This is a genomic window from Nonomuraea sp. LPB2021202275-12-8 (genome assembly GCF_037044575.1).
GTDB lineage: Bacteria > Actinomycetota > Actinomycetes > Streptosporangiales > Streptosporangiaceae > Nonomuraea.
In genome coordinates this window covers 678,272-791,541 of the sequence record NZ_JBAHWD010000001.1, presented here as the reverse complement: position 1 = coordinate 791,541, position 113,270 = coordinate 678,272, and the positions used below count along the sequence as shown (strand labels likewise).

The 113,270-nt window shown below is 71.1% G+C and carries 101 protein-coding genes and 1 pseudogene (2 of these 102 running past the window's edge); 50 read left to right on the top strand and 52 right to left on the bottom strand.

Translation table 11 applies throughout. From position 1 onward, the window contains the following. The 3 genes in view from V5E28_RS03715 to V5E28_RS03705 are tightly spaced (each overlapping or abutting the next) and all read right to left on the bottom strand, a layout consistent with a single transcriptional unit that may run on beyond the window. On the bottom strand, positions 1–724 hold the 5' portion of the coding sequence (locus V5E28_RS03715; RefSeq protein WP_336204885.1) for a carbohydrate ABC transporter permease. Its footprint begins 137 nt before the window's first position; the window shows 724 of its 861 coding nt (coding positions 1–724); it begins with the start codon at positions 722–724; the stop codon falls past the left edge of the window. Next, positions 721–1,653 (bottom strand): carbohydrate ABC transporter permease, encoded by a 933-nt coding sequence (locus V5E28_RS03710; RefSeq protein ID WP_336204884.1) that lies wholly within the window; start codon positions 1,651–1,653, stop codon positions 721–723. The genes V5E28_RS03715 and V5E28_RS03710 overlap by 4 nt, the downstream gene beginning before the upstream one ends. Then, positions 1,650–2,963 (bottom strand): sugar ABC transporter substrate-binding protein, encoded by a 1,314-nt coding sequence (locus tag V5E28_RS03705; RefSeq protein ID WP_336204883.1) that lies wholly within the window; start codon positions 2,961–2,963, stop codon positions 1,650–1,652. Before V5E28_RS03705 ends, V5E28_RS03710 begins: the two co-directional genes overlap by 4 nt. 135 nt (positions 2,964–3,098) lie before the next feature. On the opposite strand from V5E28_RS03705, the gene V5E28_RS03700 reads away from it, so the two are divergent. The 6 genes from V5E28_RS03700 (at position 3,099) to V5E28_RS03675 (ending at position 9,839) form a co-directional block, all read left to right on the top strand. Beyond that, positions 3,099–3,893 carry an NAD-dependent epimerase/dehydratase family protein gene (locus V5E28_RS03700; RefSeq protein WP_336204882.1) on the top strand — a complete coding sequence of 265 codons (795 nt, stop codon included), beginning with the start codon at positions 3,099–3,101 and terminating at the stop codon, positions 3,891–3,893. 285 nt (positions 3,894–4,178) lie between these two features. Next, positions 4,179–5,165, top strand: a complete 987-nt coding sequence (locus V5E28_RS03695; RefSeq protein WP_442945757.1) for a carbohydrate ABC transporter permease — start codon at positions 4,179–4,181, stop codon at positions 5,163–5,165. Next, positions 5,149–6,018, top strand: a complete 870-nt coding sequence (locus V5E28_RS03690) for a carbohydrate ABC transporter permease (RefSeq protein WP_336204880.1) — start codon at positions 5,149–5,151, stop codon at positions 6,016–6,018. Before V5E28_RS03695 ends, V5E28_RS03690 begins: the two co-directional genes overlap by 17 nt. 42 nt (positions 6,019–6,060) lie before the next feature. Continuing rightward, complete coding sequence (locus tag V5E28_RS03685) at positions 6,061–7,350, top strand: ABC transporter substrate-binding protein (RefSeq protein ID WP_336204879.1); 1,290 nt, start codon at positions 6,061–6,063, stop codon at positions 7,348–7,350. A gap of 75 nt (positions 7,351–7,425) precedes the next feature. Further along, positions 7,426–8,706 carry a Gfo/Idh/MocA family protein gene (locus V5E28_RS03680; protein WP_336204878.1) on the top strand — a complete coding sequence of 427 codons (1,281 nt, stop codon included), beginning with the start codon at positions 7,426–7,428 and terminating at the stop codon, positions 8,704–8,706. Positions 8,707–8,750: 44 nt separating this feature from the next. Further along, positions 8,751–9,839, top strand: coding sequence for an alpha/beta hydrolase family protein (locus V5E28_RS03675; protein WP_336204877.1), 1,089 nt, complete (start codon positions 8,751–8,753; stop codon positions 9,837–9,839). A gap of 15 nt (positions 9,840–9,854) precedes the next feature. Here V5E28_RS03675 and V5E28_RS03670 read toward each other — a convergent pair whose 3' ends face one another. The 4 genes from V5E28_RS03670 to V5E28_RS03655 are packed head-to-tail and all read right to left on the bottom strand — an operon-like array spanning position 9,855 to position 14,551. Further along, positions 9,855–11,741 (bottom strand): DUF6807 family protein, encoded by a 1,887-nt coding sequence (locus tag V5E28_RS03670; RefSeq protein WP_336204876.1) that lies wholly within the window; start codon positions 11,739–11,741, stop codon positions 9,855–9,857. Between the two features lies 1 nt (position 11,742). After that, positions 11,743–12,789 carry a mandelate racemase/muconate lactonizing enzyme family protein gene (locus tag V5E28_RS03665; RefSeq protein ID WP_442945764.1) on the bottom strand — a complete coding sequence of 349 codons (1,047 nt, stop codon included), beginning with the start codon at positions 12,787–12,789 and terminating at the stop codon, positions 11,743–11,745. After that, positions 12,789–13,667 carry a 5-dehydro-4-deoxyglucarate dehydratase gene (locus V5E28_RS03660; RefSeq protein ID WP_336204874.1) on the bottom strand — a complete coding sequence of 293 codons (879 nt, stop codon included), beginning with the start codon at positions 13,665–13,667 and terminating at the stop codon, positions 12,789–12,791. The genes V5E28_RS03665 and V5E28_RS03660 overlap by 1 nt, the downstream gene beginning before the upstream one ends. Then, entirely contained in the window at positions 13,664–14,551 is an 888-nt protein-coding gene (locus V5E28_RS03655; RefSeq protein ID WP_336204873.1) for an NAD-dependent epimerase/dehydratase family protein, read from the bottom strand. Before V5E28_RS03655 ends, V5E28_RS03660 begins: the two co-directional genes overlap by 4 nt. A gap of 226 nt (positions 14,552–14,777) precedes the next feature. Here V5E28_RS03655 and V5E28_RS03650 point away from each other — a divergent pair, with 226 nt between their 5' ends. Together V5E28_RS03650 and V5E28_RS03645 are read left to right on the top strand one after the other, a co-directional pair. Then, entirely contained in the window at positions 14,778–15,749 is a 972-nt protein-coding gene (locus V5E28_RS03650; protein WP_336204872.1) for a LacI family DNA-binding transcriptional regulator, read from the top strand. Next, positions 15,746–16,687 (top strand): aldose epimerase family protein, encoded by a 942-nt coding sequence (locus V5E28_RS03645; protein ID WP_336204871.1) that lies wholly within the window; start codon positions 15,746–15,748, stop codon positions 16,685–16,687. Before V5E28_RS03650 ends, V5E28_RS03645 begins: the two co-directional genes overlap by 4 nt. Here the strand turns inward: V5E28_RS03645 and V5E28_RS03640 are convergent. Beyond that, positions 16,677–19,118 carry a SpoIIE family protein phosphatase gene (locus V5E28_RS03640; protein WP_336204870.1) on the bottom strand — a complete coding sequence of 814 codons (2,442 nt, stop codon included), beginning with the start codon at positions 19,116–19,118 and terminating at the stop codon, positions 16,677–16,679. The genes V5E28_RS03645 and V5E28_RS03640 overlap by 11 nt on opposite strands. Positions 19,119–19,463: 345 nt before the next feature. Beyond that, a pseudogene (locus tag V5E28_RS03635) lies at positions 19,464–19,802 on the bottom strand (response regulator); the annotation flags it as partial. Positions 19,803–19,886: 84 nt separating this feature from the next. Here V5E28_RS03635 and V5E28_RS03630 point away from each other — a divergent pair. The 7 genes from V5E28_RS03630 to V5E28_RS03600 all read left to right on the top strand — a co-directional run bounded on the left by V5E28_RS03630 (position 19,887) and on the right by V5E28_RS03600 (position 26,713). Then, positions 19,887–20,075: a hypothetical protein gene (locus tag V5E28_RS03630; RefSeq protein ID WP_336204920.1), complete on the top strand. Its 189-nt coding sequence runs from the start codon at positions 19,887–19,889 to the stop codon at positions 20,073–20,075. A gap of 102 nt (positions 20,076–20,177) precedes the next feature. Continuing rightward, positions 20,178–22,688 carry a DNA translocase FtsK gene (locus V5E28_RS03625; protein WP_336204869.1) on the top strand — a complete coding sequence of 837 codons (2,511 nt, stop codon included), beginning with the start codon at positions 20,178–20,180 and terminating at the stop codon, positions 22,686–22,688. 60 nt (positions 22,689–22,748) lie between these two features. After that, positions 22,749–23,537: a helix-turn-helix domain-containing protein gene (locus V5E28_RS03620; RefSeq protein ID WP_336204868.1), complete on the top strand. Its 789-nt coding sequence runs from the start codon at positions 22,749–22,751 to the stop codon at positions 23,535–23,537. A 46-nt stretch (positions 23,538–23,583) separates the two neighbouring features. Then, complete coding sequence (gene rimO, locus V5E28_RS03615) at positions 23,584–24,993, top strand: 30S ribosomal protein S12 methylthiotransferase RimO (protein WP_336204867.1); 1,410 nt, start codon at positions 23,584–23,586, stop codon at positions 24,991–24,993. Next, positions 24,990–25,562 (top strand): CDP-diacylglycerol--glycerol-3-phosphate 3-phosphatidyltransferase, encoded by a 573-nt coding sequence (pgsA, locus tag V5E28_RS03610; RefSeq protein WP_336204866.1) that lies wholly within the window; start codon positions 24,990–24,992, stop codon positions 25,560–25,562. Before rimO ends, pgsA begins: the two co-directional genes overlap by 4 nt. Positions 25,563–25,566: 4 nt before the next feature. Then, the gene (locus tag V5E28_RS03605) at positions 25,567–26,058 is read left to right on the top strand and encodes a CinA family protein (RefSeq protein WP_336204865.1); all 492 of its coding nucleotides are present in this window, start codon (positions 25,567–25,569) and stop codon (positions 26,056–26,058) included. Positions 26,059–26,356: 298 nt separating this feature from the next. Continuing rightward, positions 26,357–26,713, top strand: a complete 357-nt coding sequence (locus V5E28_RS03600; RefSeq protein WP_336204919.1) for a helix-turn-helix domain-containing protein — start codon at positions 26,357–26,359, stop codon at positions 26,711–26,713. On the opposite strand, the gene V5E28_RS03595 is transcribed toward V5E28_RS03600, so the two are convergent. From V5E28_RS03595 to V5E28_RS03585, 3 genes are all read right to left on the bottom strand, one after another. Next, a complete protein-coding gene (locus V5E28_RS03595; RefSeq protein ID WP_336204864.1) occupies positions 26,710–27,492 on the bottom strand; it encodes a DNA-formamidopyrimidine glycosylase family protein in 783 nt (260 codons plus the stop codon). The two genes, V5E28_RS03600 and V5E28_RS03595, sit on opposite strands and share 4 nt — an antisense overlap. Positions 27,493–27,560: 68 nt before the next feature. Continuing rightward, positions 27,561–28,010 (bottom strand): RrF2 family transcriptional regulator, encoded by a 450-nt coding sequence (locus V5E28_RS03590; RefSeq protein WP_336204862.1) that lies wholly within the window; start codon positions 28,008–28,010, stop codon positions 27,561–27,563. 8 nt (positions 28,011–28,018) lie between these two features. After that, a complete protein-coding gene (locus tag V5E28_RS03585; protein ID WP_336204861.1) occupies positions 28,019–29,905 on the bottom strand; it encodes an endonuclease/exonuclease/phosphatase family protein in 1,887 nt (628 codons plus the stop codon). A gap of 90 nt (positions 29,906–29,995) precedes the next feature. Between V5E28_RS03585 and V5E28_RS03580 the strand changes: the two genes are divergently transcribed. After that, a complete protein-coding gene (locus V5E28_RS03580; RefSeq protein ID WP_336204859.1) occupies positions 29,996–31,177 on the top strand; it encodes an ROK family transcriptional regulator in 1,182 nt (393 codons plus the stop codon). On the opposite strand, the gene V5E28_RS03575 is transcribed toward V5E28_RS03580, so the two are convergent. From V5E28_RS03575 to V5E28_RS03560, 4 genes are all read right to left on the bottom strand, one after another. Next, complete coding sequence (locus tag V5E28_RS03575) at positions 31,167–32,609, bottom strand: glycoside hydrolase family 3 protein (RefSeq protein ID WP_336204858.1); 1,443 nt, start codon at positions 32,607–32,609, stop codon at positions 31,167–31,169. The two genes, V5E28_RS03580 and V5E28_RS03575, sit on opposite strands and share 11 nt — an antisense overlap. Before the next feature lie 69 nt (positions 32,610–32,678). Then, positions 32,679–33,530, bottom strand: a complete 852-nt coding sequence (locus V5E28_RS03570) for a carbohydrate ABC transporter permease (protein ID WP_336204857.1) — start codon at positions 33,528–33,530, stop codon at positions 32,679–32,681. Further along, complete coding sequence (locus V5E28_RS03565; RefSeq protein ID WP_336204856.1) at positions 33,530–34,537, bottom strand: carbohydrate ABC transporter permease; 1,008 nt, start codon at positions 34,535–34,537, stop codon at positions 33,530–33,532. Before V5E28_RS03565 ends, V5E28_RS03570 begins: the two co-directional genes overlap by 1 nt. A gap of 6 nt (positions 34,538–34,543) precedes the next feature. Beyond that, positions 34,544–35,869 (bottom strand): extracellular solute-binding protein, encoded by a 1,326-nt coding sequence (locus V5E28_RS03560; RefSeq protein ID WP_336204855.1) that lies wholly within the window; start codon positions 35,867–35,869, stop codon positions 34,544–34,546. A gap of 138 nt (positions 35,870–36,007) precedes the next feature. Between V5E28_RS03560 and V5E28_RS03555 the strand changes: the two genes are divergently transcribed. The 3 genes from V5E28_RS03555 (at position 36,008) to V5E28_RS03545 (ending at position 38,993) form a co-directional block, all read left to right on the top strand. Next, positions 36,008–37,156, top strand: a complete 1,149-nt coding sequence (locus V5E28_RS03555; protein ID WP_336204854.1) for an ROK family transcriptional regulator — start codon at positions 36,008–36,010, stop codon at positions 37,154–37,156. Positions 37,157–37,168: 12 nt separating this feature from the next. Further along, positions 37,169–37,831, top strand: a complete 663-nt coding sequence (locus tag V5E28_RS03550) for a M15 family metallopeptidase (RefSeq protein WP_336204853.1) — start codon at positions 37,169–37,171, stop codon at positions 37,829–37,831. A gap of 76 nt (positions 37,832–37,907) precedes the next feature. Continuing rightward, complete coding sequence (locus tag V5E28_RS03545) at positions 37,908–38,993, top strand: carboxylate-amine ligase (protein WP_336204852.1); 1,086 nt, start codon at positions 37,908–37,910, stop codon at positions 38,991–38,993. On the opposite strand, the gene V5E28_RS03540 is transcribed toward V5E28_RS03545, so the two are convergent. The 9 genes from V5E28_RS03540 to V5E28_RS03500 all read right to left on the bottom strand — a co-directional run bounded on the left by V5E28_RS03540 (position 38,990) and on the right by V5E28_RS03500 (position 52,861). Then, positions 38,990–39,739, bottom strand: coding sequence for a sulfite exporter TauE/SafE family protein (locus tag V5E28_RS03540; RefSeq protein WP_336204851.1), 750 nt, complete (start codon positions 39,737–39,739; stop codon positions 38,990–38,992). The two genes, V5E28_RS03545 and V5E28_RS03540, sit on opposite strands and share 4 nt — an antisense overlap. Before the next feature lie 61 nt (positions 39,740–39,800). Next, complete coding sequence (locus tag V5E28_RS03535) at positions 39,801–41,633, bottom strand: gamma-glutamyltransferase family protein (protein WP_336204850.1); 1,833 nt, start codon at positions 41,631–41,633, stop codon at positions 39,801–39,803. After that, positions 41,630–42,607, bottom strand: a complete 978-nt coding sequence (locus V5E28_RS03530; protein WP_336204848.1) for an ABC transporter ATP-binding protein — start codon at positions 42,605–42,607, stop codon at positions 41,630–41,632. The genes V5E28_RS03535 and V5E28_RS03530 overlap by 4 nt, the downstream gene beginning before the upstream one ends. After that, positions 42,604–43,569, bottom strand: coding sequence for an ABC transporter ATP-binding protein (locus tag V5E28_RS03525; protein ID WP_336204847.1), 966 nt, complete (start codon positions 43,567–43,569; stop codon positions 42,604–42,606). The genes V5E28_RS03530 and V5E28_RS03525 overlap by 4 nt, the downstream gene beginning before the upstream one ends. Next, positions 43,566–44,444, bottom strand: coding sequence for an ABC transporter permease (locus V5E28_RS03520; protein ID WP_336204846.1), 879 nt, complete (start codon positions 44,442–44,444; stop codon positions 43,566–43,568). Before V5E28_RS03520 ends, V5E28_RS03525 begins: the two co-directional genes overlap by 4 nt. Further along, positions 44,437–45,396: an ABC transporter permease gene (locus tag V5E28_RS03515; RefSeq protein ID WP_336204845.1), complete on the bottom strand. Its 960-nt coding sequence runs from the start codon at positions 45,394–45,396 to the stop codon at positions 44,437–44,439. The genes V5E28_RS03520 and V5E28_RS03515 overlap by 8 nt, the downstream gene beginning before the upstream one ends. Beyond that, entirely contained in the window at positions 45,396–47,003 is a 1,608-nt protein-coding gene (locus tag V5E28_RS03510; protein WP_336204844.1) for an ABC transporter substrate-binding protein, read from the bottom strand. The genes V5E28_RS03515 and V5E28_RS03510 overlap by 1 nt, the downstream gene beginning before the upstream one ends. A gap of 98 nt (positions 47,004–47,101) precedes the next feature. Next, positions 47,102–47,791 carry a GntR family transcriptional regulator gene (locus V5E28_RS03505; RefSeq protein WP_336204843.1) on the bottom strand — a complete coding sequence of 230 codons (690 nt, stop codon included), beginning with the start codon at positions 47,789–47,791 and terminating at the stop codon, positions 47,102–47,104. A 345-nt stretch (positions 47,792–48,136) separates the two neighbouring features. Then, complete coding sequence (locus V5E28_RS03500; RefSeq protein WP_442945763.1) at positions 48,137–52,861, bottom strand: ATP-dependent helicase; 4,725 nt, start codon at positions 52,859–52,861, stop codon at positions 48,137–48,139. A 116-nt stretch (positions 52,862–52,977) separates the two neighbouring features. Between V5E28_RS03500 and V5E28_RS03495 the strand changes: the two genes are divergently transcribed. Next, positions 52,978–53,466 carry a VOC family protein gene (locus V5E28_RS03495; protein WP_336204841.1) on the top strand — a complete coding sequence of 163 codons (489 nt, stop codon included), beginning with the start codon at positions 52,978–52,980 and terminating at the stop codon, positions 53,464–53,466. Position 53,467: 1 nt separating this feature from the next. Here the strand turns inward: V5E28_RS03495 and V5E28_RS03490 are convergent, their stop codons facing one another. Further along, positions 53,468–53,662 (bottom strand): hypothetical protein, encoded by a 195-nt coding sequence (locus tag V5E28_RS03490; RefSeq protein WP_336204840.1) that lies wholly within the window; start codon positions 53,660–53,662, stop codon positions 53,468–53,470. A 43-nt stretch (positions 53,663–53,705) separates the two neighbouring features. Here V5E28_RS03490 and V5E28_RS03485 point away from each other — a divergent pair, with 43 nt between their 5' ends. Then, entirely contained in the window at positions 53,706–53,900 is a 195-nt protein-coding gene (locus V5E28_RS03485) for a DUF3046 domain-containing protein (RefSeq protein ID WP_336204839.1), read from the top strand. Here the strand turns inward: V5E28_RS03485 and V5E28_RS03480 are convergent. Further along, positions 53,883–54,158 carry a hypothetical protein gene (locus V5E28_RS03480; RefSeq protein ID WP_336204838.1) on the bottom strand — a complete coding sequence of 92 codons (276 nt, stop codon included), beginning with the start codon at positions 54,156–54,158 and terminating at the stop codon, positions 53,883–53,885. The two genes, V5E28_RS03485 and V5E28_RS03480, sit on opposite strands and share 18 nt — an antisense overlap. A 470-nt stretch (positions 54,159–54,628) precedes the next feature. Between V5E28_RS03480 and recA the strand changes: the two genes are divergently transcribed. The 3 genes from recA (at position 54,629) to rny (ending at position 59,187) form a co-directional block, all read left to right on the top strand. Next, the gene (gene recA / locus V5E28_RS03475; RefSeq protein WP_336204837.1) at positions 54,629–55,723 is read left to right on the top strand and encodes a recombinase RecA; all 1,095 of its coding nucleotides are present in this window, start codon (positions 54,629–54,631) and stop codon (positions 55,721–55,723) included. A gap of 682 nt (positions 55,724–56,405) precedes the next feature. Next, entirely contained in the window at positions 56,406–56,882 is a 477-nt protein-coding gene (locus V5E28_RS03470) for a regulatory protein RecX (protein WP_336204836.1), read from the top strand. Between the two features lie 688 nt (positions 56,883–57,570). Then, the gene (rny, locus tag V5E28_RS03465; RefSeq protein WP_336204835.1) at positions 57,571–59,187 is read left to right on the top strand and encodes a ribonuclease Y; all 1,617 of its coding nucleotides are present in this window, start codon (positions 57,571–57,573) and stop codon (positions 59,185–59,187) included. 4 nt (positions 59,188–59,191) lie between these two features. Here rny and V5E28_RS03460 read toward each other — a convergent pair whose 3' ends face one another. Genes V5E28_RS03460 through V5E28_RS03440 form a run of 5 tightly spaced genes read right to left on the bottom strand, consistent with a single transcriptional unit; the run spans position 59,192 to position 64,304 of the window. After that, complete coding sequence (locus tag V5E28_RS03460; protein ID WP_336204834.1) at positions 59,192–61,036, bottom strand: S9 family peptidase; 1,845 nt, start codon at positions 61,034–61,036, stop codon at positions 59,192–59,194. Positions 61,037–61,092: 56 nt separating this feature from the next. Further along, positions 61,093–61,983, bottom strand: a complete 891-nt coding sequence (locus V5E28_RS03455) for an amino acid ABC transporter permease (protein ID WP_336204833.1) — start codon at positions 61,981–61,983, stop codon at positions 61,093–61,095. Then, on the bottom strand, positions 61,980–62,648 hold the full coding sequence (locus tag V5E28_RS03450) for an amino acid ABC transporter permease (protein WP_336204832.1): 669 nt from the start codon (positions 62,646–62,648) through the stop codon (positions 61,980–61,982). The genes V5E28_RS03455 and V5E28_RS03450 overlap by 4 nt, the downstream gene beginning before the upstream one ends. Before the next feature lie 58 nt (positions 62,649–62,706). Beyond that, positions 62,707–63,567 carry a glutamate ABC transporter substrate-binding protein gene (locus tag V5E28_RS03445; protein ID WP_336204831.1) on the bottom strand — a complete coding sequence of 287 codons (861 nt, stop codon included), beginning with the start codon at positions 63,565–63,567 and terminating at the stop codon, positions 62,707–62,709. Positions 63,568–63,584: 17 nt separating this feature from the next. Next, positions 63,585–64,304: an amino acid ABC transporter ATP-binding protein gene (locus V5E28_RS03440; protein WP_442945762.1), complete on the bottom strand. Its 720-nt coding sequence runs from the start codon at positions 64,302–64,304 to the stop codon at positions 63,585–63,587. Between the two features lie 173 nt (positions 64,305–64,477). Between V5E28_RS03440 and miaB the strand changes: the two genes are divergently transcribed. Then, positions 64,478–65,968, top strand: coding sequence for a tRNA (N6-isopentenyl adenosine(37)-C2)-methylthiotransferase MiaB (gene miaB, locus V5E28_RS03435; protein WP_336204829.1), 1,491 nt, complete (start codon positions 64,478–64,480; stop codon positions 65,966–65,968). A gap of 135 nt (positions 65,969–66,103) precedes the next feature. Here miaB and V5E28_RS03430 read toward each other — a convergent pair whose 3' ends face one another. Beyond that, a complete protein-coding gene (locus tag V5E28_RS03430; RefSeq protein ID WP_336204828.1) occupies positions 66,104–66,376 on the bottom strand; it encodes a hypothetical protein in 273 nt (90 codons plus the stop codon). A gap of 462 nt (positions 66,377–66,838) precedes the next feature. Between V5E28_RS03430 and V5E28_RS03425 the strand changes: the two genes are divergently transcribed. From V5E28_RS03425 to V5E28_RS03415, 3 genes are read left to right on the top strand one after another with little or no spacing between them, the layout of a single operon-like run. Further along, positions 66,839–67,381 (top strand): hypothetical protein, encoded by a 543-nt coding sequence (locus tag V5E28_RS03425; RefSeq protein WP_336204827.1) that lies wholly within the window; start codon positions 66,839–66,841, stop codon positions 67,379–67,381. Beyond that, positions 67,360–68,001, top strand: coding sequence for an isocitrate lyase/phosphoenolpyruvate mutase family protein (locus tag V5E28_RS03420; protein WP_336204826.1), 642 nt, complete (start codon positions 67,360–67,362; stop codon positions 67,999–68,001). The genes V5E28_RS03425 and V5E28_RS03420 overlap by 22 nt, the downstream gene beginning before the upstream one ends. Before the next feature lie 19 nt (positions 68,002–68,020). Next, the gene (locus tag V5E28_RS03415; protein ID WP_336204825.1) at positions 68,021–68,713 is read left to right on the top strand and encodes a hypothetical protein; all 693 of its coding nucleotides are present in this window, start codon (positions 68,021–68,023) and stop codon (positions 68,711–68,713) included. 60 nt (positions 68,714–68,773) lie between these two features. Here V5E28_RS03415 and V5E28_RS03410 read toward each other — a convergent pair whose 3' ends face one another. Then, positions 68,774–69,076 carry a four-helix bundle copper-binding protein gene (locus V5E28_RS03410; protein ID WP_336204824.1) on the bottom strand — a complete coding sequence of 101 codons (303 nt, stop codon included), beginning with the start codon at positions 69,074–69,076 and terminating at the stop codon, positions 68,774–68,776. Positions 69,077–69,532: 456 nt separating this feature from the next. Further along, a complete protein-coding gene (locus tag V5E28_RS03405) occupies positions 69,533–70,429 on the bottom strand; it encodes a ribonuclease Z (protein ID WP_336204823.1) in 897 nt (298 codons plus the stop codon). A gap of 134 nt (positions 70,430–70,563) precedes the next feature. Here V5E28_RS03405 and V5E28_RS03400 point away from each other — a divergent pair, with 134 nt between their 5' ends. From V5E28_RS03400 to V5E28_RS03370, 7 genes are all read left to right on the top strand, one after another. Then, on the top strand, positions 70,564–71,076 hold the full coding sequence (locus tag V5E28_RS03400; RefSeq protein ID WP_336204822.1) for a methylated-DNA--[protein]-cysteine S-methyltransferase: 513 nt from the start codon (positions 70,564–70,566) through the stop codon (positions 71,074–71,076). A 40-nt stretch (positions 71,077–71,116) separates the two neighbouring features. Beyond that, entirely contained in the window at positions 71,117–72,022 is a 906-nt protein-coding gene (gene miaA / locus V5E28_RS03395; RefSeq protein WP_336204821.1) for a tRNA (adenosine(37)-N6)-dimethylallyltransferase MiaA, read from the top strand. A gap of 9 nt (positions 72,023–72,031) precedes the next feature. After that, positions 72,032–72,844, top strand: a complete 813-nt coding sequence (dapF, locus tag V5E28_RS03390) for a diaminopimelate epimerase (RefSeq protein ID WP_336204819.1) — start codon at positions 72,032–72,034, stop codon at positions 72,842–72,844. A 50-nt stretch (positions 72,845–72,894) separates the two neighbouring features. Then, a complete protein-coding gene (locus tag V5E28_RS03385) occupies positions 72,895–73,650 on the top strand; it encodes an SCO6745 family protein (protein ID WP_336204818.1) in 756 nt (251 codons plus the stop codon). 19 nt (positions 73,651–73,669) lie between these two features. Next, positions 73,670–75,946, top strand: a complete 2,277-nt coding sequence (locus V5E28_RS03380; protein WP_336204817.1) for a tetratricopeptide repeat protein — start codon at positions 73,670–73,672, stop codon at positions 75,944–75,946. 1 nt (position 75,947) lies between these two features. Beyond that, a complete protein-coding gene (locus tag V5E28_RS03375; protein WP_336204816.1) occupies positions 75,948–76,706 on the top strand; it encodes an SDR family NAD(P)-dependent oxidoreductase in 759 nt (252 codons plus the stop codon). Positions 76,707–76,770: 64 nt separating this feature from the next. Then, complete coding sequence (locus tag V5E28_RS03370) at positions 76,771–77,106, top strand: phosphomannose isomerase type II C-terminal cupin domain (protein ID WP_336204815.1); 336 nt, start codon at positions 76,771–76,773, stop codon at positions 77,104–77,106. A 26-nt stretch (positions 77,107–77,132) separates the two neighbouring features. Here the strand turns inward: V5E28_RS03370 and V5E28_RS03365 are convergent, their stop codons facing one another. Both V5E28_RS03365 and V5E28_RS03360 read right to left on the bottom strand, forming a co-directional pair. Further along, entirely contained in the window at positions 77,133–78,131 is a 999-nt protein-coding gene (locus tag V5E28_RS03365) for a helix-turn-helix domain-containing protein (protein ID WP_336204814.1), read from the bottom strand. A 96-nt stretch (positions 78,132–78,227) separates the two neighbouring features. Next, complete coding sequence (locus tag V5E28_RS03360) at positions 78,228–78,818, bottom strand: TetR/AcrR family transcriptional regulator (RefSeq protein ID WP_336204813.1); 591 nt, start codon at positions 78,816–78,818, stop codon at positions 78,228–78,230. A gap of 333 nt (positions 78,819–79,151) precedes the next feature. Here V5E28_RS03360 and V5E28_RS03355 point away from each other — a divergent pair, with 333 nt between their 5' ends. Genes V5E28_RS03355 through V5E28_RS03335 form a run of 5 tightly spaced genes read left to right on the top strand, consistent with a single transcriptional unit; the run spans position 79,152 to position 86,927 of the window. Next, positions 79,152–81,572, top strand: a complete 2,421-nt coding sequence (locus tag V5E28_RS03355; protein ID WP_336204812.1) for a GcvT family protein — start codon at positions 79,152–79,154, stop codon at positions 81,570–81,572. After that, positions 81,569–82,771 (top strand): sarcosine oxidase subunit beta family protein, encoded by a 1,203-nt coding sequence (locus V5E28_RS03350; RefSeq protein ID WP_336204811.1) that lies wholly within the window; start codon positions 81,569–81,571, stop codon positions 82,769–82,771. Before V5E28_RS03355 ends, V5E28_RS03350 begins: the two co-directional genes overlap by 4 nt. Then, positions 82,771–83,031 carry a sarcosine oxidase subunit delta gene (locus V5E28_RS03345; protein WP_336204810.1) on the top strand — a complete coding sequence of 87 codons (261 nt, stop codon included), beginning with the start codon at positions 82,771–82,773 and terminating at the stop codon, positions 83,029–83,031. The genes V5E28_RS03350 and V5E28_RS03345 overlap by 1 nt, the downstream gene beginning before the upstream one ends. Further along, the gene (locus V5E28_RS03340) at positions 83,028–86,192 is read left to right on the top strand and encodes a 2Fe-2S iron-sulfur cluster-binding protein (protein ID WP_336204809.1); all 3,165 of its coding nucleotides are present in this window, start codon (positions 83,028–83,030) and stop codon (positions 86,190–86,192) included. The genes V5E28_RS03345 and V5E28_RS03340 overlap by 4 nt, the downstream gene beginning before the upstream one ends. 60 nt (positions 86,193–86,252) lie before the next feature. Next, entirely contained in the window at positions 86,253–86,927 is a 675-nt protein-coding gene (locus V5E28_RS03335) for an HNH endonuclease family protein (RefSeq protein WP_336204808.1), read from the top strand. A 2-nt stretch (positions 86,928–86,929) separates the two neighbouring features. Here V5E28_RS03335 and V5E28_RS03330 read toward each other — a convergent pair whose 3' ends face one another. The 3 genes from V5E28_RS03330 to V5E28_RS03320 are packed head-to-tail and all read right to left on the bottom strand — an operon-like array spanning position 86,930 to position 89,279. Then, positions 86,930–87,337 (bottom strand): PepSY domain-containing protein, encoded by a 408-nt coding sequence (locus V5E28_RS03330; RefSeq protein ID WP_336204807.1) that lies wholly within the window; start codon positions 87,335–87,337, stop codon positions 86,930–86,932. Positions 87,338–87,372: 35 nt separating this feature from the next. Then, positions 87,373–88,605, bottom strand: coding sequence for a sensor histidine kinase (locus V5E28_RS03325; protein WP_336204806.1), 1,233 nt, complete (start codon positions 88,603–88,605; stop codon positions 87,373–87,375). Next, a complete protein-coding gene (locus V5E28_RS03320; protein WP_336204805.1) occupies positions 88,602–89,279 on the bottom strand; it encodes a response regulator transcription factor in 678 nt (225 codons plus the stop codon). The genes V5E28_RS03325 and V5E28_RS03320 overlap by 4 nt, the downstream gene beginning before the upstream one ends. A gap of 93 nt (positions 89,280–89,372) precedes the next feature. Between V5E28_RS03320 and V5E28_RS03315 the strand changes: the two genes are divergently transcribed. After that, positions 89,373–89,888 (top strand): hypothetical protein, encoded by a 516-nt coding sequence (locus V5E28_RS03315; protein WP_336204804.1) that lies wholly within the window; start codon positions 89,373–89,375, stop codon positions 89,886–89,888. On the opposite strand, the gene V5E28_RS03310 is transcribed toward V5E28_RS03315, so the two are convergent. From V5E28_RS03310 to V5E28_RS03300, 3 genes are read right to left on the bottom strand one after another with little or no spacing between them, the layout of a single operon-like run. Further along, positions 89,872–91,785, bottom strand: coding sequence for a hypothetical protein (locus V5E28_RS03310; protein ID WP_336204803.1), 1,914 nt, complete (start codon positions 91,783–91,785; stop codon positions 89,872–89,874). The two genes, V5E28_RS03315 and V5E28_RS03310, sit on opposite strands and share 17 nt — an antisense overlap. Before the next feature lie 60 nt (positions 91,786–91,845). Continuing rightward, complete coding sequence (locus V5E28_RS03305; RefSeq protein WP_336204802.1) at positions 91,846–92,058, bottom strand: DUF2277 domain-containing protein; 213 nt, start codon at positions 92,056–92,058, stop codon at positions 91,846–91,848. Positions 92,059–92,061: 3 nt separating this feature from the next. After that, positions 92,062–92,799, bottom strand: coding sequence for an IclR family transcriptional regulator (locus V5E28_RS03300; RefSeq protein WP_336204801.1), 738 nt, complete (start codon positions 92,797–92,799; stop codon positions 92,062–92,064). Between the two features lie 44 nt (positions 92,800–92,843). On the opposite strand from V5E28_RS03300, the gene V5E28_RS03295 reads away from it, so the two are divergent. Then, the gene (locus V5E28_RS03295) at positions 92,844–93,578 is read left to right on the top strand and encodes a VOC family protein (RefSeq protein WP_336204800.1); all 735 of its coding nucleotides are present in this window, start codon (positions 92,844–92,846) and stop codon (positions 93,576–93,578) included. Here the strand turns inward: V5E28_RS03295 and V5E28_RS03290 are convergent. From V5E28_RS03290 to aceB, 5 genes are read right to left on the bottom strand one after another with little or no spacing between them, the layout of a single operon-like run. Beyond that, on the bottom strand, positions 93,553–94,299 hold the full coding sequence (locus tag V5E28_RS03290; protein WP_442945761.1) for an IclR family transcriptional regulator: 747 nt from the start codon (positions 94,297–94,299) through the stop codon (positions 93,553–93,555). The genes V5E28_RS03295 and V5E28_RS03290 overlap by 26 nt on opposite strands. A gap of 2 nt (positions 94,300–94,301) precedes the next feature. Beyond that, the gene (locus V5E28_RS03285; protein WP_336204798.1) at positions 94,302–95,504 is read right to left on the bottom strand and encodes a (Fe-S)-binding protein; all 1,203 of its coding nucleotides are present in this window, start codon (positions 95,502–95,504) and stop codon (positions 94,302–94,304) included. Between the two features lies 1 nt (position 95,505). Further along, on the bottom strand, positions 95,506–96,747 hold the full coding sequence (locus V5E28_RS03280; RefSeq protein WP_336204797.1) for an FAD-binding oxidoreductase: 1,242 nt from the start codon (positions 96,745–96,747) through the stop codon (positions 95,506–95,508). Beyond that, the gene (locus V5E28_RS03275; RefSeq protein WP_336204795.1) at positions 96,747–98,186 is read right to left on the bottom strand and encodes an FAD-linked oxidase C-terminal domain-containing protein; all 1,440 of its coding nucleotides are present in this window, start codon (positions 98,184–98,186) and stop codon (positions 96,747–96,749) included. Before V5E28_RS03275 ends, V5E28_RS03280 begins: the two co-directional genes overlap by 1 nt. A gap of 47 nt (positions 98,187–98,233) precedes the next feature. Then, positions 98,234–99,811, bottom strand: a complete 1,578-nt coding sequence (gene aceB / locus V5E28_RS03270) for a malate synthase A (RefSeq protein ID WP_336204794.1) — start codon at positions 99,809–99,811, stop codon at positions 98,234–98,236. A 157-nt stretch (positions 99,812–99,968) separates the two neighbouring features. On the opposite strand from aceB, the gene V5E28_RS03265 reads away from it, so the two are divergent. The 7 genes from V5E28_RS03265 to holA all read left to right on the top strand — a co-directional run bounded on the left by V5E28_RS03265 (position 99,969) and on the right by holA (position 109,394). Then, positions 99,969–100,658 carry a DUF4097 family beta strand repeat-containing protein gene (locus V5E28_RS03265; RefSeq protein ID WP_336204793.1) on the top strand — a complete coding sequence of 230 codons (690 nt, stop codon included), beginning with the start codon at positions 99,969–99,971 and terminating at the stop codon, positions 100,656–100,658. 74 nt (positions 100,659–100,732) lie between these two features. Further along, positions 100,733–102,154, top strand: a complete 1,422-nt coding sequence (gene hflX / locus V5E28_RS03260; RefSeq protein ID WP_442945755.1) for a GTPase HflX — start codon at positions 100,733–100,735, stop codon at positions 102,152–102,154. 413 nt (positions 102,155–102,567) lie between these two features. Beyond that, a complete protein-coding gene (hutI, locus tag V5E28_RS03255; RefSeq protein ID WP_336204792.1) occupies positions 102,568–103,776 on the top strand; it encodes an imidazolonepropionase in 1,209 nt (402 codons plus the stop codon). 13 nt (positions 103,777–103,789) lie between these two features. Next, a complete protein-coding gene (locus tag V5E28_RS03250; RefSeq protein WP_336204791.1) occupies positions 103,790–104,599 on the top strand; it encodes a DegV family protein in 810 nt (269 codons plus the stop codon). Between the two features lie 96 nt (positions 104,600–104,695). Then, positions 104,696–105,436 carry a ComEA family DNA-binding protein gene (locus tag V5E28_RS03245; protein ID WP_336204790.1) on the top strand — a complete coding sequence of 247 codons (741 nt, stop codon included), beginning with the start codon at positions 104,696–104,698 and terminating at the stop codon, positions 105,434–105,436. A 1-nt stretch (position 105,437) separates the two neighbouring features. Beyond that, positions 105,438–108,152, top strand: coding sequence for a ComEC/Rec2 family competence protein (locus V5E28_RS03240; protein WP_336204789.1), 2,715 nt, complete (start codon positions 105,438–105,440; stop codon positions 108,150–108,152). A 258-nt stretch (positions 108,153–108,410) separates the two neighbouring features. Beyond that, positions 108,411–109,394: a DNA polymerase III subunit delta gene (holA, locus tag V5E28_RS03235; protein ID WP_336204917.1), complete on the top strand. Its 984-nt coding sequence runs from the start codon at positions 108,411–108,413 to the stop codon at positions 109,392–109,394. A gap of 240 nt (positions 109,395–109,634) precedes the next feature. On the opposite strand, the gene V5E28_RS03230 is transcribed toward holA, so the two are convergent. Further along, positions 109,635–110,117, bottom strand: coding sequence for a MarR family winged helix-turn-helix transcriptional regulator (locus V5E28_RS03230; protein WP_336204788.1), 483 nt, complete (start codon positions 110,115–110,117; stop codon positions 109,635–109,637). A gap of 68 nt (positions 110,118–110,185) precedes the next feature. On the opposite strand from V5E28_RS03230, the gene V5E28_RS03225 reads away from it, so the two are divergent. Continuing rightward, positions 110,186–111,376 (top strand): MFS transporter, encoded by a 1,191-nt coding sequence (locus tag V5E28_RS03225; protein ID WP_336204787.1) that lies wholly within the window; start codon positions 110,186–110,188, stop codon positions 111,374–111,376. On the opposite strand, the gene V5E28_RS03220 is transcribed toward V5E28_RS03225, so the two are convergent. The 3 genes in view from V5E28_RS03220 to V5E28_RS03210 are tightly spaced (each overlapping or abutting the next) and all read right to left on the bottom strand, a layout consistent with a single transcriptional unit that may run on beyond the window. Beyond that, a complete protein-coding gene (locus tag V5E28_RS03220; RefSeq protein WP_336204786.1) occupies positions 111,333–112,031 on the bottom strand; it encodes an ABC transporter ATP-binding protein in 699 nt (232 codons plus the stop codon). The genes V5E28_RS03225 and V5E28_RS03220 overlap by 44 nt on opposite strands. Then, complete coding sequence (locus tag V5E28_RS03215) at positions 112,021–112,944, bottom strand: ABC transporter ATP-binding protein (protein WP_336204785.1); 924 nt, start codon at positions 112,942–112,944, stop codon at positions 112,021–112,023. The genes V5E28_RS03220 and V5E28_RS03215 overlap by 11 nt, the downstream gene beginning before the upstream one ends. Further along, positions 112,941–113,270 carry the 3' end of an FtsX-like permease family protein gene (locus tag V5E28_RS03210; protein ID WP_336204784.1) on the bottom strand. The gene runs 2,286 nt beyond the window's last position, so only the last 330 of its 2,616 coding nucleotides appear in the window; its start codon lies off the right edge, out of view; its stop codon occupies positions 112,941–112,943. Before V5E28_RS03210 ends, V5E28_RS03215 begins: the two co-directional genes overlap by 4 nt.

Below are 113,270 nucleotides of genomic sequence, written 5' to 3'. Positions count from 1 at the left end.
GCGAGCGCAGCGCGATGGGCAGGGTCCACATGCTCGACTCCGGAGCCACGATCAGGGGCAGCAGATACTGGTCCCAGATCATGGTGAAGCCGAAGACGCCGATCACGCCGAGGGCGGGGCGGCAGAGCGGCAGGATGATCGTGAAGAACGTCCGCAGCTCGCCCGCGCCGTCGATGCGCGCGGCTTCCTCCAGCTCGACCGGCACCTCCTTCATGAACTCCGTCATGACCAGGATGGAGAAGCCCCAGGCGCCGACCGGCAGGATCATGCCCGCGTAGGTGCCGATGAGGTTGACGTTCAGCACCGGCATGTCGGCGAGCACCAGGGACAGGGGGATCGCGATGATCTCTTCGGGCAGCATCATCGTAGCGAGCATGATCAGCATGACCACCGTCATGCCCCTGAACTTCTTGCGCGCCAGGGCATAGGCGGCGAACACGCTGACGAGCACCTGCAGCAGCAGCCCGAAGCCCACCACCACGAACGAGTTGAACAGGTAGTGGTAGACGTTCCGCTCGCCGGCCTGGACGAAGTTCTCCAAGGTGAACTCGTCGGGCCAGAACGAGAAGGAGGTGGGGTCCAGCGTCTTGTTGAAGGCGCTGATCAGCAGCCCGACCAGCGGGCCGGTGAAGATCAGCACGATGCCCGAGTAGGCGAGGATCTTGAGCGCGGTGGCGAGGGGCCCGCGCCGCGTCTCCAGCCCGAGTGCGCTGTCGAATCTCATGCCGCCGCCTGCCTCCTGCGCATCAGCTGGACCCCGACGGTGAGCAGCAGGGTGGCCGCGAACAGCACGATCCCGCCTGCCGACGCGATGCCCAGCTCGCCCGTCTGGAACCCGAGCTTGTAGATCAGTGTCATCAGCACCTCGGAGGAGCCGTTCGGCCCTCCGTTCGTGAGCACGTACACCTCGACGAAGACCCGCAGGCCGCGGATGGCGGCGAGGGTGAACAGGATCCAGAACACCGGACGCAGCGCCGGCAGCGTGATGTGCCGCAGGCGTCGCCAGGTGGAGGCGCCGTCCACCGCGGCCGCCTCGTAGAGCGTGCGGTCCACGCCGACCAGCCCGGCCAGGAAGATCATCATGTCGTACGGGGTTCCGCGCCAGATGCTCATGCCCATGATCGACAGCAGCGAGGAGTCCTCGCTGGCCAGGAAGGGCTGCGGGTCCAGCGACACCCAGCCCAGGATGGTGTTGAGCAGGCCGGTGTCACCCGGGTGGTACATGATCCGCCAGACCTCGGCCACCGCCGCCATCGTGGTCACGACCGGCAGGAACGCCGCGGTCCTGATGAACCAGAGATATCTGGCCGGTCCCTCGATGAGCAGGGCGAACAGCAGGCCGAGCAGCAGTGACCCCGCGGTGGTGCCGAGCGCCAGGACCACGCTGTGCCAGATGGCCGAGGCGAAGGCGTCGTCCGCCAGGATCGTGCGGTAGTTCTCCAGGCCCACCCAGCGGGTGTCCACGTACCGGATCTCTTGGAAGCTCATCACCAGGCCGGTGAACATGGGGATGAACTTGAAATACAGGAACAGCAGCAGGGCGGGCGCAAGGAACGCCCAGGCGATCAGCGGCCCCCGCCAGCGTGCCCGCAGGGGGCGACGCTGCTGGGGGACCGCCGGCCGGGACCGCGCCTGTGTGAGCGTCGGGGTCATGATGCCTTTTGGTTCTGCAGTTCCTGGGTCAGCTTGGTGTTGGCGGCTTCCATCTCGGCCTTGACGTCCTTGGCGCAGTCGGCCCAGACGGTGTTGATGGAGTCGGCCGAACCCTGGCGGATCGGCGCCCAGTTCGGCACCGGCGGCGCGTAGACCGCGTCCGCGTAGGCGTCCTGGAACACCTTCCAGCGCGGGTCCTGGCGTTCGGCGGCCATGTCGACCTCGCTGTTGACCGGCAGGCGGACGATGGCGCCGTTGGCGTCCTTGTTCATGCCGATCCGCTGGCCCTCGGCGGAGACGGCGAACTCGGCGAACTTCTTCTGGCCGGCCTCGTTCCCGGAGCCGGCCATCAGGTAGACGTTCTCGCCCTCGCCGAGGGTGCCGGGCCCGCCCGACGGGCCCTTCGGCATGGCCACGACCTCGATCTTGTCGGTGCCGACGCTCTCGACGAACCGGGCGAGAACGTACGGGCCGACGAGGTAGATGCCGCCCTGGCCCTTCTCGAACACCTCGTGCGTGACCGTGGTGTCGTTGCTGACCGCGCCCGGGTTGACCGTCTTGGCCTTGCAGAACTGGTCCTGCAGGAACTGCACGGCCTCGACGGTCTTGGGGTCGTTCATGGTGGCGGTGAAGGCGCCCGGGCTGCCGGCCGTGAGGAAGTCCCCGCCGTTGGAGTAGATGAAGGAGGACGCGTACCAGGAGGCGTAGCCGCGCTTGGTGCCGGCGGGGATCACGAAGCCGGCGGTGTCCTTCTGGCCGTTGCCGTCAGGGTCCTTCTCCGTGAACGCCTGGGCCAGCTTGGCCAGGTCCTCCCAGGTCTTCGGCGGCTCCATGCCGACCTTCTCGCGCCAGTCCTTGCGCATGATCAGCGCGAAGGCCTGTGCGGAGAACGGCGCGGCCCAGGTCTTGCCGTCGCTGGCCGTGGCCGCCTTCCAGGCGAGCTCGGACAGCTTGTCACCGCCCGCGAGCGAGGCCTTGTCGACCTCTCGCAGCCAGCCCTGGGTCTGCATGTTGCCGATCTGGGCGGTGTCGTTGATGACGATGTCCGGCAGATTTCGCTGCGCGGCCTGCTGCTGCAGCTTGGTTTCGAAGTCGTCGAAGAGGGCGACCACCTTGGTCTTGATGCCGCTGGCCTTGGTGAAGGCGTCGGCCAGTTTCTGTGCTGTCTTGGCGGAGTCCGAATCGGGCGTCTGCCTGATCCAGATCTCCAGCGCTTCGTCAGTGGCCGACTCTGAGCCCCCGGAGCCGCAGCCTGTCAGCGTTACGGTCAGGGCCGTCGCGATCGCGACCCCGAGCAGATGACGTGACATCAGACCGCCTCCTGTTCACATATGTGGACATCTGTCGCGGACATGTAAATTGTCCTTGCGAACGTAACGAGTGACACACATCACGGTCAATATTCAAGAATGTGAATCTGATACAGGGTTGTGTACAACGGGTCCATGCGCATTCTCATGACCGGCGCTGCCGGGAAGGTCGGCACCCTGCTGCGTCCCCGTCTCGCCCGCGATGGCCGGACTCTGCGCCTTTCCGACCTGCAGCCGTTGGAGCCAGGGCCCGGTGAGGAGCTGGTGCTCGCGGATCTCGTAGACGAGGCCGCCATGGCCACGGCGATGAAGGACGTCGACGCCGTGATCCACCTGGGCGGGCAGAGCCGCGAGCATCCGTGGGCCGACATCGTCAGGGCCAACATCGACGGCACCCAGGTGCTGATGGAGGCCGCCAGGAGGGAAGGGGTCCGGCACCTGGTGCTGATGGGCAGCCACCACGCGGCCGGCTTCCACACCCGGCCGCCGTCCGGCGAGGAACTGCCGGACTACGCCTTCCCCCGTCCCGACACCTTCTACGGCGTGAGCAAGGTCGTCATGGAGGGGCTGGGCAGCCTCTACCACGACAGGTTCGGCATGAACGTGACCGTGATCAGGCTCGGCACCTGCAACGAGGGCTCGGCCGACACGCGCGGCCTGGCCACCTGGATCTCTCCGGACGACCTCGCACGCCTGGTGGAGGCCGCGCTGACGGCTCCCGGCTTCCACGTCGTGTGGGGGGTCTCCGACAACGCCCGCCGCTGGTGGTCGCTGCGGGAGGCCGAGGCCATCGGCTACGCCTCCCAGGACGACTCCGAGCCCCAGGCCGAGGCGCTCATCGCCGAGCACGGGGAGCCGGATCTGACCGAGCCGTTGCACGACCGCGCGGGCGGGGTCTTCACGCTGAAGGAGCTCGGCGGCTCCTGGTGAGCGTTCCTGCTCGATAGCCGCCTCGACCGCACAGGTCGGGGCGGCTTCGTGCATCCAGGAGAGCTCTGCTCATCTGTGCAACCGGTTGTAGAGCTTCCGAGGCAAAGCCAAAATGTTACGAACGCGTGACGGCGTCCACATGGCATCTGAGCTGGGGATATGAGGTTGTCGATATATCGGTAACGGGTTTGTAACACCTGCAAAGGGTTGACGGAACTTTTCATCTGCCTATAGGAAGGCGCTATCCGATCCCGCCGTGCCGGGCTGGGCCTGGAAGAGGGATGTATGTCCGAATCAATCTCTGTGACCCCGGAGCGTGCGGTCGCGACCACGCGAGCGCATTCTCAACCGCCAGGACGCCGACGCCGCGCTCCCCATGTGAACGTTCACAGGCGGCGAGAGGCGCGCGCGGCCTATGTGTTCCTCGCGCCGTGGTTCATCGGCCTCTTCGTGATCACAGTGGGGCCGATCCTGGCGTCGCTGTACCTGTCGTTCACCGACTACAGCCTCCTGGAGGAGGCCAAGTGGGTCGGGCTCGGCAACTACCAGGAGATGTTCTTCGAGGACACCCGGTTCCTCACCTCGCTCAAGGTGACGACGATCTACGTGGTCGTCTCGGTCCCGCTGCAGCTGATCTTCGCCCTGGCCCTCGCCCTGGCACTCGACCGGGGACTGCGCGGGCTGACGTTCTACCGGTCCGTCTACTACCTGCCCTCGCTGCTGGGCGGCAGCGTGGCCATCGCGATCCTGTGGCGCAAGATCTTCGGCACGGACGGCCTGGTCAACGGAGTGCTCTCGATCTTCGGCATCCAGGGTCCCGGGTGGGTGTCCGACCCGGACACCGCCCTGGGCACGCTGATCCTCCTGCACGTGTGGACGTTCGGCGCGCCGATGGTGATCTTCCTGGCGGGGCTGCGGCAGATCCCGAGCAGTTACTACGAGGCGGCGGCGGTCGACGGAGCCACCAAGCTCCGCCAGTTCCGCTCGATCACCCTGCCGCTGCTGACACCGATCATCTTCTTCAACCTGGTGCTGGAAGTGATCAAGTCGTTCCAGTCCTTCACGCAGTCGTTCATCGTCAGCGGCGGCAGCGGAGGACCGGTCGACTCCACGCTCTTCTACACGCTGTACCTCTATCTGAAGGGCTTCAAGAGTTACGAGATGGGCTACGCGGCCGCCATGGCGTGGGTCCTTCTGCTCATCATCGCCGGCCTGACCGGCGTGAACTTCCTCGCGTCGAAGTATTGGGTCTTCTATGGCGACACGAAGTAAGCCGGTTCCGCTCCTGTTCCGCCCGATGCCGCGGGGGAGCCGCCTGCTCAAGCACCTGCTGCTGATCGGCTTCGGCCTGATCATGCTCTATCCGCTCTTCTGGATGATCTCCAGCTCGCTGAAGCCGGAGGAGCTCATCTTCCGGGAGCCGGGCCTGTGGCCCAGCGAGGTGACGCTGGACAACTACAGCGAGGGCTGGACAGCGCTCAAGCACACCTTCGGCTACTACCTGTGGAACTCCGCGGTCATCACAGGCCTGTCGGTGGTGGCGAACCTGGTGGCCTGCTCGCTGGCCGCCTACGCCTTCGCCCGGCTGGACTTCCCGCTGAAGAAGATCTGGTTCGCCGTCATGCTGGGCTCGATCATGCTCCCGCACCACGTGACGGTCGTGCCGCAGTACATCGTGTTCGCCGAGCTCGACTGGATCAACACGATCTGGCCGCTGATCGTGCCCAAGTTCCTGGCGACGGACGCGTTCTTCATCTTCCTCATGGTGCAGTTCATCCGGACGCTGCCGAGGGAGCTGGACGAGGCCGCGGCCATCGACGGCGCCGGCTACTGGAGGGTGTTCGGGCAGGTCATCCTGCCGCTGTGCATGCCCGCCCTGGCGACGACCGGCATCTTCACCTTCATCTGGACCTGGAACGACTTCTTCAGCCAGAACCTGTACCTCACCAACTCCGACAATCTCACGGTGGCCGTCGCGCTGCGCCAGTTCCTGGACTCCAGCGGTGAGTCCTCCTGGGGACCGATGTTCGCGATGTCGATCGTGTCGCTGGGCCCGATCTTCGGGTTCTTCCTGGCGGGGCAGAAGTACCTGATCAGGGGCATGGCGACCACGGGATTGAAGTAGTTCCTCTTCACCCCCTGCAACTCTCCAAGAGGAGGTAGAGCTGTGAATCTCAGCTCTCGCAAGACGATGTGGACGGTCGCCCTGCTTTCGGTGGCCGTGATGACGACGGCCAGCGCCTGTGGCGGTGGCGGCGGTGGCGGCGAAGGGGCCGAGGGCGAGAAGGTGTCCATCACCTTCGCCTACTGGGGCAGCGACGCCCGGCAGAAGCTGACCGAGGAGGTCATCAAGAAGTTCGAGGCCAAGAACCCGACCATCGACGTCGAGGGCGACTTCTCCAACTGGGACAGCTACTACGAGAAGATCGCCACCAAGGTCGCCGCCAACGACGCGCCCGACGTGATGAGCATCGAGATCCGCGGCCTCAGCGAGTACGCGGGCCGCGGCGCCCTGGCCGACCTCTCGGGCAAGGTGCCCTCCGCCGACCTCGACCAGCAGGTGCTCGCCAGCGGCCAGATCGAGGGCAAGCAGTTCGCCATCCCGACCGGCGTCAACGCCTTCTCCATGATCGCCAACCCGGCGGCGCTGGAGAAGGCCAAGAAGGAGCTGCCCGACGACAGCTCCTGGACCTGGGACCAGTGGGCCGACCTGGCCAAGGACATCTCGGCCGCGGGCGATGGCGTCACCGGCGCCGAGTACAACTACAACCCCGGCTGGCTGCAGATCTACGCGGCCCAGCGCGGTGAGAAGTTCTACGACGGCACCAAGATCGGCATCTCGGTGGAAACCCTGAAGTCCTGGTGGGCCATCCACCAGAAGCTCATCGAGAGCAAGGGCTCGCCGGACGCCGCCAAGAGCGCGGAGATCGGCGCCACCGGTCCCGAGCAGTCGCTCCTCGGCACCAACGCGGGCGCCATGGGCATGTGGTGGAGCAACCAGCTCAACGCCCTGGCCAAGTCGTCGGGCCAGGAGATGACCCTGCTGCGGATGCCCAAGACGGAGGGCGCCACCACCGGCGGGATGTTCCTGCAGCCCGCCATGTTCTACACGGCCTCGGCCAAGACCGAACACCCCGCCGAGGCGGCCAAGCTGATCGACTTCCTCGTCAACGACCCCGACGCCGCCGCCATCCTGCTGAGTGACCGCGGCCTGCCCACCAACTCCAAGGTACTGGCCACGGTCAAGGACAAGCTCCCGCCCGTGGACCAGAAGACCCTCGCCTTCATCGACGAGGTCAGGAGCGAGCTCAGCCCGATCGAGGCCCCGCCGAAGGGCGCGCTGGAGATGGAGGACATCCTCAAGCGCAACTCCGAGGAGGTCCTGTTCGGCCGGGCGACTCCGGACGAGGGTGCGCAGAAGTTCCTGACGGAGGCGAACGCCGCCATCGCGGGCTGACACCTCGCAAGTGATCCACCATGGCCGGGGGTCCTCATCTGGGCCCCCGGCCGCCGTCTCGATCGGGGAGAGCAGTTGAGCACCAGGTACGCCATCGTCGGCCTCGGCCATCGCGCGCAGATGTACGTCGACGCGCTGCTGGGTGACTGGCAGGACACCGGGACGATCGTCGCCCTGTGCGACACCAACCAGACCCGCATGGACTACTACGCCGAGCGCATCGGCAGCCCGGTGCCCTGCTTCGAGCCGCGGGACTACGGCAAGGTGCTGGAGATGGCCGACGCCGTCGTGGTCTGCACGGTCGACGCCACCCACGCCCGCTACGTGATCGCCGCCCTGGACGCGGGGCTCGACGTCGTCGTGGAGAAGCCGCTGACCGTGGACGCCGAGAGCTGCGCGGCCATCGCCGAGGCGGCCGAGCGCAGCACGGGCAAACTGGTGGTGACGTTCAACTACCGCTACTCTCCGCGCAACTCCGCCGTCAAACGGCTGATCAGCACCGGCGCGATCGGCGACATCACCTCCGTGCACTTCGAGTGGACGCTCGACACCATCCACGGCGCCGACTACTTCCGCCGCTGGCACCGCGACCGCGCCAGCTCCGGCGGGCTGCTCGTGCACAAGTCGACCCACCACTTCGACCTGGTCAACTGGTGGCTCGGCGCGGCGCCCGAGCTCGTCTTCGCCCAGACCGACCTGCGCTTCTACGGCCAGGCCCTGCCCCGCGGGCCGCGCCCGGACCGCGGCCAGGGCGCACCAGGACTGGGCACGGACCCGTTCATCCTGGACATCTCCGCCGACGAGCGGCTCAAGCGCCTCTACCTGGACGCCGAGCACGAGGACGGCTACATCCGCGACCAGGACGTCTTCGGTCCCGGCGTGGACATCGACGACAACATGTCAGTCCTGGTCCGCTACGCCAACCGGGCCACGCTCACCTACTCGCTCACCGCGCACGCCCCGTCCGAGGGCTACCGGGTGGCCTTCAACGGCACGCAGGGCCGGATCGAGCTGGAGGTCTGCGAGCGGGCCTGGACCCCGCCGCACGCGGCCATCGACCCGAGCGCCGCCGGCAAGGAGCACGCGTCCGGGGCCTGGGAGCGCCTGACCGTGCACCGGCACTGGCAGGAGCGCGAGGAGGTGCCGATCGAGCAGGGCGCGGGCGGTCACGGCGGCGGTGACCGGCTGCTGCTGGACGACGTCTTCCGCGGCCCCGGCGACGACCCGCTCGGCCGTCCGGCCGGCTACCGCGACGGCATCCGCAGCGTGCTCGTCGGCGTCGCCGCCACCCGCTCGGCCACCACCGGCCGCCCCGTCCACCTCAGCGGTGAGGGCACCCGCCTGGCCGATGCGTGATCCGTACCGGACGGTGCGCATGACGGGCGCGGCCGGGCGGCGGCGTGGCTGAGCTCAGGCACCTCGGCGCCTACTCCGGGCTCGCCGAGGTGGCGGCGCACCAGAGCGGCGCGTTCCCCGACGCCGCACCGGGACCCGAGCTCAGGCAGGCGGCCCGCGCCGCCATCGGGACGCTCGACCTGACCGCCGAGGACGTCCGGACCGAGCGTACGTGGACCGCGGGCGACCTGGCCGGCGAGGAGCTGTCCTGGTCGGTCGGGTACGGCCCGCGCACCCACGCCTACCTGCTCAGACCACGGGAGGCCGCCGGTCCGCTGCCCGGCGTGCTCGCGCTGCACTGCCACGCGGGCATGAAGTGGGCGGGCAAGGAGAAGATCGCCGACGGCCCCGAGCCGCCCACGCCCGAGGTGGCGCGGCTGCGCGAGCAGATCTACGGCGGCCGCGCCTACGCCTGCGAGCTGGCCAGGCGCGGCTTCGCGGTGCTGGCGCACGACGTCGTCGGCTGGGGCAGCCGCCGGTTCGCGCTGGAGGACATGCCCGAGCGGGTGACCGCACTGGCCGCCGACCCCGCGCTGTCGCCGGCCGACCGCTACGACGTCGCGGCCGGGCACCATGAGCACGTGCTGGAGAAGTACTGCACGCTGCTCGGCACCTCCCTGGCGGGCGTCGTGGCGGGCGAGGACCTGGCCGCGGCGGCCTACCTGCGCGGCAGGCCCGACGTCGGCCCCGTCGGCTGTGTGGGCCTGTCAGGGGGCGGGCTGAGGGCCGGCCTGCTCGGCGCGTTCGACCCCGACGTCAGCGCGGTGGCGATCGCCGCGATGATCTCCTCCTACCGCGACCTGCTCGACGGCTACGTCGCCTCGCACACCTGGATGCTCTACCCTCCCGGCCTGTCGCGGCTGTGCGACTGGCCCGCCCTGGTGGCCGCCCGCGTGCCGCGACCGCTTCTCGCGCTGTACGGCGAGCGGGACGAGCTGTTCCCGCCCGAGGGCATGCGCAGGGCGCACGAGGCGATCTCCCGCCGCTACCCGGCCGGAGGCTACGAGGGCGTGTTCTTCGACGCCCCGCACGCCTTCGACCAGGCCATGCAGGAGCACGCCTTCGCCTGGCTGGCCGACCGCCTCAGGCCGTGACCGCGAAGACCGGCCTCATCGCCTCCCGGCCGCGAGGCCGGCGGCCTCCTCGGGGGACAGCCGGCCGTCGGCGACGACCACGGTGACCCTGCGGGCGAGCTCTTCGGCGAACTCCAGCGGCGTGTCCCAGGCCAGCGCGGTCCCCACGCCCGGATACTCGGCCACCCTGACGAACCACGGGTCGCTGTCCTGCACGAACAGCAGCGTCCACTCCTCGGACGACAGCGCCAGCCAGGGCGCGCGAGAGCCGTGCACCCGCTCCTCGCCCTCGGCCGACGCGGTGAACACCCGCAGCCCCTTCGAGTCCGCGGGAGCGCGCCAGAAGAACCCTCCGTAACCCGCGCCTGCCCGCCCCTTGGTGGCCGAGCTGCGCACCGTCAGCGGCTCGCCGGTCAGGTTGCGCAGCGTGAACGCGAAGTCCAGCGCCCACCCCCCGGCCAGCGGGACGGCCCCGACGGTCCGCTCCTCGCGCACCAGCGGCTCCTCGCCGGGTCGCTCCCACAGCAGCGTCTCGGTGAAGCCCGAGGCGTCCCGCGCCGTGAACGCCACGTGCCGCTGGACCCCGTGGTCGTCGAGCCAGGCCGGCCCCTGGTCACGGACGTAGGTGCGGCCGCCCCAGAAGTTGCGCCCGCCCAGATCCGTGACCGCCACTCCCGCGCCCAGGTGGTGCGGGTGGTCCTGCGGCCGCACCTCGGTGACCACGACGCCGCCGAGGGTCCGTACCGGATGGAGGTAGGGCCGCGGCGCGGCGGTGAGCGGCAGGTCGGGTGCGGTGGTGTAGTCCGCCACCACGGCGCCCCGCACGATGAGGGGGACTGCCCAGCTCACGCCCAGCTCGGAGAAGAGCGTCAGCCGCTCCGCGCAGGTGTCCACCACCCGCGCGATGTCCGGCAGCACCCGCCCCTCGCCGGAGAGGTCCTGGTGGTCGTCGGCGATCGGCAGCGGCTCGGGGGCGACCCTGATGGCCTCCATGACCTGCATGAACGCGCCGGTCCTGTGGATCGGCACGAGCAGCTCGCGGCCGGAGGAGAGGTGCTCGACGAGATTCTCCAGCAGGTCGGTGCGGCCGAACCGCCGCACCGGCCCGTCGTTCACCTGGACCTCGTCCATGGTGTAGGTGAGCCTGATGCGTCCCCGCTCGCCGTGGACGACCACGTAGGGCTCGTCCCGCTCGGCCGCGCACAGGGTCACGGCCGCCACGATCGGCGTGCCGCCGGCCAGGGTGACGCGGATGGCGGAGGTGTCGTCGGACTCGATCGCGTTGGCGTGGAAGAGCTCCGTCTCCACCGAGGCGACGGCGCCGCGCTCCTCGGCTCCGGCGACGGCCAGCGCGGTGGCCAGCGCGTGCGCGAACGGGTTGGTGAGCGCCCCGTCGACCACGTCCACGCCGTCGAGCACCCTCCTGCCCGCCCAGGCGCTGCGCGTGAAGTAGGCGGCGGGCCGCGGCCACGAGCCGGCGACGCCGATGCCGGTGACCCGGCCGATCGCGCCGTCCGCGATCAGCTCGCGTACCGCGGGCACCGCCGCCGAGCCGAGGCTCTGGAAGCCCACCTGACAGGCCAGCCCGGCCGCGCTCGCGGCCCGCTCCATCCGGTCGAAGTCGGCCAGCGTGGCCGCGGTCGGCTTCTCGACCAGCACGTGCGCGCCCGCTTCCAGCGCGGCGAGCGTCAGGTCCGCGTGGGTGGGGATGGGCGTGGCGAGGATCGCGATCTGCGCCCCGGTCCGCTTGATCAGCTCGGGCAGGTCACCGGAGATCTCCGGGGAGCCGAGCCCTTCGAGGCTTTCCGGCTCGACCGGCAGCACGTCGCAGATGCCCACCAGCCGCACCAGGTGGGTCAGCCGCCGCAGCCGGTCCAGGTAGTTGGCGCCGAAGCCGCGGGCTCCGGCCAGCACGACACGCATGTCACCTCCAGCGGAGGCCGAGGCCCCGGTGCTCGCCGGCGCGCAGCGTCGCGCCGTCAACCTGGACAGGGTACGGCTCGGCGAGCAGCCCGAGCGCGGCGAACGAGGCGTCCTCGACGTCCTCGGCCAGGCACGGCAGCGGCAGCGCGAGCGCGAGCTGCCCCGACAGGTCGGGCAGCAGGTGCGGGTAGACCGGCACGTCGTAGGCCCGGGCCAGCTCGGTGATGCGCAGGAACGGTGTGATCCCGCCCACCCTGACCACGTTGGGCTGCACGATGTCGCAGGCGCCCGCCGCCAGCAGGTCGCGGAAGCCGTAGACGGTGTAGACGTTCTCGCCGACCGCGATCGGCACGTCCGCCGACCGCCGCAGTTCGACGTGGGCGGGCACGTCGTCGGCGGGCAGCGGCTCCTCCAGCCAGTGCAGGTCGTACGGCGCGAGCGCGTCGACGGCGCGGCGGGCCCGGTGCAGGTCCCACCGCTGGTTGGCGTCGATCATGAGCAGCGTGTCGGGGCCGATCACCTCGCGGACCGCGGCCACCCGTTCCACGTCCTCGCGCAGGTCCGGCCTGCCCACCTTCATCTTCACGCCCGGATAGCCCGCGGCCTTCCAGCGGCCGGCCTGGGCGACGAGCTCGTCCAGCGTGTAGTGCAGGTTCACGCCGCTGCCGTACACCGGGACACTGTCCCTGCGCCGGCCCAGCACCTCCACCAGGCCGCGGTCGCCGCAGCGCAGGTCCCACAGCGCGAGATCGACCCCGGCCAGCGCGACCGTGGTCATCCCGCCCGGTCCGGCCTCGCGCAGGTGCCGCCAGAGCCGGTCCCACACCACCTCCGGGTGCGGGTCCAGGCCGATCACCGCCTCGCGGATGTCATGCTCGAGCAGCGCCCGCACGGCCCGCGCGCCGATCTGGGGGGTCCAGGAGAACCCGGTGCCCGTGCGGCCGTCGTCCAGGGTGACCTCGACGACCATCACGTGGTTGGCGGGCACGTCCGGCCCCCACGGCCGTGGCAGCGCGGCCGTGTGGGAGGTGACGGTGAGGTCGCTGATCACGACCCACCGGCCAGCGATCGCCCGTGCTTGATCAGCGTCTCCAGCTCGGCCACGTCCTCGGGCGAGGCGTCGACCAGCGGAGGCCGCACCGGCCCGGCGTCCAGCCCGCCGAGCCGTACCCCCGCCTTGACCAGGGCGACGGCATAGCCGGGCACCTTGGCGCGCAGCCGTACGAGCGGCTCGTAGAACTCGGTGAGCAGGTGCTCGGCGCCGTTGAGATAGGCGGTGGCGATGTCGGGCGCGAAGGCGAACGCGGCGGAGGAGTAGAGCTCGATCCCCAGCCCGCGGTAGGCGCCCATGGTGAGCTCGGCCGTCGGCAGCCCGTTGAAGAAGGTGAAGTCGTCGCCGATCTCCCTGCGGATGGCGAGCACGATGCGCTGCATGAGGTCGATGTCGCCGAGGCCGTCCTTCAGCCCGATCACGCCGGGCACCCTGGCCAGCTCCACCGCCTGCTCGGGGGTGAGCACCACCGAGCCGCGCTGGTAGACGACGACCGGCAGGATCGCGGCGATCGCTCGCACATAGGCCAGGAAGCCCGCCGGCGTGCTCATGGACAGGTAGGGAGGCATGAGAAGCAGGCCGTCGCAGCCCGCCTCGCGCGCCGCTGCCGCCTGGTTGAGCGCGGCGCCGAGCGGCCCGCCGGCGCCCGCGAACACGGGCATCCTGCCCCGTGTGGTCCCGGCGGCCACCCGGACGACGGCCGCGTGCTCGGCCCCCGACAGGGCGGCGAACTCGCCGGTGCCGCACGCCGCGAACACCGCGCCGGGGCCGTGTTCGAGGCCGCGGGCGATGTGCTCGGCCAGCACGTCCTCGGCCAGCTCGCCAGTCGGGGCGAACGGGGTGACGGGGAAGAAGAGGACTCCGCTGAGGTTCATCCGATCTCCAGTTCGGTGCGCCAACTGCGCTTGGCGGTCCAGCCGAGCATGCGCTCGGCCTTGGCCGAGGTGAAGGCTGGGCAGGTGCCGGTCAGGGGGGAGGCGCTGGGCTTGGTGGCGGGCAGGACGGCGGGCAGGAGCTCGGCGAGTGGCCGCCGGGCCAGCGCGTCGGAGGCGCCCGCGAAGAACACCTCGCCGTTGGGCAGGCTGGGGAGCCGCTCGATGAGCACGGAGATCATGTCCGAGGCGTCCCTGGCGTCGATGTAGTTGAACAGCGAGACCCCGGCGATCTCCGGCCGGTCCAGGCGATCGGCGATGGTGTGACCCGACTGCGTGGGCGCTCCCGCCCACTCCTCGGGCGCCACCACGAAACACGGCCGCACGGCCGCGAACCTGGTCTCCGAGTCTCGGGCGAAGGCGGCCATCGTCTGCTCCGCCACGAGCTTGGACAGGCTGTAGGAGTTCCACGGCTTGGCGGGATGCTCTTCGTCTATCGGCAGGTAGCTCGGGGTCCAGCCCGAGGGCGCGCCGTAGCCGATGACCGTGGGGCTGCTGGCCACGACCACCCGGCCGACACCGAGGTTGCTCGCCGCCTCGCACACGTTGAAGGCGAGCTGGGTGTTGGTGCGGAAGGTCAGGCCGTCGGTCCGGCTGAACGGGGTCGCGATCGCGGCCAGGTGGACCACCACGTCGGGGCGGAAGCGCGCCATGACGTCATAGGCCTCGCCCAAATCCGTCAGGTCGGCCGGGAGGGTGGCCGCCGCTTCGTCCGGTGTGCCGGCGGTGACGTCGACGCCGATCACCTCGTGACCTGCTTGCGCCAGTGTGGTGACCAGGCTGCGCCCCAGCCTTCCGGCGCTGCCTGTCACCAGTGTTCGTGTCATCGCTAGCTCACCCTCCTGCAAGGGGGTCGGATACCGCAACCGGTTGCAAAAAGTATCGAGGTGGGGTCGGGAGAACGTCAAGCCGCGCCGGTCCCGGCCGCCGGGTAACCGGTGCTCATACAAACGGATATGGTGGCTTTTGACGGTATGCGTGGCGTGATCGCTCGTCCATTGACAGAGATACAAGCGCTTGCATTAATGTACAGGGCATGCTCGGAGGCCAAGCGTGGCGGTGACGATTCGTGACGTGGCGGAGGCGTCAGGCGTGCACGTCTCCACGGTGTCACGCGCATTCTCCGCACCCCATCTGGTCAACCCCGTGACGCGCACCAGGGTGCTCGCCATCGCCGAGGACCTCGGCTACCGGCCCAACCGGGCCGCGCGGGCGCTGACGACCGGGCGCACCCACAACATCGGCCTCATCGTGGCCGACATCGCCAACCCCTTCTTCCCGCCCCTCATCAAGGCCGCCCAGGCGCAGGCCAGGATGCGTGACTACCACGTGTTCGTGGCCGACACCGACGAGGACCCGCAGGTGGAGGAGGAGCTGATCCAGACCCTCACCAAGCAGGTCGACGGCGTGCTGCTGTGCAGCCCCCGGCTGACCAACAGGACCATCGAGCGCCTGCGCGAAGAGATCCCCTTCGTCGTGGTGAACCGCAGGGTCAAGGGCATGCCCACGGTGCTGATGGACGTGGGACGCGGCGTCAGGCTCGCCGTCGAGCACCTCACCGGCCTCGGCCACCGCAGGCTCGCGCTCGTCACCGGCCCCAGCGGCTCGTGGACCAGCAAGGAGATGCAGGCCGCGGCCGCCGCGATGAACGAGGCCGACGTCACCTTCCTCGGTCCCAACCCGCCCACGGAGCAGGGTGGGCTGGCCGCCGTCACCGACGTGATCGCCTCCGGCGCGACGGCGGTGCTCGCCTACAACGACCTGGTCGCCATCGGGCTCATCGAAGGGCTCGCCGAGCGCGGCATCGACGTGCCGGGCGACATCAGCGTGATCGGCGTCGACGACATCGTGCCCGGCCGGCTGAGCCGCCCCAAACTCACCACCATCGCGATGCCTACGGCCGCAGCCGGGCGAATCGCCGTGGACCTGCTGCTCCAGTCGGTCGACTCCGAGTCGACCAGCGGCGTTACGGTGCTGGAGACGAGCCTGATCGTCCGCGAGTCAACGGGGGAGACCCATTCATGATCTTCGGAACGCTCCCATCGGGGGAGCCCGTCGAGCGCCACGTCCTGTCATCCGGGCGGCTGCGCGCCTCGGTGCTCAGCTACGGCGCGATTCTGCAAACGCTTGAGGTGTCGGGCGTCAACGTCGTGCTCAGCCTGCCGACGCTGGAGGACTACCTCACCCGCAGCCGCTACTTCGGCGCGGTCGTCGGCAGATACGGCAACCGCATCGCGGGTGGCCGCTTCACCCTCGACGGCGTCGAATACCGGTTGCCGGCCAACAACGGACCCAGCAGCCTCCACGGCGGCATCGAGGGCTTCGACAAGAGGGTCTGGACGGTCTCCGGCGTCACCGACTCGTCCGTGACGCTCACGCTGACCAGCCCCGACGGCGACCAGGGCTATCCCGGCACGCTGACCGCCTCGGTCACCTACACGCTGGCCGACAACGCCATCCGCCTGGACTACACCGCCGAGACCGACGCGCCGACGGTCCTCAACCTCACCAACCACTCCTACTTCAACCTGGCCGGCGGGGGCGACGTGCTCGGCCACGTGGTGCGGATCGACGCGGAGCACTACCTCCCGGTGGACGACCACAAGATCCCCACCGGCGAGCCGGCCCCCGTCAAGGGCACCCCGTTCGACTTCATCACCCCCCACGCCGTGGGCGCCAGGATCGACGGCGCCTACGACCACTGCTTCGTGCTGGACGGCGACATCAGCGTGGTCGAGCCGGTCAGCGGCCGCACCATGCGGGTGACGACCATCGAGCCCGGGGTGCAGTTCTACGCGGGCGGCATGCTCGACGGCGAGACCACCTCCTACGGGCCGCACGCCGGGCTCTGCCTGGAGACCCAGCACTTCCCGGACTCGCCCAACCAGCCGCAGTTCCCCTCGACCGTGCTCAGGCCGGGGGAGCGCTTCACCTCCACCACCACCTACGCGTTCACGGGCTGATCATCCGGGCGGGCATCGCCCTGAGCACCAGCAGCGCCACGTCGTCTCTGGACGGGTGCGCGGCGAAGGAGTCGACCGCCTGCCGCACCCGCTCGGCGACGGCGTTGGCGCTCAGCCCGATACAGCCCGACAGCAGGTGCGCCAGGCCGTCGTCGTCATCCAGCAGCCGCTTGCCGTCCCGGCGCTCGGTGACGCCGTCGGTGACGCAGAGCAGCACCTCCTCGGGAGCCAGCTCGAACGTCTCCACGTAGAAACGGGCGTCGGCCTCGATGCCCAGCAGCAGCTGAGGCTTGGCCATCACCTCCACCTTGCCGTCGGGGCGCAGCCGCAGCGGCGGCACGTGACCGGCGGAGGCGATCGTGCACAGCGCCCCGCCCTGCGGCAGCGGGGTCAGCTCGCCGCAGAGCAGGCTGAGGAAGCGGCTGTCGTCGCCATCCTCCAGCAGCGTCTGGTTGAGCCGGTCCAGGATGTCGGCCACCGTGTAGTTCTCCTTGGCCAGCAGCCGGACGGCATGGCGGGCCAGCCCGGTGACCGCGGCCGCCTCCGGGCCGCTGCCGCACACGTCGCCCAGCGCGAAGCACCAGTGGTCGGCCACGGTGAACAGGTCGTAGAAGTCACCACCGACGTCGGCCCCCTCCTCGGCGGGCCGGTAGATGACCGCGGACTCCAGGCCGGGCATCGGCGCCACCCGCATGGGCAGCAGGCTGCGCTGGAGGACCCGCGACGTGGTCGCCTGCCGGGCGTAGAGCATGGCGGTGTGCAGGTTGAGGGCGACCAGGCGGCACAGGTCGGCCAGCAGGTCGGCCAGCTCCAGCGGCAACGTCGGCTCGGCCCGCCCGATCACCAGCGCGCCGTGCGACTTGCCCTGCGTCAGCAGCGGGAACGCCAGCACCGTCTCCTGGCCGACGGGCCAGGTGACCTCGCTCAGCGGTGAGCGCGGGATGGCGGGCAGCGACTTGCGCAGCTCGGCGTTGTGCCGCTCCTCGCTGTGCCACACGTGGGCGAGCCTGGTCATGCCCGCCAGGTCGGTCAGGTAGACCGCCGCCCAGGTGGCGATCTTCGGCACCACGAGCTGCGCGGCCAGGGCGGCGAGGAGTTCCTCGTCGTGCACGCCCGCCAGCAGCTCGCCCGCCTCGGCGAGGAAGGAGAGCCTGCCCCGGTGGGCTCGCTCCTGCTCGGCCAGCCGCTCGCGCTGCACCGTGACCGCCACCTGGTCGGCGATGTGCCGCAGGCTGACCGTCAGGTCCTGCTCGAAGCGGGTGGGCTGGGCGGCGGTCACCGCCAGATGGCCCACGACCTCGCCCGCCACCAGGAGCGGGGCGCACGCCAGCGACCTCGCCTCCAGCCGCTGGGCGAGCTCGACGTCCACGGCGAGCAGGTCGTCCACCAGGGCCGGGGTCTTGCGGTCGGGGTCGAACACGCCCGCCGCCAGCACGCCCACCAGCCCGGCCGTGGCGCCCGCGCCGGCCGCCACGCCGAACCGGTTGCAGCCGTCGGCCCGCAGCAGCACGTAGGCGGCGTCGCCCCCGCTGGACAGCTGGACGATCTGCGCGATGGTGTCGAGCAGCTCGGTGAGCGGCCTGTCCTCGTCGAGCAGGTCCTTGATCCGCCTGCCCGCCTCCCGCCTGTACGGCGCGGGCGGCGAGGCCAGGACGAACCCGTGCTCGCTGCCGGCCACCATCCAGATCGACCGCCGGTGCTCGGCCCGACCATCGGTGCGCAGGTGGGAGACGTAGACGGGCATCAACCTGCCGTCGCGATGGCGCATCCGCGCCTCCCCGCGCCAGCGGCTCAGGCCGAGCGTGTCGGTCAGCGACAGCGCGTACGGCCCGTGCCCGCGCCAGGCGACCAGCTCCTCCAGCGGCCGGCCGACGGCCTGCGCCGCCGTCCAGCCGAGCAGGGACTCGGCGTCGGAGTTCCACGAGACGACGCGCTGGTCGGCGTCGGCCACCACGACCGCGACGTGCAGCCCGTCGACGGGCGGGCGGGGCGCCGGGAGCGACGGCGGCGAGGGCACCTCGTGCGCGTCGGCGAACTCCATGCGCACCCAGACCCGCTTGGCCGTCCTGGTGTAGGTGACCCCCCAGGCGTCGGCCAGCATGCCGGCCAGCGCCAGTCCGCGGCCGGAGGTGGACATGGGGTCCGCGGGCGGCGGCTCGCCGTCGAGGATCTGACGGGTCGGGTGGTGGTCGTCGACCTCGATCTCGAGTTTGGGCGGAGCGGCGTCGGCGTCCAGGCGGCACGTCAGCTCGATGTCGGTGCCCGCGTGGACCACCGCGTTGGTGACGAGCTCGCTGGTCAGCAGCACGGCGTCCTCGGCCAGATGGCTCAGGCGCCACTCGCCGAGCACCTGGCGGACGAATCGGCGCGCTGCCGCCGGAGCATGCGGCGTGCCGTCGAAGGCGGTGCTCGACTCCCGGGTCGTGTCCACTCAACGTCCTAGAACATCACTCGATGTGGCAGTTCGGTCACTCTCAGAGTGGCAGACTGAGAGCCTCTCATACCTCCAGTTATGAAGAAGGCCCCTCATGGTCGCCAGGTTGAGCTCCCCGTCTGCGACTGGAACGCTCCGCGAATCGGACCTGCGCCCCTGCTGATGGGCCTGCAGCAACTGCGTGACGGCAACTTCCGCCAGTGCCTGGAGGCGCCGGCGGATCCGTTCCTGGAAGCAGCGAGATCGCCAGACTGCTCGGCGGCGAGCTGCACGCCAGCAGCCGGCCCGGCCTGGGCAGCACGTTCACGCTGTACGTGCCCGCCAGGTGCCTCACCTCCACCGTCACGGCCGAGCCGGACGAGCAGCGGGCCGAGACACATAGTCCGAGGCGCCGCAGGAGATCGTCTTCTCCCGGTCACCGGGCATGGCCTTGGCCGTCAGCGCGATGATCGGCAGTTCGGCGAACCTGGGCATCTCCCGCACGGCGCGGAGGGTCTCGTAGCCGTCCATCTCCGGCATCATCACGTCCATCAGCACCAGCGCGATCTTCTCCGCGCGCTCCAGCATCTCGATCCCCTCCCTGCCGTTCTCCGCGTAGACCACCTCCGCGCCGAGCCGGCCGAGCACGTGCGTGAGCGCGTAGACATTGCGGATGTCGTCGTCCACGATGAGCACCGCCTGCCGGAGAAGGCCGCGCCGACCGGCCCGTCCCGCAGCTCGGAGAGCCTGGCCGCCGAGTGCCAGAGGTCGTCGCCCGGTTCCGCGGTGGGCCATGCGGCGTGGTGCTGCACGGGTGTGCTCGCCGAGTTCTCCGAACGGCTCGGCGCCGTGCATGCCCGCCTCGACGGCCTGACCGGCTCCTGCAACGGCGATGCCGAGCTCCGGAAGGCCATCGAGGAGCTGGCCGAGAGGGTGGCGGAGATACGGCGGTCCTTCGACACGATCCGCCTCTGACGGGAGACGTACGGGAGACGTACGGGCGATATTGGGGCGACATTGCCGGTGACCGGCGCGTCCCGGTGCTTTCGCGGGGGTCTCCGACGTACCTTTGGCATCATGGCCACCCGTACGCCGAAAAGCGCATCGAAGGGGCCGGCGAAGCGGTCGCCCTCGTCCCGCTCGACCCCCGCGAAGCGGGGAGCCACGTCGGCGGGGCGGCCCAGGGCGAAGGGGGCTGCGCCGGCACGTAAGCCGTCGATGACCCACCAGGACCCGATCAGCTGGGTCTTCACCATGATCGGCAAGCTCATCGTCGGGCTGTGGATGCTGCTCGCCAACGGCATCGGCAGCACCGCCAGGGCGCTCGGCAAGAACGCCCGCGAGCTCGACCCGGCGCACCGGCGCGACGGCGTCGGCCTGGCCGTGCTGGCCGGCGCGATCGTGCTGGCGGCGATGACCTGGCGCGACACCGGGAGCGGGGTCTCCGACGCCGTCAACACCGTCCTGCACGCCGTGTTCGGCTCGCTGGCGTGGGCGCTCCCGCTGCTGCTCGGCCTGCTGGCCTGGCGCTACCTGCGCCACCCCGACCAGAACGCCGACACCGGCCGGATGGTGATCGGGTGGAGCGCGCTGCTCGTCGGCGTCCTCGGCGTCATCCACGTCGCCAACGGCACCCCCTATCCGGCCGGCGACGCCAGCAACACGATGGACAGGGTGTCGCAGGCGGGTGGTCTCGTCGGGTTCATCGTGTCGGCGCCGCCGATGAGCATCCTGCCGCAGTGGATCACGATTCCGCTGCTGCTGCTCCTGTCGGGATTCGGCATTCTGGTGATCACCGCCACGCCCGTGCACCGCATCCCCGAGCGGCTGGGCGAGCTCAAGCACATGCTGCTCGAGCGGAACACGCCCGACGGCACGTCCCCCCAGCAGCCCAGGAAGCGCGCCAAGCCGAAGAAGACCGGCCCGGAGCCCGGCGACCTGGTCAAGCCGTACGACACGCCGGTGCTGGCCGACGACGACCCCAAGAACGCCAAGCGCGAGGGCCACTCGCCGGAGATCGTGCCGGGGCTGGTGGACGAGGAGGAGCCCGCTCCGGTCAAGAAGGAGCCGCCGCACCCCACCCCCGCGCCCCGCAAGGTCGAGCAGCTCGTGCTCTCGCCGCAGACGGGCCCGTACCTCCTGCCCGACCTGCAGTTCCTCAAGCCGGGCAGCCTGCCCAAGCCGCAGACCAAGGCCAACACCACCGTGGTGAACGCGCTGACCAGCGTGCTGGAGCAGTTCACCATCGACGCGCAGGTGATCGGCTTCACCCGCGGGCCGACCGTGACGCGCTACGAGATCGAGCTGGGCCCGGCCGTGAAGGTGGAGAAGGTCACCGCCCTCACCAAGAACATCGCCTATGCCGTTAAATCCGCGGATGTCAGAATCCTGTCGCCGATCCCCGGCAAGTCGGCGATCGGGGTGGAGATCCCGAACGCGGACAAGGACCTGGTGGCGCTCGGCGACGTCCTCAGAGCCCAGGTGGCGCAGGCCGACCACCACCCGATGATCGTCGGGCTGGGCAAGGACGTCGAGGGCCGCACCATCGTCGCGAACCTCGCCAAGATGCCCCACCTGCTGATCGCGGGAGCCACCGGCGCGGGCAAGTCCGTCTGCGTCAACGGGCTCATCACCTCGATCCTCATGCGCGCCACGCCCGACGAGGTGCGCATGGTGCTGGTCGACCCCAAGCGCGTGGAGCTCTCGGTCTACGAGGGCATCCCCCACCTGATCACGCCGATCATCACCAACCCGAAGAAGGCCGCCGAGGCCCTCGAATGGGTCGTGGGCGAGATGGACAGGCGCTACGACGACCTGGCCGCCAGCGGCTTCAGGCACGTCGACGAGTTCAACGCCGCCGTGCGGGCCGGCAAGCTGCAGCCGCCGCCGGGCAGCGAGCGCGTCTACCAGCCCTACCCCTACCTGCTGGTGATCGTCGACGAGCTGGCCGACCTCATGATGGTCGCCCCCCGCGACGTCGAGGACTCCATCGTCCGCATCACCCAGCTCGCCCGCGCGGCCGGCATCCACCTCGTCATCGCCACCCAGCGGCCCTCCGTCGACGTGGTCACCGGCCTGATCAAGGCGAACGTGCCGTCCCGGCTGGCGTTCGCGGTCTCCTCGCTGACCGACTCCCGCGTCATCCTCGACCAGCCCGGCGCCGACAAGCTGGTCGGCCAGGGCGACGCGCTGTTCCTGCCGATGGGGGCCAGCAAGCCGATCCGCATCCAGAACGCGTTCGTCTCGGAGAAGGAGATCGCCGGGATCGTCGCGCACTGCAAGACGCAGATGCAGGCCGAATACCGCGACGACGTGGCCGCGGCACCGGTCAAGCGGGAGATCGACGATGACATCGGCGACGACCTCGACCTGGTGATCCAGGCCGCGGAGCTGATCGTGACCACCCAGTTCGGCTCGACCTCGATGCTGCAGCGCAAGCTGCGCGTCGGCTTCGCCAAGGCGGGGCGGCTGATGGACCTGCTCGAGAGCCGCAACGTGGTCGGTCCCAGCGAGGGTTCGAAGGCTCGCGAGGTGCTGGTGAAGCCCGACGACCTCCCGGGTTTGCTGGCCGACCTGCGTGGCGAATGACCCCAATGCACTCCTCCCCGGAGCTTACTGGTTGAATATGAACCACTACGCTACGTCGTGGTGGGGGAGGCGTTTGCTGTGGAGGAGCAGAGCACTGGGGCCATGCTGGCGGCAGCCAGGCAGTCGGCGGGGCTGACGGTCGCGCAGTTGAGCGCGACCACGCGCATCCGGGAGGCGATCATCAACGCCATCGAGCGTGACGACCTCTCGCAGTTCGAGGGCGACTTCTACACCAGGGGGCATGTCAGGGCCATCGCCAAGGCCGTGAGGCTCGATCCGGACGAGGTCATCCATCTCTACGACCAGGAGCACGGGGGCGCTCCCGTGCCGGTCCGGGCCGCGGCGGTGTTCCAGGCCGACCGCGCGCTCCGGCTGGGCGAGCGGCGCGGCCCGAGCTGGACGATGGCGCTGGGCGTCGCGGTGGCCGTGGTGGTGGTCTTCGGCGTCGTGAGGGTCATGGGCGGCGCCTCCGACCAGGTGCGGACGGCGGGCGTGCGGCACGCCACGGGAGCGCCCAGCGTGCCGCCCAACTCGCCGTTCACCGAGGAGCCGCGCCGCTCGCCGCCCAAGGCCCAGGCCATCGCCAAGGAGGACCTGGTCGTGGTGAAGGTCAAGGCCAAGCGCGCCTCCTACCTCAACGTCCGCGACGCCAAGGGGCGCAAGATGTTCGCCGGCACGTTGCAGGCGGGCAGGAGCTCGACCTGGCGTACGGCGTTGAAGATGAATCTGCTCATCGGCGACGGCGGTGCGGTGTCGTTGCAGGTCAACGGCAAGAACCTGGGTCCGGCGGGCCGCAGCGGCGAGATGGTGAAGCGCTCTTTCGGCCCCGCCAAGTCACGAGCCCGGTAGCCCGTGCAGCGGGTGGTGGCCAACTCCCGATACCGTAGTGTTCACCATGTCATCCCGCCGAACCGCATCGCTGATCACTCTGGGCTGCGCGCGCAACGAGGTCGACTCCGAGGAGCTGGCCGCGCGACTCGAGGCTGCCGGCTGGCAGCTGGGCGACGACGACCCAGACGTCGTCGTCGTCAACACGTGTGGCTTCATCGACTCGGCGAAGAAGGATTCCATCGACACGCTGCTGGCCGCCGCCGACTCCGGAGCCAAGGTGGTCGCCGCGGGTTGCATGGCCGAGCGCTACGGCAACGAGCTCGCCGACGCGCTGCCAGAGGCCAGTGCGGTCATCTCCTTCGACGACTACGCCGACATCGGTGGCCGCCTGGACGACGTTGTCGCCGGGCGGCCGCTCACACCCCACACGCCGCGTGATCGCCGCACCCTGCTGCCCATCTCACCTGTGGAGCGCGCCGCCGCACCCAGGTCCAACATCCCCGGCCACGGCGACCTGCCCGACGGGCTGGCGCCCGCCAGCGGCCCTCGCGTGCTGCGCAAGCGGCTCGACGAGAGCCCGGTGGCCTCGCTCAAGCTGGCCTCCGGCTGCGACCGGCGCTGCACCTTCTGCGCCATCCCGGCCTTCCGCGGGGCGTACGTCTCCCGAGACCCCGACGATCTGGTGGCCGAGGCCGACTGGCTGGCCCATCGCGGCGTCCGCGAGCTCGTCCTGGTCAGCGAGAACTCGACCTCCTACGGCAAGGACCTCGGTGACCTGAGGGCGCTGGAGAAGCTGCTGCCGAGGCTGGCCGCCGTCGAGGGCGTCAACCGGGTGCGAGCCAGCTACCTGCAGCCCGCCGAGCTGAGGCCGGGCCTTATCGACGTGCTGGCCGGCACCGAGGGCATCGCCCCCTACTTCGACCTGTCCTTCCAGCATGCCAGCGGCCCCGTGCTGCGCAGGATGCGGCGCTTCGGCGACCCCGACCGCTTCCTCGGGCTGCTGGAGTCGATCCGCGAGCGGGCCCCTGAGGCGGGCGTGCGCTCCAACTTCATCGTGGGTTTCCCCGGGGAGACCGAGTCTGAGTTCGGCGAGCTGGTCGGCTTCCTGGAGCAGGCCAGGCTGGACGTGATCGGTGTGTTCGGCTATTCGGACGAGGACGGCACCGAGGCGGCCGGCTTCGACGGCAAGCTCGACCAGGAGGTCGTCGACGAGCGCGTGCGCGTGCTCACCGAGCTGGCCGAGGAGCTCAGCGCACAGCGCGCGGAGGAGCGGATCGGCACGGAGGTCGACGTGCTCATCGACGACGACCTGGGTGACGGCGGCTACGAGGGCCGGGCCGCCCACCAGGGGCCGGAGGTCGACGGTTCCGTCACCGTGCAGGGCATAGGCCTGGTCAGAGGCCAGATCGTGCGGGCCGTCGTGGTCGACGCCGAGGGGGTTGACCTGATCGCACGAATCAAGGCCGTTCCATGACCAGGGACGAGCGCCGCGTGGTGAGCCCGTGGAACATCGCCAACGTCCTCACGGTTCTCAGGTTGGCGCTCGTCCCCTTCTTCGTCGTCTGCCTCTTCCTGCCGGGCACCGGCTGGAGGCTGGCCGCGCTGGCGGTGTTCGCCGTGGCGTCTTTCACCGACCACCTCGACGGCGAGCTGGCCAGACGCTACGGGCTCATCACCGATTTCGGCAAGATCGCCGATCCGATCGCCGACAAGGCCCTCACCGGCGCCGCGCTGGTGTGCCTCTCCCTGCTGGAGGAGCTGCCGTGGTGGGTGACGGTCGCGATCCTCGGCCGCGAGCTGGGCATCACGCTGCTCAGGCTGGTGCTCATCAGGCGCGCGGTCATCCCGGCCAGCTATGGCGGCAAGGTCAAGACCGTCCTGCAGATCGCCGCGATCGTCCTCTACATCCTGCCCGGCGTGCCCGACCCGCTGCGCTGGGTGGCGATGGGCGCCGCCCTGGTCGTCACCGTGGCGACGGGCGTCGACTATGTCGTGCGGGCGTTCCAGCTGCGCAAGGTGGCCAGGCGAGCACGCGGGGAGTGAGCGGATGACGCAGGTCGCGGAGGTTCTGACGATGCTGGTCCGGCAGCGGGCCACGCTCGCCGTGGCCGAATCGCTGACAGGCGGGCTCATCGGCGCGACGATCACCTCCGTTTCCGGGGCGTCCAAGGCGTTCAGGGGCGGCGTCGTCTCCTACGCCACCGATCTGAAGCAGGCGCTGCTCGCCGTGCCCGAGGACCTGCTCCTGCGCGAGGGGGCGGTGCATCCCGACGTGGCGGCGGCGATGGCGGCCGGGGTCGCGCGGCTCTGCGACGCGACGTACGGGCTGGCCGTGACGGGAGTCGCGGGGCCGGAGCCGCAGGACGGCCGGCCGGTCGGGACCGTCTTCGTGGCCGTGAGCGGTCCAGGTGGTGAGATACACCAGCGACGGCTGAGCCTTCAGGGGTCGCGCGAACGTATCAGGGTAGAGACGGTGGACGAGGCACTCGATCTACTAGCAAGTGTGGTGAAGGCCAACAAAGGGGAACATTCCGGATGATTACCGTGTTACGTCCCGAGCGAACATGCGAAGCACGGTCTGACGCGGTGTCGGTGGATACGGGTACGGTGGAGCTGTGAGTGAGGTCCGTGAGCCAACTGCAAGCAGCAAGCGCCCGGCAGGCGGGCCTGATGAGTCACGCGATGTGCCACGAGATGAGCCACGTGCGGCGGGCCAGGGGCGGAGACGCCCGATGATGACGGCGAGGAGCATGTACGAAGCGAAGAAGAACAACGGGCGGCACGATCCGATCGCGCGGGGCGTGGTGAAGACATCCACGCCGGGGAGGGAGCGACAGATGATTCTGCTGCGTCAGCTGCTCGGCGACGTGCTGAGACGGCTGCGGGTGCGGCAGGGACGCACACTGCGAGAGGTGTCCACACTGGCGCGCGTCTCGCTGGGCTACCTGTCGGAAGTCGAGCGTGGCCAGAAGGAAGCGTCTTCCGAGCTGCTCGCATCCATCTGTGGTGCGCTTGGTGTGCCGCTGTCGCAGGTGTTGCGTGAGGTTTCCGACCAGTTCGCGCTGGCGGAGCTCCAGGCTGCCCCTGTGCTTGCCGAAGCGCCGGAGCACGAGCGTCTTCCCCTTGCCGAGTCGGTGCCCGGAGGCATCTCCGACACCGTTTTCCCCGAAGTCAAGGACATGGTGGCCGCCTAGCCAGGTTGGCAGCCACCGCACCACAGGATCAGCCGCTCCTGTGGCTGCGCCCCCATCTCCCCTCGGCTGATGCGGGTGCCGCATCGACGACAGGGTCTGCCCGCCCTGCCGTAGACCCAGGTCTGGTTGGCCGGTCTGCGGTCACCTGTGGTCACCGTGCCCGCATGATGCTTGTTGGCGTCCAGCAGCCGCCGCGCGAGCGTGACCACTCCCTCCAGGTCCTCGATGTCCCCGACTCTGCGCCACGGCCAGATCCCGCGCAGAAACAGCGTCTCCGCGCGGTAGATGGTGCCGATCCCGGCCAGGTTGCGCTGGTCCAGCAGTGCCGCCCCGATCGGCGTGTCCGGATCCCGGAGCAGCCGCCGTACGGCTTCGGCCGGATCCCAGTCGGGCCCCAGCAGATCCGGCCCGAGGTGGCCGACGACGCCGCCCTCGTCGGCCGTCTTCAGCAGGTCCACCATTCCCAGGCGCACGCCGACGGCCTGCCACTGCTCGTTGGCCAGGATCAGCCGCACCTGATCGCCTCCCCGCGCGGTGCGCCGTCCGGCGGGCATGACCAGCCAGCTTCCGTCCATGCGCAGATGGGTGTGCACGGTCAGGCCGCCCTCGACCCGCGTCAGCAGGTGCTTGCCGCGTGACACCGTCTCCAGCACGGTCCGGCCCGTGAGGTCGGCGGTGGCGTGCCTGGGCACCCGGAAGTCCGATCGGGCCAGCGCCTGGCCGTCCAGCGCCCCTCGCAGGCGTGCGGCGGTGCGGTAGACGGCATCTCCTTCGGGCATGCCACCAGTCTAGGAAGGACCGGGGCGAAGGAGACGATCGTGCCGGTCGCCCCTGATGCCGTACGGGGTCAGTCCCAGGCGGCGGGGTCGGCGGCGAGCTGGCGGACGCGGTCGGGAAGGTTGCCGTTGGCCACCTGCTCCAGGGTGACCTCCTCCAGGATGCCGCGCTCGGTGGCGCGCAGGGCGATCCACACCTGCTGCAGTGACTCCGCCGGACCCCGGTAGCCGACGTGTTCGGGACGCTCGCCGCGGACGTTGGCCAGGGGGCCGTCCACGGCTCTGATGACGTCGGCGAGCGAGATGTCGGCGGCGGGCCTGGCCAGGACGTAGCCGCCCTCAGGGCCGCGCTGACCTCGTACGAGACCGGCCCGGCGCATCTGCAAAAGAATGTTTTCCAGGTATTTGGGCGGCATGTCCTGCTCTTTGGCGAGCTCGCCCACGGTAGTCGGGCCGGCACCGGCTGCGGCGAGTTCGGCGGCGGCGCGGAGGGCGTAGTCGACACGAGCGGATAGGCGCATGTTCTCGATTATCCCTCCTGGTCAACACTGGTTAGGCGCAAGGTCGTCAGAACGGGCAGATGATCGGAGTACGGGACCCTCGGGGCCTGCGCGGATAGCGCGGTAAGGCCCTTGGTGATCAGTACGTGGTCGATCCGTTCGGTCGGAGCGTCGGCGGGCGAGGTGGGCGGGTCGCCGAGCGCGATCAGCGGGTCGGAGAGTCCCGCCGACAACAGCACGTCCATGGCGGGGTCGCCGGGACGGATGTTCAGGTCACCGGCGAGGATCACCGGTCTGACGACCCCTGACGAGCTGGAGGACAGGTCCGCCTCGGCCGCGTCCTTGCCCGCCGCGAGGTCGCGGACGATGGACGCCACCTCGGGGGCCTGCCCGCCGGGGGCCTGCAGGTGCGTGTTGACGATCCCCAGCTCCTTGCCGCCCACGTCCAGGACGATGGCCTGGGCCTGCGCGCCCGTGGGGTAGTCGTGCTCGCCGAGCCGGTGGGAGTGCACCTGGCGGACCGGCAGGTTGGTGAGCAGCGCGTCGCCCCAGACGCTGTCGGCCGCCGGCGCGAAGTAGTGGCGCATGCCCAGCCCGCGGGCGATCCGGGCCAGGTCGTCGTGGCCGCCGTTGAGCAGCCAGCCGCGGTCCACCTCGCTGAGCAGGACCACGTCGGGCCGCTGGGCGCCGGCCCAGGCCGCGATGTCGTCGAGCGAGAGCCGCCCGTCCAGGCCGAATCCCATCCGGATGTTGTAGGTGATCAACGTGACCGTGTCGCCCTGCTTCGCCTGTACGGCGGGCACCGGTCGCCAGGTCGACACCAGCACCAGGGGCGCGAGCACGACGGTCGCTCCCAGGATCACCCATCCGGCCCGCGACGTCCGCTCCAGCTCCTGCGGGTGGCGGAAGGGCACGACTGCCACGGCCGCGACCAGCACCGATACCGCGATGGGCACGAACCGCTGGGGGAAGCCGAGGTCCAGGTCGTAGGCGGCGTAGTAGGCGAAGGTGGCGACGAGGAAGACGAGCCCGCCGGCGAGCACGCCGAGCCCCGGCCGCCCGATGCGCCTGTCCGGCTGGGCGGCCGCGGCGAGCAGGGGGCCGAGCAAGAGGATCCCCAGGGCACTGGGGGCCGCCGACGCGGTGAATCCCGACGAAGGCGTCATCAGGATCGCCGTAGAGCACACGAGCATGATGCCCGAGGCGACTTGGCGGAGCCATGAGGGCTGCGGCTGGAGCGCGTGCCCGGCCGCCGCGAGGACGCAGAGCACCATCAACGCGGCGCTCGCTGCGGTCCACACCAGCGACTCGGGTCCTTCGGCCGCCTTCGTCCAGGAGGTGGCGGCCATCCCCACCAGCAGCAGGCTCGGTCCGAACAGGAACCAGACGCGGGCCGGAGCCAGGCCGGCCGGGTCGTCAGGCGCGGGGGGCAGCCGGACCAGGGCCAGGAACGCGGTGCAGAGGGTGAGCGCGGCGAGCCACGGGAACACCCCGGGACGCCAGACCAGATCCACCCCGTCGAGCAGCAGGTGGACGAGCACCGAGAACGCCAGGCCGCTCATGATCCCCCCGGGCACGGCCTGGCGGGGCAGCGTCCGCGCGCACCCGTACAGGAAGATCAGGCCCGCCGTCACCCCCGCCGACGCGACGTACAGTTGCCCGATTCCCGCCTGCAGGAGCACCCGTGCCAGCACCAGCCCCACCGCCCCGCCGAGCAGCGCCCAGCGCGGCTTGAGCGCCACGGCCAGGAACGGCAGCGCGAACCAGGCGGCGGCGTACAGTCCCATCAGCTCCGGCGGCGTGGACCCGGCGCGCCCGAACAGGGTGATCAGCGACGGCAGGAACACGCGCAGCACGTCGAAGAGGAGCAGGACGCCGAGCGCGAGCATGACGACCGGGCCGCGGGGGATGGTCATGAGTCATCCTCGCGTTCGCTCGCACTGGTCAGCAAGGGTGAGAGCGCTAAACTTCCAGGAAGCCTTTTCGATAAGACGGTGGGATTCAGCGTGGAGCGACGCCCTGGTGTGCCCAGACTGCTAAGGGAGATCAACGACCGGGCCGCGCTGGACCTGTTGCTGGCCACCGGGCCCATGACGCGCGGCCAGATCGGCGACCTGACCGGGCTGTCCAAGGTGACCGCGTCCCAGACGCTGGCCAGGCTGGAAGGGCGCGGGCTGGTCGAGGTCGTCGGCGCGCAGGCGGGCGGGCGCGGGCCCAACGCGGCGCTCTACTCCGTCATCGCCTCCAGCGCGTACGTGGCCGGGCTCGAGGTCGGGCCGGACCTGATCTCCACGGCGATCGCCGACATCCACGGCCACACGGTCGCCGAGATCACCGTCGACCCCAACGGGCATGACGACCCGGTGCCCGCGGTGCACGACGCGATCATGAAGGCCTGCCGCACCGCGAAGGTGAGCGCGGCCAAGCTGCGGGGCGTGGTCATCGGGACGCCGGGCGTGGTCGATCCGCGCAGCGGCGACGTGCGCTTCTCCTTCGACCTGCCCGGCTGGCACGAGGGCATCCACGAGGCGCTGGCGGGCGACCTCAAGCGCGAGGTGACGATCGAGAACGACGTCAACCTCGCCGCCATCGCCGAGCGGGCCGGCGGGGCCGCCAAGGGATGCGACGACTTCGTGCTGCTGTGGTCCAGCCGCGGCCTGGGCATGGCGGTCATGCTGGGCGGCAGGCTGCACCGGGGCCGCTCGGGCAGCGCGGGCGAGATCGGCTACCTGCCCGTGCCCGGCGTGCCGCTGCCGGAGGACATCCGCACCTCGCCCGGCCGGCTGCCCTCGCTGGCGGGCGGGCTGCAGTCGCTGGTCAGCGCCGAGGCGGTGGCCGAGCTCGCGCAGGGTTACGGGTTCGCGGCCGACAGCGCCGGGCAGGCCGTCCAGGTCGCGGTGGCGGCCGGGGCCGGTGGCGAGCCGCTGCTCGACGAGATCGCCTCCCGGCTCGCCCTGGGCGTGGCCGCGGTCTGCGTGATCCTCGACCCGGGCCTGGTGGTGCTCGCCGGCGAGGTGGGGCACGCCGGGGGCGACGCCCTCACCTCCCGCGTCGAGGAGGCCGTGGCCAGGATCTGCCCGGTGCGCCCGCAGGTGGTCACCACCGCGGTGACCGACCCCAACCCGGTGCTGCGTGGCGCCGTGCTGGCCGCGCTCGACAGGGCCCGCGAGGAACTGCTCACCTCCTGAAGAGCTCGACCGCCGCCTGGGCGTTCGGCCGGGCCGCGCCGTAGGTGGCGATGTGGGCGGCGCAGGCCGGCCGCCAGATCGGCAGCCCCATCTCGATCACCGTGGCGTCCGGGCGGGCGGCCACCAGCGCCGAGACCAGCTCGCGGCTGCCGGCGTGGCGGTGCGCGTCCTTGACGACCACGACCAGTGAGCGGTCCCTGGCCTTGGCCAGGATCCCGGGCACGTCGGCGGCGGCGGGCGTCACGCGCAGGATCTCGGCCTCCGGCAGCCAGGGCCCGACGCCCCACGGCACGTCGCCCACCGCGATCGTCGGGGGCGTGTCCACCTCGATGACCAGCGGTTCAACCAGAGGGGCGGGCTCGCCGGTGAGCCGCACCGCGCGGCGGGCGGCATGCAGGCCGACCCCGTTCTGCTCGGCGAGCACGCGGGCCGGTGAGCCGAACCAGCCGCGCAGCGCGTCCACCCTGTCGGCGGCCTCCTCCAGCCTGGACAGCGGCAGCCTGCCGTCGCCCACGGCGGCCACGATGCCGTCGATGATCTGCCGTACGTCGTCCTGGGTGGGCAGCGGCCCGAGGCAGAGCAGGTCGGTCCCGGCGGCCAGCGACAGGACCGCGCCGCCCGCCAGGCCGACGCTCTCGGTGATCGCCTGCATGTCCAGCGCGTCGGACACCACCACACCGTCGTAACCGAGCTCGCCCCTGAGGAGCTCGGTGAGCGCGGCCCTGGACAGGGTCGCGGGCGTGTCTCCGGTCAGGACCGGCACCGCCACATGCGCGGTCATGATCGACTTGGTCCCGGCCTCGATCGCGGCCCTGAACGGTGCCAGCTCCCGCGTACGCAGCAGCTCCGGCGTGACGTCCACGACCGGCACGGCCACGTGCGAGTCGACGTGGGTGGCGCCGTGGCCGGGGAAGTGCTTGACGCAGGCGGCCACGTTCACCGACTGCAGGCCCTGTACGGCGGCGACGGTGTGCCGTGAGACCAGCGCCGCCTCGCTGCCGAACGCCCTGGTGCCGATCACCGGGTTGTCCGCCTCGGAGTTGACGTCGGCGTCCGGCGCCATGTCCAGGTTCACGCCGCAGGCGGCCAGCTCCGAGCCGATGGCCCGGTAGACCTGGCGGGTGAGCTCCACGTCGTCCACGGCGCCGAGCGCCGCGTTGCCGGGATACGGGCTGCCGACGTGATAGGCCAGGCGAGTGACGTCGCCGCCCTCCTCGTCGAGCGAGACGACGGGCTCGCCCGCGGCCCCGCGCAACTCCGCGGTGAGCGACTTCAGCTGCTCGGCATCGGCGACGTTGAAGCCGAAGAGCGTGACGCCGCCCAGGCCGTGCTCGAGCTCGCGCAGCACCCAGCCGGGCGCCGTGGTGCCCTGGAAGGCGGCGAGCAACGTGCCGGCCGCGAGGCGGCGCAGCCCCCGATCACTTCGACTCATGGCTCCTCATCGGAAAAAGGCAGGGTCAGATACGGCACGCGGGTGCGGGCCGTACGAGAGCCGTGTCGATCAGCCCTTCACGGCGCCGGCCATCAGGCCGGTCACCATGCGGCGCTGGACTATCAGGAAGAAGATGACGACCGGGATGGTCATCATCGTGGAGCTGGCCATGATGGCCCCCCAGTCGGTGCCCTTCTGCCCGAAGAAGTACTGCAGGGCCACGGGCATGGTGTAGCCGGACGACTCGCTCATCAGCACCAGGGCGAAGATCAGCTCGTTCCACGCGGTGATGAACGAGAAGATGCTCGTCGCCACCAGGCCGGGAGCGACCAGCGGGAAGAGCACCCGCCAGAACGTGGTGAGCCGCGAGGCGCCGTCGATCCAGGCCGCCTCCTCCAGAGACTTGGGCACCGCGGCGACGAACGTGCGCAGCATCCAGATGCCGAACGGCAGCGTCAGGCCGACGTTGACCAGGATCAGGCCGGCGAGCTGATCGGCGAGGCCGAGGTCGATGACCCTGAGGAACAGCGGGATGAGCAGCGCCTCGGCCGGGATCATCTGCGCGACCAGCAGCAGCATCAGGAACGCGGTGCGCCCCTTGAACCGGAAACGGGCCACCGCCGTCGCCGCCAGCAGCGAGAACACCGCCCCGACGAGCACCGTGCCCAGCGCCACGATCGCGCTGTTGCGCATGTAGACCCAGATGGAGTTGCCCGCCACGCCTTCGGTCAGCACCCGCTCGACGTGCTCGAAGGTGAAGTGCGTGGGGAACGGGATGAACTCGGTGGTGAAGATCTGGTCGTTGGCCTTGAACGCGGTCGAGACCATCCAGTAGACGGGGAAGATCGCGAACACGAACACCAGGATGCCGATCGCGTTCAGCACGGCCTTGCGCAGCCGTTTGCGCGCCAGCGGGGTCATCACATGTCCTCCTGCTTGACCAGCTGCCGGACGTACACGGCCGTGACCACGAGCAGGATCACGGTCAGCACCAGGGCGATCGCGGCTCCGGAGCCCATCTTGGGCGGCGGCCTGAACGCCTCGGCGTAGGAGTACATCGACAGGTTGAACGCCTCACGGTTGGCCGGGCCGCCCATGAGCACGTACAGCTGGCTGAAGACCTTGAAGTCCCAGATGATCGACAGCACCGTGAGCACCGCGAAGACCGGCCTGAGCAGCGGCAGGGTGATCTTCCTGAACGTCCGCCAGGCGGACGCGCCGTCCACCCGGGCGGCCTCGTACAGCTCGGACGGGATTCCCTTGAGGCCGGCCAGCACCGACACCGCGATGAACGGGAAGCTCGCCCACACCACCGTGATGATCAGCACCAGGTAGATGGACCAGGCGTCGTTGAGCCATGGTTCGCCGGTCCAGTCCGAGCGGCCGAACAGCAGGGTGGACAGCCAGTTGGGCAGCAGGTTCAGCGCCCAGTTGATGATCCCGGCCTCGGCGTCGAACAGCCACTTCCAGATGACGCCCTGCGCGACCGGTGGCACGGCCCAGGCGAACATGATGCCGACGATCACCAGCGTGGACATCTTCTTGCCCAGCTTGTTGAGCAGCACGCCCACTGCGGTGCCGACGACCAGCGTCAGCGTGACCGTGAGGACGGCGAAGACGACGGTGTTGCGCAGCGCGGTCCAGAAGATCTCGTTGTCGAAGATCCGGGTGAAGTTCTCGGTGCCGATCCACTCGGCGGGCTTGCGGCCGCTGATCTGCGGCAGTCCCACCTTCTGGAAGGCGATGATCGCGACCTGGACCATCGGGTAGAGCAGCAGCGCCCCGATGACCAGCAGGCCGGGGATCAGCAGCACGTACGGGATGGACCAGACCGGCAGGCCTCCGGCCTTGGCCGGACGCCCGGAGCGGCGGCGGCCCGGGGAGGAGGGGCCGCCTCCGCCCCGGGTGAGCGTTGACGTGTCGGTCATGAGTCGTCAGGACTGGTTGAGGATGTCTTCGAGCTCGGTGTTGGCCTTGCCCAGCGCCTCGTCGACTGTGGCCTTGCCCTCGATGACCTGGCGTGCCGCGTTCTGCAGCACGGCCTTGGTCTCGTTGGCCTCGGTCCAGTTCGGGTCCGCCGGGAAGGCCTTGGCCTTGGCGAAGGCGGCCGCGAACGGCGCCTGCGCCGGGTCCTCTGCCAGCTTGGCCAGCGCGTCCGAGTAGACCGGGAGCAGGCCGCCGTCGGTGGCGTACTTGACGCCCCACTCCTTGCCGGAGGCGAGCTTCACGAACTCCTTGGCCGCGTCCATCTCCTTGGCGGTGCCCCACACGGCGATGTCGTTGCCGCCGAGGAAGGCCTGCGCCTCTCCGCCGTCCTTGGCCGGGAGCGGGAAGAAGGCGAGCTTGTCACCCTTGAGCTTGCCCTTGCTGTCCTCTTCGATGCCCGCCAGGTCCCAGGAGGCGGTGAGGTACATGCCGACCTTGTTGTTGGCGAAGCGGGTGCGGATCTCCGTGGTGTTCTGGTTGAGCCGCGACTTGCTGGACAGGCCGTCGGTGACCAGGGCGGTGTACTGCTCGAAACCGGCCTTGAAGCCGGGGTCGGTCAGCTTGCCGGTCCACTTGTCGCCCTCCTTGACGGCGTACTCGCCGCCGGCGGTCCAGGCCAGGGAGCCCAGCAGGTGGTTGGCGTCGGAGCCGCCGTTGAAGGCGAAGCCGTCGACGTCCTTGCCCTTCTCCGCCTGGATCTTCTTGGCCGCGGCCATGAGCTCGTCCCAGGTCTTCGGGACCTCGAGCTTGAGCTCCTTGAACCAGTCGGCGCGGTAGAGGACGGCGCGGCTGCCGCCGCCCCAAGGCACGGCGTAGGTCTCGCCGTCGATCGTCTCCAGGCCCATCAGGTTCTTGGGGATCTGGGCCTGGTCGCCGGCGCCCACGATGTCGGTGATCGGCGCGAGGGCCTCCTGGCTCTGCCAGAGCGGAACCTGGTCGTTGCCGATCTCGGTCACGTCGGGGCCGGTGCCGCCGGCCGCCGCGGCGGTGAACTTGTCGTTCACCTGGGGCCAGGGGATCCACTCGACCTTCACCTTGGCGCCGGTCTGCTGCTCGTAAGCGGCAACCAGCTCGTCGGTGTACTTCTGGGCGGCGGGGTTGCTGTCGCCCAGGCGCCAGAAGGTGAGCTCCTTGCCCGCGTACTTGGGGCCGCTCGCCGCGGCGGTGGCCGCCTGGCTGGGCTCCGCAGGGGTCTCGCCGCCGCCACAGGCGGCCAGGCCCAGGGCCAGGGCGGCCGTGGTGACCGTAGTGGCTGTGATCTTCGCGATCCTCACAGGGTTCTCCCTTCCCGGGTGCTGGCCTAGGGTCCGCACCAGGCTGATCGTCATTTGCCTAACGAGTGGTGTTAAACTAACAAGAAACTTTCTTAAAAGAAACGCTCGTTAGCCGATCGTGACGAGAGGGGCGCGTCGATGAGCCGGAGCCCGGGGACCCCGCGGCTGCTGAGGCGGTTGAACGACCGCACCGCACTGGAGCTCCTGCTCCACGACGGCCCGCTGACCCGTGCCGAGCTGGGGGAGCGGACCGGGCTGTCGAAGGTCACCGCAGGTCAGCTGCTGGCCAGGCTCGAAGACCGTGGGCTGGTGGAGGTCGCGGGGGAGCGCGCCGGCGGCAGGGGGCCGCACGCCGCCCTCTACGGCGTGGTCCCGTCCAGCGCCTACGTCGCCGGGGTGGAGGTGCTGCCCGACAGCCTCACCGTCGGTGTGGCCGACATCACAGGCAAGACGGTGGTCGAGGTCACGGTCAATCCGGCCGACGCCCGCGACCCGGTCAAGACGGTGCAGGACGCGGTGCAGCGGGCGTGCTCCTCGGCCAGCGTGAGCCTGTCCCAGCTGCGCGCGTTCGTGATCGGCACCAGGGGCGTGGTCGACCCCCGCACCGGCGACGTGCGCTTCTCGCTCGACCTGCCGTCCTGGCATGTCGGCGTGCTGGCCAGCCTCCGCCAGACCCTCGGCGCCTCCGTCACCATCGAGAACGACGTCAACCTGGTCGCGCTCGCCGAGCACCGCTACGGCGCGGCGGTCGGGGTCGACGACTTCGTGGTCATGTGGGCCGGTGTCGGCCAGGGGCTCGGCGTCATGCTCGGCGGCAGGCTCTATCGCGGCATGAGCGGAGGTGCCGGCGAGATCGGCTGGCTGCCGGTGCCGGGCGAGCCGCTGCCCGACGACGTCAGCCGCCCCAACTCCGGCTCCTTCCAGCGGCTGGTCAACCACGACGCGCTCCGCGGCCTGGCCGACCGGCACGGCGTGACCGGCGCCGGCGTGCCCGACCTGGTGCGCAACGGCAGCGACGGATACCTGGACGCGGTGGCGGCGCGGCTGGCGGTGGGGGTGGCGGCGGTGGCCGTCGTGCTCGACCCAGGACTGATCGTGCTCAGCGGCGACATCGGCAGGGCGGGCGGCGAGCGGCTGGCCGCCAAGGTGCAGGAAGCCGTGGCGCACGTCTGCCCGACCCGGCCGAGCGTGGTCACCACCGGGGTGGCGGGCAACCCGGTGCTGCGAGGCGCCCTGGTGGCGGCTCTGGAGCAGGCCCGCGAGCAGGTCTTCTCCGACACTGTGTGAGAATCACTGCCCATGTGGCAGCCATCGAGCGACATCGTGCTCATCTCCGACACCCGCGTGGTGGGGATCCCGGTGCGGGAGAACGACGAGCCCCTGGCCGACGTGCGCGGGCGCCTGCGCGTGGACGAGCGCCTGGCCGACGCGGCCGGCGCGTACGCGCACCTGCGGTCGGGCCTGCTCGCGCGGCTGGAGCGGGCCGAGCGGCTGCTCCCCGACGGCTTCCACCTGCTGATCGTGGAGGGCTACCGGCCGATCAGCACGCAGCGCCGCTACTTCGAGGAGTACCGGGACCAGCTCCAGGCCACCTTCCCCGAGATGTCGCCCAGCGAGGCATATGTCGCGGCAAGTAGGTATGTGTCCCCCGTGGAGGTGGCCCCGCACACCGCCGGAGCCGCCGTGGACCTGACCCTGTGCGCCTCCGACGGCACCGAGTACGACATGGGCACCCAGGTCAACGACAACCCCGAGGACAGCGACGGCGCCTGCTACACCCAGGCCCCGCACATCACCGCGGACGCCCGTGCCCACCGCAAGATCCTCGCCGCCGCACTGGAGCCGGCCGGCCTGGTCAACTACCCCACCGAGTGGTGGCACTGGTCCTACGGCGACCGCTACTGGGCGCTCGCCACCGGGCAGCCGGCCGCCTGCTACGGCCCGGTCGAACTGCCGGCCTGAACGCGGCGGTTCCGCAGGGCGGCATACGGGCACAAACCTGTACGGAGGCTCCTGGACTTCCCTGCGAGGTGTGGGCATGGTTCCGTTGATCGGGATCGAAGAGGAGTACCTCGTCGTCGATCCCCGCACCCGCCACGTCACTCCCCGGGCCGCCGAGGTGCTGGCCGCCGCGACGGACGTGCTGGACGTGGCGCACGAGATAACCCGTTTCCAGGTGGAGGCCAGGACGGCGCCGTCCGCGGACCTCACCGAGCTCGGGACGCAGTTACGCGCCGCGCGCAAGGAGGTCGCGGTCGCGGCCCGCTCGTGCGGCCTGGCCGTGGTCGCCAGCGGCATCCCCGTGCTGGGCAACGTGATGCCGCCGCCGCTCAGTGACGACGCCCGCTACGAGCAGGGCCGGGTGCTCTACCGGGCACTGCAGGACGAGATCAGCATCTGCGCCCTGCACGTGCACGTGGACGTGCCCGACGAGGAGACCGCCGTCTACGTGGGCAACCATCTGCGCCCGTGGCTGCCCACGCTGATCGCGCTGGCCGCGAACTCGCCCTTCTTCGTCGGCCGCGACACCGGCTACGCCTCCTGGCGGGTGATCAGCTGGGGCCGCTGGCCGGTCTCCGGCGCCCCGCCGTACTTCCCGACGTTCGGCGACTACGAGGTGGCGGTGCGCGCGCTGGCGGAGTCGGGCGCGCTGATGGACCCGAAGACCGTCTTCTGGGACACCCGCCCGTCGTCCAAGCTGCCCACGGTCGAGGTGCGCGTGGCGGACGTGCCGCTCGACGTGAGCGACAGCCTCACCATCGTCGGCCTGGTCCGCGGGCTCGTCGTCACTGCCCTGGCCGAGGTGGAGCGCGGCGACCGGGGGCTGCCCATCCCGTCGGAGGTGCTGCGCGCCGCCTACTGGCGGGCGGCCCGCGACGGGCTCACGGGCGACAGCCTGGACGTGCGGCACGGCGCCCTGACGCCCGCCCCGGTGATGGCCCGCCGCCTGTTCGAGCACGTACGGCAGGCCATGGACCAGGCCGGTGACCTGCCGTTCGTCGAGGAGGGGCTGGACCGGCTGCTCCGGCAGGGCTCCGGCGCGGCCCGGCAGCGAAGGGTCCTCGACCGCGCGGGCCACCTCGCCGCCGTGGTCGACGACCTCATCGAGGCGACCGTCGCCTAGTGCAGCGCGAGGGCCATGGCCACGCCCAGCCCGAAGATCACCACCACGCCGCGCAGCACCTTCGGTGACATCAGGCGCGCCAGCCGGGAGCCGAGGAGACCGCCCACCAGGCTGGCGGGCGCGATGATCGCCACCGCCTCCCAGCGCACCGCGCCGAACAGGGAGAAGGCCACCACCGACACCGTGCTGATCGCCAGCGCCAGCGCGGCCCGCACGGCGTTGACCCGCTGCAGGTTGTCGTGCAGGAACATGCCCAGCACCGCCAGCAGCAGCACGCCCATGCCGCCGTTGAAGTAGGCGCCGTAGCAGCCGCCGAGGAACACCCCGACGAAGACCAGCCTGTCGGGCCGCCGCCCGGTCTCACCGCCGAAGCGCGCTCGCAGCCACGGCTGTGCCAGCAGCGCCAGGCTGGCGAACGCCACCAGCCACGGCACCAGCGAGTCGAACAGGTTGTGCGGCGTGAACAGCAGCAGAGCGCTGCCCGCCACCGCTCCCAGCATCGCGACGGCCGACAGCCCGGCTGCCCTGCGCCGCTGGCCGCTCAGCTCGCCGCGGTAGCCGAGCACGCCGCCGAGATAGCCCGGCCACAGCGCCACCGCGTTCGTCACCGAGGCGGTGAGGCTCGGATAGCCCAGCGCCAGCAGCGCGGGAAAGGACACCAGGGTGCCACCGCCGGCCAGGGCGTTGACCACCCCCGCCAGCAGCCCGGCGCAGGCCAGGAAGGCGACGTCGCCCAGCGGGATCATCGAATCTCCTTACGTGGGAATCCCGCTGTCATCGGGAGAAGATGGGAACCGGTGCGCGAGGTCAACGGCCTACGGCGTAGCCTTGCGCGCCGCGCGGGTTCGCACCGGCCCGGAGGAAGCCGCCGTCACGGGCGACGGCGCTGAGCCTGCCGAGCGACCACGGCCCCTGAGCCTCGACCTCGTGCCCGCGCCGCCGCAGCTCGGCCAGCACGCCGGCGTCCAGCCGGTCCTCCACATGCATGACTCCCGGCCGGGAACCGCGCGGGAAGAACGAGCTGGGGAAGTGCTCGGAGTGGAACATGGGGGCGTCGATGGCCTCCTGGAGGTTCAGCCCGCCATGGACCAGCGCGAGGAAGAAGTTGACGCTCCACTGGTCCTGCTGGTCGCCGCCCGGCGTGCCGAACGCCAGCCAGGGGCGGCCGTCACGTAGCGCGAACGACGGCGACAGCGTGGTGCGCGGCCGCGTTCGCGGGCGCAAAGAGGCGGGCAACCCCTCCTGAAGCCAGAACATCTGCGCTCTGGAGCCCAGGCAGAAGCCCAGCTCCGGGATGGTGGGGGAGCTCTGCAGCCAGCCGCCGCTGGGGGTGGCGGAGACCATGTTGCCATGCCGGTCGACGACGTCCACGTGGCAGGTGTCGCCGCGTACGGTGCCGTCGGCCGACACGACCTGCTCGCCGGCGGGCACCCTGCTCACCGTCGGCTCGCCCACGCCGCCCCGCCCGCCGGACAGGCCCGGCGCGGAGGCCGTCGTCCCGGGCGCCGGGAACACCGGCAGCCGCGGCTCGCGCCCGCCTGGGGATCCGGGCCGCAGCTCCAGGCTCGCCCGGTCGCCGATCAGGGCGCGCCGCCCGGCGTTGTAGGGCTCGCTCAGCAGGTCGGCCATCGGCACGTCGGTGTCGCCGTACCAGGCCTCACGGTCGGCGAAGGCCAGCTTCGCCGCCTCTGTCACCGTGTGCACGTAGTCGGCGCTGAGCAGGCCCATCCCGGCCAGGTCGTAGCCGGACAGCAGGGCGAGCTGCTGCAGGAAGACCGGCCCCTGACCCCACGGCCCCGTCTTGCACACGGTGTGCCCGTGGTAGTCGAACGTCACCGGCTCCTCGACCGAGGCGGACCAGCTCGACAGGTCGTCGCCGGTGAGCAGCCCCCCGTGCTTGTGGCCCGAACTGTCGAGCCAGGCGGTCCTGGCACTGAACTCCGCGACGGCCTCGGCCACGAACCCCTCGTACCAGGCGCGGCGGGCGGCCTCCAGCTGTCCTTCGCGGGTGCTCGACGCGGCCTCCGCCTCTGCCACCAGCCGCCGGTAGGTGGCGGCGAGCACCGGATTGGCCAGCTTGGAGCCGGGCTCCGGCACCGAGCCACCCGGCAGCCAGGTGGCCGCGGACGTGGTCCACTCCTCGGTGAAGAGCTGCTCGACCGAGGCGATCGTGGCGGCGATCCGCTCCAGCACCGGCACGCCGTGCTCGGCGTAGTGGATGGCGGGAGCGAGCACGTCGGCCAGCGACCAGGTGCCCCAGCGCTCCAGCATGAGCATCCAGCCGCCGAACGCGCCGGGCACCGTGGCCGCGAGCAACCCGGTGCCGGGCACCGCGTCGAGCCCGAGCTCGGTGAAGCGCTCGATCGTCGCCGCGGCCGGGGCGACGCCCTGCCCGCAGACCACCGACACCTTCTGCTCGGCCTCGCTCCACAGCAGGATCGGCACCTCGCCACCCGGACCGTTCAGGTGCGGCTCGGCCACCTGCAGCACGAAGCCGGCGGCCACCGCCGCGTCGAAGGCGTTGCCGCCGCGCTCCAGCACCCCCATGCCGGTGGCGGAGGCGAGCCAGTGCGTGCTGGCCACCATGCCGAAGTCGCCGGTCAGCTCGGGCCTGGTCGTGAACAAGGTCGTTCCTTTCATGAGGCGGCGGCCGCGTCGGGCAGCCGGTCCGCCGTGACGAGATGGCACGCGGCCGGGTGGCCGCTCGTGCGCGGGTCGGTCAGTCGCGGTTCCTCTGTACGGCAGCGGTCGAAGGCCAGCGGGCACCGGGTGTGGAACCGGCAGCCGGACGGCGGGTCGACCGGGCTCGGCACGTCACCGCCGAGCACGATCCTGCGCCGCTCCCGCTGCCTGACCGGGTCCGCCACGGGAGCCGCCGACAGCAGCGCCTGCGTGTACGGGTGCCGCGGCTCGGCGAAGATCTGCGCGGTGGGGCCCGACTCGACGATCCTGCCCAGATACATCACCGCGATCCGGTCGGCCAGGAACTCCACCACCGACAGGTCGTGCGTGATGAACAGGCAGGAGAAACCCAGCTCCCGCTGCAGATCGGTGATCAGGTTGAGCACCGAGGCCTGCACGGAAACGTCCAGCGCGGAGACGGGCTCGTCGGCCACCACCAGCTTCGGGTTCAGGATCAGCGCCCTGGCCAGGCCCACCCGCTGCCTCTGGCCGCCGGACAGCTCGTGCGGGAAACGGCTCGCCATCTCCGGCCGCAGCCCCACCCGGTCCAGCATGGCCGCGACCCGCCCGGCCACCTCGCGCTTGGCGGCGGCCTTGTGGTGCACCAGCGGCTCGCCGACGATCTGCTCGATGGTGAAGCGCGGGTTGAGCGAGGAGTAGGGGTCCTGGAAGACCATGTGGACGTCCCTGCGCAGCGGGCGCATGGCCCGGCGTGACAGGCGGGTGATGTCGCGATCGCCGAGACTGATGCTGCCCGAGGTGGGGTCGGTCAGCCGCAGCACGCACTTGCCGACGGTGGACTTGCCGCTGCCGGACTCGCCGACCAGGCCGAGCACCTCGCCCTGGCCGATCTCCAGCGACAGCCCGTCCACCGCGCGTACCTGGTCGTAGTGCTTGACCAGGTCGTCGATCTTCAGTACGGGGTCGGTCATCGCTGGTCTCCTGGGTGGAAGCAGGCCGCCAGATGCCCGTCCGCCTGCCGCGCCAGCGGAGGTCTGGCCAGGCGGCAGTCGTCCTGGGCGCGCGGGCAGCGCGCCTGGAAGGCGCACTCGTCGGGGTCCGACAGCGGCGAGGGCACCATGCCGGGGATCTCGGCCAGCCGCCCGTTGACGGCGGCCGACGGCAGCGCCTTCATCAGGCCGACCGTGTAAGGGTGACGCGGGCGGGCGAACAGCTCCTCGACGGGAGCCTGCTCGACCGCGCGGCCCGCGTACATGACCACGGCCCGGTCGGCGATGTCGGCGACCACGCCCAGGTCGTGCGTGATGAGGATGATCGCGGTGCCGAGCCTGTCACGCAGGTCCCTGAACACGTCCAGCACGCCCGCCTGGATCGTCACGTCCAGCGCGGTCGTCGGCTCGTCGGCGATCAGCACCCGGGGCGAGCACGCCACCGCGATGGCGATCATCACCCGCTGGCGCATGCCGCCGGACAGCTGGTGCGGGTACTCCTTGACGCGGCGGCGCGGCGCCGGGATGCCGACCAGTTCGAGCAGCTCCTCCGCGCGTGCGTCGGCGGCCCGGCGCGAGAGGCCCTCGTGCCTGCGCAGCACCTCGGCGATCTGGTATCCGACGGTGAACGACGGGTTGAGCGAGGTCATCGGCTCCTGGAAGACCACGGACACGTCCTTGCCGCGCACCTTGCGCAGCTCCGCCTCCGGGAGCGTGGTCAGCTCGCGCCCGTCCAGCGTGATCGACCCGGTCAGCTTGGTCGAGTCGGGCGGCAGAAGCCTCGGCACCGACATCGCGGTGACCGACTTGCCGCACCCGGACTCGCCGCACAGCGCCAGGATCTCGCCCTCGTCGAGGGTGAGGGAGATGTCCCTGACCGCCTGGACGATGCCGTCCTCGGTGTCGAAGTGAACGGCCAGGTCGGTGATCTCCAACAGGCTCATCGGGCGCTCCTCGGGTCGAGAACGTCACGCAGCCCGTCGCCCAGCAGGTTGAAACCGAGCGTGGCGAGCGCGATCATCAGGCCGGGCCAGATGGCCAGCCAGGGCGCGACGTCCAGATACTGCTGCGCGGTCGTCAGCATGACGCCCCACGACGGCGTCGGCGGCTGCACGCCGAGCCCCAGGAACGACAGCGTGGCCTCGCCGATGATGGCCGCCGGGATCGCCACCGTGGCCTGCACGATGAGCGGGTTCGCGCAGTTCGGCAGCACGTACCGGAGCAGGATGTGCCGGTCTCCCGCGCCGTCGGCGATGGCCGCGGCCACGTAGTCCATCTCCCTGATCGCCAGCACCTCGCCGCGCGTGATGCGGATGACGGCGGGAAGCTGGGAGAAGCCCAGCGCGAGCACCACGCCCTTCAGCGACGGCCCGATGATCGCCGCCAGCCCCACCGCGAACACCAGGAACGGGAACGCCAGCGTCACGTCCACCAGCCGCATCACGATCGGGTCCAGCCAGCGCCGGTAGAAGCCGGACACCAGGCCGATCGGGATGCCGACGGCCATCGCCAGCACCGTCGAGAGCACCCCGGCCTGCAGCGAGACCTGCGCGCCGTGGGCGATCCTGGCCAGCGCGTCCCTGCCCAGGTCGTCGGTGCCCAGCGGGTGCGCGCCCGACGGCGGGGCCAGCGTCGCCGCGTAGTCCTGCGCCGACGGGTCGCCGGTCACCAGCGGCCCGAACAGCGCCAGCAGCAGGAACGCCGCCACCAGCACCAGGCCCGCCATCGGCATCGGGCGCCGCCTGAAGCGCCGCCACAGCCTGCGCCGCCGCTCGGCCTTGCCCGCTCTGACCGGCGCTACGGCCAGTGCTTCAGCCATGACCGCCTCCTGAGAGCCTGATGCGCGGGTTGAGATAGGCGTACGCGATGTCGACCAGCAGGTTGACCACCACGTAGCCGATCACCGTGACCAGCACCACCGCCTGGATGACCGGATAGTTCCGGGTGAGCACCGCGTCCACGGTCAGCTTGCCGAAGCCGGGGATGACGAAGATCTGCTCGGTCACCACGGCGCCGCTGATCAGCGCGCCGAGTTGCAGTCCGAGCACGGTCACCACGGTCGTCAGGCTGTTGCGCAGCGCGTGCGCGCCCACCACCTTGGCCTCGGGTAGGCCCTTCGACCGGGCTGTGCGCACGTAGTCGGCCGACAGCGCGCCCAGCATGGCCGAGCGGGTCTGCCGCATGAGGATCGCCGCGAACCCGGCGCCGAGCACCAGCGCGGGCAGCAGCATGCGCTGCAGGTTGGCCGCCGGATCCTCGCTGAAGGGAACGTAGCCGGAGGCAGGCAGCCAGCGCAGCGTCACCGCGAACAGCAGGATGCCCAGCAGCCCCAGCCAGAAGTGCGGCACCGACAGGCCGGCCAGGCCGAACCCGGTCGCCACGTAGTCGGCGAGCTTGCCGCGCCGCACCGAGGCGACGATGCCGGAGCCCACGCCGACGACGATCGCCACCAGCATGGCCAGCGCCGACAGCTCCAGCGTCACCGGCAGCCGCTCGACGAGGATGTCGGCGACCGGGATCTGGTCCTGGGTGGACCTGCCGAGGTTGCCGGAGACGGTCTGGCTGACGTAGTCGACGTACTGGGCCGGCAGCGGCTTGTCCAGGCCGAACTCGTGCCGGATGGCCTCCACCACGGCCGGCGAGGCCTCCTCGCCGGCCATGACCACCGCGGGGTCCCCGGGCAGCGCCCGGACCCCGAGGAAGATCATGACGCTGGCGAGGAACAGCACGATCACCGCCGATCCGCAGCGCCGCAGGATGAACCAGACCATCAGGCGACGAACCCGGCGGTCGTGTAGCGCGGCAGACCGTCCTTGAAGTACTGGACGCCGGCGACGTTCTTGTTCATGCCCAGGTAGTACTTGTTGTGGTACAGGTACACGACGCCGCGCAGCTCGGCCGCGCGCTGCATGGCCTTGCTGTAGAGCTCGGCGCGCTCGGCGGTGTCCTGCGTGGCGGCGGCGTGCTTGATCGGGTCGTCGACGCCCGGGTCGCTCATGCCCGCGTAGTTGTTACTGCCCTGGCTGGTGACCAGGTTCGTCAGGTTGCCGTCCGGGTCCACGCGGCCCGACCAGCCGCTCAGCATGACCTGGAACTTGCCCGACTTGCCCTGCTCAAGGGTGCTGACGAACTCGGCCGTCTCCACCGTCACGTCGAACCCGGCCTCCTTGGTCATCTGCTGGACGACCTGGGCGAGCCGCTGGTTGGTTGCGTCGTTGGGCGAGGTCAGCTTGACCGGGATCGGCGTCGGCACGCCGGACGCCTGCACGAGCTGCTTGGCCTTGGCCAGGTCGCGCTTGGGGCACTGCAGGGCGGGGGTGCGGTAGGCGCTGTCGACCGGCACCGGGTAGCAGTCGACCTCGTGCAGGCCGTTGTAGACGGTCTTGTTGATCTGCTCGCGGTCCAGGGCCAGCTCGAACGCCTCACGCAGTTCCGGGCTCTTGGCCAGCGGGCTGTCGACCGGGCCCGGCTTGTCGGTGGAGCCGGTGGCGTTGCCGACGTTGATCTGCATGCCGTAGTAGCCGAGGCCGCCGCCGGAGACGACCTTCAGGTTCGGGTCGGCCTGGACGCCCGCGACCGTGTTCGTGGCGAGCTGGTCGGCCACCTGGACGTCGCCGGACTTGAGGTTCGCGGCCCGCACGTTCGGGTCGACGATGATTTTGAACACGAGCTTGTCGAGCTTCACCTTGGCGGCGTCGTAGTAGTCCGGCGCTTTGTCCAGCACGATCTGGCTGCCCGAGGTGCGGCTGGCGAACTTGAACGGCCCCACGCAGACCGGGCCGGCGCCGAAGTTGTCTCCGGCGCTGTCGAGCGCCTTCGGCGACATGATCATCCCGGCCCGGTCCGCGAGCTGCGCCGTCAGCGGCGTGAACGCCCGCTTCAGCGTGAGCTTCACCGTGGTCGCGTCGACGACCTCGACCTTGGAGACGGCCTCCAGGTCGGCCTGCCGGGAGGACTTCTCCCAGGTGCGGTGCCGGTCCAGGGACTTCTTGACCGCCTCGCCGTCGAACGCGGTGCCGTCGTTGAACTTCACGCCGTCACGCAGCTTGATCGTCACCTCCTTGCCGTCCTCGGAGATCTCGGGCAGGGCGGAGGCGAGCTGTGGGACCAGCTCGGACGCGGGATTGATGTCGTAGAGCTTCTCGCACATGTTCGCGAAGACCTCGCGGCCCACCAGCGTGGTGGAGATGCTCGGGTCGAGCGCGTCAGGGTCGGCGTTGAGCGCGACATTGAGGGTGCCGCCGCTCTTCACGGCCCGGTTGTCGGCACTGGCGTCGACGACCGTCGGCGCGGCCGGGGACCCGCTCGAGCCGCCTCCACCGCAGGCCGCCAGCACGATGGGCAATGCGGCCAGTGTCGCGACGAGTTTGGGTCTCATGGTGCCTCCGAGGGGGTACGGCCAGCTTCAGGAGACTGTATACAACATTTCACGTTACATGGGTGTTTCGTGCCCACTTGATGTTATGTGAGTGTGTTCTAATCGTTCGCGTAGTTTGTTGTACGCAGGTCGCTGCGGCCGACCGCCGTCAGGAACGACCTCCGGGCGGCGGCGACGTGCGCCACCGCCCTGGCCTCCGCCTCGTCCTCGTCGCCCGCGGCGATGGCCTCGCACATGCCCAGGTGCTCCGACCAGGAGTGCGGCCCGCGTACGGAGGCCGTCTGGCTGAACACCCACTGTGCCCGCTGCAGCATCGGCGTCATCATCAGGTTGAGGTAGGAGTTGCCCGCGGCCTCGCCCACGGCGAGGTGGAAGGCCGTGTTCAGGTCCGCCACCGCCCCCAGGCGCCCGCCGTCCACGGCCTGCCTGGCCGCCTCCAGCACCCGCCGGAGCCGCTCGACCGACGCCGGGGTGCGCTTGCGCGCGGCCAGCCGCGCGGCCAGCCCCTCGATCGCGATCCGCACGTCGAAGAGCTCCGCGCCCTCCTCCGCCGACAGGGTCGCCACGGTGGCGCCGATCCGCGGGACGACCTGCACGAACCCCTCGGCGGCCAGCACCCGGATGGACTCGCGCACCGGGTTGCGCGAGACGCCGAGCACGGCCGCCAGCCGGTCTTCCACCAGCCGCTCACCCTGGGCCAGCTCGCCGGACAGGATGCGGCGCCGCAACTCCGCGGTGACCTCGTCGCGCAAGGTCCGGTGCGTGGCACCCAAGGTGAGATCAGTCATAGGGCTACTTATCGTATACAGACTCATTCCTATGCCTGTACGGGATACAGAGTCCGAGACCGTACATCACCGGCCGAAGCACGATCACGCAGGTGGCCACCGGCCGACGAGCCGGGAACGGGCGGATGGCCCCAGCGGCCAGCAGCACAGGGATCGTGCGCACGGCCCCCGGCATCCTGAACGCCATGCCGGGCGGCGGCCGGGTGCGCATCATGTCGAGCAGCTCCGACCGTGCGCCTGGTGAGCGGGCCCGGCCCAATGTGTCACCGCGCCTCGACCGCTTCGGCCGAAGCGCGCCCGCCACGGTTGCGGGCCGCGGTACGGCCGACCCCGTGTAGGAACGGCTCAGGCGCGGAGCCGGAGTCCGCGAGGTGTCGGGTGGAAGCCGGCCGCCTCCAGCGCCGCCGCCAGAGGAGAGTCCACGATCGACTCACCGTCGGCCCGCTCCACGGTCAGCTTGCCCAGGGCGCCGTCGCGGACGGCCAGCGCCAGGGCCTCGACGGCGGGCTGCAACCGGTCGCCGTCGGCGAACGACAGCAGCGTCTTGCCGCCCCGCTCCACGTAGAGCACCAGGTAGCCGTCGACCAGCACCACCAGCGCCCCCGCCTTCCGGCCGGGCTTGTGCCCGACCTCGCCAGGATGCTGCGGCCACGACAGGGCGGCCCCGTACGGGTTGGCAGGGTCGGCGGCGGCCAGCACCACCGCCCGGCGTGCCGGCTCGCGGCGCCCGACCCGGCCCTGAGGCGCCCCCGGCCCGCGAGCACCGCCGAACGACCTGTCGTCGGGCGGCGGCCCTCCGCCAGGAGCTGTCAGGGACGAATCCCCCCAAGGCGTTGCGCTGGAGAGATCCTCACCGGAGGACGTCGTACCGAAGGACGCTTCACCGGAGCGCGTCGCGGCGAAGGGGGCTCCCTCCGAGGGCGACCGGTCGAAGTCCGCTCCGCCCGAGGGCGCGATGCTCGGCGCCATGGCGCGCATCCGGTCGACCGCCCCCGGCAGCGCGAACTGGGCGCCGCCGAGACCCTCGACGAAGTAGCCCCGGCGGCACCGCCCGCTCTCCTCGTAAGCCCGCAACACCTGATAGATCGGTGTGAACCCGCCAGGCAGCCGCTCGGACGTCACCGCTCCGCGCGTCACCACCCCGTGCCGCTCCAGCAGCACCTCCGCCTGGGCGTTGGCCCGCTGGGTGGCGTCGGCCGCGGGCTCGGGAAGCAGCCACCACCGCCCGCCCACGGTCGGCGGCCCGCTCCTGGTCGGCAGCACCGCCCGCCGCCGCTTGGTGGCCGGCCGGTGGGCGGGACGGCCGGAGCCGAGAGTGGCACGCAGCGGCGCCAGCGTGTCGCCCGAGACGCGGCCCGCCCACACCAGATCCCACAGGGCGGCGGCCAGCGCCGCGTCGTCCAGCAGCCCCAGCCGGTCGGACAGCCCGCGGAAGAACAGCGCCCCACCACCACCGAGCGCCTCCAGCACCTGCTCGTGCACCGGCGTCATGGTGATCTCGCCCGGCTCGGGCAGCAGCAGCGGCGCGGTGTCGGCGAAGTAGAGCGACACCCATCCGTCGCCACCGGGCAGCGACCCCTGCCCCGCCCACATCACCTCGCCCGACGAGGTCAGCTCGTCGAGCAGCGCCGGATGGTAGCCGGGAACCCGCGTCGGCAGCACGAGCGTCTCCAGCGCGGAGGCCGGCACCGCCGCCCCCTGCAGCAGCTCGACCGCCCGCACCAGCGCGTCCATCGCCCTGGCGGTCCCGGCCATGCCCTGCCTGCCACCTGATGCCGTACCGGTGCCCGTTATGCCGTGCCAGGCGGGAGCGAACAGGGCCAGCGTCTCCGGTGCGACGGGCTCGACCTCCTTGCGCAGCCTGGCCAGCGACCTGCGGCGCAGCATCCGCAGCACGCCCGCGTCGCACCACTCCTCGCCCCGCCCACCGGGCCGGAACTCGCCGTTCACCACCCGACCGGAGGCCGCCAGCCTGCGCAGCGCGTCATCCACCACGGCCACGCCCAGGCCGAACCTGTCAGCCGCCGTGCTCGCCTGGAAGGGACCGCGCGTGCGGGCATGGCGCGCCACCAGGTCGGCCAGCGGATCGGCCACCGGCTCGAGGAACACGTGCGGGATCCCCACCGGCAGCGGCGCTCCCAGCGCGTCGCGCAGCCTGGCGGCGTCCTCGATGGCGGCCCACTGGGTCTCGCCCGCGATCCGTACCCTGATCGCCCGGCGCGCCCGCTCCAGCTCCTCCAGCCAGGCCGTGTCCCCGCCCCGCACGCCGACATCGGGCGCCAGCAGCGGCCCGTGCGAGCGCAGCAGGTCGGACAGGTCCTCCAGGTCGCGCAGCGGCCGGTCCAGCCTGGCCAGCTCCCGCTCGCTGTCGGCGATCACGTCGGGGTCGAGCAGCTCGCGCAGGTCGGCCTGGCCGAGCAACTCGGCCAGCAGGTTCGTGTCCAGGGCGAGCGCCTGCGCCCGCCGCTCGGCCAGCGGAGCGTCGCCCTCGTACATGAAAGCGCCCACGTAGTGGAACAGCAGCGACGCCGCGAACGGTGACGCCTGCGACGTCTCCACCTCCACCAGCCGCACCCGTCGCGCCGCCAGGTCGCGCATGAGCCGCACCAGCCCCGGCACGTCGAAGACGTCCTGCAGGCACTCGCGCATCGTCTCCAGCACGATCGGGAACGACGCGTACCGGGAGGCCACCCCGAGCAGGTGCGCCGCCCGCTGGCGCTGCTGCCAGAGCGGGCTGCGCCTGCCGGGCGTGCGGCGTGGCAGCAGCAGCGCCCGCCCGGCGCACTCCCTGAACCGGGAGGCGAACAGCGCGGAACCGCCCAGCTCCTCGGTGACGATCTGCTCGATCTCCTCGGCGTCGAACGCCGCCACGTCGGTCGGCGGCTCTGCCAGCGTGTCGGGGATGCGCAGCACGATGCCGTCGTCGGAGTGGACGGCCTGCACGTCGAGGCCGTAGCGCTCGCGCAGTCGACGGTTGATCGCCAGCGCCCAGGGAGCGTGCACCCGCGCCCCGTAGGGGGAGTGGATGACCACCCGCCAGTCGCCCAGCTCGTCGTGGAAGCGCTCCACCAGCAGCGTCCGGTCGTCAGGCACGTAGCCGGTGGCCTCGCGCTGCTCACGCAGGTAGGCCAGCAGATTGTCGGCGGCGTAGGCGTCGAGGCCGGCCGCGCGCAGCCGCTCGGTGGACTCCTGCCCGGCCTGGTCGCGCAGGAAGGCGCCGATGGCCCTGCCCAGCTCGGCGGGGCGGCCCGCGGTGTCGCCGTGCCAGAACGGCAGTTTGCCCGGCTGGCCGGGCGCGGGGGAGACCAGCACCCGGTCCGCGGTGATGTCCTCGATCCGCCATGAGGTCGCGCCCAGCACGAAGACGTCGCCGACGCGGGACTCGTACACCATCTCCTCGTCGAGCTCGCCGACGCGGGAGGCCTTGTCGCCGACCAGGAACACGCCGAACAGCCCTCGGTCGGGGATCGTGCCGCCGTTGGTCACCGCCAGCCGTTGCGCGCCGGGCCGCCCCTGGAGTGTGCCCGTCACCCGGTCCCACACGACGCGCGGCCGCAGCTCGGCGAACTCCTCGCTCGGATAGCGGCCGGCCAGCATGTCGAGCGTCGCCTCCAGCGCGCTCCTGGGCAGCGTGGCGTAGGGGGCCGCCCGCTTGACCACGGCCTCCAGCTCGTCGACCGTCCACTCCTCCAGCGCGGTCATCGCCACGATCTGCTGGGCCAGCACGTCGAGCGGATTGCGCGGATAGCGCAGCTCCTCGATCAGGCCGCCCTGCATGCGCTCGGCCACCACCGCGGTCTGCACCAGGTCGCCGCGGTATTTGGGGAAGATCACGCCCTTGGACACCGCGCCCACCTGGTGGCCCGCCCGGCCGATGCGCTGCAGGCCGCTCGCCACGCTCGGCGGCGCCTCCACGCACGCGACCAAATCCACCGCGCCCATGTCGATGCCCAGCTCCAGGCTGGAGGTGGCCACCACGGCAGGCAGCCGCCCCGACTTGAGCGCCTCCTCGATCTGCGCCCGCTCCTGCTTGGACACCGAGCCGTGGTGGGCGCGCACGATCTCCGTGACCACGCCCCTGCTCGCCCCCGCCTGCGCCATCACCTGCGCGGGCATGCTCGACGGGCCGCCGCCGGGCGACTCCCAGATCGACAGGTCCACGGCCTCGGTGCCCTGGTGGCGGTCGTACGCCAGCTCGTTGAGCCTCGTGCAGAGCCGCTCCGCCAGCCTCCGCGAGTTGGCGAAGACGATCGTCGAGCTGTGGGCCTCGATCAGGTCGAACAGCCGGTCCTCGACATGCGGCCAGATCGAGCGCTTGGCCGGGTCGGGCGCGAAGTCGTCGGCGCCCGCCTCCCTCGGCGCCGCCTCCACCTCGGTCATGTCCTCGACCGGGACGACCACCTCGACCTCGATCCGCTTGTCCGAGGGCGGCTGCACCACGGCCGCCGGGCGGGCACCGCCGAGGAAGGTCGCCACCTCGCTCACCGGACGGACGGTCGCCGACAGCCCGATGCGCTGCGCGGGCCGCTCCAGCAGGGCGTCGAGCCGCTCGAGAGTGAGGGCCAGGTGGGCGCCGCGCTTGGTGGCCGCCACCGCGTGCACCTCGTCCACGATCACCGTCTCCACCCCGCGCAGCGCCTCACGCGCCTTGCTGGTGAGCAGCAGGAACAGCGACTCCGGCGTCGTGATGAGGATGTCGGACGGCTTGGCGGCGAACCGCCTGCGGTCCTCCGCCGGGGTGTCGCCGGAACGGATCGCCACCGAGATCTCCGGCACGGGCAGCCCCAGCCGCCGCGCCGTCTGCTTGAGCCCGGCGAGCGGCGCGCGCAGGTTGCGCTCCACGTCCACGGCAAGCGCCTTCAGCGGCGAGACGTAGACCACCTTGGTGCCGGGCTTCTCGGAGGGCTCGGCGGCCAGCCTGTCGAGCGACCACAGGAAGGCGGCCAGCGTCTTGCCCGAGCCCGTCGGGGCCACGACCAGCGTGTTGTCGCCGCGCGCGATCGACTCCCACGCGCCCTCCTGAGCGGAGGTGGGCGCGGCGAAGGCGCCGGCGAACCATTGCCTGGTCATCTGGCTGAAGTGGTCGAGCGAGCTCACCTGCACATACTGCCTCGCCGCACCGACAGAAAACGCATTGTCCCGGCGCCAGGCGATTGAGCGGGGGCGTCGGCGGACATACACCGACCGTGACCATCGACCACGCAGCCATCGAGGCTCACCGCGAGGAGATCAGGGACAGGTACGTTTTACCGCACCGTCCTTCGAGCAGTGCGCGCGGCCTGCACCACATGGCCCTGGTGTCATCAGACGTGGAGCGCACCATCAAGTTCTACCAGGAGCTGCTGGAGTTCCCGCTGACGGAGATCTTCGAGAACCGCGACTACAAGGGCTCCAGCCACTTCTTCTTCGACATCGGCAACGGCAACCTGCTGGCCTTCTTCGACTTCCCCGGCCTCGACCTCGGCCCTTATCAGGAGGTGCTCGGCGGGCTGCACCACATCGCGATCTCCGTCGACCCCGCCACCTGGGAGCGGCTGTGCGGCAAGCTGGAGATGGCCGGCGTGCCGCACCAGATCGAGAGCGGCGCCTCCATCTACTTCAAGGACCCCGACGGCGCCCGGCTGGAGCTGCTCGCCGACCATCTCGGTGAGATGTACGGCTCGCGGGTGCTGTGATCTAGCGCCGCGACGCCCTGCGTGTTCGCGGCGCGCCGACACGCGGCCGGCGCCTGAGGCCGGCGTGCTTCTCGGATCGCTCGGCCTTCTCCTTCCGGATCGCCAGTCGCTGACCTAACAGCAGCAGGCGGCGCCTGGCCTTGCGCGCCTTGGCCAGGGCCGATTTCGGGGGTGAGGACTTGGGGGTCTTTGCCATGGGCTTGTCCTACCCATCCCCCCGGCCATTCCATACTTGGGACATGCGCCTGACCGAATTCTGGAGACGTATGTGCGAGCACTTCGGCGACACCTACGCCGAGTCCTGGGCGCGCGACTACGTTCTCGCCCCGCTCGGCGGCCGCACCGTCACGCAGGCACTGGCCGAGGGCGAGAGCGCCAAGTCCGTCTGGCGCGCGGTCTGCCAGGTTGAGGACGTCTCACCCCGGCTCCGCTGAGTCCAGGGCCTCCTTCAGAGCCCGGGCCGCCCGCTCGGGATCGTCGACGCTGCTCTGCCCGCCGGGCGACCACAGATACAGCCAGCCCCGGTGCACCGGTGTCGCGAAGACCATCGTCTGCCGGCCGGTGTGCGGCTGCCACACCCACAGCACCGGATCGTCGTCACCCACCATGCGGCTCACCAGCCCGTAACCGGGCAACAGCTCGGCGAGCGCTTGGAGGTGGGTGCGCCGCTCCCCGGTGTACGCGCTGGCCACGTGGCTGCCTCCCGCTGTCTTTCTGTGAGTCTCCCCAGCTCACGACTGACAACACGCCCGGCGCAATGCGGCCGAATGTACGGGTCCGACAGCGTCGGCGGCCCGGGGCGCCCCGGTTGATGGGTGGGAGGCAGCCGTGGACGCCCGGCTTTCACGGCCTCGGGTGTCAGGGTCTGATGGCGTGGCCGGCGGGCCGCACACGTCCATGGCCCTCGGTGGTGCTCCGCCCGTTGGAGCAGGTCGCGACGGCTTGCACTCTCGTGGGCTACAGCCGATCCGCCGCTCTCTGGCGTGCGCACGATCTCCGCTTCAAGCACTCGTGGACGGCTCACCGTGGTGACGCGTGTTCCAGATGTGATCGAACAGTCGTTCGGCTACGATGGGGTCCGTGGCTTCGCCAGAAAATGTCGGTGGCAGGCCGTAGCTTTCACTCGACTGTTCGGACCACGACTCTCCAGGGGGAGTTTCCCATGGCAATCAACGACCGCGAGAAGGCCCTCGAGACCGCACTCGCTCAGATCGAGCGGCAGTTCGGCAAGGGCTCCGTGATGCGCCTGGGCGACGACGCCCGAGCCCCCATCGAGGTGATCCCGACCGGGTCGATCTCCCTGGACGTGGCACTCGGCATCGGCGGCCTGCCGCGAGGCAGGATCGTCGAGGTCTACGGCCCCGAGTCCTCGGGTAAGACCACGGTCGCCCTGCACGCGGTGGCCAATGCCCAGCGTGCGGGTGGCATCGCGGCCTTCATCGACGCCGAGCACGCCCTCGACCCCGAGTATGCCAAGAAGCTCGGCGTCGACACCGACGCGCTGCTCGTCTCCCAGCCCGACACGGGTGAGCAGGCGCTGGAGATCGCCGACATGCTGATCAGGTCCGGCGCCGTCGACATCATCGTCATCGACTCGGTGGCCGCCCTGGTGCCCAAGGCCGAGATCGAGGGCGAGATGGGTGACAGCCACGTCGGCCTCCAGGCGCGCCTGATGTCCCAGGCCCTGCGCAAGGTCGCCGGCGCGCTCAGCAACACCGGCACCACCGCCATCTTCATCAACCAGCTCCGCGAGAAGATCGGCGTCATGTTCGGCTCGCCCGAGACCACGACGGGCGGCAAGGCGCTCAAGTTCTACGCCTCCGTCCGCCTGGACATCCGCCGCATCGAGACCCTCAAGGACGGCACCGAGGCGGTCGGCAACCGCACCAGGGTCAAGGTCGTCAAGAACAAGATGGCCCCGCCCTTCCGCGTCGCGGACTTCGACATCCTCTACGGCGTCGGCATCTCCCGCGAGGGCGGCCTCATCGACATGGGCGTCGAGCACGGCTTCGTCCGCAAGTCCGGAGCCTGGTACACCTACGAGGGCGAGCAGCTCGGCCAGGGCAAGGAGAACGCCCGCAACTTCCTGAAGAGCCACCCCGACATGGCCAACGAGATCGAGAAGAAGATCAAGGACAAGCTCGGCGTCGGCCCGCGCCTCGACGCTCCGGTCGAGGTCCCCGCGGCCCCGGCTCCCGCCGCTCCGGCCTCCACCGGCCGCGGCTCGAAGTCCACCCCGAAGCCCGGTGACGTCTGATCGGTCGCGCATGAGTGACATGGACCCGGATCAGGCGCCCCACTCCAAAGACTGGGGCGCCTGGCCAGACGTCCCCGCTTCGCCGCGCCGTCGCGGCGGCTCACGCCCCGGCGAGGTCGCCGACCCCGGGACGCAGGCGGGCGGCACCGCTTCCCGATCAGCTGCGGCATCGGGGCCCGAGGGCGGCAACGGCTGGCCATCGCCCAGCGAATGGCGCGCGCTCCGCAGCGCGCCACCGGACAGCACCCCGCCATCCGGTACGTCCTCCGACGCGCCCCCTTCCTGGGCTGTCGGCCCACTCGCCGGCCCACCGGATGCCGGGCCATCGTCGTCGTCGCCGGTCACCGACTCCGACCGGCCAGGCGGCGACGCGCCCAGGGGCGGCCGGGCGGGTTCCGGATGGCCCGGCGGCAGGCGGGTCGCGGACGGTTCGGGCGGTGACGGCTCGTTCGAGGATGAGGGCTCCTTCCAGAGCGGGGGGTCTTTCGAGGGTGGGGCAAAGGATCGGCGTTCCGGTAGAGGGCGAAGACCTGCTGGTGGCAGGGGCCGTGGCGGCCAGGGCGCAGGCGGCCGGTCCGGCAAGGGGAGGCGCTCCGCGGGTGGCACGGGAGACGGTTGGCTGCCTGACGGCCCCGACCCCGACACGCCCGCCGGCACCACCCCGCACGCAGACCCCGAGTCGGTGGCGCGCGCCATCGTCCTGCGCCTCCTCACCATGGCCCCCAAGACCCGAGCGCAGCTCGCCGAAGCCCTACGCAAACGGGACGTGCCGGACGAGGCGGCGGAGAAGGTGCTCGACCGGTTCTCCGAGCTCGGCCTCATCAACGACGAGGCGTTCGCTGAAGCCTGGGTCGACTCCCGCCACCACGGCCGCGGCCTGGCCAAGCGCGCCCTCGCCGCTGAACTGCGCCACCGAGGCGTCGACTCCGAGACGGTCAACGAGGCCGTCGAGCGCCTCGACCCCGACCAGGAGGTCGAAACAGCCCGGCGGCTCGTAGAGCGCAAACTCCGCTCCACCCGCTCCCTCGACCCCAAAGCCCGCACCCGCCGCCTGGCGGGCATGCTCGCCAGAAAGGGCTACGCCCCCGGCCTGGCGTTCCGCGTCGTCCGGGAGGCACTTGAGCAGGAAGGCATCGAGGTCGAGGACGACTACCCCTGACCCCGAACCCTCATGCCCCGCGTCCCACGACGCCTTACCTGGTGACCGTCCCGCCCACGTCCTCGTAACGTCGCGTGCTCGTGGCAGCGCGTGCTCAATGGTGCGTGCTTGTAAGGGCACGTGCTCGTGGCGGCTCGTGACGGGCGTGCTTTTACGGCGCGTGCGTTCGTGGCGCCGTGCGTTCCTTCGGCGCGGGCTCCAACGGCACATGCTCGTGGCACACGTCCTCGTGGCACCAGGTCCATTGGCTCTATGGGGTTCTCGGTTCTTACTGGCCGCCTGGAGCGCGCCCTGTTTCTGCGGCGGCGACGCGGTGCCACGACGCCGGACAACCACCTGACCCTGGGGTGTGTCACCTGGGAGCCTGCAGCGGAAGCCCGTAGGCAGGCTCGTTGGACACGCTTGATAACCCGTTTGCTTGCTCGTGACCTGTTCGACGCATAACCTCGACGGCAGTGAGGAGTTACTCCGCGCAGTGCGGATTGCCATACCGGTGAACGACGGACGAGCGAGCTTGGTTGATCGAGGCGGGCGAGGTGTCGGCTGTGACAGTCGGCGCCCGGTCAGTCTTGGCTTGATATCGGTCCTGGGAATGACGCCGATCCGGCTTTCCGTGCCGCGCCCGTGACCCTCCCGTTGCGAGGGCCGCGTTTGTGGGTGTTGACGACGCGAGGAGGGCGGGGCGTACATGGGGCCGCTTGTCGTAGTGCTGTCGGTGGCGGTGCTCGTTCTGACCTGCGGGATGATGGCGGCCCTCTACATCGTCGTCCGGCGCACCTCGGGCAGCGTTCCGAAAGCCGCCAAGCCCACCCCCGAGCAGGTCGAGGCTGTTCACGAGGAGCTTGAGCACGCTCGCGAGGAGGCCGGGAAGATCCGCGACAAGGCCGAGTCCGACGCGGAGGAGATCCTGCGCAGGTCCGAGTCTGCCGCGGAGACCGCCGCGCAGATGCGCCGCGAGGTCGAGCAGGAGAGCCGGATGCTCAAGTCCGAGCTCAAGGAGCTGCGTACCGACCTGGAGCGCAGGGAGGGCCGGCTGGCCGAGCGCGAGCAGCGGCTGGACGAGGAGGCCAGGCGACAGGCCGAGCGCGACCGCAAGCTGGCCGAGACCGAGATCGAGCTGGCCGACCGGCGGGCTGAGCTGCTGCGGGCGGAGGAGGATCGGCGGGTCATCCTCGAGAGGGTGTCCGGGTTCACCTCGGATCAGGCCAAGGCCGAGCTGGTCAAGGAGATCGAGAACCAGGCCAAGCGCGAGGCCGCGCTGATCGTCAGGGAGATCGAGGGAGATGCCCGCAAGGAGGGCGAGAAGCGCGCCACCAAGATCGTGACGCTGGCGGTCCAGCGGGTCGCGGCGGAGCAGACCGCGGAGTCGGTGGTCAGCGTGCTGCACCTGCCGGGCGACGAGATGAAGGGCCGGATCATCGGCCGCGAGGGGCGCAACATCCGGGCGTTCGAGTCGACGACGGGCGTCAACCTGATCATCGATGACACGCCCGAAGCCGTGCTGCTGTCCTGCTTCGACCCGGTGCGCCGAGAGACCGCCCGGCTCACCTTGGAGAAGCTCGTGCTCGACGGGCGCATCCATCCGCAGCGCATCGAGGAGGCCCACGAACGCAGCCGCGCGGAGGTGCAGGACCTGTGCGCCCGCGCGGGCGAGGACGCCCTGGTCGAGCTGGGCATCACCGACATGCATCCGGAGCTGACCCTGCTCCTCGGCCAGCTCCGATACCGCACCTCCTACGGGCAGAACGTACTCAAGCACCTCATCGAGTCCGCTCACATCGCCGGCATCATGGCCGCCGAGCTCAAGCTGGACCAGCCGCTGATGAAGCGCTGTGCCCTCCTGCACGACATCGGCAAGGCGCTCACGCACGAGGTCGAGGGCAGCCACGCACTCATCGGGGCGGAGATCGCGCGCCGCTACGGTGAGCAGGAGGACGTGGTGCACGCCATCGAGGCGCACCACAACGAGGTCGAGGTACGCACGGTCGAGGCGGTGCTGACCCAGGCGGCCGACGCCATCAGCGGCAGCCGTCCGGGCGCCCGGCGCGAGTCGCTGGAGGCGTACGTCAAGCGGCTGGAGCGCCTGGAGGAGATCGCGCAGTCCTACGACGGCGTGGACAAGGTCTTCGCGATGCAGGCCGGGCGCGAGATCAGGGTGATGGTCAAGCCGGACGCGATCGACGACATCCAGGCGCAGGTGATCGCCCGCGACGTGGCCAAGCAGGTGGAGGAGGAGCTCACCTACCCGGGGCAGATCCGGATCACCGTGGTACGCGAGTCGCGCGCGACGGAGTTCGCCCGCTGACGGATCAGGTGAAGAGCTGCTGGTAGAAGGCCAGCTCGGCGGCGAGCGCCGCCGACCGGGTCTCGGCGCGGCGGAAGCCGTGCGACTCGCCCTCGAAGGCGAGATAGGTGCAGGCGATGCCGCGCTCCGACAGGGCGTCGGCGAAGGCGGCCGACTGCTCGGGCGGCACGATGGGGTCGTCGAGCCCCTGCAGGAGCAGCATCGGGCAGGTCATCCCGCCGACGAGGGCGAGCGGCTCGCGCTGCGCGTACACGTCCGGATCCTCCGGGCCGACCAGCCATTCGACATAGCGGGACTCGAAGTCGTGGGTGTGCGCGTTCAGCGGGGCCAGGGCGCTGACGCCGAAGTAGGAGACGCCGCCCGCGAACGTGTCGGACCGGCAGCAGGCGGCCATCACGGTCCAGCCGCCGGCGCTGCCTCCGCGCACGGCGATGCGGTCGGGGTCGGCCAGCCCTTCGGCGGCCAGCCAGCGGGCGGCCGCGACCGTGTCCGCCACGTCGACCAGTCCCCACTGCCCTTTCAGCCGCTCCCGGTAGGCCCTGCCATAGCCGGTGGAGCCGCCGTAGTTGACGTCGAGCACGCCGATGCCGCGCGAGGTGAGGAACGCCTTCTCCAGGTCGAGGGCGGTGCCGGCGTGCGCGGTCGGCCCGCCGTGCACGAAGACCACGTAGGGGAGCGGCCCGTCGACGGACTCCGCCGGGTGCGCCGGCGGGTAGAGGAAGGCGTGCACGGGGCCGTCCGCGCCGGGCAGCTCCACCGCCCGGGGCGTCGGCAGGTAGGCGGGGTCGGGCGGCTCCCCGGCGCCGCCTCCGAGCGCCTCGGCCTGCCCGGTCGCCGTGTCGACCCGCACGAGCGACCTCGCGGTGGCGGCGCCGTACGCCACGCCGACCAGGCAGGTGCCGTCGGCGGCCAGCGCCGGCTCCCACCCGTCGTAGCGCACGTCGAGGTCGGCGAGGACCCGCGTGCGCGGGTCCAGCACGCCCAACCGCAGGTCGCCGCGCCCGTGCAGGACCGCGAGCCGGCCGTCGCCGAGGATCGTGTACGGCAGGCCGCCGAGGTTCCACAGCGGCCAGGCGAACTCCTCCTCCATGGGGCACAGCGGCTGCGGCGAGCCGCCCTGGAGGCCGATCTCGTACAGGTTCCACCAGCCGGACAGGTCGGAGATCAGGTAGAGGCGCTCTCCGTCCTTCCACCGGGGAGCCAGGACCGACTCCTCCGCACCGCCGCGCACCGGCCAGGACAGCCCGTCGGACAGGCGGGTGACGCGTAGCTCGGTGCCGCCCCACGGCATGCGCGGGTGGCTCCAGCAGATGTAGGCGAGATGCTCCCCGTCGGGGGAGATGGCGGGGAAGGCGTAGAAGTCGCTGCCGGTGACCCGTTCGCGCATCTGACCGCCACCGCTCAGTGAGAGGGAGACGATGGCCCGCGCGATCTTGCCGTCGTCGAAGTGGCGCTCGCGCACGCACCACACGTGGCCGTCGTGGACGAGCAGGTCGGCGTAGCGCGAGTCCTCGCCCTCGGGGGAGATGGGGCTGATGGCGCCGGTGCTGTCGAGCAGGTAGAGGCGCTGGTCGGCGAGATTGGCGAAGACGACGTCGCCGCTGGGAGTCACGGTGTAGGGACGGCCGCCGTACTCGTGCACGCGGGTGCGGGCACACCAGGGGGCGGGCAGCAGCTCGCGGCGGGTGCCGTCGGCGGCGCGGTGCACGATGGTGGTGCGCCCGCCCTCTTCAGGACGGTCCTCCGTCCACCACGTCTGCCCGTCGAGCGCGGTGGGCCAGCCCGCCCGCGCTCCCGCACGGGCGACGTCGGCCGTGGAGATGGGTGAAGACCACGAAGCGGCGGGCATAACCGAATCCTGCCGGAAATCCCCGCCGCTCGTGTGCCGGATGATCGACGCCGTGCCTAGTTGTTGTTGCCCAGTCCGCCGCCGGCGCCCAGGCCGATGGCCTCCGCTCCGGGGGGCGCGACAGGGGGCGCCGCGGTCTTGCGGCTACGCCTGCTGCGCCGTTCGAGCACGTTGGCCACGTAGCTCAGCAGCAGGTTGAGGGCCACATAGATGATGCCGATGACGATCGCCGCCGGGATCAGCGAGCCGAAGAAGACAGCCGGCAGGATCTTGAACCCGGTGTTGAGCAGGTCGACGTAGGCGATGATGTAGCCGAGGGCGGTGTCCTTCAGCAGCACCACCAGCTGGCTGACGATCGCCGGCATCATCGCCGTGACGGCCTGCGGCAGCAGCACCAGCCGCATCACCTGGTTCTTGCGCATGCCCACGGCGAAGGCCGCCTCGGACTGGCCCTTGGGCACCGCGTAGACGCCCGCCCGGACCACCTCGGCCAGCACCGAGCCGTTGTAGAGGGTCAGGCCGAGCACCACGGCGATGAAGGCATAGTCGCCGCCGCCGAACACGTTCGGCGCCAGGTAGAAGATGAAGAAGATCAGCAGCAGCAGCGGGATCGCTCGGAAGACCTCCACCACCAGGCCCGCCGGGATGCGGATCCAGGCGTGGTCGGACAGCCGCGCCAGGCCGAAGATCATACCGAAGGCCAGAGCCAGCACCGCGGCCACCGCAGCGGCCCTCAGCGTGCCGATCAGACCGGGGATGATGTAGAACTCCCAGGTCTCCGCCTCGAGGAACGGCTGCCAGATCTTGGCTTCCCACTGGCCCTTCTCGTCGAAGCCGCGGTAGATCCAGAAGAGAACGGCCGCGACGGCCACCGCGCTGAGCAGTGTCAGCAGATGGTTGCGCACCCGCCCGCGCGGTCCTGGGCTGTCGAACAGAACGGAGGTCATCGGGCCACCGCCAGGCGTCGGGCCAACCAGCCGGTGAAGTAGCCGATGGGCATGGTCAGGGCCATGAAGGCCAGGATGAGCCCGATGAAGATCGGGATCGACGCGCCAGTGGTGTCGAAGGTGATCTTCATCACGGCCGCGGCGTCGGCGAGATAGCCGCCGGCGGTCGCCACCGTGGTGTTCTTGATCATGGCGATCATCACGCTGCCGAGCGGCGCGACCACGGCACGGAACGCCTGCGGCAGGATGATCAGCGACAGGGACTGCATGAACGTCAGCCCGATCGCCCTGGCCGCTTCCGCCTGCCCGAGGGGAACGGTGTTGATGCCCGCGCGCAGCCCTTCGCAGACGAACGCCGCCGTGTAGACCGACAGGCCCATGGCGACGATCCAGAAGGAGTTGGTCCTGGGCGCCTCGGAGAAGACCAGGCCGAGCTGGTCGCTCAGGCCCAGCGCGGAAAACGCCAGCACCAGCGTCAGCGGGGTGTTGCGCACCACGTTGACGTAGAAGGTGCCCGCCGCGCGCAGCACCGGTGTGGGGGAGACCCTCATCGCCACCAGGATCGTGCCGAGTATGAGGGAGGCGACCGCGGCCACGAGGGAGAGCTTGACGTTCTCCAGAAAGCCTTCCGCGAGGTCGGGCGCGTACTTGATCAGTTCGTCCATCGTGCTCCACCGCATAGGAGGGCGGCGGCCGGGATCCCGGCCGCCGCCTCTGATGTGACTAGCTGCAGCCCTCGGCGGGCGGCGCGGCCTCGGACACCTTCAGGCCCTCGATCCCGCCGAACCACTTCTCCAGCAGGGTCTTCATGGTGCCGTTGTCCCACAGCTTCTTCACCGCGGTGTTGATGGCCTCACAGGTCTTGGTGTCGCCCTTCTTCAGGCCGATGCCGTACTTCTCGTCCGTGAAGCCCTGGCCCAGCACCTTGAAGTTGCCGCCGGCCTGCTTGGCGAAGCCCGCGAGGATCAGGTCGTCGGTGGTCACCGCGTCGAGGTTGCTGCCGCCGAGCTTCTGGATGCACTCGGAGTAGTTGGCGGCGTCGACGGTGGTGGCGTCGAGGTCGAGCTCGCCGTCCGGCGGCGGGTCGGTGATCCGCTTGTAGGAGTTGGAGCCCGCGGCCTTGCAGATCTTCTTGCCGGTCAGGTCCTGCGGCTTGGTGATCGACGTGTCGTCCTTGCGCACCATCACGTCCTGGTGGGCGAGCACGTACGGGCCACCGAAGGTGACCTTCTGCTTGCGCTCCTCGGTGATGGAGTAGGTGGCGAAGACGATGTCCACCGTGCCGTTGGCCAGGAACGGCTCGCGGTTGGACGAGGCCGACTCCTTCCACTCGACCTGCACGTCCTTGCCGCCGTTGACTTCCTTGAGCACGGCCTTGGCCACGTCGACGTCGAAGCCCTCAGGCTCGGCGCCCTTCTTCAGGCCCAAGCTCGGCTGGTCCCACTTGGTGCCGACGACGACGGTGCCGCCACCAGTGATCTTGTCGGCAACGGTGGCATAGGTCTCGCCGCCACCGCCGCAAGCGCTCAAACCGGCGGCCAGGGCCGCAACGGAGAGCACCGCTCCCATACGACGCATGTGCATGTCTACCTGCCTCAATTTCAGTGCGTGAGGATCTTCGAAAGGAAGTCACGCGCCCGGTCGGTCTGCGCGTTGGTGAAGAACTCGTCGGGCGTGTTCTCCTCGACGATCTGCCCGTCGGCCATGAACACCACCCGATTGGCGGCCCTGCGGGCGAAACCCATCTCATGCGTGACGACCATCATGGTCATCCCGTCACGAGCCAGCCCGATCATGACGTCGAGCACCTCCTGCACCATTTCAGGGTCCAGCGCCGAGGTCGGCTCGTCAAACAGGATCATCTTCGGGTCCATGGCCAGCGCCCTGGCGATCGCCACCCGCTGTTGCTGGCCACCGGAGAGCTGGGCCGGATATTTGTCCGCCTGTGCCGCGATGCCGACCCGCTCCAGCAGCTCCATCGCCCGAGTGTCCGCAGCGTTCCTCGCCGTGCGGCGCACCTTGACGGGGCCGAGCGTGACGTTCTCGCGGATGGTCTTGTGGGCGAACAGATTGAAGGACTGGAACACCATGCCGACTTCGGACCTGAGCTTTGCCAGGCCTTTGCCCTCTTCGGGCAGCACCTGGCCGTCGAAGACTATTCTTCCGCCGTCAATCGTCTCCAGCCGGTTGATCGTCCGGCAGAGCGTGGACTTTCCGCCGCCGGAAGGACCGATGACGACCAGCACCTCGCCACGAGAGACGGTCAAGTTGATGTCCTTCAGGACGTGCAACGCCCCGAAGTGCTTGTTGACGTCCTCCATCTGCACCAGTGGAGTGACGTCCCCGTTCTCCGTCATGGATGAAAACGGTAGAGGCACTAAGGGCGCTGGTCACTAACTGAGCGGTACCGATCCGATCACATCATGCGGTCAAGCTGGACTTTTAGCCGCCCACGGACGTCGCAAGCCGTACAGCGACTACCCTTGAACCTGCCATGACTGTGACCCAGGAGAGCGCCCGCACATACGAAGTGCGCACATACGGGTGCCAGATGAACGTCCACGACTCCGAACGGCTGTCCGGCCTGCTGGAAGACGCCGGTTACGTGCCCGCGCCCGACGGTTCGAGCGCCGACGTGGTCGTGTTCAACACCTGCGCCGTGCGCGAGAACGCCGACAACCGCCTCTACGGCAACCTCGGCCACCTGCGGCCCGCCAAGATGAGCAACCCCCGCATGCAGATCGCCGTGGGAGGCTGCCTGGCCCAGAAGGACCAGGGCGAGATCGTCCGTAAGGCACCCTGGGTGGACGTCGTCTTCGGCACCCACAACATCGGCGCCCTGCCCGTGCTCCTGGAGCGCGCCCGCATCCAGGGCGAGGCGCAGGTCGAGCTCAAGGAGTCGCTCGAGGTCTTCCCCTCGACGCTGCCCACCAAGCGCGAGTCCGCCTACGCCGCCTGGGTGGCGATCTCCGTCGGCTGCAACAACACCTGCACCTTCTGCATCGTGCCGTCGCTGCGCGGCAAGGAGAAGGACCGGCGCCCCGGCGACGTCCTCGCCGAAGTGGCGACCCTCGTCGACCAGGGCGTTCTCGAAGTGACCCTGCTCGGCCAGAACGTCAACACCTACGGCGTCGAGTTCGGCGACCGGCTGGCGTTCGGCAAGCTGCTGCGCGCCTGCGGCTCCGTCGAAGGCCTGGAGCGGGTCCGCTTCACCTCTCCGCACCCGGCCGCCTTCACCGACGACGTCATCGCGGCCATGGCCGAGACGCCCAACGTCATGCACCAGCTCCACATGCCGCTGCAGTCGGGCTCCGACCGCGTGCTCAAGGCCATGCGCCGCTCCTACCGCGCCGACCGCTACCTCGGCATCATCGAGCGCGTCCGCGCCGCCATGCCCGACGCGGCCATCTCCACCGACATCATCGTCGGCTTCCCCGGCGAGACCGAGGAGGACTTCCAGGACACCCTGGAGGTCGTCCGGCGCAGCCGCTTCGCCAACGCCTTCACCTTCCAGTACTCCATCCGCGCCGGCACCCCTGCCGCGACCATGGCGGACCAGATCCCCAAGGAGGTCGTCCAGGAGCGTTACGAGCGCCTGGTCGCCCTGCAGGAGGAGATCTCCTGGGAGGAGAACAAGAAGCAGGTGGGCAGGACCCTCGAGGTGCTCGTGGCGGAGGGCGAAGGCCGCAAGGACGACGCGACCCGGCGCCTGTCGGGCCGCGCCCCCGACAACCGGCTCGTCCACTTCGCCACCGGCGACCACCGCCCGCGCCCGGGCGACATGGTCACGGTCGAGGTCACCTACGCGGCCCCCCACCACCTGGTGGCCGACGGCGCCGTCCGGTCGCTGCGGCGCACCCGGGCCGGCGACGCCTGGGAGGCCCGTCAGGGCAGGGCCCCGGCGGGAGGCGGCGTGCTCCTCGGCATGCCCGCCATCGGCCGCCCCGCCCCGCTCCCGGCGGCGGAGGGCTGTTCGGCGCACTGACGTGTTCGCGTGAGGGCCGCGGCCGCCGACCAGGGCTGAGGACCTCCGGGGACACGGCGGCTGATCCGCACGGGCCGGCCGCCTTGACGGCCGTCCCCGGCGTTCCCGTGTCCGGCCGTCGTACGAGTCGCGCTCTCAGCGGTTGAGGCCTTCGAGGGCCCGGTAGCAGTAGTCCCGCCGGAAGTCCTGGAAGGTGGCGCACGGATCCGGGCCGGGGAGGGCTGAAGTCCGAGGCGGGTCGGCGCGGGGCTCCGGGGCGGACGTGACTGTCGGGGAGGCCTGCGGGCCTGGTGAGGCCGCCCGCGCGGCGGGGGCCGTCAGCTGCGGCGCCGGCGTGCTCTCCGGCGGGGATCCGGCCTTCGGGCGGGAGCCGGCCTTCGACTCGGCGCCGGTGGGAGCCGGGACCATGAGAATCCAGCCAGGCGTGGCGGTGCTCCGGTCAGGGGTGTGGGCCGCGCCTGCCGCGGGGAGCAGGCCCGCCCGAGGCGTGGGGGGAGGGGTTCGGCCGGGCGCCGGGGTCAGCCACGAGGAGGGGGTCTGCGAAGGCGCGCCCGATCCATGGGCGGATGGTGTGCTTGATCTATTGAAAAGCGTGTTTTCCTGATCAAATTGGGGAGCGCTTTTCCGCACCGGGCTTTCTGGCTCGGTGAACGCCAGGAGAATTCCCAGGCCGGCGACGGCGACGACCCCGGCGACGCCCGCCGCAGGTGCGAGGCGGTCACGGCGACCTGGGCGAATGGCTCCAAGGGGGGACAAGTCGTGATTCCTTTGTGATTGGTGTGCGAGCAATCCTGTGTTGCGGCTAGTGTGGTCCATCGCCCGCGGAAGCCGGAGAGCTTTCCCGATACGACCGCAGGGAGCTGCAGCACCATGCAAGATCCGACCGAGCCGGATCGTCAGGACATCCTCGACGGGCCAGGCCGACACCCCAGGTCCGGCAGAAACAACAAGAAGATCGCCGCGATAGCCGCATCCGTCCTCGTCGCCGCCCTGGCCGTGGGTGGCGTCGGCTATGTGATGACCAGCGGCGACACCCCGGCCCAGGTGAGCCAGCCCGCCCGTCAGGCAGATCAGGCGCCCGCCGAGGACACCGGCAAGGGCGAGGATCTCCAGGACGAGGAAGCCGCGATGGGCGACGCCGAGACGGACGCCCCGTCCGACGAGGCCGCCGACGACGGCGTCGGCGACACGACGGGCAACCCGGGCGACCCCGGCACAGAGGACACCCCGTCGACCGACACGGGTTCGGAGGGCACCGAGACGCGGGACAAGGACGAGTCGAGCACCGGCAAGAAGCCGACGACGAAACCGACGTCGAAGCCGACGAAGCCGGCTCAGGAGGTTCCCGCCGACAACCCGGCGGACGGCCCCGCGGGCGCCGTCGGCGGCCAGTGCGCCAAGAGCGGCTGCTGACCCTCTCCGCGACCAGCGCGGTGAACGCGTCCGTCACCCTCCGGACCGCACGCCGCGCTGTCCATCGCCTGAAGTGGTCTGGCGCCAATCGCGTGCCGGTGACCGCCGACATGGAGCGCGGCTACGGCCTCGCGCCCGCCGAGCTGGTCGAGCGCCTGCTCGCCACGGGAGCGGCCGGATGCAACCTGGAAGACTCCGATCCCCGCTCAGGCGAGCTCGTCGACGTCGGGCGGCAGGCCGAGTTCCTGGCCGGAGTGCGGGCCGAGGCGGGGGCCGCGCTCGTCATCAATGCCAGGGTCGACACGTACATCACCGGACCGACCGGCGACAGGACCCACGCCGAGGCCGTCCGCCGGGCGCGGCGCTATCTGGAAGCCGGAGCCGACTGCGTCTACCCGATCGGGCTCGCGGACGAGGCGGCGATCGAGGCCCTGGTCACGGAGGTCGGGGAGCCGGTCAACATCCTGTTCAGGCCCGGCGCGCCCAGCCTCGGACGGCTGGCCGGGCTGGGGGTGGCCCGCGTGAGCTACGGGCACGGGCTGCACCAGGCCGCGCACGCGTACGCCGTCAGGATGATCGAGGCCGTGAGGGAGGGACGCGACCCCTACCAGCTCCGCTAGCCCGATTACGCTTGCGCCTGTGCTTGTCGCCGCGGCCGTCTGCCCGCACACCCCGCTGATCGTGCCCGACCTGGCCGGCCTCGCCCAGGCCGAGCTGTACGAGATCCGCTCCGCCTGCCACGCCGCGGTCGCCGCGCTGCGCGCCGCCGGTCCCGACCTGCTGGTTGTCGTGGGCGGGGCGGACGTCACCATGCGGTACGGCGCGCAGGCGGCGGGTTCGCTGCGGCCGTGGGGAGTCGACGTCATGACGGGCCGGGGCGAGCCGGTCCTGCCCCTGTCGCTGACGGTCGGCCGCTGGCTGCTGGAGAGCGGTTCGTACGACCTGGAGGCGGTCGCCTTCCAGGCCGTGGCCTCGGCCGCGGAACCGGGCGAGTGCCTGGCGCTCGGCGGCAAGCTGGTGAGCGACGGCAGGGTGGCGTTGCTGGTCATGGCCGACGGCTCGGCATGCCTGACCCCGAAGGCCCCCGGGCACCACGACCCGGCGGCTCAGCCGTACGACGATCTGATCGTGCGCGCGCTCGGCGGCGCGGACGTCGCGGCGCTCGCCGGGCTCGACCCGATCGCGGCCGACAGGCTCTGGGTCGGCGGGCGGGCGGCCTTGCAGGTGCTGGCAGGGGCGGCGGCGGGTGGTGACTTCGGCGGCCGGCTGCTCGCGCAGGCGGCGCCGTACGGGGTGGGGTACTTCGCGGGGGTGTGGGAGGGCCGGCCCTAGCCGACCGGCCCGCGCCTTCTCATGCCTGTGAAGACGCGGGCCGGCTCGGGTCGCGGACGCTCAGGCCCGCGCGCCGGCCATGGCCTTGCACGCCTCGGCGCACGCGCGGCAGGCGTCGGCGCAGCGCTTCATCGTCGCGTCGTCGCTCATGGTCATGCACGCCTCGGCACACTTGGTGGCCGCCTGGGCGCACATCTTGGCCATGTCCATCGCCATCGGCGAGCGGCGCATGACCATGTCGGCGCAGACGCGGGTCATGTCGGCACAGTCCATGAGGGCGCCCATCATCGCCATGTCGACATGCCTGCCGCCCTGCTTCAGGCAGTAGGTCATGGTCTGCTCGCACGACCTGTGACTTTCCATGCATGAGTCAATGCATTTCTGCATTTCGGGACTCAGCTGTTCCTCTGTCTTCACTTATCTCTCCCGTCTCGACGGCCCACTCCGGGTTTTCGGTGCGGCCGTAGGGCTCCACGTCGTCGAATACCCGTAATTCGGCGTAAAAATGGTGATGTTGCATGTTTTTAGCGGCAGTTTTAGTGAATTTGAAGACGGTGTCCGGAGGGGCGTCCTGGGCGGCATTCCGCTATTTCAGGTCTCTATGGTGGAGATAGGGGTGACCCCCGTTGGTGCCTGTGTGGTTGCCCTGTGATATGCCTGAGCTCACAGGGCTGGGCCCCCGTTGGCCGGGCCCTGACCGCGGTCTCGCGCCATTCGTGGATTCGCATTCATCGCGGTGGTCGGACGCTTTTTTGTGCATCCGTCGAATATCGCTCTCCGAAAGATTCGGGGCGAATTCATCCGCCATTCCCGGAGCTATTAACGCCGGCGGGGGACCGGGATCTTCATCAGGTCTCTGGCCAGGATGACGTCGCCGTCGTAGCTGCGTCGCACCTCTTCCATGAAGGCCGGCTCCTGGGTGAAGCCGTACCTTTCGGAAAAGTGGGTCAGGACGAGCCGCCGGACGCCGGCGTCGGCCGCGACGAGGCCGGCCTCGTAGGCGGTGAGGTGGCCGTACTCCTTGGCCAGGGGGCCTTCCGAGGACAGGAACGTGGACTCGATGACCAGGAGGTCGACGCCGGAGGCGAGCTCGAAGACGGTGTCGCAGAGGCGGGTGTCCATGATGAAGGCGGCGCTCTGTCCGGGTTTGGGAACGCTGCACTGGGCGAGGGTGACGCCGCGCACGGAGCCGGTGCGCTGAAGTTCGCCGACCTCGGGGCCGCGGATGCCGTGGGCGGCGAGCCGGTCGGGGAGCATGCGGATGCCGGACGGCTCCTGGACGCGGTAACCGTAGGACTCGACGGGGTGCGACAGGCGGCGCGCGGTCAGGGGGCCGACGGCGGCGAGAGGGCCTGTGAGGGGGTGTTCCTGGATGACCTCGGTGTCGGCGAAGGCGGCGGCGTGGCGGAGCCTGCGCCAGTAGGCCTGGCCGGAGGCGGGGTAGACGGCTCGCACCGGATGGCGGACCCTGTCGCGGGCGATGCGCTGGACGACGCCGGGAACGCCGAGGCAGTGGTCGCCGTGGAAGTGGGTCAGGCAGAGCCAGTGCACGTCGTTGGCGCTCACGCCGGCGTGCAGCATCTGCCGCTGGGTTCCCTCACCGGGATCGAAGAGATAGCCCTGGCCGTCCCAGCGCAGAAGGTAGCCGTTGTGGTTGCGGTGCCGGGTGGGCACCGCGCTGGAGGTGCCTAGGACGACGAGTTCACGCGAGGACACGAGCGCGATGCTAGACGTTCAGGACGTATGACGCTCTTTCCCGCTCGCGGATCGGGTGGCTCGCCCGGACGAAATCGCCCCGCCACGCGGTTACGGTTCAGTGAGGAACCACCGAGCATGACTGACACGAGGACATGATGATCACGGTCGCGTTCGCCGAGGTGCCGACGCCGGTCGGCGCATTCGTGCTGGCCCTCACCGAGGACGGTCTGGTCGCGTCGGGCTGGGGCTCTCCCGAGGGCCTGCGCGATCGCCTCGGCATGCCCGAGGTGCACGACCCGGATCGTACGGATTCCGCGGCCGCGGAGTTGCGCGCCTACTTCGACGGCGGGTTGCGGCGGTTCGAGACGCCGATCGACTGGCGGCTCACCTCGGGCTCGCGCCGCCAGGTGCTCCAGGCGCTGCACGAGGTCCCGTACGGCACGGCCGTCACCTACGGGGAACTGGCCGTCCGCAGCGGCTCCAGCGTGCCGGCCCGGGGAATCGGCTCGATCATGGGCTCGAACCCGCTGCCGATCGTGGTGCCCTGCCATCGGGTGGTGGCGGGCAACGGGCTCGGCGGATTCAGCGGCGGGGTCGGGGTCGAGACGAAGCGCTGGCTGCTGACCCACGAGGGTTACCTGCAGCCGACGCTGCTCGATCTCTGACCGGCCCGGGCACACTCCGACCGTTGACACACTTGTCGGTGTGCGCCAGCAGCCAGTGATCGCCGTCGTGGGTCCCACCGCGGCCGGGAAGTCGGACCTCGCCGTGGACATCGCGCTCCGGTTGGGGGGCGAGTGCGTCAACGCCGACTCCATGCAGCTCTATCGCGGCATGGACATCGGCACGGCCAAGCTCACGCCCGCCGAGCAGCGAGGGGTGCCGCACCATCTGCTGGACGTCTGGGACGTGACGGTGACCGCCAGCGTGGCGGAGTATCAGCGGCTCGCCAGGCCCGTCATGGACGCCGCCAGCGTGCCCGTGCTGGTCGGCGGCAGCGGGCTGTACGTACGGGCGGCGATCGACGACCTGGAGTTTCCCGGGACCGATCCGGAGATCAGGGCACGGCTGGAGGCCGAGCTCGACGAGCGGGGGACGGCGCCGCTGTACGAGAGGCTGCGCGAGCTGGATCCGCCGGCGGCGGCCGCCATCCTGCCGAGCAACGGGCGCCGCATCGTGCGGGCGCTGGAGGTGATCGAGCACTCCGGGAGGCCGTTCTCGGCCACCATGCCGTCCTACGACGCGGTCTATCCGAGCGTGCAGATCGGGCTGGAGGTGCCGCGCCCCGAGCTCGACCGGCGGATCGAGGTCAGGGTCGAGCGCATGTGGGCGGCCGGGCTGGTGGAGGAGGTGCGCCGCCTCCTCGGGCAGGGCCTGGCGGAGGGGCGGACGGCGGGCCGGGCGCTCGGCTACGCCCAGGTGATCCGCTTCCTGCGGGGGGAGTGGACCGAGGAGCAGGCCTTCGCCGAGACGGTCCGGGCGACCAGGCGGTTCGCCCGGAGACAGGAGTCCTGGTTCCGCCGTGACCCCCGGGTCTGCTGGCTGCCCCACGACGCCCCGGATCTGCTGGAGCGGTCCCTGGTGCGGATAGCGGGCGCCGGCTCGGCATAAAATTGAACAATGCGTTTTCTCAAGGGGCACGGCACCGAGAACGATTTCGTCATCCTTCCCGATCCTGACGGCGAGCTGGACCTGCACACCTCGCTCGTGGCGTCGATCTGCGACAGGAGAGCCGGGATCGGCGCCGACGGCGTGCTCCGCGTGGTGCGCTCCAAGCAGGTGCCGGAGGTGGCCGACCAGGCGGCCGGGGCCGAATGGTTCATGGACTACCGCAACGCCGACGGCGGCATGGCCGAGATGTGCGGCAACGGCGTGCGCGTCTTCGCCCGCTATCTGGTCGAGGCGGGGCTGGCCGCGCCCGGCGAGTTCGGGATCGCCACCAGGGGCGGCATCAGGAAGGTGCGGCTGGAGTCCACCGGCGAGGTCACCGTCGACATGGGCAAGCCGGTGGTGCTCGGCGAGAGCGTCACGATCGTCTCAGGCCAGGAGTTCACCGGCCTGCACATCGATGTCGGCAACCCGCACCTGGCCTGCTCGATCGGCGAGCCGGTCACCCAGCTGGAGCTCGACCACCAGCCCTACTTCGACCCGGCCGTCTTCCCCGAGGGCGTCAACATCGAGCTGTTCAACCCGGTCGGCACCAGCCGCGCGGTGATGCGCGTCTACGAGCGGGGCTCGGGCGAGACGCGCTCGTGCGGCACCGGCGCGGTGGCCACGGCGGTCGCCGCGGCCGCGCTGTCGGGCGACACCACCGGCACCTGGCTGGTGGAGGTGCCCGGTGGCACGCTCACCGTCATCCTGGAAGAGGAAACCAGCTATCTGCGTGGCCCGGCCGTGATCGTGGCCTCGGGAAATCTGACGCTTGCAGAATGATGTTCTCCTAGGGCATGCTGAGTTCACTTCCTGGACCGAGAGGGGTGGACATGGCGGATCCGCGGACCACGGCCGTCCGGGTCAAGGCGCCGATCGGACAGTACGGCGGAGGCTTCATGATCTCCAGAGAAGCCAAGGCCGTCTGCGAGGAGTACGGTCTCGGCGCGCGTGAGCTCTACTTCCGTGGCCGCTGCGGCGTGCTCGGCGAGTGCGACGCCGACGTCGTCACCTCGGTGGCGGTCTTCTTCCCGCCCGAGTACGTCGAGGAGAACTGGAACGGCGGCCGCAAGCTGCCCACCGAGCAGGCCGTCGAGCTCTACGCCGGGATTTGCGCGGCCTGGGGCCGGCGCAGGCTCGGCGACTACGACGGCTGCGCGCGGATCGCCGAGCTGCTCGAACCGGTCGTGCGGCAGGCCTCGTCGATCGGCGCCCCGCTGTTCGCCGGATGGCGGGCCGTGCCCCTGCCGGACGACGCGCCCGCGCGGGCCACCCAGCTCATGCACGTGGTGCGGGAGCTGCGCGGTGGCCTGCACGCCAACGCGGTGGTCGCGCAGGGACTGCATCCCCTGCAGGCGACACTCGCGGCCGACCACGACGCGACGCCGTTCGGGCAGACGACCGGTGAGCTGATCGCCAGATTCTTCGCCTGGCCGGAGCCCTATGCCGAGCCCGATCCCGACGTGGTCGCTCGCCGGTCCGTGGCCGAAGAGGCCACCGATGATCTGATGGCATCCGTATTTTCTCCCCTCAACAACGACGAATCGGACGAGCTCATCGAGCTTCTGCGTTTTGGGCACGCTCGTTGACCTGGCAGACTGACTGCCCATGGACGTGGACATCTGGGCCTGGGTCGGCGAAACCCAGCAGCAGCTTTCTGAGGCCGGCAACGTCGGCCTCGCCATGGCGCTGGGAGACCTCCCCGCACAGGCCTACGAAGGGCGCTTCCCGCAGCTCGACGTGATGGCTCCGGCCATCGCGCAGCAGGCGGAGGCCCTGGAGCAGCCATGGCTGGAGTTCTACGCCCGCTACTGGCACCTGCTCGGCCGCATCGGCGACCGGGCGCAGGGAGCCGTCGCCGTCGAGGACGCCGAGCAGCTGCTCGCGTTCGCCCAGCGCGAAGAGGTGCGCTCCTGCCCGGCCACGCCGGCCGCCGTGGAGGCGCTCGCGCTCGCCTGGGCCAACACCGACGGCCCCGGCTACAGCGCCGAGCGCATCGAGACGCTCGGCGCGGTCATCGAGCAGCTCGAGCCGGCCGACCCCGCCTACACCGGGCTGGTGACGCAGTACGTCGCGGCCCTGGTCGACGCGGGGCGCGAGGGCGAGGCCGTCACCTACGCGGAGTCCGCCGTCGAGCGGCTGGGCGCCGCGGGCCGCCAGGCGAGCTGGGAGCTCGGCGCCGAGAGCGCCCGCGCGCTGCTGGCCGCAGGCCGCGCCGAGGACGCGCTGACCGCGCTGCAGGCCGCCGCGGGCTTCCAGGCCGACGACCCGGTGGCCAAGGACCACCGCGACGGCGTGCGCCGCGCGCTCGTCCTGGCCACGCTCGGCCGGATCGCCGAGGCCGTCGACGCGCTGCCCGACCTCGACGTGGTCGGCGAGCACCCGAGGGTCTTCGTCGAGTGGGCGCGGGCGGTCGGCAAGCTGGCCGGCTCCGCCCAGATCACCAACACCTGGCAGCTCGGCCGCGTGCTGCGCCAGTGGATCGACTACTTCGGCATGATGGGCGGCTACCACGCGCGCGTCGAGCTCGCGCTGATCGCCGGCGACCTGGCCGTCGCCAGGCAGGGCGTGTGGCAGGCCAGGCTGCTGGCGGACCTGGCCGAGTCCGCCGCGGGGGAGCTGCGTGACAGCACGGGCGTCGCCGAGCGGATCGCCGCGCTGCGCGCCGCCGCCGGCGCGACCACGGAGCCCGCCGCGCCGGGCCCCGTCGCCGAGCGCGTCGCCTACTTCGACGCCGCCGACGGCTACAACGCCGACCCCGAGCGCTGGGTCGGCTGGCTGGCCCCGCTGTCGGGCCAGGACATCGAGGCGACCCGCCGCCACACCACCACGATGGGCTTCCTGGGCTACCCGTCGACCGGCGCCGACATCTACTGGAAGATGCTCGTCGACACCGGCGACATCGCGAGCGCCGACTCCGACGACATCGCCTACCTGACCACCCTGCTCATCGAGGCCCGCCAGGACGAGCGCCTGGAGCAGATGGCCGCGACGCTCCCGCACGACGCCCAGCACCTCGCGCTGGCCCGCCTGCACAGTGCGCGCGAGCGCTGGCCGGAGACGCTCGACGCCGCCGAGCACGCCGTGGCGGCCGGGGCCGGGGTGGAGGCACGCCGCCTCGCCGCGGGCGCCGCCCAGCAGCTCGACCAGAATGCCAGGGGCGCCGCGGTGCTGCTGGAGGTCCTCGACGAGCTCACCGACGAGGACACCTGGCGCATGATCGTCATGGCCACCGCCGGCGAGGACTGGGAGACCGTCCGCAAGGGCGCCGCCAAGATCGGCATGCCGATCAAGTCCACCGAGGGGCCGATCGAGGAGGAGATGGGCCTCATCCGGGTCATCCTCCCCGCGCCCGACGGCGGCCAGCGCCAGGTGCTGTCCATCCGCACCGGCCCGGCCACGGCCAGGCTGGCGCTGCCGCAGCCGCGCGGCATGGACTACAACGCGGGCGACCTGGTCGTGTTCGACCCGCAGTTGCTGGAGCCGCTGCCCGAAGACCCCCAGGAGCAGCAGAACTTCGTGCCGCCCTTCGCGGCGGTGAGCATCCTGCGGCCCGGCGGCTACACCAGCTACTTCTTCGACGGCGCCGCGCCCAGCGAGACGGACTGGACCGAGTTCACCGAGGTCATGGCCGAGCGCGGCTGGCCGATGTGGGTCTACAGCGACGAGAACTACCAGGTGACCCATCCGACGAGCGGTGAGCAGATCCCCGGCGTGTTCGGCTGGGTGGCGGTGCCGCCCGACGTCTCTCCCGTAGAGGTGGACGCGCTGCTCGACGACGCCACCGAGCGCTGGTCGCACCCGCTGGCCTGGCTCGACCTCGCCCGCGAGGTCGACGTCGAGGTCGAGCGGCACGAGCGGATCGTCAAGGAGTACGGGCTCTAGCATGCTGGCGCGCTTCAGCCTCGCGGGCAAGGTGGCCGTCGTCACCGGGGCGTCCTCCGGGCTGGGCGTGGCCTTCGCCCGAGGGCTGGCCGAGGCGGGCGCCGACATCGTGATCGGCGCCCGTCGCGAGGATCGCCTGGGTGAGACGCGGCGGCTGGTCGAGCAGACCGGCCGCCGTTGCCTGGCCGTGGCCACCGACGTGACGCGGCCGGAGGAGTGCCAGGCGCTGGTCTCGGCGGCGGTGGACGAGCTGGGCGCCGTGGACGTGCTGATCAACAATGCCGGGGTCGGCACGGCCGTGCCCGCGCTGCGCGAGACGCCGGAGGAGTTCCGGCAGGTGGTCGACGTCAACCTGCACGGCACCTACTGGATGGCGCAGGCCTGCGCCAAGGTGATGCGCCCCGGCTCGTCGATCGTCAACATCGGCAGCATCCTCGGCGAGACGACCGCGGGGCTTCCTCAGGCCGCCTACAGCGCGTCCAAGGCGGCGGTGATCGGGCTGACCCGAGACCTGGCGCAGCAGTGGACCGGGCGGCGCGGGATCCGCGTCAACTGCCTGGAGCCCGGCTTCTTCGTCTCGGAGATGACCGAGCAGTACCGGCCCGGCTACCTGGAACGGATGCTGGAGCAGCGCGTGGTCATGGGACGCGCGGGCGATCCGGCCGAGCTGGTGGCGGCCGCGATCTTCCTGGCGAGCGACGCGTCGTCGTACGTCACCGGGGTGACGCTCCCGGTAGACGGCGGCATTCTCATCACCTGATAGCTTTTGGCGCGGTAATTCGGGACTTGGAGGCACAATGCAGGACATTGACAGGCTTGCTGCCGTGATCCGTGACGAGCGTCCGTGGGGTGGCTTCGAGCGCTACACGCTCAACGAGGTGTCCACGGTGAAGATCATCTCGGTGTCGCCCGGCCAGCGGCTCAGCCTGCAGCGCCACGAGCACCGCGACGAGCTCTGGGTGGCGCTGGACCCGGGCTGCGTCTTCGAAGTGGACGGCGAGCGCCTGGAGCCGGCCGTCGGTGACCGGGTCCTGATCCGCGCCGGCCAGACCCACCGCCTCAGCTCCTCCGGCCCCGCCACCCGCATCCTCGAAGTCGCCTTCGGCCACTTCGACGAGGACGACATCGAGCGTCTCGAAGACGCTTACGGGCGCTCCTAGCTCCGGCGCAGAAGGGCTGCCCGCCTCTAGGGCAGCAGCCCCTGCTGGGCGGCGAGGAAGCCCGCGTGAAAGCGGGTGCGCGCGCCCAGCCGGCCGGACAGCTCCTGGACCCGTCGCTGGACGGTGCGCGGGCTGAGGCCGAGCTGCCTGGCGATGGCGTCGTCCTTCATGCCGACGGCCAGCAGGGCGAGCACCGCCCGGTCCGAGGGCTGCGGCCAGGACTCGGCCTCGATGGAGTTGTCCGTCGACAGGCGCAGCGGCACCGCGGTCTGCCAGAGCACCTCGAACAGTCCGACCAGCGCGTCGAGCAGCGCCGAGGGATGCACGACGAGGGCGCTTTCCACGGCCCGGTTCTCGTCGGAGACCAGCGGCAGCATGGCCGTGCGGGAGTCGGCGATTGCCAGCTTGACCGGCACCTGGCCCATCCGGGCCTGCTCGCCGTCGGCGATGGCGCGGCGGGTGTGCTCCAGCATGCCGGGCTCCTCGAACGCCAGCGGGCCGTAGATCCCGCGGGTGGGCGCGCCCCGGCGGGCGGCCCGCTGCCGGTTCTCCCCGTCGTCGGTGATGTCGACGGCGTACGGCGGGTGGACGAGCACGAGCATCTCGCCGGTGGCGTTGCGTTCGAGCTGCAGGTAGCGCCGGGCGACGGCGTCCCGGCCGGTCACCACCTCCAGGACCTCCTCCGGGTGCGGCCCGGCCCGGTCGGCCACCTCGGTGGCGAGCAGGGCGGCGGCCGCCCTGCTGTGCGTGATCTCCTCCTGGCGGCGGGCCACCAGCACGTCGATGGCCACGTTCGGCGGTGTGGCGATCAGCCGCAGTGGCCGGCCGGCGACGCGCGAGATCAGGCCGAGGTCCTCCAGCCGGGGCAGCATGCGGCGGATGGCGGCCGCGGACGCGCCGGTCTCGCCGGCGAGCTGGCTGAGCGTGGCGGGGCCGTGGCGCAGCAGGGCCCGGTATGCCGTCTCTTCCGTGACGGTGACCCCGAGGCCCTCAAGTAACCGCCGTTGCGCCATGGTGCGGCTCACCGTCCCGTCGTGGCATGGTCAGGGATCAGCGTAGAGGTGGGCGAACCGGACGGCCAAGGCGGGTTCACGACAAGTCCGTTCGCCGCCAGGGCGTCGCTAACGTGCGTAGAGCCCTCGCAGTGCCGTCTCCACGAGGGTGTCGGCGTACTCGTGCGTCAGCGGGCCGCTGCGGTGCAGCCATCGGTTGAGCATGGGGCCCCACACCAGCTCGACGGCCACGTCCAGGTCGAGGTCGGCAGGGAGCCGGCCCGCCTCCTGGGCGCTGCGCAGGCGGTTCTTCTTGAGCTCCTTCATGGGCCGGTCGAGCCGCTCGGCGTAGAGCTCGGCCAGGGCCGGATCGCTCATGATCTCGATGTTGAGTGCGCGCAGCGGCTGGTCGAAGCGCGGATCGTTCAGCTCGTCGGCCGTGGCGCGCAGTACCAGCTTGAGGTCGGCCTCCAGGTCACCGGTGTCCGGCAGGTCGGCGCCATCCTGGCCCTCCGACAGCGCCAGCATGGCGTCGAAGAGCACCGCGCCCTTGGACGGCCACCAGCGGTAGATCGTCTGCTTGCCGACGCCCGCGCGGGCGGCGATGCCCTCGATGCTGAGCTTGGCGTAGCCGACCTCGCCGACGAGCTCGAACGCCGCTGTGAGGATGGCCCTGCGTGAGGCCTCGCTGCGGCGGGTGGTGTCCGGGGTACGCTTCATGTCGGCCACGCTAGCACGAGACGAGACGGACCGTCTTGACATTGGATCGGACGTCAGTCATGGTTGACCATAGCCGAGACGAACCGTCTCGTCTTACTCAAGGGAGTGCGCTGCGCCTGCTGCTCGGCAGCGTGATCTACGACGTCGCCTTCGACGTGACGCACCGGCGCATGTCTGCCTGGACCGCCTGGGGGGAGGTCGGCCACGCCGCCGGGCACGCCATCCCGGCGCCTGAGACGGAGTGAGAGGAGACCTTGTTTGCGGATCGCCGGAGCCTTATGTTCGTTGCGTAGTCCGGTGTGTGTTGCGTATTAAGGAACAACCGGAGGGCCCATGACAAGCCGGCCTCGTTCAGTGATCATTGGAGCCGGCATCGTGGGCTGCGCCCTGGCCGACGAGCTCACCGGCCGGGGGTGGACCGACGTCACCGTCGTCGACCGGGGGCCGCTCTTCGCCACCGGCGGATCGAGCTCGCACGCTCCGGGGCTGGTGTTCCAGACGAACCCGTCGAAGACCATGACCGAGTTCGCCTCCTACACCGTGCGCAAGTACACCGAGCTCGGCTGCTTCGAGCAGGTGGGCGGCCTGGAGGTGGCCACCACCCAGGAGCGCTGGCACGACCTGCACCGCAAGCACGGCTGGGCCGAGTCCTGGGGCGTCGAGGGGGAGCTGGTCGACGCCGAGCGGTGCGCGGAGCTGTGGCCGCTGCTCGACCGGCACCGGGTGCTCGGCGGGTTCCACGTGCCCACCGACGGGCTCGCGGCGGCCGTGAGCTGCTGCGAGACGCAGGCCGCGCGAGCCGTCGAGCGGGGCGCGAGATTCCTGGCCAGGCACACCGTGGTGGGCGTCCAGCAGATGGGCGGCCGGGTCACCGGGGTGGAGGTGGAGAGCGCGGACGGCTACCGCGTCATCGAGGCGGACGTGGTCGTGTGCGCCGCCGGGTTCTGGGGGCCGACGATCGGCGCGATGGCGGGGCTGACCGTGCCGCTGCAGCCGCTGGCCCACCAGTACGCCAGATCGGGGCCGCTGCGCGGGTCGAAGAGCGGGCCCATCCTGCGCCACCAGGACCGCGACCTCTACTTCCGCCATCACGGCGACCGCGTCGGCGTCGGCTCCTACGCGCACCGGCCGATGCCGGTCGCCCAGCACGAGATCGGCCCCGGGGGCACCACGATGCCGTCGGTGCAGGAGTTCACCGAGGAGGACTTCGACCCCGCCTGGTGGGACGCGGGCGAGTTGTTGCCCGCGCTCAGGCAGTCCAAGTACGAGGACGGCATCAACGGGATCTTCTCCTTCACCCCGGACGGGTTCCCGCTGATCGGGGAGGCGCCGGAGCTCGACGGGTTCTGGGTGGCCGAGGCGGTCTGGGTCACCCACTCGGCCGGGGTCGCCAGAGCGGTGGCCGAGCTGCTGGTCGACGGCCACTCCCAGGTCGATCTGCACGAGTGCGAGCTCAGCCGGTTCGAGCCGGTCCAGCTCGCCCCCGCCTTCGTCACCGAGCGCGGCAAGCAGAACTTCGTCGAGGTCTACGACGTCATCCATCCGCTGCAGCCGATGGAGTCGCCGCGGCCGCTGCGTACCAGCCCCTTCTACGCGCGCCAGCGCGAGCTGGGCGGGCACTTCCTGGAGGCGGCGGGGTGGGAGCGGCCGCACTGGTTCGACGCGAACGCGCCGCTGCTGGAGGAGCTGGTACGGCCGGCGGAGGGCGGGCCGGCGGCCGTCGAGGCGTTCGTGGGGGCGGAGCGGCGCGACGAGTGGGCCGCCCGATACTGGTCGCCGATCGCCGCCGCCGAGTCGCACGCGACGAGGGAGAGCGTGGCGCTCTACGACATGACCCCGCTCAAGCGGATCGAGGTCGGCGGGGCGCGGGCGGCTGCTTTCCTGCAGCGCCTGACCACCAACAACGTGGACAAGAAGCCGGGCTCGGTCACCTACACGCTGCTGCTGGACGCCAAGGGCGGCATCAGGTCCGACCTCACGGTGGCGCGGCTGGCCGAGGACAGGTTCCAGATCGGCGCCAACGGCAACCTGGACCTCGACTGGATCACCCGGCACGCGCCGGGCGGCGTGTACGTGCGCGACCTCACGCCTGGCACCTGTTGCGTCGGCGTGTGGGGGCCGCGGGCCAGGGAGCTGGTCCAGCCGCTGACCGACATGGACATGTCCCACGAGGGCTTCCGCTACTTCACCTGCAAGTCCGGATATGTCGGCCACGTGCCGGTGACGGCGATGCGGGTCTCGTACGTCGGCGAGCTCGGCTGGGAGCTCTACACCACGGCCGACCTGGGGCTCAAGCTGTGGGACACGCTCTGGGCGACCGGGCTGCCGATCGCGGGCGGCCGGGCCGCGTTCACCAGCCTGCGGGTGGAGAAGGGCTACCGGCTCTGGGGCGTGGACATGACCCCCGAGCACAATCCGTACGAGGCCGGGCTGGCATTCGCGGTCAGGAAGGACAAGGACTTCGTCGGCCGCGACGCGCTGTCCACCGACATCACCCGCAAGCTGGTGCCGCTGCTCAGCGGCGAGGTGGTCATGGGCAAGGAGCCGGTGCGGCACCTGGGCCGCACGGTCGGCTACGTCACCAGCGCCGCCTACGGCCACACGATCCACCGCCCGATCGCCTACGCCTGGCTGCCGATCGAGCTGGCGGGCCCCGGGACGCATGTGGATATTTCCTACTTCGGGCGGGAGGTTCCCGCCGAGGTGGCCGCCGAGCCGCTGTACGACCCGCAGATGGAGAAGATCCGACGGTGACCCACCCCGACTTCCTCTGGCGCAATCCCGACCCCAAGCAGGCCTACGACGTGATCATCGTCGGCGGCGGCGGGCACGGCCTGGCCACGGCCTACTACCTGGCGCGCAACCACGGAATCACGAACGTGGCCGTCCTGGAGAAGGGCTGGCTGGCCGGCGGCAACATGGCCCGCAACACCACGATCATCCGCTCCAACTACCTGTGGGACGAGAGCGCCGCCATCTACGAGCACTCGCTGAAGCTGTGGGAGGGGCTCGGCGACGAGCTCGACTACGACCTGCAGTTCAGCCAGCGCGGCGTGCTCAACCTCGCGCACAGCCTCGGCGACGTGCGCGAGGGCAGGCGGCGGGTCAACGCCAACCGGCTCAACGGCGTCGACGCCGAATGGCTCGACGCCGACGAGGTCAAGAAGTTCTGCCCGATCGTCAACGTCTCCGAACGGGCCCGCTACCCGGTCATGGGCGCCACCCTGCAGCGGCGCGGCGGCATCGCCAAGCACGACCACGTCGCCTGGGCGCTGGCCCGCAAGGCGGACGCCTACGGGATCGACCTGATCCAGGGCTGCGAGGTGACCGGGTTCGAGATCGCGAACGGCCGGGTGCTGTCGGTGAAGACCTCACGCGGCAGGATCGCGGCCGGGAAGGTCGCGCTCGCCTCGGCCGGGCACACCTCCGTGCTGGCGGAGCGCGCCGGCATCCGGCTGCCGCTGCAGTCGCACCCGCTGCAGGCGCTGGTGTCAGAGCTGCTGGAACCGGTGCTCGACTGCGTGGTCATGTCGAACGCCGTGCACGTCTACGTCAGCCAGGCGCACAAGGGCGAGCTGGTCATGGGCGCGGGCATCGACTCCTACAACTCCTACGGCCAGCGCGGCGCCTTCCACGTCATCGAGGCCCAGATGGCCGCCGCGCTGGAGCTGTTCCCGCTCTTCAGCCGGGTACGGGTGCTGCGCACCTGGGCTGGCGTCGTCGACGTCTCGCCCGACGCCTCGCCGATCATCGGCACGACGCCCGTGGACGGCCTGTACGTCAACGCGGGCTGGGGCACCGGCGGCTTCAAGGCCACTCCCGGCTCCGGCTGGGTGTACGCCCACACCATCGCGCACGGCGAGCCGCATCCGCTGGCCGAGCCCTTCGCGCTGGACAGGTTCACCACCGGGGCGCTCATCGACGAGCACGGCGCGGCGGCGGTGGCGCACTGATGCTGCTCATCGACTGCCCGCACTGCGGCCCCCGAGACGAGAACGAGTTCCGCTACGGCGGGCAGGCCGGGATCGCCTACCCCGACGCGCCGGGCGAGCTGAGCGACGGCGAGTGGGCCGGATACGTGTTCATGCGCGACAACCCCAAGGGCTGGTTCACCGAGCGCTGGTTCCACGCGCACGGCTGCCGCACCTGGTTCGCCGTCGAGCGGCACACGGTCACCCACGAGATCCGCACGCCGGTCCAGGAGATTCGATGACCCGCCTGCCTTCGGGCGGTCTGATCGACCGCTCGGTCACGCTCCCGTTCCACTTCGACGGCCGCCCGTTGCACGGGCATCCGGGTGACACGCTGGCCTCCGCCCTGCTGGCCGGCGGGGTGCGCGTGGTCGGGCACAGCGTGGACCTCGGCCGCCCTCGCGGCGTCTTCTCCGCCGGCGCCGAGGAGCCGAACGCCCTGGTCCGCGTCGGCGCCGACCCGATGCTCGCCGCCACCACCGTGGAGCTGCGCGACGGGCTGCGGGCGTGGAGCCTGCGCGGCAAGGGCCGGGTGGACCCGGACGCCGTGGACGAGCGGCGCGCCGACAAGGGCTACCTGCACTGCGACGTGCTCGTGGCCGGAGGCGGCCCGGCCGGGCTGGCGGCGGCGCTGGCCGCGGGGGAGTCGGGGGCCCGGGTGATCCTGCTGGACGACCAGCCCAGGCTCGGCGGCGACCTGCTGAGCAGCCGCGTCCGTCTGGACGGCGCCCCCGCGCTCGACTGGGTCGCCGCGGCCGAGCGCCGTCTGGCCGCGCTGCCGGAGGTCCGCGTGCTGGTCAGGACCACCGCGATCGGCTACTACGACCACAACTACCTGGTGGCCGTCGAGCGCCGCGCGGCGGGGGAGCGTCTGTGGCACCTGCGCGCGCGCCGCGTCGTGCTCGCCACCGGCGCGCACGAACGCTCGCTGCCCTTCCCCGGCAACGACCGGCCCGGCGTCATGCTCGCCTCCGCCGCCCGCGCCTACGTCAACAGATACGGCGTACGGCCGGGCGGCCGGGCGGTCGTCTACGCCTGCGCGGACTCCGGCTACGAGGCGGCCCGCGACCTGGAGGCGGCGGGAGTGGTGATCGCCGCCATCGTCGACCCGCGCCCGCAGGCCCCGGCCGGTCACGCCGTCACCGGCACGATCACCGGCACGATCACCGGCACCACGTCCGACGCCGACGGCCTGCTCACCGGTGTCCGGATCGGCGACCAGCACCTGGAGGCGGACCTGCTGGCGGTCGCGGGCGGCTGGAACCCGGCCGTCCACCTCTTCAGCCAGTCGCAGGGCAGGGTCGTCTTCGACGACGCCCTCCAGGCGTTCGTCCCCGGCGCGTCGGCGCAGGCCGAGCGGTCGGCGGGCGCCTGCCGGGGCCTGTACGGCACCCGCGAGGCGATCGAGGACGGTTACGCCGCGGGCGCCGAAGCGGCCGGCCGGGACGGCGACTTCGCCGTGCCGTCCAGCGACGAGACCGCCCTCCGCCCGCCCGCCGCCTACTGGGGCGAGCTGTCGCCGGACGCCACCGCCTTCGTCGACCTCCAGCGGGACGTCACCGTCGCCGACCTGGCCAGGGCGGCGGGCACCGGGATGCGCTCGGTCGAGCACGTCAAGCGCTTCACCACCGCGGGCACCGGGGCCGACCAGGGCAAGACCTCGGGCGCGCTGGTGGCCGGAGTGATGGCCGAGCTGCTCGGAGCCACCCCCGGGCAGCTCGGCACGACCACGTTCCGCCCGCCGTACGCCCCGGTGGCCTTCGGCACGCTGGCGGGCCGCGACCGCGGCGAGCTGTCCGACCCCGTCAGGACGACCGCCATGCACGGCGCGCACCTCGCCAGGGGAGCGGTGTTCGAGGACGTCGGCCAGTGGAAGCGGCCGCGGTACTTCCCGCTCGACGGCGAGGGCATGCGCGAGGCGGTGCTGCGCGAGTGCCGCGCGGCCCGCACCGGGGTGGCCGCGATGGACGCCTCCACCCTGGGGAAGATCGACATCCGCGGCCGCGACGCCGGCGCCTTCCTGGACCGGATCTACACCAACATGTACTCCACGCTCGCCGTCGGCGCGTGCCGCTACGGCCTGATGTGCACGGCCGACGGGATGGTCTTCGACGACGGCACCACCACCAGGCTCGGCGAGGACCACTACCTCATGACCACCACCACCGGCAACGCGGCGGCCGTGCTCGACTGGCTGGAGGAGTGGCGGCAGACCGAGTGGCCGGAGCTCGACGTGCGGCTCACCTCCGTCACCGACCACTGGGCCACGGTCGCGATCGCCGGCCCCAGGGCCAGGGACGTCCTCGCCGCCGTCGCGCCGGGCGCGCTCGACCTCGCCTTCATGAGGTACGCGGGCACCGAGGTCCTCGGCGTCCCCGGGCGGGTGTTCCGGATCAGCTTCTCCGGCGAGCTGGCCTACGAGGTGAACGTGCCCTGGCATTACGGCAGGTCGCTCTGGGAGGGCGTGCTGGACCTGGGCGCGGTGCCGTACGGGACGGAGACCATGCACGTGCTCCGCGCCGAGAAGGGGTTCGCCATCGTCGGCCAGGAGACCGACGGCACCGTCACCCCGCAGGACCTCGGCATGTCGTGGATCGTCTCCAAGCGCAAGCCGGACTACGTCGGCAAGCGCTCCCACTCCCGCCCCGACACCGCCCGCGACGGCCGCAAGAGGCTGGTCGGCCTGCTCACCGACGACCCGGACGCCGGCCTGGCGGAGGGAGCGCAGCTCCTGCGGGAGTCGGAGGTGCCCGCGCGCATGCTCGGCCACGTGACCAGCGGTTATGCCAGCGCGACGCTCGGCCGCACGTTCGGGCTGGCCATGGCCCGCGACGTCGCTCCCGGCGACCGGCTCACCGCCGTGTCCGGGACCGCGACCGTCGCCGTGACGGTCGTCGAGCCGGTCTTCTACGACCCCGAGAACGCCCGGCGCGACGGAGAGCCCGTGGCCGCCGGCATCGTGTCCACGGCGCCGGAGGGGCGCGCCGAGAGCCCCGCCGCCGCCTTCGCCGCCGGCTTCGCGGCGGCGGGTTCGCAGTCCGTACGGCTCCGCGAGCTGCCTGCCACGCCGATGTGGGAGGTGCGCGGCGCCGACCCGGGCGAAGGGCTGAGGCTCGGGCCGGACTGGTGGCTGGTGGTCCGGGACGGTCCGGCGGGTGAAGGATGGGTGGAGGTGTCCGGGCAGCGGACCGTGCTGGAGCTCGCCGGTCCCGGCGCCCTCGACGTCCTGATCACCGGATGCCCCCTCGACCTGCATCCGTCGGTGTTCACCGGCCACGCGCAGACGCTGCTGGCCAAGGCTCCGGTGATCATCGAACGGGACGGGGACGCGTACCGGATCTACGTGCGGTCCTCGTACACCGCGTATCTCGCCGAATGGCTGCTTGACGCACTCGGGCGGTAAATGACCACTTAGAGGGCATTGATATACCTGGACGTTGCGAACACTAGTCTGGGAGTGCCAGTGCGGTTACGGACGGTCATGGCGGGGCTGGCGACAGCGGTGATGCTCACCGGCTGCGGGGACCTCGAAGCGCAACTGGGGCCGGAGACCGGCAAGGCCGACTCCGGCAAGTCCGCGGACGTGGGCGACGCGCGAAAGAAGCTCGACAAGCTGGCCGTGAAGGGCCGGGCGCCGAAGACCGGGTTCGACCGCGACGAGTTCGGGCCCGCCTGGTCGGACGTGGACCGCAACGGCTGCGACACCCGCAACGACATACTCAAGAGGGACCTGAAGGAGGAGAAGTTCAAGGCGGGCACCCACGACTGCATCGTGCTCAGCGGCATGCTCGACGACCCCTTCAGCGGCAGGCGGATCGAGTTCGAGCGCGGCCAGGACACCAGCAGCAAGGTCCAGATCGACCACGTGATCCCGCTCTCGGACGCCTGGCAGAAGGGCGCCCAGCAGTGGACGGCGACCAAGCGCAAGGAGTTCGCCAACGACCCCCTGAACCTGCTGGCCGTCGACGGCCCGCTCAACGGCCAGAAGAGCGACTCCGACGCCGCCACCTGGCTCCCGCCGCGCAAGGCCTACAGATGCGAGTACATCGCGCGGCAGGTCGACGTGAAGGCCAAGTACGAGCTGTGGGTCACCTCAGCGGAGAAGGACGCCATGGAAGGCGTCCTGTCCTCCTGCTGACGTCAGTCGTCGTCCTGGTCGTCGTCGTCCTGGTCATCGGTCTGGCCGCCGGTCTGGGAGCCGTCCTGCGGGTTCTGCGCGCCGGTCTGTGAGTTCGTCGCGTCGTCGTCGCTCTCCGCGGCCTCGCTCTCCTTCTTCAGGAGCTTGCCCGTGGCCGCGTCGATGTCCAGCTCGTGCTCCACGTCGCCCTTGACGAGCTCGACGTCCCACACGTCCGGCTGCGTGCCGCGCTTGTCGAAGCCGACCTCGCGCACCCACGAGCCGGGCACCTCCTTCTGGGCGATCTGGATGGCCTGCTCCGCGCTCACCTTCGGGGCGGGCTGGTTGGCGGCGGCGAAGGCGGCGGACCCACCGGCCACGAGGGCCATGACGCCGGCGCTGGCAACGATGATCTTCGTAGTGATCTGCATGCCCCTACGGAACACCTATCCGCGGTAATCGCGGGCTAAGGCCGGGTTAACACCACTTCCACGATGGCGCCGCCCGACGACGACACCGACAGCCGGCCTCCCGACGACTCGGCGGTGCGGCGGGCGATGTCCAGGCCGAGCCCGGTCGAGCCGGCCGCGCTGCTGCCCCGCTCCAGCAGGGCGGGGTCGAAACCGGGCCCGGCGTCGCTGACCACCAGCACGGCCCCCGAAGGATGCGGCGCGAGCCGTACGGAGAAGGACACCCCCTCGGGGGTGTGCGCGAAGACGTTGCCGAGCAGGGCGTCCACGCAGGCGGCGAGCGCCTCGGCGCCGACCGCCACCGTCAGCTCCTCCTCCGGCAGGGTGACCGTGACCGCGCGCCCCTGGTCCTCGGCGAGGACCGACCAGAAGCGCACCCGCTGGCGCACCACGGTGGTCGCGTCGCACGTCTCGCGCCGGGCGGAGCGCTGCCGGGCGTCGGTGATGACGGCGCTGACGGCCCTCTCCAGCTCGTCCACGCGAGCGCCGATCCGCGCCGCCTCCTCGGGGTCGCGCAGCGACTCCGCGTCCAGCCTGAGGCCCGTCAGCGGCGTACGGAGCCGGTGTGACAGGTCCGCCACCGACTCCCGCTCGGCCGCGAGCAGGTCGCCGATCCGCCCGGCCAGATGGTTGAGCGCCAGCGCCACCGAGCGCACCTCCGGCGGCCCGCCGGGCTCTGCCCGTGCCTCCAGGTCGCCGCCCGCCAGCCGGTGCGAGACGCGCGCCAGACCGTCGACGGGCCTGGTCACGGCGAGCGCCAGCCGGTCGGCCAGCGCGATGCCCAGCACCACCAGCGCCAGCCCGAGCGCGAGCAGCGCCGCCCACGCCTCGCGCACGCCGCGCAGCAGCTCCTCGTCGCCGACGAACACCCTGATCACCACGGTGCCGTCCGGCGACTGCACCGACACCAGCACCTCGATGCCGTCGTCTGCCTCGGCGGTGACGCTGCGGCCGGTGGCGGCCAGCCGTACCGCGTCGGAGCGGCCGGCCGGCGCGCCGAGCGTCCGCCCGTCCGGCAGGAACACCGTCACCGGCCGCGACACCTGCTCCACCGCCAGCGGCAGCTCGGGCGTGCCGACCGTGACGGCGACCGACTCGGCGGCGGTGGTGGCGCGGCTCATCGCGCCGTTCTCCGCCACGGCGCGGATCAGCAGCGCCATCGGCACCAGCAGCGCGATCAGCACCAGCGAGGTGGTGGCCGCGACCAGCAACGCCAGCCAGCGCCTCATGAGGGCCCGACCAGCTTCACCCCGACACCCCGGACCGTGTGCAGGTAGCGGGGCTCGGCCGCGGTCTCGCCCAGTTTCCTGCGCAGCCAGGACAGGTGGACGTCCACGGTCTTGTCCGCCCCGCCGTAGGGGAGCTGCCACACCTCGGTCAGCAGCTCGCGCTTGGTGACGACCTCCCCGGACCGGGCGGCGAGGTAGTGCAGCACGTCGAACTCGCGCGGTGTCAGATCCAGCTCCACCCCGTCGAGCTCGGCCACCCGCGCACGCGGGTCGAGGTGCAGGGCCCCCACCCGCAGCGGCTCGGGGGCGGTCTCGCCCGCGCGCCGCAGCACGGCCCTGATCCGCGCGTCGAGCTGGGCGGCGCTGTAGGGCTTGACCACGTAGTCGTCGGCGCCCGCGTCCAGCACCGGCACCATCTCGGCGTCACCGTCGCGGGCGGTCGCCACGATCACCGGCACCTTGCTCACCGCGCGCAGCATCCGCAGCAGCTCGCCGCCGTCGAGGTCGGGCAGCCCCAGGTCGAGCACGATGAGGTCGGGACGGTCCTGCACGGCCAGCCGCAGCCCGTCGAGCGCGGTGGGCGAGGAGGACACGGCGTGGCCGAGCTCCCGCAGCCCTCGGCTCAGCGCGGTGCGGATCGTCACGTCGTCCTCGATGAGCAGGATGTCAGCCATATGAGGAAACCGTAGACGCAAAACGGTGATGCACCGCGCACCGTTATCCCCGTCTTAACCTGGGCTTAGCCGTACATGGGAGAAGGTGACGGGGTGAAGCGACTCGTCCTGGCCTGGGCGGCCACCGCGATCGCCGCGACCGGCGCCGCCGTGGCGGTGCTCGCCCTGGTCGGCGGCGCGCTGACCGGCACGTCCGGCCAGGTGATGACCCAGGACGAGGCCCGCGTCGCGCTCGCCACCGCCACCGCCACCGCCACCGCCCGCCCGGCAGGCTCGCCGCCGTCCACCCCGTCCGCGTCCACCCCGTCCGCGTCCACCCCGTCCGCGTCCACCCCGTCCGCGTCCACCCCGTCCGCGTCCACCCCGTCGAGCACGCCTGTCGCGCCCGAAGGCGAGTTCATCCGCACGCCTGGCGGCACGGTGATCGCCTCCTGCGCCGGCGACCTGGTGACGCTGCGCTCGTGGAGCCCGGCCCAGGGCTACTCCGTGGACGGCGTCGAGCCGGGCCCCGACCGCGAGGCGGGCGTGGAGTTCGAGGCAGACGAGGGCGAGGACGTGGAGCTGAAGCTCGGCTGCTCCGGCGGCCGGCCGGTCACGCTTCCAAACTGAGCGCCGCCTTCGTCAGCTCCGCCTGCTGCCTGATCTGCCCCATGACGACGGGGTTGATCCCCTTGGCGGCGAAGGTGGCGACCATCGCGTCCATCACCTCTTTCGCCTTGGGCAGGTCGCCCTGACGCGCCTGCGCCCTGGCCAGGCGGCGCATCACCATGTTGAGCGTGATGTTGTCGAGACCGGGGTCGCGGGCCACCTCGGTGAGCTGCTCGATGCCCTGTTTGGGGTCCGGCGGCCGGATCCGCAGCCGCTTGCCGGGCGTGAGCGCCTTGAACTCGCGCTCGGCGTTGAGCCCCTTGACCATGCGCGCGTAGACGGCCAGCGGGTGGCCGCCGTACCGGTCGATCATCTCGTCGAGCGCCAGGTTGCCCGAGCGCAGCGTCGGCGAGTCCGAGCCGAGCAGCGAGAACAGCTTGCCCTGCTCCTCGCCCAGCATGAGCTCGGCCACCCGGTGGTCGTCGTCGCTGACCGGGTAGCGGACCCGTACCAGGCAGGCCGGAGAGACGATCACGGAGCCGTCGGCGGCGATGTACTGCGCCCTGACCCGGTACTCGCCGGGCTGCTGGAAGTAGTGGCCGTCGCGCCCGTGCCCGATGTAGGCGCTTCGGTACATGGCGGGGTTGCCGCTGTCGAGCCTGATCTCGGGGGAGTGGTCCACGCAGTGCCGCATCATCGGCCGGTACAGCACGGTCCTGCCGCTCGGCTGGGTGATGCTCACCTGGGTGAACTCGGTGTCGGGATGCAGGTGGCCGTGGGTGCTGCGCGGCTCGCCCGCGGACGACAGCTTGAGCTCGACCACGACCGGCTCGCCGAAGCCGAACGACTCCTTGGCACGCAGCTCCAGCGCCAGTCCCGAGTGGTCCTCGACGGGCTGCTCGAAGGGGGCGATCTCGGCGGCGCCGGTGCCGAACGCGTTGGCGCCCATGGCGACGTCCCGGAAGAAGCCGTGCCGGATGTGGACCAGCTCGGAGTCGGTGAACTGGAAGGGGAAGGCCGCCCAGTAGCCGGGCTCGCCGCCGGGGCGGTAGTTCTGCACGTAGTTCATCCAGGACAGGTCGCCGAGACCGCTGCCGGGGCCGAGCGGCTGGGGCGGCGTGGCCAGGTTCTTCTGCCAGGAGTGCAGCAGGTTGAAGGCGTGCCCGAGCTCGTGCACGTAGGTCCGTAACTGGGCCCGCTGCTCCTGCGGCGAGTCGCCCTTGATCGCGTCGTTGAACACGGCGGAGCCCTGCCGCTGGTGGGCGTCGTTGTAGTCGAACATGATGCCGCGGTAGCCGCCCACGTGCTTGCTGGCCACCAGCAGCCACACCTGCCAGGCCGGAGCGTCGCCGAACGTGCCGAACTGCTGCGTCATCGCGTGGTGCAGCTCGGCGTCGTTCCAGGCGAGATCGGCGCCCGACCCGTCCACGGGGATCACGCCCGGCCGGCCCACGGTCAGCTCGACGCCGGCCTCCGCCCACGCGCCTGCCACGGTCAGTTCCCTGCGCCGCGAGCCCGAAGGTCCGGGCAGCGAGCCGGTGTCATAGGACACGAACGGCTGGACCCCCGCCACCGAGTCCTGCTCCAGCAGGACCTTGCGGAAGTACGGCGAGTCGAACGTCACCTCATAGGTACGCCCGGCCACCTCGGCGGTGCCGGACCCGGCGCTGATCGTGACGCGCACGTCCCGCGTCGCGGCCTCGAAGGTGAAGGCGCCCCGCCCCTCCACCCGCGCCTGGTCGCCCTCGGCCATGACGGCGGGGGAGTGGACCACGAACGAGCCGGTGTAGGTGGTCGTCGAGCCCGCCGTGGCGAACAGGTCGCCGCTGACCCGCCCGGTCGGCCTGGTCCCGTCGACGTCCACCCGGAGCTCCAGCCGCGAGTCGCCGTCCTGTCCCTGATAGAGCCCGCTGATCATGATTGCCCCCTGGAGTCGGTGGGGTTACACCGGGGACACTTCTCCCGAGGACAGGGTGTGTCAACGGCCTCCGCGGACTCTCAGAGCCGCGAGCAGTTCCTCGGAAGCCCTGGTGATCGTCTCCACGGCCAGGTCGAACGCCTCGGCGTTGTGCGCGGCGGGCGCCCGGAACCCGGAGATCTTCCTGACATACTGCAGGGCTGCGGCGCGCACGTCCTCCTCGGTAACGTCCTCGGTGTAGGGCGGGCGCAGGGTCTTGATGCTTCGGCACATGCCTCAACGGTAATAGCCGATGCGCTGGCTTATTTCCAGTGCGCCGGCGGCCACCAGCTCGCCCACCTCGGGCAGCCGCTGGGGGGTGAGCCGGTAGGAGGGGCCCGACGCGCTCACCGCCGCGACCACCGAGCCGTCGCTGCCCCAGATGGGCGCGGCCACCGCGTTCAGTCCCAGCTCCAGCTCCTCCACCGTGCATGCCCAGCCGCGTCGTCTGATCTCCTCCAGCTCCAGCAGCCGCGCGTCGATGATGGTCATGGGCGTGAACCGGGCCAGCTCGTCGGGCAGCCGCAACGCGCCGAACGCCAGCAGCACCTTGCCGCTGGAGGTGGCGTGCGAGGGGGTGCGCTGGCCGACCCAGTTGTGCCCGCTGATCGCGGACGGGCCTCTCGCCTGGCTGATGTTGACCGCGTCGCCGTCCTGCGGCACCGCGATGTTGACGGTCTCGCCGACCTGCCGGGCCAGCCTCAGGCAGACCGGCCGGCCCTCCTTGGCCAGGTCGAGCTGGGCCGTGGCCGCGCCAGCCAGCCGCACCACGCCGAACCCGAGCCGGTAGCGTCCGCGGTCGCCGCTCTGCTCGACCAGCCCGCCCTGCTCCAGAGCGGCCAGGAGCCGGAAGGCCGTGGACTTGTGCACGTCGAGTTCGGTGGCCAGATCGGTCACCCGCGTCGCGCCCTCCCGGGCGAGAATCTCCAGGATCGCGATGGCTCGATCGACCGACTGAACCGAGCTGTTGCTCATAGCGCAACACCATATCTGTCGGAGCGTTGTGAGACGCTCACTCCATGGCTGAGAGAACCTCTTATCCGGACGGCGAGCCCTGCTGGGCGCAGCTCCTGACCCGCGACGCCGCCGCGGCCCAGAGTTTCTACACCGAGTTGTTCGGCTGGGACTGCCGCGACCAGGGCGGCTGGACGATGTGCCACCTCGACGGCCGCCCCGTGGCGGCGATCACGCCCGACCCGCGGGCCGCCGAGCCGCCCGCCTGGACGGTCTACCTGGCCACCTCCGACCTCGGCGCCGCGATGGGCAGGCTGGAGGTCGCGGGCGGCAAGCTCGTCGAGGGCCCCCTGGAGGGCTACGCCCTGGCGACCGATCCGGGAGGCGCCAGGTTCGCCCTCTTCCAGCCGGGCCCGTTCGCCGGCGCCGGCGTCCGCGACGAGCCGGGCGCGATGAGCTGGGCCGAGGTCAACTCCCCCGACGGTCAGGCGGCCGACGCCTTCTACGCCACGCTCTTCGGCTACGAGCGCGAGCAGGTGCCCGGCGGCGTCGACTACAGCGTCTACAAGTCAGGCGGCCGGCCGGTCTGCGGGCGGTTGCGGATGGACGAGCACTGGGAAGGCGTCCCGTCGCACTGGATGATCTACTTCGACGTGGCCGACATGGACGCCGCGACCGCCAGGGTGACCGAGCTCGGCGGCGAGGTGCCGGTGCCGCCGTTCGACTCCCCGTTCGGGCGCATCGCCGTGGTCGCCCATCCGGCGGCCGGTTTCCTCAGCCTCCGCCGGCCGCCGGGCTGAGCTCCGCGCCGAAGGCGTGCGCGATGCTCCGCATGCCCTCGGCCAGCTCGTCGAGGTCCAGCGCGTCGATCCGCTCGGCCGGGCCCGACACCGACATGGCGGCCACCACCCGGTCCCCGTCGTGCACCGGCACGGCCAGGCAGTGCACGCCCAGCTCCTCCTCGCCCAGGTCCATGGCGTAGCCGCGGGCCCGCACCCGCTCCAGCTCGGCCATCATGGCCGGGGTGTCGGTGATCGTGTTGGGGGTGCGCCGGGGCATGCCGGTCCGCTCGAACAGCGGCAGCGTCACACCGGCCGCCCGGCCGGCCAGCAGCACCTTGCCCACGGCCGTGCTGTGCGGCAGCACCCGCCTGCCGACCTCTGCGAACATGCGCAGCCTGCGCGGCGAGGGCACCTGCGCCACGTAGACGACGAAGTCGCCTTCGAGCACCGCCAGGTTCGCCGTCTCTCCCGACAGCTCCACCATCCGGGTCAGGTACGGCTGCGCCCACACGCCCACCATGCTCTCGGCGACGCCACCGAGCCGCACCAGGCCGCCGCCCAGCGCGTAGCGCCGGTCGGACTCCTGGCGCACGTAACCGCGCGACAGCAGCGTCTGCAGCAGCCGGTGGATCGTGCCGAACGGCAGGCCGGTCCGGGCGGCGATCTCCGAGAGGCCCGCCTCGCCGCCGTGCTCGGCCAGCGCCTCGAGCACGTCGAGTGCCCGCTCGACCGACTGCACGCTCACAGGCTCACCCCCCGCAGCGAGGCGTCCAGCACCTCGGCGGTGTGCGCCACCCTGATGTCGGCGCCGCCGCGCCGCATCGCCGCGACGATCTGCATCGTGCAGCCCGGGTTCGCCGACACCAGCAGCTCGGCGCCGGTCGAGCCGACCGACTTCGCCTTCCTGTCGCCCAGCTCCCTGGCCGCCTCCGGCTGGAAGACGTTGTAGGTGCCCGCCGAGCCGCAGCAGATCGCCGAGTCGGGCACCTCGCGCAGCTCCAGCCCGGGTATGCCGCGCAGCAGCTCGCGCGGCTGTGCCCGGACGCCCTGGGCGTGGGCCAGGTGGCAGGCGTCGTGGTAGGCGACGGTCAGCGGCAGCGGATGCCGCTCGGCCACCGGTCCCAGCTCGGCCAGGAACTCCGAGAGGTCCAGCACCCGGAATCCGGGCTCCTCGCCGAGCAGCTCGCCGTACTCCTTCATGGACGACCCGCAGCCGGCCGCGTTCACCACCACCGTGTCGACGCCCGCCTTGCGGAAGGTCGCGACCGTCCGGCGGGCGAGCCGCCTGGCCTGGTCCTCGCGCCCGGAGTGCACGCTCAGCGCGCCGCAGCAGCCCTGTCCGGCGGGGATCACCACGTCGCAGCCCTCCAGCGCGAGCACCCGCGCCGTGGCCGCGTTCACCTGCGGGAAGAACTCGCCCTGCACGCACCCGGTGAGCATCCCCACCACGGCCCTGCGCTCGCCTCTGGCCCGCACCAGCCGCGGCATCCGCTGCCGCCGCCGGACCGGGGGCGCCAGCCCGGCCATCGCCCCCAGGCTCGGGTGGACCCGCTCCAGGAACGGCGCCAGCCGCTCGGCCAGCCACATCCCCGGCCGCAGCAGCCGCAGCCTGCGCGGGTAGGGGAACAGGCTGAACACCAGCCCGCGCACCGCCCGCTCCCGCGGATCGCGCTCGTGCTCGCGCTCCACGACCGCCCTGGTCTGCTCGATCAGCCGGTCGTAGCGCACCCCGGACGGGCAGGCGGTCACGCACGCCATGCAGCCGAGGCAGGCGTCGAAGTGCCCCGCCATCTCCGGCGTCACAGGCGTGCCCTCGACGTGCTGGAGCATCAGGTGGATGCGGCCGCGCGGCGAGTCCATCTCCTCGCCCCACAGCACATACGTCGGGCACGTCGGCAGGCAGAACCCGCAGTGCACGCAGTCGTCGATCAGCTCAGGGTCCACGTCAGATCCCTCCCACGAACCGGCCGGGAGACATCCTGCGCCCCGGATCGAAGCGCTGCTTCACCCGCCGCATCAGCGGCAGCGACCCGACCGGCCCCCACCTCTGCACGCCCTCGTACGGGGTGGCCAGCACGGTCATGCGGGCGCCGGCGGCGTCCAGCCGGCCGCGCAGCGCCGTCACGGCCTCGGTGACCTTCTCCTCGCCGGGGTCGCCCCACAGCTCCAGCCAGACCCGGCCGGAGACCGCCGACCCGCGCAGCGAGAACCCGCTGTAGTGCACCGCGTCCAGCACCCGCGTCAGCCGGGACGGGTCGAATCGGACCTCGGCCAGCACATCGTCGTCGAGGATCAGCCCCCACTGCGGCGGCGGCTCGTCCCTGATGTCCTTCACCACGTCCGCGCCCATCCGCCCGGCCAGAGCCCGCGCCCGCTCGTCCGCGGCCGTCCCCTCGACCAGCACGGTCAGCCAGATCGGCCCCTGCCCGTGCGGCCAGTCGAGCTCCGCGGCGCTGGGCTCCTCCTGGGCGGCCGCCAGCATCGCGGCCAGCTCCTCCGCCCGGCACGGATCGGTCCCGGACACGTCGGGCGGATCCACCACGGCCACGATCCAGCGGCGGTCCGCGGGTAGCGGATGCAGCCGGAAGGCGGCCTCGGCGATCACGCCGAGCGTGCCGAAGGAGCCGGTGAAGAGCTTGCCCAGGTCATAGCCGGCGACGTTCTTGACCACCTTGCCGCCGGACTTGGCGACCGTCCCGTCGGCCAGCACGACCGTGATGCCGATGAGCAGGTCGCGGGCCGTTCCGTAACGGAAGGCGCGCGGGCCCGCCACTGCGGCGGCCAGCGTGCCGCCGACCGTCGTGCCCTCGGCGAACGGCAGATCCAGTGCCAGCTCCTGGCCCTTGTCCGCGAGCGCCGCCGACAGCGCCTCCATCGTGACCCCGGCCTGCACGCGCACCACGAGGTCGCCCGCCGCGTGCTCGACGATCTCGTTCAGGCAGCACATGTCGAGCAGCACGTCGCACCGCTCCGGTGCGGGACCCCAGTGCAGCTTGGTGCCGCCGCCCGCGGGCACGACCGCCAGATCGTGCTCGGCGCAGACCCGCAGCACGGCCGACACCTCCTCGACCGTCTCAGGCAGCGCCACCCAGCGCGGGCTCACCCCGCACACCGCGTCGTCCGGGCCGGCGTCCCTGACCGTCACGCCGGTCCGCGCCCATCCCTGGGCCACCTCCTGGGCGGGCATCAGAACTGCTCCGCCCGGCCGGACTCCACCAGGGGATGCACGCCCTTGCGCACGCCCGGCACCTCGCCGCAGAGCCGGGGGGTGGGGAACACCTTGCCCGGGTTGGACAGGCCGCGCGGGTCGAAGGCGCACCGGACGAGCTGCATGGTGTCGAGATCCTCCTCGGAGAACATCCTCGGCATGTACTTCGCCTTGTCCACACCCACTCCGTGCTCTCCGGTGATCGAGCCGCCGTGCTCGATGCACAGGTCCAGGATCGCGCCCGAGACCGCCTCGGCCCGTTCGCCGGCTCCCGGCTCGGCGTCGTCGAACAGCACCAGCGGGTGCAGGTTGCCGTCACCCGCGTGGAACACGTTTGCCACCTTGATCCCGTATTCGGCCGACAGCCGGTCGATCTCGGCCAGCACCCGGGGCAGCGAGGTGCGCGGCACCACGCCGTCCTGCACGATGTAGGCCGGGCTGATGCGCCCGACGGCCGCGAAGGCCGACTTGCGCCCCTTCCAGATCGCCGCCCGCTCCTCCGGATCAGCCGCCACCCGCAGCTCGAACGCGCCCGAGCAGATCTCCTCCAGCCGCGCGAACTGCCGCTCGACCTCCGCCGCCGGCCCGTCCAGCTCCACGATCAGCACCGCGCCGGCGCCGGCCGGGTAGGCGCAGGCCACCGCCGCCTCGGCCGCCTCGATGGACAGGGCGTCCATCATCTCGATGGCGGCGGGCACGATGCCGGCGCCGATGATCGCCGAGACGGCCCTGCCGCCCTGCTCGATGCTCTCGAACGCGGCCAGCACCGTGGTGACCGCCTCGGGGGCGCGACTCAGCCGCACGGTGACCTTGGTGGCGATGCCCAGCGTGCCCTCCGAGCCGACGAACGCGCCCAGCAGGTCGTAGCCGGGGTCCATGCGGTCGAGCGTCACCAGGTCGCCGTCCGGCGTGACGATCTCGCACGCCTCGACGTGGTTGACGGTGAAGCCGTACTTCAGGCAGTGGGCGCCGCCCGAGTTCTCCGCCACGTTGCCGCCGATCGAGCAGATCTGCTGGCTGGAGGGGTCGGGTGCGTAGTAGTAGCCCTGCTCGCGCACCGCCTGCGTGATCGCCAGGTTGGTCACACCGGGCTCCACCACGGCCCTGCGGTTGGGCAGGTCCACCTCCAGGATGCGGCGCATCCTGGAGGTGACGATGAGCACGCCGTCCTCGCGGGGCAGCGCGCCGCCGGACAGGCCGGTGCCTGACCCGCGGGCCACGAACGGCACCGCGAAGTCGTTGCAGAGCCTGACCACCCGGGCCACCTGCTCCGCGGTCTCGACAAGCACGACCACGCCGGGCGTGGCGCGGTGGTAGGTGAGGCCGTCACACTCGTAGGTACGCAGCCGCACCGGGTCGGAGATCACCGAATCGGCGGGCAGCACGTCGCGCAGTGCCTCCGTCAGCGTGTCCAGCATGACGCCTCCCGCATGCTCGCCCTATATCCGTAAATATATGGCGACACTTATGGCATGCGGGCGTAGGCGGGAAGAGTCAGGAACTCGGCGAAGTCGTCGTCCAGCGCCACCTCCTTGAACAGCGCCGTCGCCTGGGCGTACAGCTCCTCGTCGTAACCCGGCTCGGCCGCGATCTTCGACACCTCCTCGGCGATGATCCGCTCCACCAGCTCCTTGGTCACCTGCCCGCCGGTGTCGGCCAGCGTGATGTCGTTGTGGATCCACTGCCAGATCTGCGAGCGGGAGATCTCGGCCGTGGCCGCGTCCTCCATGAGGTTGTGGATCGCGACCGCGCCCTGCCCGCCCATCCACGCCGCCAGATAGCGCAGCGCCACGTCGACGTTGTTGCGCAGCCCCGCCTCGGTGATGTCGCCCGGCGTCTCGGAGACGGCCAGCAGGTCGGCGGCCGACACGCTGACGTCCTCGCGCAGCCGGCCGAGCTGGTTGGGCCGGGTGCCGAGCACGCCGTCGAACACCTCGCGGCAGATCGGCACCAGGTCGGGGTGGGCCACCCAGGAACCGTCGAAGCCGTCACCCGACTCGCGGGTCTTGTCGGCGCGGACCTTCTCCAGGGCGACCGCGTTCACCTCCGGGTCGCGGCGGGACGGGATGAACGCCGCCATCCCGCCGATCGCGTGCGCGCCGCGCTTGTGACACGTACGCACCAGCAGCTCGGTGTAGGCGCGCATGAACGGCGCGGTCATCGTCACCGCGTTGCGCTCCGGCAGCAGGAACTCCCTGCCCCGGGTGCGGAACTTCTTGATCACGCTGAACAGGTAGTCCCAGCGGCCCGCGTTCAGCCCCGCCGAGTGCTCGCGGAGCTCGTAAAGGATCTCCTCCATCTCGAACGCGGCCGGGTAGGTCTCGATGAGGACGGTCGCCCTGATCGTGCCCTGCGGGATGCCGAGCAGCTCCTGGGCGCGCACGAACACCTCGTTCCACAGGCGCGCCTCCAGGTGCGACTCCACCTTCGGCAGATAGAAGTAGGGACCGCTGCCCCTGTCGAGCTGCCGCTGGGCGCAGTGGAAGAAGTAGAGGGCGAAGTCGAACAGAGAGGCCGACACCGGCTGTCCGTCGACCAGGGCGTGCTTCTCGTCCAGGTGCCAGCCGCGCGGCCGGACCACGATCGTGGCCAGCTCGGCGTCGGGCTTGAGCGCGTAGGTCTTGCCTCCGCTCTCGAAGTCGATCGTCCGGTCGAGCGCGTCGCGGAGGTTGAGGTGACCGCTGACGCAGTTCGCCCACACGGGGGAGTTGGCGTCCTCGAAGTCGGCCAGCCACACCTTGGCGCCGGAGTTGAGCGCGTTGATGGTCATCTTGCGGTCCACCGGGCCGGTGATCTCGACGCGGCGGTCCTCCAGGCCTGGGGCCGGCGGCGTGACGCTCCACTCGGCCTCCCTGACCTGCTTGGTCTCCGGCAGGAAGTCCAGCGTGCCGCCCGCCGACAGCTCCGCCTGCTTCGCCTGGCGGGCGTCGAGCAGCTCCAGCCGCCTGGCGCCGAACTCCCGCTGCAGAGCCGCCACGAAGTCGAGCGCCTCCGGCGTGAGGATCTGGTCGAACCGGTCGAGCATCGGGCCGGTGATCTCCACTAGTCCTCCTTTTCCGCTGAATGGAAAACAAATTCTGGATTATGGAAGCGAAGTTACGCCATCCGGGCGCCACGGGTCAAAGACGGGGGTAACCCGGGGTGTCCGTTCGGGGGCATCCCCGATGTGCGCGGGCGCCTATCCGGGCAATCATTGAGACATGAAGACGATCGTGATCGCGGGCGGGCTCCTCGCCTCCGCCGCACTGCTGTCAGGCTGCGGTCTGGCCGCCATCGGCGGCCCCACCAACCAGGACACCGTCAGCTACGAGGTGACCGACAAGGTGGCCAAGCTGCGCGTCAAGAGCGAGGCCGGCGACACCGTGATCACGGAGACCGGCGGCAACGCCATCCGCGTGGTCGAGACGCTCCAGTGGCGCGACACCAAGCCCAAGGCCGAGCACTCGGTCGACGGGGACACCTTGTTCGTCCGCTACGACTGTGAGCGGTCCTGGGGCAGCTGCAGCGTCAACTACAAGATCGAGATCCCCAAGGGGCTCCAGGTCGACGCCGAAACCGGCTCGGGCGACGTCACGCTCAGGTCCCTGACCGGCCCGCTCAACGTCACCGCGGGCTCGGGCGACGTGGACGCCTCGGACCTGGCCGGCAAGACCGTCCTCGCCGAGGTGGGGTCGGGCAACATCGAGCTCAAGTACGCCACCGCCCCCGACAGCGCCGAGCTGGAGGCCGGGTCCGGCAACGTGACCCTGCGCGTTCCCGACGGCGCCTACAACGTCAAGACCGAGGTGGGCTCCGGCGACGCCACCGTGTCGGTCAAGAACGACCCGAACTCCCCGCGCAAGGTGTCCCTCACCGCCGGTTCGGGCGATGTGAGCGTGATGCCGGGATAACCAGGTGATTACTTCTGGGATGTCGTGCCACCATCGGGGAAGACACCGAGGTGTCCAGACGTTGCCTATTAGAGATGACACGAATGCACGAATACTCCGCGCTCGACGAGTTCGAGACCGGTGACATGGACCTCGAGGAGCGCCAGGCGCTGCGCCGCGTGGCGGGCCTCTCCACCGAACTCCAGGATGTCTCCGAGGTCGAATACCGGCAGCTGCGGCTCGAGCGAGTCGTCCTGGTCGGCGTGTGGACCTCCGGGACCGTCACCGACGCAGAAAACTCGCTCCAGGAGCTCAGGCTCCTGGCCGAGACCGCAGGCTCCCAGGTCCTCGAAGGCCTCATCCAGCGCCGCAAGTTCCCCGACCCCGCCACCTACATCGGCTCCGGCAAGGCGCTGGAGCTGCGTGACGTGGTCGAGGCGACCGGCGCAGACACCGTGATCTGCGACGGCGAGCTGAGCCCCGGCCAGCTCCGCCAGCTCGAGGAGACGGTCAAGGTGAAGGTCATCGACCGCACCGCCCTGATCCTCGACATCTTCGCCCAGCACGCCAAGAGCCGCGAGGGCAAGGCCCAGGTCGAGCTGGCCCAGTTGCAGTACCTTCTGCCGCGCCTGCGTGGCTGGGGCGGCAACCTGTCCCGCCAGGTCGGCGGTCGCGCCGCGGGCGGCGTCGGCATCGGTGGCCGTGGCCCCGGTGAGACCAAGATCGAGCTGGACCGCCGCCGCATCCGCGAGCGGATGGCCAAGCTCCGCCGCCAGATCGGCGGCATGTCGACCTCCCGCGAGACCATGCGGCACCGGCGCCAGCGGCGCGAGGTGCCCGCCGTGGCCATCGCCGGGTACACCAACGCGGGCAAGTCCTCGCTGCTCAACCGGATCACCGGTGCGGGTGTGCTGGTGGAGGACGCGCTGTTCGCCACCCTCGACCCGACCGTGCGCCGCGCGCGCACGCCCGAAGGCAGGCTGTTCACGATCGCCGACACCGTCGGTTTCGTGCGTCACCTGCCCACGCAGCTGGTCGAGGCGTTCAGGTCCACGCTGGAGGAGGTCGCCGACGCCGACCTGATCCTGCACGTGGTCGACGGCTCGCATCCCGACCCCGAAGGCCAGCTCGCCGCCGTGCGTGAGGTCTTCGCCACCATCGACGGCGCCGGCGACGTGCCCGAGATCGTGGTGATCAACAAGGCCGACGCCGCCGACCAGGAGGTGCTCGACCGCATCGCCAGGCGCGAGCGCGACAACATCGTGGTCTCCGCCCGCACGGGCGCCGGGATCGGCGAGCTGATGGCCCTCATCGAGCGCCGGCTGCCCCAGTTGGACCACGAGATCTCCCTGCTGATCCCGTACGACAGGGGCGATCTGATCTCTCGGGCGCACAAGGAGGGCGAGGTCCTCTCGGTGACCCACGTCGGCGACGGCACGATCCTTCACGCCCGCGTGCTGCCCAGCCTCTACCAGGAGCTGGAGCGGGTGGGCAAGCCGGTCGAACGCGTGTCTTAGCGGCACGGCAGGGCAGCTCTCGCGCTAAATGGCGCAGGGCTGCCCAAAGGCGACAGTGGTCCCGCAAGGCTGGGATTGCTAGGATTAGCCAAGCCTTACGACTTAATGGCACGGGTTTCAGATGACGGCTCCTGCGATCCAGGACACACGCGGGGGCCTGTGGGTGAAGGTGGGGCAGGGTGACGGTTGGGATCAGTGGGCTTTCTTCCGAATAACCCTGTACAGCGAGCGCACCTGTGAAATAACGTAACTGAACTGAAATCGCCGGATCATGAGTCTGGCGATACGGTCACCGCACAGCTTTTCGCGGATGAGAGCAGGAGACCCCCCATGTCGTCCGGACCCGGAGCGGACTCAGTGGGCGCGGCACAAGCCGTGCGCTGCGTGCTGCTCAAGCGCGGGGCGGTGATGCGGTGACCGTTCGGCTCCTGACCAACATCGGCCGCCTCTGGACCGGTAACGAGGTCCTCAGCAACGCGGCCATCCTCGTGCACAACGACCGCATCGCATGGGTGGGGCGGGCGCCCGACCTGCCGCAGAGCGTTCCAGGCGTCGTCGACGACATCGTCGACGTCGACCATGTCGAGAACCTCGGCGGCGCGCTCGTCACGCCCGGGCTCATCGACGCCCACACCCATCCCGTCTACGCCGGAAACCGCTACGCCGAGCTGGCGATCCGCACCGGCGGCTCCACCTCCGCGTCGATCACCGCCGCGGGCGGCGGCGTGGGCTCCACCGTCACCGTGACGCGCGGCACCGACCCCTGGACGCTCTGCAACGGCGTGCGCGAGCGCCTTCGCGACTGGCTGCTCGCCGGCACCACCACCGTCGAGGCCAAGACCGGCTACCACCTCACCCGCGACGGCGAGCTCGCCGACGTGCGGCTCCTGCGCGAGCTGGAGAAGGAGCCGATGATGCCGCGGGTGCACGTCACCTTCCTCGCGGCGCACGTCGTGCCTCCCGAATACTTCGGCCGCCAGCGTGAGTACGTCGAGGCCGTGGGCGCCTGGTGCGCCGACGCGGCGGCGGCCGGCGCCGACAGCGTCGACGTCTACTGCGACGAGGGCCACTTCACCACCGAGGAGTCCCGCTGGGTGCTCGCCTCGGGGCGCAACGTCGGCCTGCTGCCGCGCATTCACGCGGGCCTGTTCAGCCGCCGCGGCGCCGTCCAGCTCGCCGCCGAGCTCGGCTGCGCCTCCGCCGACGGGCTGCACCACATGTCCGAAGAGGACATCGCGATCATGTCCCGCTACGGCGTGCCCGCCGTGGTCTGCCCGGCGACCGCGCTCCAGCGCGGCAACCTGCCGCCCGTCCGTCAGATGATCAAGCACGGTGTGCAGATCGCGCTCGGCAGCGACCACAACCCCGGCTACTGCGGCATCACCTCGATGTCGCTGGTCATCGCGATGGCCGTGTCGGCGTTCGGCATGAGCGTCAACGACGCCCTGCGCGCCGCCACGCTCGGTGGCGCCACCGTCCTCGGCGCTCCCGACCGGGGCGTCCTGGCTCCCGGCCGTCTGGCCGACATCGTCCAGTGGGACGCCGACCATGAGGGCGCCTTCGCCTGGTCCTTCGGCCTCCAGCCGCGCAGGGTCTGGCGGGGTGGGACCCCGGTTCAGTAGCTGATAACGGTCCATGCCGCCAGCAGTCGCCGTAGTCACGGACTCGACCGCATACCTGACCGATGTGCCTGGCGTCAGGTCTGTTCCCGTACAAGTGATCTATGGGGATGAATCCTGCGATGAGTGGGATTTTTCGGGAGATTTCGCGTTAGCGAGCACTTCGCGCCCCGCCCCCGCCCGCTTCGCGGCCTGCTACGCAGAGCTCGCCGCAGCCGGTGCGGCGGGCGTCGTCTCCATCCACCTGTCGGGGGAGCTCTCCGGTACGGTCGAGTCCGCCCGGGTGGCCGCCAAGGAGGCGCCCGTCCCGGTCGAGGTGATCGACAGCCGCTCCATAGCGATGGGCCTCGGTTATCCGGTCCTGGCCGCGGCCCGCGCGGCGGCGGCGGGCGGCACCCTGGAGTCGGTCGCGGCGGTGGCCAGGGAGCGCGCCGCGCAGACCCGCACGTTCTTCTACGTCGACTCCCTGGAGTACATCCGCAGAGGCGGGCGCATCGGGACGGCGGCCTCGCTGGTCGGGTCCGCCCTCATGATCAAGCCACTGCTGCACCTGGTGGACGGCCGCATCTCGCTGCTGGAGAAGGTCCGCACGGCGAGCCGCGCCATCGCTCACCTGGAGGATCTGGCGGTACGCGCGGCCGGAGACCGGGCCGTCGAGATCGCGGTCCAGCACCTGGCGGCGCCGGACCGTGCGGCCTCCCTGGCCGAGCGCCTGGCCAAGCGGCTTCCTGGGCTGGTCCGCTCCCGGGTCGTCGAGGTGGGCGCGGTGATCGGGGTGCATGTGGGGCCGGGCATGCTCGGGTTGACGGTCACCTCGGCCGACTGACCGTTGTCCACAGCCGTTCGCCCGGCCGCATCGGCTTGTCCCCAGAATCCCGCTCGGCCGGATTCGTAGGGTCGGCGGCCCCGTAGGTTCTCCGCCGTGCGCACCCAAGACCCAGCCGCTGAGCGGACCATAGCCGAGTCCCGGCTCCGATCCATCGCCGCTCCCGAGCGCACCCCTTTGCTCGCCGGCCTGCCCGCCTCCTTCCAGGCGTTCCGCGCGGCCGTGGCCACTCCGACGCTCGATCCGGGCAGGCCCGGACTGCGAGTCCTGCTGGCGCTGGCCGCCGCCGCCGTCATCGTCGCCGGGTTCTTCCTCTGGCGCTCCCAGCCCGCCCCTGAGCCACTCCCCGCCCCCACCCCGGTCGCCGCCCCTCCAGCCGCCCCTCCAGCCGCCCCTCCAGCCGCCCCTCCAGCCGCGCCGTCCCCGGTGGCCAAGGTGACGGTCCACGTGGCGGGCAAGGTGCGCGAGCCGGGCGTCTACACCCTCCCCATGGGCGCCCGGGTCACCGACGCGGTCACGGCCGCCGGAGGCGCACGCGGAGGCGCCTCCCTCGGCTCGGTCAACCTGGCGAGGCGGCTGATCGACGGCGAGCAGATCATGGTCGGCGCCGCGGTCACGGGTGCCGCCGCACCCTCCCCGCAGGCCGACGTCCTGGACCTCAACTCGGCGACCCAGGACCAGCTGGAGCAGTTGCCGGGCGTCGGCGAGGTCCTGTCGTCGCGGATAGTCGACTACCGCACCACCCATGGTGGCTTCACCAGCGTCGACCAGCTCCGCGACGTCAGCGGCATCGGGACGAAGACGTTCGAGGAGATCAAGACGAAGGTCCGGATCTGACATGTCCGTTCTCCGGCGCCGCGCGCCAGATCGCCGTACGGCCCCGCACGCCGACCCTCGCGACGCGAGCCCGGGCGACGCTGCCGTCCACCGGGGTCTCTGGCCGCTCGCACTCCCCGCGCTGGCGGCATGGGCGGGCGCCCTCGTCCTCCTGGGCTGCCCGGCCGGCGTGGGAGCGATCGTGTCGGCCGTGTCCGCGACCGGTGCCGTGTCCACGGCATGGCTGGTCCGCTCATCGCACGGCCGCAACGTGACGATCGCGGTCCTCATCTGCCTCGCGGCGGCCTCGGCGTCCGTCGCCCTGCGCATCCACGCCGTCGCCACCGGCCCCGCGGCCGTCCTGGCGGCCAAGGGCGTGACCGTCACCGCCGAGCTGACGCTGACGGACGATCCCAAGATCAGGCGCTCCACAGCCGCCTACTTCCGCCGGGACGGCGTCATAGCCGAGGCGACCCTGGAAACCATCGAGACCGGACACCAGCGCCTGGCGGTTCACGCCCCGATCGTCGTGTTCGCCAACGGCCCCGAGTGGCGCGACCTCCTCCCCAGCCAGCGCCTGCGGGTAACGGGCCGCCTCTCCGAGGCCAACTCAAGCGACCTGACGGCGGCCATCCTCCTGGTCCGGGACCCGCCCCGGATCCTCGCGCCCCCTTCACAGATCCAAGCGGCGGCCGGCGCGTTCAGGGCGGGCCTCCGCACGGCCGCCGACGTCCTGCCACCGGACCAACGCGGCCTCCTCCCAGCACTGGTGGTGGGCGACGTCTCCCGCATCGACCAGCAGTTGACCGCAGACCTCCAGGAAGCAGGCCTGAGCCATCTGAATGCGGTCAGCGGCGCGAATCTCGCCATCGTCGCGGGCGCCGCGCTCGCCCTCTCCCGCCTGGCAGGCCTCCCTCTCGCCCCCAGAGCCGCCTTGGCGGCCCTGGCCATGCTCGCCTTCGCCGTGGTGGCCAGACCTTCACCCAGCGTCCTGCGAGCCCTCGTGATGGGCCTCGTGGCGGCCGCCGCCCTGGGCACAGGCCGGGCCAAGGACGGCATGGCGGCCCTGTCGGCGGCGGTCCTCCTGCTGATCCTGTTCGCTCCGGAGCTGGCCCGCTCCTACGGTTTCGCCCTTTCCGTCACCGCCACCGCGGGCATCCTCCTCCTGGCCCCACGCTGGCGGGCCCACCTGACCGGCACGGGTGCGGATGCTGCCTCAGCGGACGACAGCGCCGCGAGCCCCACGGCGCCCGCAACGGACACGTCAGCGGACGACAGCGCCGCGAGCCCCACGGCGCGTTCTTCCCGGGAGACGTCCACCCGACCCGCCATACGGTCCTCCCACGGATCGTCCGCGGGCGCCTCCGCGCCATCCTTCCTGCGACCACCCGCGGCGGCCGCGCCCACGCGTGGGGTGGCCCCGGGCGTACTGGGGGCTTCGGCAGGCGGTTCACCCGCACGCGGAGTCGCACCGGCAAGACCGCTCGAAACGGCGAGGAAACGGCGTCGGCGGCTGCCCCGGTGGGTGGCGGAGGCCGTCGTGGTGCCCGCGGCGGCACAGGCTGCCGTGACCCCCGTGCTGGTGCTCATGTCGGGGCAGGTGAGCCTCATAGCGGTCCCCGCCAACCTGCTCGCGGGCCCGGCGGTCGCGCCCGCGACCCTGCTCGGGTTCGCCGCCGCGCTGATCGCGCCCTTCTGGCCCGAGGCCGCCCGGCTGCTGGTGATCCCGGCGGGCTACGCGGTGGGCTGGATCATCATGGTCGCCCAGTGGGCCGTGAGCGTGCCCATGGCCAACGTCCCGTGGCCGGCGGGCCTGGCGGGGCTGGGCCTGCTGGCGGTCGTCACGGCCGTGGCGGTCCCGGTGATGAGACGGCGCGCCTGGCGGACGGTCACGCTGACGGTCGCGGGTGCGGCACTCGTCGCGATGCTCGCCGTACGACCGATCGTCGCTCCCTGGCCTCCCTCGGGCTGGCTGATGGTGATGTGCGACGTCGGCCAGGGCGACGGCCTGGTGATAGCGGCCGGCCCGCGGCAGGCCGTGGTCGTCGACACGGGCCCGGACCCGTCCGTCATGGACGGCTGCCTGCGCAGAGTCGGCGTCCGCGACATCCCCCTGGTGATCCTCACGCACCCCCATGCCGACCACGTGAACGGTCTCACCGGCGTCCTTCGCGGCAGGCGCGTGGGAGCCGTCCTGACGAGCCCGCACCGCGATCCGACGTCACAGGGCGCCCGCCTCACCGCAGAGCTCGCCCGTCGGCGCATCCCGCAATGGACGGCGCATCCAGGCACCCGATGGCGCTTCGGTCCATCGGACCTGACGGTCCTGGCCCCCGGCCCGGCGCAAGGCAGAGCTGAGGGCCCGGGGGAGGGCAGCGCTGCCAACAACTCCAGTGTCGTGATCCACGTACGCTGGCCCGCGGGCTCGGCCCTCCTCAGCGGCGACATCGAGTCCGAGGCCCAGGAGGATCTTCTCCGCGGCGCGTTGCCGCAGACCGACATCCTGAAAGTTCCCCATCACGGTTCTCCCCGCCAGATCCCGGCGTTCTTCGCCGCGATCAAACCCCGCGCCGCGCTGATCAGCGTGGGCGCGGACAACGGCTACGGCCATCCCGCCCAGCCGACGCTCGCGCTCCTGCGTCATCTCGGCACTCGCGTGTACCGCACCGACGAGTCGGGAGATCTGGCGATCATCGATCTGGAGGGCGTGCTGGCGGTGGTGTCCCGTGGCCGCTGAGCGCCGCTGGTGTCGAGCGTGCGAGCACGGGGACATGCACCTGGGGCCCACGGGTGCGGGTGCCGGGGTGAGCCGGTCTCGGGGAGTGCCGAAGGCCCGAACGGGGGCGGCGGCGGCTGTCGAGGGCGTGACGGGGCGTGCCGTGAGTGGATGGGGGCTTGCGGAAGGGGCGTGGCAGGTTCGGGGCCGTGTGCGAGGGGGAGTTCGCGTCCGGGTTCCCGGTGGGGATCGAGTTCCGGGTTGTCGGTCGCGCGTGGCATGCTGCTCGACATGGCGGGAACCGATCCAGCACCTGTGACCTTGGTGGTAGGCGACGAGGAGTTGCTGGCCGAGCGGGCGGTGAGTGTCGTCGTGGCGACGGCGCGGGCCGCCGAGGCGGGGGCGGAGGTGCACGATCTGGTCGGGTCGAAGGTGTCGGCCGGTGAGCTGACCCAGCTCACCTCGCCGTCCCTGTTCGGTGATCGCACCGTGGTGGTGATCCGGTCCGCCCAGGATCTGGTGAAGGACGTCGCCGCGGAGGTCGTCGCCTATGCCAAGCGCCCTTCCGACGATGTGGTGCTGGTGCTGGCGCACCCGGGCGGGGTCAAGGGGAAGGCGCTGGTCGACGGGGTCAAGAAGGCGGGGGCCAAGGTCGTCACCGTCAACAAGGTGACCAAGGCGGGGGAGCGGCTCGAGTTCGTCAAGGGCGAGGTCAAGCGGGCCGGGCGCAACATCTCGGCGGATGCCGCTCAGGCGCTGCTCGACGCCGTGGGCAATGATCTGCGTGAGCTCGCCGCGGCCTGCAGCCAGCTGGCGTTCGACACGCAGGACAAGACCATCGGTCTCAATGCCGTGGCCCGCTATCACAAGGGGCGGGCCGAGGTAACCGGCTTCAACGTGGCCGACTCGGCGGTCGAGGGGCGGCTGGGTGAGGCGCTGGAGCAGTTGCGGTGGGCGCTCGGCACCGGAGTCGCTCCCGTGCTGCTGGTGAGCGCGCTGGCCGGCGGGTTGCGGTCCATCGCCAAGGTCGGGGGGGCGCCTCGCAACCTGCGTGGCGGGCAGCTGGCCGCCCATCTGGGGATGCCGCCGTGGAAGATCGACAGGGTCAAGCGGCAGGTGAACGGCTGGGGCCCTGAGGGGCTGTCCCGGGCCATGCAGGCAGTGGCGGACGCGGACGAGCAGGTCAAGGGCGGCGGCGCCGACCCGGCCTACGCTCTCGAACACACCGTGCAGGTCATCGTGGCGAGCCGCACCGGCCGCTAGCAGTATCGACCACGAGCATCGTCAGTGGCGAGCGGTACCGGGCGCTCGCGGGATCGACTTCGGGCGTTGTCAGTGGCGAGCCGTACCGGCCGCTAGCGGTACCGGCCAGGAGTGTTGTCGGTGGCGGGCCGTACCGGCCGTTGGTAGTGCCGATCAGGAGCGTTGTCGACGGCGGGGGATCGAAGGGGGTCTCGTGTCCCAGTGCGACGTCTGCCGGGTGGCCTGGTCGCGGAGCTGGATCTAGCCGGCCTCGATGCTCAACAGGAGGCGCTTGAGCAGGACGTCAAGGGTGTCCTGCTCAGCCGGAGCGAGGGCGGCGATCATCTCGGTCTCCACCTGCCCCCTGATGGCCATGGCCTCCAGCCACAGTTCGTGGCCTCTGGAGGTGACCTCGACATCGACGCGGCGCCGATCGCCCGTGCCGCGCACCCGGCGCACCAGGCCGGCCTTCTCCAGCGTGTCTAGACGGCCGGTCATGCCCGCCGGTGACAGGAGCAGCTCGGTGGCCAGCTCCGAGGGGGTCGCGGAGCCGCCGTGGGCCACCAGCCGGTGCAGGGTCTCGAACTCGAAGTCCTGCATGCCCACCCTGGCCAGCGCCGTCTCCTTGGTGTGGGCGAGATGCTTCACGAGGACCTGCATGCGGGTGACGATCGCCTCCACCCGCTCGTCGTAGGGCCCTTTGCCGCGCCAGCGGGCGAGATGACGGTCGACGGAATCCTCCACGGGACGCACTATACGGCAGCAAGTATTTTGTTGACGAATGATTCGCTGGCGAAATATCGTACCTGTCCATGATGACCCGCTTACTGCTCGGCCGTTCGCTGTCGGCCCTGGCCACGGCCCTGATTCCGACCACGCTCACGCTTGCCGTCCTGGGAGCCACCGGCAGCGCCGAGACCCTCGGGCTGGTGCTGGCGTGCGAGCTGCTGCCGTTGCTGCTGTGCCTTCCGGTGGCCGGGGTGCTGGCCGATCGGTGGCCGCCGCAGCGCGTGGTGCTGGTGGCCGACCTGGTGCGCTGCTCGGCTCAGGCGGCCATCGGGGTGGAACTGCTGGCGGGTGTGGATCGGATGCTCGATCTGGGCGTGCTGTCCGCTGTGACAGGGGTGGCGATCGCGTTCGGGATGCCGGCGGTGCCCCGGCTCGTGGTGGCCGTGGCGCCCCGGGAGCAGCGGCTGCGGATGAACGCGCGGATCGGGGTGGCGACCAGCCTGTCCAGCGTGCTCGCGCCCGCGCTCGCCGGTGGTGTGGTGCTGCTCGCCGGTCCGGGCTGGGCGGCGCTGCTCACCGCCGTCCTGTTCGCCTGCTCGGCGGTGACGCTCGGCGGCATCCGTACGGCCGCGAATCCCGAACGAGCGGGCGGGCAGCCGCGAGGCGCGTTCGGCAAGGAACTGGCCGCCGGGTGGCGGGAGGTCAAGGGGCGGCCGTGGTTCGTCGCGAGCGTCCTGGGGCACGGCGTCTGGCATTTCACGGCGGGGTTGTTCCTTACGCTCGGCCCGCTGATCGCGCTGACGCGGCTCGGCGGGGAGGCGAGCTGGGTGCTGATCGTGCAGTCCGGCACGGTGGGCCTGGTGCTGGGCGTGTTCGCGGCGCCCCGGCTGCCGGTGCGCAGGCCGCTGGTGGCCGTGCAGGTGGCCGCCGCGCTGTATCTGCTGCCGCTGGCCGCGCTGGCCGTACCGCTGCCCGCCTGGGGGATCGCGGCGGCGTACGCGGTGGCGATGTTCGGGCTGGGGGTGCTCAGCCCGCTGTGGGAGACGGCTGTGGCGGAGGAGATCCCGGAGGCCGCGCTGGGACGGGTGCGGTCGTTCGACGGGCTGATCTCGTTCGCGTCGCGGCCGTTCGGGCTGATGGTGGCGGCCCCGCTGGCGGGGGTGACGGGGACGACGGGCCTGCTGCTGGCCGGAGCGGTTCTGGTGGCCGCAGCGAACCTCGCGGCGATCGTCAGGATTCCTGCAGCGCGGCCTCTCGGAGCACCCCGTCGCTGATTTCCAGGACCCGGTCCGCGAGCGTGATGAGGTTCGGGTCGTGCGTGGCGACCAGGGCGGTGACGCCCTCGCTGCGGACCAGGGCGCGCAGCAGCTGCATGATCTGCCGCCCGGTCTGCGAGTCGAGCTGTCCCGTCGGCTCGTCGGCGACGAGCAGCCGGGGCCGGTTGGCCAGCGAGCGGGCGATGGCCACGCGCTGCCGCTGGCCGCCGGACAGCTCGTAGGGGCGCTGGTTCGCGTGCTGCTCCAGGCCGACCAGGGAGAGCAGCATGCGCACGCGCTTGTCCCGCTCCCCGACCGGGGTGCGGGCCAGCCGCATCGGCACGCCGACGTTCTCGGCCGCCGACAGCACCGGGATGAGCCCGAAGGACTGGAACACGAATCCCACCACGTCACGGCGCAGCGCCAGCAGGTCGTCCTCCGCCATCGCGGTCACCTCGTGCCCGGCCACGACGACGCGTCCGGCGTCGGGCCTGTCCAGGCCGCCGATCTGGTTGAGCAGGGTGGTCTTGCCCGAGCCCGACCGCCCGCGGATGGCGATCAGCTCTCCGGGGAAGGCCTCGAAGGACACCTCACGCAGCGCGACGACCTCCTTGGGGCCGCTGCTGTAGACCTTGCGCAGCCCCTCGACGACGACCAACGGCTCACTGCTCACCGGAGGGCTCCTCTCTTGCCGGCCATACGCCGATATGGTCGGACTCCAGCTCAAGGCGCACGCGGCGCTCCATCTCGAGCGCGTTCATGAAGTCGCGGGGGAGCTGCAGCCGGCCCACGCGGTCGAGGACCGCGTACTCCTCCGCGATGATCTGCCCTTCGGCGTCCTCGCGCCGCAGCGTCTCGCTGCTGGTGCGCCCGTCACGGATGCCGACCGTGCGGTCGACCTGCTCCGACACCAGCGGATCGTGGGTCACCACGACCACGGTCACGCCCAGCTCCCTGTTGGCCTTGCGCAGCGCGTCGAACACCTCCTCCGACGTCTCACTGTCGAGCTCGCCGGTCGGCTCGTCGGCCAGGATGAGCTGCGGCGAGTTGGCCAGCGCGACCGCGATGGCGACGCGCTGCTGCTCACCGCCGGACATCTCGGGCGCCTTGCGGTCGGCGCAGTAGCCGACGCCCAGCAACTCCAGCAGCTCGGACGCGCGACCGCGGCGAGCCTTGCCGGCGAGCTTCATGGGCAGCTCGACGTTCTCCCGCGCCGACAGATAGGGCAGCAGGTTGCGCGCGGTCTGCTGCCAGACGAACCCGACGACCTCGCGCCGGTAACGCAGCCGGTCCTTGGCGGTCATCGCGAGCAGATCCATGCCCGCCACCTTGGCCAGGCCCGCGGTGGGGATGTCCAGCCCGGACAGCACGTTCAGCAGCGTCGACTTGCCCGAGCCGGACGCGCCGACGATGGCGAGCAGCTCGCCCTTCTGGACGAGCAGGTCGAGGCCCTGCAGGGCGACCACCTCGACGCCCTCGGTCTTGTAGATGCGCACCAGGTTGTCGCAGACGATGTGCGCGTCGCCGCCGAAGGCGGCCTCGCCCTGGCTGGCCTGCGCCTCCAGCTCGGACAGGGTCGGGTTCAAGCGAGGTCACCCACTCTGAGTACGGCGCCGAGACTGCGGCGGCGGCTGATGGCGGTGTGCGCGTAGGCGCCGAGCACGGCGACGGCGGCGAGCCCGGCCGCCAGCGCGGCGGGCGTGATGAGGTCGAGTTCGTAGTCGCCGACGGACAGGCCACCCGCGTAGGAGGACAGATCGACGCCTGGCCCCAGCGCGGCGGGCAGGCCGAGGCCGAGTGCGAGCCCGACCAGCGCGGTGACGAGGATCATCGGCAGGATCTCCAGCACGGTCAGCCGCTGGGCCTGCCGGTCCGACAGGCCCAGCGTCCGCAGGAACGACAGCGCTCTGGC

Excerpts from the sequence above, each read along its gene's own strand:
- V5E28_RS03330 (WP_336204807.1), bottom strand. The coding sequence starts at position 87,337 with ATGCAGATCACTACGAAGATCATCGTTGCCAGCGCCGGCGTCATGGCC.
- holA (WP_336204917.1), top strand. The coding sequence starts at position 108,411 with ATGCTGCTCGACATGGCGGGAACCGATCCAGCACCTGTGACCTTGGTG.
- V5E28_RS03705 (WP_336204883.1), bottom strand. The coding sequence starts at position 2,963 with ATGTCACGTCATCTGCTCGGGGTCGCGATCGCGACGGCCCTGACCGTA.
- V5E28_RS03250 (WP_336204791.1), top strand. The coding sequence starts at position 103,790 with ATGCCGCCAGCAGTCGCCGTAGTCACGGACTCGACCGCATACCTGACC.
- V5E28_RS03455 (WP_336204833.1), bottom strand. The coding sequence starts at position 61,983 with ATGACCTCCGTTCTGTTCGACAGCCCAGGACCGCGCGGGCGGGTGCGC.
- miaB (WP_336204829.1), top strand. The coding sequence starts at position 64,478 with ATGACTGTGACCCAGGAGAGCGCCCGCACATACGAAGTGCGCACATAC.
- rimO (WP_336204867.1), top strand. The coding sequence starts at position 23,584 with ATGTCATCCCGCCGAACCGCATCGCTGATCACTCTGGGCTGCGCGCGC.
- V5E28_RS03360 (WP_336204813.1), bottom strand. The coding sequence starts at position 78,818 with ATGAAGCGTACCCCGGACACCACCCGCCGCAGCGAGGCCTCACGCAGG.
- V5E28_RS03535 (WP_336204850.1), bottom strand. The coding sequence starts at position 41,633 with ATGAAAGGAACGACCTTGTTCACGACCAGGCCCGAGCTGACCGGCGAC.
- V5E28_RS03445 (WP_336204831.1), bottom strand. The coding sequence starts at position 63,567 with ATGCACATGCGTCGTATGGGAGCGGTGCTCTCCGTTGCGGCCCTGGCC.
- V5E28_RS03400 (WP_336204822.1), top strand. The coding sequence starts at position 70,564 with ATGATGATCACGGTCGCGTTCGCCGAGGTGCCGACGCCGGTCGGCGCA.
- pgsA (WP_336204866.1), top strand. The coding sequence starts at position 24,990 with ATGACCAGGGACGAGCGCCGCGTGGTGAGCCCGTGGAACATCGCCAAC.
- V5E28_RS03625 (WP_336204869.1), top strand. The coding sequence starts at position 20,178 with ATGGCCACCCGTACGCCGAAAAGCGCATCGAAGGGGCCGGCGAAGCGG.
- V5E28_RS03525 (WP_336204847.1), bottom strand. The coding sequence starts at position 43,569 with ATGAGCCTGTTGGAGATCACCGACCTGGCCGTTCACTTCGACACCGAG.
- V5E28_RS03700 (WP_336204882.1), top strand. The coding sequence starts at position 3,099 with ATGCGCATTCTCATGACCGGCGCTGCCGGGAAGGTCGGCACCCTGCTG.
- V5E28_RS03595 (WP_336204864.1), bottom strand. The coding sequence starts at position 27,492 with ATGCCCGAAGGAGATGCCGTCTACCGCACCGCCGCACGCCTGCGAGGG.
- V5E28_RS03575 (WP_336204858.1), bottom strand. The coding sequence starts at position 32,609 with ATGAGTCGAAGTGATCGGGGGCTGCGCCGCCTCGCGGCCGGCACGTTG.
- V5E28_RS03600 (WP_336204919.1), top strand. The coding sequence starts at position 26,357 with ATGATTCTGCTGCGTCAGCTGCTCGGCGACGTGCTGAGACGGCTGCGG.
- V5E28_RS03505 (WP_336204843.1), bottom strand. The coding sequence starts at position 47,791 with ATGACTGATCTCACCTTGGGTGCCACGCACCGGACCTTGCGCGACGAG.
- V5E28_RS03320 (WP_336204805.1), bottom strand. The coding sequence starts at position 89,279 with ATGGCTGACATCCTGCTCATCGAGGACGACGTGACGATCCGCACCGCG.
- V5E28_RS03605 (WP_336204865.1), top strand. The coding sequence starts at position 25,567 with ATGACGCAGGTCGCGGAGGTTCTGACGATGCTGGTCCGGCAGCGGGCC.
- V5E28_RS03280 (WP_336204797.1), bottom strand. The coding sequence starts at position 96,747 with ATGCCCGCCCAGGAGGTGGCCCAGGGATGGGCGCGGACCGGCGTGACG.
- V5E28_RS03305 (WP_336204802.1), bottom strand. The coding sequence starts at position 92,058 with ATGTGCCGAAGCATCAAGACCCTGCGCCCGCCCTACACCGAGGACGTT.
- V5E28_RS03670 (WP_336204876.1), bottom strand. The coding sequence starts at position 11,741 with ATGCGTGTCGTGCTGGCCGGAGCCCGCGGCTTCGGCGCCAACTACCTG.
- V5E28_RS03570 (WP_336204857.1), bottom strand. The coding sequence starts at position 33,530 with ATGACCCCGCTGGCGCGCAAACGGCTGCGCAAGGCCGTGCTGAACGCG.
- V5E28_RS03550 (WP_336204853.1), top strand. The coding sequence starts at position 37,169 with ATGTGGCAGCCATCGAGCGACATCGTGCTCATCTCCGACACCCGCGTG.
- V5E28_RS03440 (WP_442945762.1), bottom strand. The coding sequence starts at position 64,304 with ATGGAGGACGTCAACAAGCACTTCGGGGCGTTGCACGTCCTGAAGGAC.
- V5E28_RS03545 (WP_336204852.1), top strand. The coding sequence starts at position 37,908 with ATGGTTCCGTTGATCGGGATCGAAGAGGAGTACCTCGTCGTCGATCCC.
- V5E28_RS03375 (WP_336204816.1), top strand. The coding sequence starts at position 75,948 with ATGCTGGCGCGCTTCAGCCTCGCGGGCAAGGTGGCCGTCGTCACCGGG.
- V5E28_RS03500 (WP_442945763.1), bottom strand. The coding sequence starts at position 52,861 with ATGACCAGGCAATGGTTCGCCGGCGCCTTCGCCGCGCCCACCTCCGCT.
- V5E28_RS03380 (WP_336204817.1), top strand. The coding sequence starts at position 73,670 with ATGGACGTGGACATCTGGGCCTGGGTCGGCGAAACCCAGCAGCAGCTT.
- V5E28_RS03450 (WP_336204832.1), bottom strand. The coding sequence starts at position 62,648 with ATGGACGAACTGATCAAGTACGCGCCCGACCTCGCGGAAGGCTTTCTG.
- V5E28_RS03310 (WP_336204803.1), bottom strand. The coding sequence starts at position 91,785 with ATGATCAGCGGGCTCTATCAGGGACAGGACGGCGACTCGCGGCTGGAG.
- V5E28_RS03655 (WP_336204873.1), bottom strand. The coding sequence starts at position 14,551 with ATGACACGAACACTGGTGACAGGCAGCGCCGGAAGGCTGGGGCGCAGC.
- V5E28_RS03695 (WP_442945757.1), top strand. The coding sequence starts at position 4,179 with ATGTCCGAATCAATCTCTGTGACCCCGGAGCGTGCGGTCGCGACCACG.
- V5E28_RS03295 (WP_336204800.1), top strand. The coding sequence starts at position 92,844 with ATGGCTGAGAGAACCTCTTATCCGGACGGCGAGCCCTGCTGGGCGCAG.
- V5E28_RS03520 (WP_336204846.1), bottom strand. The coding sequence starts at position 44,444 with ATGGCTGAAGCACTGGCCGTAGCGCCGGTCAGAGCGGGCAAGGCCGAG.
- V5E28_RS03425 (WP_336204827.1), top strand. The coding sequence starts at position 66,839 with ATGCAAGATCCGACCGAGCCGGATCGTCAGGACATCCTCGACGGGCCA.
- V5E28_RS03530 (WP_336204848.1), bottom strand. The coding sequence starts at position 42,607 with ATGACCGACCCCGTACTGAAGATCGACGACCTGGTCAAGCACTACGAC.
- hflX (WP_442945755.1), top strand. The coding sequence starts at position 100,733 with ATGACACGAATGCACGAATACTCCGCGCTCGACGAGTTCGAGACCGGT.
- V5E28_RS03585 (WP_336204861.1), bottom strand. The coding sequence starts at position 29,905 with ATGACCATCCCCCGCGGCCCGGTCGTCATGCTCGCGCTCGGCGTCCTG.
- V5E28_RS03710 (WP_336204884.1), bottom strand. The coding sequence starts at position 1,653 with ATGACCCCGACGCTCACACAGGCGCGGTCCCGGCCGGCGGTCCCCCAG.
- V5E28_RS03540 (WP_336204851.1), bottom strand. The coding sequence starts at position 39,739 with ATGATCCCGCTGGGCGACGTCGCCTTCCTGGCCTGCGCCGGGCTGCTG.
- V5E28_RS03485 (WP_336204839.1), top strand. The coding sequence starts at position 53,706 with ATGCGCCTGACCGAATTCTGGAGACGTATGTGCGAGCACTTCGGCGAC.
- V5E28_RS03645 (WP_336204871.1), top strand. The coding sequence starts at position 15,746 with ATGATCTTCGGAACGCTCCCATCGGGGGAGCCCGTCGAGCGCCACGTC.
- V5E28_RS03690 (WP_336204880.1), top strand. The coding sequence starts at position 5,149 with ATGGCGACACGAAGTAAGCCGGTTCCGCTCCTGTTCCGCCCGATGCCG.
- V5E28_RS03555 (WP_336204854.1), top strand. The coding sequence starts at position 36,008 with ATGAGCCGGAGCCCGGGGACCCCGCGGCTGCTGAGGCGGTTGAACGAC.
- V5E28_RS03355 (WP_336204812.1), top strand. The coding sequence starts at position 79,152 with ATGACAAGCCGGCCTCGTTCAGTGATCATTGGAGCCGGCATCGTGGGC.
- V5E28_RS03660 (WP_336204874.1), bottom strand. The coding sequence starts at position 13,667 with ATGAACCTCAGCGGAGTCCTCTTCTTCCCCGTCACCCCGTTCGCCCCG.
- V5E28_RS03240 (WP_336204789.1), top strand. The coding sequence starts at position 105,438 with ATGTCCGTTCTCCGGCGCCGCGCGCCAGATCGCCGTACGGCCCCGCAC.
- V5E28_RS03385 (WP_336204818.1), top strand. The coding sequence starts at position 72,895 with ATGGCGGATCCGCGGACCACGGCCGTCCGGGTCAAGGCGCCGATCGGA.
- V5E28_RS03325 (WP_336204806.1), bottom strand. The coding sequence starts at position 88,605 with ATGAGGCGCTGGCTGGCGTTGCTGGTCGCGGCCACCACCTCGCTGGTG.
- V5E28_RS03510 (WP_336204844.1), bottom strand. The coding sequence starts at position 47,003 with ATGAGACCCAAACTCGTCGCGACACTGGCCGCATTGCCCATCGTGCTG.
- V5E28_RS03430 (WP_336204828.1), bottom strand. The coding sequence starts at position 66,376 with ATGGTCCCGGCTCCCACCGGCGCCGAGTCGAAGGCCGGCTCCCGCCCG.
- V5E28_RS03590 (WP_336204862.1), bottom strand. The coding sequence starts at position 28,010 with ATGCGCCTATCCGCTCGTGTCGACTACGCCCTCCGCGCCGCCGCCGAA.
- dapF (WP_336204819.1), top strand. The coding sequence starts at position 72,032 with ATGCGTTTTCTCAAGGGGCACGGCACCGAGAACGATTTCGTCATCCTT.
- rny (WP_336204835.1), top strand. The coding sequence starts at position 57,571 with ATGGGGCCGCTTGTCGTAGTGCTGTCGGTGGCGGTGCTCGTTCTGACC.
- V5E28_RS03515 (WP_336204845.1), bottom strand. The coding sequence starts at position 45,396 with ATGGTCTGGTTCATCCTGCGGCGCTGCGGATCGGCGGTGATCGTGCTG.
- V5E28_RS03340 (WP_336204809.1), top strand. The coding sequence starts at position 83,028 with ATGACCCGCCTGCCTTCGGGCGGTCTGATCGACCGCTCGGTCACGCTC.
- V5E28_RS03225 (WP_336204787.1), top strand. The coding sequence starts at position 110,186 with ATGATGACCCGCTTACTGCTCGGCCGTTCGCTGTCGGCCCTGGCCACG.
- V5E28_RS03275 (WP_336204795.1), bottom strand. The coding sequence starts at position 98,186 with ATGCTGGACACGCTGACGGAGGCACTGCGCGACGTGCTGCCCGCCGAT.
- V5E28_RS03300 (WP_336204801.1), bottom strand. The coding sequence starts at position 92,799 with ATGAGCAACAGCTCGGTTCAGTCGGTCGATCGAGCCATCGCGATCCTG.
- V5E28_RS03345 (WP_336204810.1), top strand. The coding sequence starts at position 82,771 with ATGCTGCTCATCGACTGCCCGCACTGCGGCCCCCGAGACGAGAACGAG.
- V5E28_RS03490 (WP_336204840.1), bottom strand. The coding sequence starts at position 53,662 with ATGGCAAAGACCCCCAAGTCCTCACCCCCGAAATCGGCCCTGGCCAAG.
- V5E28_RS03565 (WP_336204856.1), bottom strand. The coding sequence starts at position 34,537 with ATGACCGACACGTCAACGCTCACCCGGGGCGGAGGCGGCCCCTCCTCC.
- V5E28_RS03460 (WP_336204834.1), bottom strand. The coding sequence starts at position 61,036 with ATGCCCGCCGCTTCGTGGTCTTCACCCATCTCCACGGCCGACGTCGCC.
- recA (WP_336204837.1), top strand. The coding sequence starts at position 54,629 with ATGGCAATCAACGACCGCGAGAAGGCCCTCGAGACCGCACTCGCTCAG.
- V5E28_RS03410 (WP_336204824.1), bottom strand. The coding sequence starts at position 69,076 with ATGGAAAGTCACAGGTCGTGCGAGCAGACCATGACCTACTGCCTGAAG.
- V5E28_RS03265 (WP_336204793.1), top strand. The coding sequence starts at position 99,969 with ATGAAGACGATCGTGATCGCGGGCGGGCTCCTCGCCTCCGCCGCACTG.